This is a genomic window from Streptomyces sp. NBC_00572, assembly GCF_026341815.1.
Taxonomy (GTDB): domain Bacteria; phylum Actinomycetota; class Actinomycetes; order Streptomycetales; family Streptomycetaceae; genus Streptomyces.
Map to the genome: position 1 here is coordinate 6,317,887 of NZ_JAPENX010000001.1, position 114,402 is coordinate 6,432,288.

Sequence of the window (114,402 nt, forward strand, 5' to 3'; positions counted from 1 at the left end):
TCCGAGGGCCTCGCCACCGGAGGGGAGAAGGAGGGCAGGAGACGGCTCACCGCCTGGCTGACGCGGGGCGCGGACACGTACGAGGAAGGCCATGACGACCTCGCGGGCGACGCGACGTCCCGCCTCTCGCCGTACCTCCACTTCGGCGCCGTCTCGGCGGCCGAGGCGGTCCACCGGGCCCGGTCGCGCGGCGGGGCGGGCGCGGAGGCGTTCGTACGCCAGCTCTGCTGGCGAGACTTCCACCACCAGGTCCTCGCCGCGCGCCCCGACGCCGCCGCCGCCGACTACCGCCCCCGGCACGACCACTGGCGGCACGGGAAGCACGCGGACGCCGACCTCGCGGCGTGGCGGGACGGCCGCACCGGCTACCCCGTCGTCGACGCGGCGATGCGCCAGCTCGCCCACGAGGGCTGGATGCACAACCGCGGGCGGCTGCTCGCCGCCTCGTTCCTGACCAAGACCCTGTACATCGACTGGCGCGAGGGGGCGAGGCACTTCCTGGACCTGCTGATCGACGGCGATGTCGCCAACAACCAGCTCAACTGGCAGTGGATGGCCGGCACCGGCACCGACAGCCGCCCCAACCGGGTGCTCAACCCGGTGATCCAGGGCAGGCGGTACGACCCCGACGGCGCGTACGTGCGGCGTTGGGTGCCGGAACTCGCCGGGCTCCGAGGCCCCGCGGTCCACGAGCCGTGGAAGCTGCCCGGTCTCGAACGGGCCCGGTACGACTACCCCGACCCCGTGGTCGAACTCGCCGACGGCCTCGCCCGCTTCCGGCACGCCCGGGGACAGGACTAGGGGGTGTCTTGGGCCTGTTTGGCGGACCGCGCGACGGATCTCGGGAGCGCGCCGAACGGTGACCGCTCAGGGCCCTCCCGAAGGGGCGGCGGTCCCCTCGCCGTCCCGTGCCGCGGCGCAGAGACCGTGCAGGAGGGACAGGGCGTCCCGCAGACCGACGGGGCGCAGCATCCCCGGCCCGGGAGTCCGGCCCGCCCAGCCGGGACCCGCGAGGAGGACCGCCGTCCGCGTCCGGGCGCCTCTGACGCCCCAGGAGGCGTCGGCGACGTGGCGGGCCAGGGGGTGATGGGCCGTCGACCGTGCCTGGGCCCACAGCACGACAGCGGCGGGTCCGGTCCTCCGTACCGCCTGGTCGAGCGCCTCCGGCGGCACGGCCGCCCCGAACATCAGGGTGGGCACCCCGAGTTCGGCAAGCCCCGCGGCGAGTGCCTCCAGCGGGAGCGTGTGCTGCTCGTTGGGCACGCAGGCGAGCAGCACCGGGGGAGTGCCGGCCTCCGGGGGCCCGGTACGCCCCGCCGCGCCGACCCGGCGCAACGCCGTCGACACGTGCCAGGACAACAGGTGCTCCACCTCGACGTAGCGGTCCTCCGAGGTCTCCCACTTGCGGCCCACGGCATGCAGGGCCGGCGCCAGCACCTCCTCCCAGGCGGCGACCAGACCGTGCCGCGCGATCACGGACTCCAGCAGCTCGTCCATGGCCCCGGAGTCGAGCCGGACGGCCGCGCGGCCCAGGCCCCGCAGTTCTCGTCGTACGTCGCCCGGGGGCTGTCCACGGGCAGGCGGCGCCGTAGGTGCCTCCCGGGCGGGGAGCGCGGCCGGCGCGGCTCCGGACCGGGCGGTCCGGGCGGTCCGGGCCGCTCGGGCCGCCTCCGCCGGAGGGACTCCGGACGCCGTCAGACGGCACATCTCCTGAAGCACGGCGATGTCACCCGGAGTCCACCGTCGGTGCCGGCCGCTCTCGTGGGCGGCGGGGCCGATGCCGTAGCGCCGGTCCCATGAGCGCAGGGTCGTGGGCGCGACGCCCAGGCGCCGCGCGACCGCGCCGCTGGTGAGCCCCGGCGAGGGTTCGGTCATGAAGCCACGATACGACGCACGACCGATGCGAATGGTGCGGTTGCCGTGCCGGGACGGAGCCTTGGGATGCCCCGCTAGGGGGTGTCTTGCCGATCAGGCCGGGCTCGCGGCGGCTGGTGCCGCGCCTCGCCGCGTTGTCGTCGGTCGGCATGGCTCCGCCATGCCTCCCTCCTCCGCCTTGCGATGCGTCCCCTCGGCCCCTGCGGGCCTGGGGAGACCCCATGCACCAGCCGCCGCTCCCTGATCCGGCCTGATCGGCAAGACACCCCCTAGGGGACCCCCGCCCGCCGACCGGTCGCCGCCGGTCCCGGCCAGAGGAGCAGTCGTCGTCATGACCGCACCGAGTGTCGCCGCCCAGCCGTCGCTCCGCAGCGAGACGCGGTCCCTGTCCGACCGAGAGGTCGCCGACGGGTTCGTGCGCGGCGACGAGCGCTGTCTGGCCGTCGCCTACGCCCGGTGGCACGGCCTCGTGCACACCCTCGCCGCCCGCACCCTCGGCGACGCCCGGGAGGCCGAGGACGTCGGCCAGCAGGTCTTCCTCGCCGCCTGGCGGGGCCGGGCCGGCTATCGGCCGGAGCGCGGTCCGTTCCCCGGCTGGCTCGTCGGCATCACCCGGCGGAAGATCGCCGACGCCCTCGCGGCACGCACCCGCCGCCGTGACCTGGTGGTCGCGGCCGGGACACGGCTGCCTCCCGACGGCGTGTCCGCCCCGGATCACGACAGAGTCGTCGACCGGCTCGTGGTCACCGGCGAACTGGCGAAACTACCCGCCGCGCAACGCGAGGTACTCGCCATGGCCTTCTACGGGGACCTCACCCAGGTCCAGATCGCCGAGCGCACCGGAATGCCGCTCGGCACCGTGAAGAGCCACGCGCGGCGCGGCCTCGACCGGATGCGCCGTTCGCTGGGCGGGACGTCGGGTCCGTACGTCACGGACACCGCGGGCTGAGAAACGGTCCACTGCCCCGGCGGGCTGAAAAGCGTGCCCCTCGCGAGACGGCAACGACGCACGGGCGACGCACGCGACGTACAGTCGACGCACGCCCGGAGCGGCGGTCCGAGGACGGCACACCGGGACCCCACGACTGTCCACCTTCCAGGTGAATCGGCCCATCCGGAGCGCCGTCGATGCCGAATGAGGAGCATGACCCTCTCCGAGCCACCACCCGAGCCGACCCGCACGGACCGACTCCTGGCCGCCGTCGGCGGCCTGCTCGCCGCGTACGTCTCGCTGGCCGTCGCGGACGTCGCCGCCTTCTGGGTGCGGCCCGAAGCGAGCCCCGTGCCCGCCGTCGGCGGTGCCGTCGTCGACCGGACCCCGGCGGCCGTCAAGGAATGGGCGATCCGCGAGTTCGGCGAGAGCGACAAGGCCGTCCTCCAGCTCGGCATCCTGATCCTCCTCGGACTCCTCGCCGTAGGGATCGGGCTCCTCGCCCTGCGCCGCCGCCTGCTCGGCTCGGCGATGGTCGGTGCCTTCGGCGTCCTCGGGGCCCTGGCCGCCGTCACCCGCCCCGACTCGGACTCCGCCCTCGACGCCGTGCCCTCCCTGGTGGGGGCCGTCGTCGGCGCGCTCCTGCTCTACGGCCTGATCGGCCTCCTCTTCGCCCGGAGGAGCCGCGCCGGATCCGGGGGCGCCCGTGCCGACCGCCGGAGCTTCCTGGTCGTGGCCGCGTCCGCAGGCCTCGCCGCGACCGGCGCCGCCGCCGTCGCAAGGGCGATCGGCAGCCCCGTCGAGGAGAACGCCGCCGCTTCCCGCGCGGCCCTGCGGCTGCCCCGGCCCGCGTCCCCCGCCCCCGCCGTCCCCGCCGGAGCGCAGCTGCGCGTCCCCGGCATCAGTCCCTTCGTCACCCCCAACCGTGACTTCTACCGGGTCGACACGGCGCTCGTCGTGCCCCGGGTCGACGCCGACCGCTGGAGGCTGCGCGTCCACGGCAGCGGCGTACGCGAGGAACTCACCCTCACACTGCCGGAGCTCATGACCCGGCGGATCGTGGAGCGGGACATCACGCTCGCCTGCGTCTCCAACGAGGTCGGTGGCCCGTACGTCGGCAACGCCCGCTGGCTCGGCGTCTCGCTGGCCGACCTCCTCCGCGAGGCCGGCGTCCGCCCGCCCTCCGCAGGCGGCCCCGCCGACCAGCTGGTCGCCCGCTCCGTCGACGGCATGACCATCGGCACCCCCGTCGAGCAGGTCATGGACGGCCGTGACGCCCTCCTGGCCTTCGGCATGAACGGCGAACCCCTGCCCTTCACCCACGGCTTCCCCGTCCGCATGCTGGTCCCCGGCCTCTACGGATACGTCTCCGCCTGCAAGTGGATCGCGTCGATCGAGCTCACCACCTTCGCCGCCTACGACGCCTACTGGGTGCCGCGCGGCTGGGCCGCCCAGGCCCCCGTCAAGACCCAGTCCCGCATCGACACCCCCCGCTCCTTCGCCCGCCCCGCCGCCGGCACCGTGATGATCGCCGGGGTCGCCTGGGCGCAGCACCGGGGGATCCGCCGGGTCGAGGTACGGATCGACGACGGCCCCTGGCAGGAGGCACGCCTCGCCGCCGAGGACAGCAGCGACACCTGGCGCCAGTGGCTGTACCCCTGGGCGGCGCCCCCCGGCCGGCACACCCTCACCGTCCGCGCCACCGACGGCACCGGCGCCACCCAGCCCGAAGAGCGCACCGGCACGATGCCCGACGGGGCACAGGGCTGGCACTCGGTCGTCGTGACCGTCGAAGAGGGGTAGCCGTGGCGGGCGGGGTGCGGCATCGTGACGGGCGGGAAGGCGTCGCCGACTCGGTCCGCGGACCGTAACGAACCGGTGCCGCCCGCCCGTTCGTCGCTCTCATGAGGGAGACTGCTCCCGTGCGTGGACATCTGCCGGACGAGAACCCCGGTTTCGTGGGACGCCGCACGGAACTGGAGCGAATATCCGCCGCGTTGGCGGAGCACCGCCTCGTCACCGTGACCGGCGTCGGGGGCGTGGGAAAGACCCGGCTGGCGCTGCGCGCCGCGCACCGCGCCGCCGGCCTGTACCCCGACGGCGCCTGGTGGACCGACCTCACCCCGCTCGACGGCGACCGGCTCCTCGTCGCCCTCGTCGCCGACTCCGTCGACCTCGCCGACCACACCCCCGGCATGGTGACCACCGGGCTCTGCCGCCGGCTCGCCGACGACCGGCTGCTGCTCGTCCTCGACTCCTGCGAGCACCTCGCCGAACCCTGCGCCCGGCTCGTCACCGAACTCCTCGCCGCCGCCCCCGGACTCACCGTCCTCGCCACCAGCCGCCGGCCCCTCGGCGTCGAAGGGGAGCAGGTCGTGGCCCTCGACCCGCTGCCGCCCGCCGGAGGCGACGCCCTGGAGCTGCTCCGCCGGGCCGCCGGGGAGGAGTTCCCCGCCGCCGGTCCGGCCGGCGAGATCTGCGTACGCCTGGAGGGCATCCCGCTCGCCCTGGAACTGGCCGCCGCCCAGATCCGCCTCCAGGGCGCCGAAGCCGTCCGGGACCAGCTCGGCAGCCGCTTCGACGCCCCGCCCGCCGCCCGCTTCGACCTCCTCGCCCACACCGAACGGGTGTGGCCGAGCCGCCATCAGACCCTGCGCGCCGCCATCGGCTGGAGCCACGAGCTGAGCGCTCCGCTCGAACGCCTCCTCTGGGCCCGGCTCTCCGTCTTCCGCGGCCCCTTCGACCTCGCGTCGGCGACCGCCGTCTGCAGCGGCGGCCCGCTCGACCGGGCCACCCTCCCGGACGCCCTCGACGGGCTCGTCCGTGCCTCACTGGTCCGCCCGCCGGACGCGGGCGGCCGACTGCGGATGCTCGACACGATCCGCGCGTACGGGGCGATGTGGCTGGACCGCACCGGAGAGACCGCCACCGTCGCAGACCGGCACGCCGCCCACTTCCGGGGCCTGGCGCGCCGGGGCGAGACCGCATGGCACGGCAGCCGCCAACTGCGCTGGTACCGGAGCGTCGACGCCCACCACACCGACCTGCGCACCGCCCTCGACCGGCTGCTGCGGACCGACCCCGACGCAGCCCTCGACCTCGTCGGCTCCGTCGCCTTCGCCTGGTCCTGCAGGGGGCGCCTCCGCGAGGCCCGCGACGGCCTCGAACAGGCCCTGCTGCTGAGCGGCGCGCGCGGTCGCCCCAGGGCCCGCGCCCTGTGGGCGCTGGGCGTCACCCTCGTACTCCAGGGCGAGTTCGGCCCCGCGCAGGAGGTGAGCGAGCGCTGCGCCCGGGAGGCCAGGTACACCGAGTACACGGAGGACCCGTCCACGGGGTACGAGGAGAGCCACCGTCCGGCAGACGGCCGGGCACGGCCCCGGCCCGGCGACCTGACCCTCGACGCCGCCGCTCTTGCCGGGCTCCTCGCCCTGACCACCGGCCGGCCGATGGCCGCGTACGTCGTCGTGAGCCATGTACTCGACGCCGCCCGGGGCGGCCCCGCCGACTCCGCCGCCCAACTGCGCTGCCACCTCGTGCGGGTCTTCGCCCTCACGGGCCTCGGCCGGCTCGCCGAGGCCCGGGACCGGGCGACGGCCCTGCGCACCCTGTGCGAGGGGCTGGACGAGCACTGGACCCGGACGGCCCTGGAGTACCAGCTCGCCCTCACGGGTCTCCTGGAGGGTGACCCGGCGGCGGCCGCCGGGCACGCGCGCGCGATGCTCGAAGGCACCAGGGGACTCGGCGCGAGCCTCGGTGTCGCCCTCGGGCTCGACGTCCTCGCCACCGCTCTCGCCGCGGCCGGGGACGGCGAGCGCGCGGCCGACGTCTCGGGCACGGGGGAGGCGTTCTGGCGCTCCACGGGCCAGCCCCGGCGCGGTCTGCCGGGCCTGCGCGCCATGCACGAGAAGTACACGGACACCGTCCGCGCGACGATCGGCGAACCGGCCTACGAGGAGATCTTCGTACGCGCCCTCACCGGCCTCCCCCAGGACGGCCTCGACCGGGCACTGCGCGGTTCCCGGCACTCCTAGGTCGTGTCCGGAGAGTCCCGCCTGGCCCGCGGCGCCTGGCAACGACGTAGGGGTGTCTTGTCGATCAGGCCCGATCAGGGCTACCTGATCGGGCCTGATCGACAAGACACCCCTGGGCCCGGGCCGGCTTCGAAGCCTAGGCCTGGAGAATCCTGCGCTTCTGTTCCTCGAACTCACTGTCGGTGAGTACGCCCTGGTCCCTGAGCTCGCCGAGCTGCTTGAGCTGGTCGATCTTGCTCGTCATGTCGGAGCCCGCCGGAGGGGGCGCGGCCGCGGGCGGCGGTGGCGGAGCTGCGTATTCCTGTTCCTGCTGTGCCGCCCACCGCCCCTGCTGGCGGCGGCTCACCCGGTTCGACACGGCGGTTGCGGTTCCGGCGACGACGGCCGTACGCGCGACGCCGCGGAGGAGGCCTGGCATGGAGGTTCCCTTCTGTTCCTCGACTGACGTCGGCCGACGTCAGCGAGCGTCGTCCGTGATGTCGAGCGCGGCCATGACGGCGGGGACCGGGATCCGCCCGGAGGCGACCACCTGGGCACCGCCGCGGGACAGGGCCGCCGCGAAGGGCGCGGCCCAACGGTTCTCGTAGACCAGAATGCCGGCGGAACTGCCCGGCTGCAGGGCGGCTGCGGCCTCTTCGAGGTCGTCCTGACCGAGGAGTCCGGAGGAGGCGCCCTCGAAGACCGCCAGGTCGAGCTCGCCGTCGCCGGTGAGGTCGGCGATCTCCAGGCCGCTCACGGAGCCGTCCTCCTCCTTCCTGACGAAAGTCAGGTCGAGGATGCGAATGAGGCCACGGTCCACGAGATCGACCAGGAGGGGCAGGCCCTCGCCCGTCATTCGGTTGCCTGGGAACTCCACGATCAGATAGTCGATCGGTCCCAGCTCTTCGGCTTCGTCGTTCACGGCGCAACCCCTGGTGTCGTGGCTTTCAGTGGATCCATTGCATCACCGGGCCGGTTCCCGCGCATGTTGGTACGGCGCGGACCACCTCCGCGGCGAGGCGGGACCGCCTCGCCGCGGAGGTGCGCTGTCGGTGCCGTCCCCTACGCTCCCGGTTGGAGTATCCGGATCGCGCCCAGGGCAACTGCACCGTGCTCTCTCGCGACGGCGAGCCCGCTGGGATCGGCTCCTGGGGAGTGACCGCCGACCAGGGGGTGTCGTGTCGTTCACGATCACTCCTAGGCCCGGCCCGTGCCGAGGTGCCACGCCCCCGCCCGCGGCGCACCATGAGGGCATGGACGGATCCCTGAGTGGTCTGAGCGACATCAGCACACCAGGACGCGTGGCCGGCCCGGACGAGGGCGTCACCGCGCAGGAGCTGGCCCTTGCCGCCCGCAACCACGGACTGCCCCTGGAAGCCCTGCGGTACGACGTCACCCCGCCCGGACTCCACTACGTCCTCGTGCACTACGACATCCCCGACACCGCCGCCGACGGCTGGCGGCTCACCGTCGGAGGCCGGGTCCTCCGGAGCCTCGCCCTGGACCTGGACGCACTCCGCTCCCGGCCCTCCGTCACCCGCCGGGTGACCCTGGAGTGCGCGGGGAACGGGCGCGCCCGGCTGTCGCCCCGCCCCGTCAGCCAGCCCTGGCTGGTCGAGGCCGTCGGGACCGCCGACTGGACCGGCGTCCCCCTCGCGACACTGCTCGCGGAGGCGGGGATCGCTGAGGACGCCGTCGAGGCGGTCTTCACGGGCGCCGACCACGGTGTGGAGCGGGGCGTCGAGCAGGACTACCGGCGGAGCCTCCCGCTGACGACGGCCGCCGACCCGGCCCGGGACGTCCTCGTCGCGTACGCCATGAACGGGGCGCCCCTGCCCCCGCAGCACGGCAGCCCGCTCCGGCTCGTCGTCCCCGGCTGGTACGGCATGGCCCATGTGAAGTGGCTCCACGACATCACGCTCACCGACGCCCCGTACACCGGCTTCCAGCAGCACGTGGCCTATCGCCTGCGGCAGGGGCCCGAGGACCCGGGAGAGCCGGTCACCCTCATCGCGCCCCGGGCCCTGATGGCGCCGCCCGGGTTCCCCGACTTCATGTCCAGGACCCGGGTGGTCCGCCCGGGGCCCGTTCCGCTCGCCGGGCGCGCCTGGTCGGGCCACGGTCCGGTCACCCGCGTCGAGGTGAGCGAGGACGGCGGGGCGGCCTGGACCGAGGCCGAGGTCGTACGGGACCCGGCGCACCCCTGGGCCTGGTCCGCCTGGCGGACCACCTGGACGGCGACACCGGGCCTGCGCCATCTGACCGTGCGGGCCACCGACGCCGAGGGCAACGTCCAGCCGCTGGTCGAACCCTGGAACCGCGGCGGCTTCGCCAACAACCTCGTGCAGCGCGTCGAGGTTCTCTGCACCCCTGACGCGACCGCGGCCCGAGAGACGGCGTAGCCACCGCCGGGCCCGGCCCTGCGGGCAGACGGCGCTACTTTCCGGACACGACCCGGGCCGTGTCCGCCCGGCGGGCCGCGCCGACCAGGGCTGACCGACCCGTCACGTGAGGACGGCGGCCGGGCACACATGCGTCCGGCCACCGCCGCGCGGCCCCTTCCGGAGCCTGACCTGCCTTTTCGGGTACGGGGCAGGGCGACGGGCCCCGGCCCGGGTGCGTAAAGTCGACCCCCGTAGCCCCTGACCTGACGAGGAGACCTCCGTGACCGACCCGGCGTCCACCGCCCTCCAGCAGCAGATCGCCCGGGACCTCCAGGTGGCCGAGACCTTCGACCCGCGGGCCGAGATCGAGCGCCGCGTGGCCTTCCTCACCGAGCGGCTCACCTCCACCGGGCTCCGCTCCCTCGTCCTCGGCATCAGCGGCGGCGTCGACTCCACCACCGCCGGACGGCTCTGCCAGCTCGCCGTGGAGCGGGCCCGCGCCGCCGGCCACGAGGCCACCTTCTACGCGATGCGCCTGCCGTACGGCGTCCAGGCCGACGAGAAGGACGCGCAGACCGCCCTCGACTTCATCCGCGCCGACGAGGTCCTCACCGTGGACGTCAAGGCGGCCAGCGACGCGGCCCTCGACGCCGGTCTCGCCGGCGGCGTGACCTTCCGCGACGCACACCACCAGGACTTCGTGCAGGGCAACATCAAGGCCCGCCAGCGGATGATCGCCCAGTACACGGTCGCCGGGGCGAACGACGGACTCGTCGTCGGCACCGACCACGCCGCGGAGGCCGTCTCCGGCTTCTTCACCAAGTTCGGCGACGGCGCCGCCGACGTCGTCCCGCTCACCGGTCTGACCAAGCGGCGCGTCCGCGCCGTCGCGGCCGAGCTCGGCGCCCCGGCCGAGCTGGTGTGGAAGACCCCCACGGCCGACCTGGAGACCCTCGACCCGGGCAAGCCCGACGAGGACGCGCTCGGCGTCACCTACGACGACATCGACGACTTCCTGGAGGGGAAGCCGGTCGCCGAGGCCGCCTTCGCCACGATCGTGCGCCGCTACGAGCTCACCGAGCACAAGAGGCAGCTGCCGATCGCTCCCTGAGCCACCCGGCCGCACCCTGAGCGGCGGGCGGCGGACACCCGGCGGATCCTGGAGGGGGTGCCTCGCAACGAGCCCCCGGAAAGGAGCACGCCATGTTCGGCGAAACCTCGGCATTCAGCGGTTTCTCGGTCGACGACCTGGACGCCGCCCGGCGCTTCTACGGAGAGACCCTTGGCCTGAAGGTGGGCGAGGAGGGGCAGGGCGACATGCGGATGCTCTTCCTCACCCTGGGCGGCGGGGCGCGGGTCTTCGTCTACCCGAAGGACAATCACGCCCCGGCGACCTTCACGATCCTCAACTTCGAGGTCGACGACATCGACCGGGCCGTGGACGAGCTGACGGGGCGCGGAGTGACCCTGGAGCGGTACGACGGCTTCGAGGCCGACGCCAAGGGCATCGTGCGGGTCGAGGGCGGACCGGCCATCGCGTGGTTCACGGACCCGGCGGGCAACGTCCTGTCGGTCATCCAGGAGAACAGCTGACCGGTCCTCCGGGAGAACAGCTGACCGGTCCTCACGGAAGACCGCTGACCGCAATCGCCCGGACGTCGGCGTAGCTCACCGGCGCGGTCCCCGCCCCCGAACGGACCGGCCCGCGTGCGCGGCAGCCGCGTACCGCCTCGAATGGGAGGGTGATCGCGCCGCCCGACGACTGCCTCGCCCGCAACGAGTGGATCTGCGGCGCCTATGTCTCCACCCGGAGCGAGATCCTCACCGACGCCGTCGTCCAGCACCTCCAGCTGGCGGGCATCTCCGTTGCCCTCGCCCTGGTGCTCGCCCTGCCCCTCGCGGTCGCCGCCCGCCGCTGGCGCTGGGCGTCCGGGCCGATCCTGGGCGTCACCACGCTCCTGTACACGATTCCGGCGCTCGCGATGTTCTCGCTGCTCCTGCCCGTGTACGGACTCTCCGCCGCGCTGGTCGTGGCCGGCCTCGTCCTGTACTCGCTCACCCTCCTCGTCCGGAACACCCTCGCCGGGCTCCGCGCCGTCCCCGAGGAGACCCGCCAGGCCGCCCGCGGCCTCGGGTACGGCCCGGTCCGGCTCCTTGTCGCCGTCGAGCTGCCGCTCGCCGTGCCCGCCGCCATGGCGGGGCTGCGGATCGCCACCGTCTCCGCCGTCTCCCTGGTCACGATCGGCGCGATCGTCGGCCACGGCGGTCTCGGCAACCTCATCTACTCCGGGATGAACACCTACTTCAAGGCCCAGGTCCTCACCGCGTCGGTGCTGTGCGTCCTGATCGCGATCGCCGCCGACCTGCTCCTCCTCGGCACGCAACGCCTGCTCACGCCATGGACGCGCGGGCAGGCGGCATGACCGGCTCACGGGCCTGCGGGACCATCCCCTCGACCCGCGGGACGGCCGTATGACCACCCTCGCCGACGCCTGGTCCTGGCTCACCACCTCCGCGCACTGGTCCGGGGAGAACGGCATCTGGCACCGGCTCGCCGAGCACCTCTTCCTCACGGTCGTCAGCCTCGTCATCAGCTGTGCGATCGCCCTGCCGGTCGCCCTCGTCCTCGGGCACCTCGGCAAGGGCGGCGCGCTCGCCGTGAACCTCTCCAACGTCGGCCGGGCCGTCCCCACCTTCGCCGTCCTCGTCCTGCTCCTCCTCAGCCCGATCGGCTCGTACGGCGAGTGGCCGACGATCATCGCCCTCGTCCTGTTCGCCGTACCCCCGCTGCTGACCAACGCCTACGTGGGGATGCGGGGCGTCGACCCCGATGTCGTACGGGCCGCCCGGGGCATGGGCATGACCGGCGGCCAGACCCTCGCCCGGGTCGAACTGCCGCTCGCACTGCCGCTGATTCTCACCGGCGTACGGATCGCCGCCGTCCAGCTCGTCGCCACCGCGACCGTGGCCGCGCTCGCGGGTGGCGGCGGGCTCGGCCGGATCATCACGGCCGGGTTCAATCTCGCCTCCACCCCGCAGGTCGTCGCCGGAGCCTGTCTCGTCGCGGTGCTCGCGCTGCTCGTGGAGGGGGTCTTCGAGGCCGTCCAGCGCCTCGCCCCCGCAGGCGCACGGGGGAGCGGCGGGTGACCGGAGCGCCCCGACGGCCCGGAGCCGCCGCCCTCGGAGTCCTCCTGGCGGCCTGCGCCGCCCTCGGCGGCTGCTCCACGGGCCCGTCCCTTGAGGACCAGGGCGAGGTCACCGCCCCACCGGGGGACAGCCGCCGGCTCATCGTCGGCTCGGCCGGTTTCACCGAGAGCGACCTGCTGGCCCAGATGTACGCCCTGCTGCTGGAAGAGGCCGGGTACGGCACGAAGATCCTCTCCGTCACCAACCGTGAGCTGTACGAACCGGCTCTGGAACGTGGTCAGATCGACGTCGTACCGGAGTACGCGGCGACGTTCGCCGACTGGCTGAACGCCAAGGCCAACGGGGCCGACGCACCGACCGTCGGCTCGCCCGACCGGGGCGCCACCATGACCGCGCTCCGCGCGCTCGCCGCCCCGCGCGGGCTCAACGTCCTCGACGCGGGCCGCGCCGTCGACCAGAACGCCTTCGCGGTCACCGCCGCCTTCGCGGCCGAGCACCGTCTGAAGACCCTCAGCGACCTCGGTGCCACCGGCCTCCCCGTCCGGCTCGCCGCCGGTGACGAATGCGTCCGACGGCCGTACTGCGCCCCCGGTCTGAGGGAGGTCTACGGCATCGACGTGACCGCCGTCGACCCCAAGGGAGTCGGTACGACCCCGGCCAAGCAGGCCGTCCAGAACGGCGAGGACCAGCTGGTGCTGACCACGACCACCGATGCCACGCTCGACGAGTTCGGGCTCGTGCTCCTCGCCGACGACAGACGTCTGCAGAACGCCGACCACATCGTCCCCGTCGTCAACCGCGCCCGCGCCGGGAGCGAGGGTGTCGTCCGGGCGCTCTCCCGCCTCAACACGGTCCTGACCACGGCCGATCTGGCCCGGCTCAACGAGGAGGTGGACAGCTGGCGGCGCCTCCCGGAGGACGTGGCGCGGAACTATCTCGCGGGGAAGGGGCTCGTCCCGCGCTGAGGTCACGAGCCCCTGCAGGCAGGCTCCGCCGCCGGGCCCCGCTGTCAGCCCGCTGAACAGTGTCTCTTGTCATGACCCTTGCGAGCGGGTCCACGGCCCTGCTATTCATCCGTTAGGAAAGTTTCCTTCCAGTCCAGTTGTCCAACTGGGCAGTCCCCCCGACCTCGTTCGTCGTACCGTGGAGACCCCCATGACTTCGGCACGATCCGTACGACCCCGCATCAGAATCGCCCAGCGGCCCGGCCTCCGGCGCCTCGGCGTCGCCGGAACCGCCCTCGGCGCCCTCCTCCTCGGCCTCGCCACCGCCCCGCCCACCGCGACCGCCGCCCCCGTCACCCACGAGGCCGAGGCGGCCACCGTCTCCCAGGGTGCGGTCGAGTCCAACCACACCGGATTCACCGGCAACGGATTCGTCAACTACGACAACGCCACCGGCAGTTACGTCCAGTGGAACGTCAACGCCGCCCAAGCGGGCCCCGCGACCCTCACCCTGCGCTACGCCAACGGCACCACCACCAACCGCCCCATGGACATAGCCGTCAACGGCGCCGTCGCCGCCTCCGGCAAGTCCTTCGCCGGCACCGGCGCCTGGACCAGCTGGGCGACCACCACCGTCACCACCACCCTGAAGGCCGGCGCCAACACGATCCGCGCCACCGCCACCACCGCCAACGGCGGCCCCAACGTCGACCACCTCACCGTCGACAACGGCACCACCACGCCGCCCGCCGGCACCACCCCCGCCGCGATCAACGGCCAGCTGGAGGTCTGCGGCACCAAGCTCTGCAACCAGTACGACAAGCCGATCCAGCTCCGAGGCATGTCCAGCCACGGCACCCAGTGGTACAGCCAGTGCCTGACCGGCGGCTCGCTCGACGCCCTCGCCAAGGACTGGAACGCCGACGTCCTGCGCGTCTCCACCTACGTCCAGGAGGAGGGCTACGAGACCGACCCCCGCAAGTACACCGACCTCGCCCACTCCCTCATCGAGCAGGCCACCGCACGCGGGATGTACGTGATCGTCGACTGGCACATGCTCGACCCGGGCGACCCGCACTACAACCTGGCCCGCGCCAAGACCTTCTTCACCGAGATCGCCCAGCGCCACGGCTCCAAGACCAACCTGCTGTACGAGATCGCCAACGAGCCCAGCGGCGTCGCCTGGTCCCGCGTCAAGAGCTACGCCGAGCAGCTCATCCCGGTCATCCGCGCCAAGGACGCCGAGACCCCGATCCTCGTCGGCACGCGCGCCTGGTCCTCGTTCGGAGTCTCCGACGGCGCGAACGAGTCCGAGGTCGTGTCCAACCCGGTGAACGCCACCAACATCATGTACACCTTCCACTTCTACGCCTACTCGCACCGCGACGAGTACCTGAACACCCTGTCCCGCGCCGCCGACAAGCTGCCCGTCTTCGTCACCGAGTTCGGCACCCAGAACTACGCCGGCGAGGGCAGCAACGACTTCGCGATGTCGCAGCGCTTCCTCGACCTCATGGCCGCGAAGAAGATCAGCTGGGTCAACTGGAACTTCTCCGACGACGAGCGCAGCGGCGCCGTCTTCAAGACGGGCACCTGTGACGCCGGCGGACCGTGGGCCGGCACCGGCTCGCTGAAGCCCGCCGGAGTCTGGATCCGTGACCGCGTCAGGACGGCGGACGACTTCCCGACCTCCTGACCATCGCGGCCTGACACGTCCGGCCTCCCTGTCTCCGGTACGCCCCCGCCATGTGATCCACTGTCCTGGCGGGGGCGTACCGAACAGGAGCAGCGACAGCGTGACCACCTACCGGCAGCCGGGACTCGTCCTCACCGACCACCGCTTCCCCGTCCCCCTCGACCACTCCCGCCCCGACGGCGAGCGGATCGAGGTCTTCGGCCGTGAGGTCGTCGCGAGCGCCCACGCCGGAGCGGACCGGGAACGGCTCCCCTGGCTGGTCTACCTGGAGGGCGGACCCGGCTTCGGCGCCCGCCGCTTCATCGGCCCGCAGGCCTGGCTCGGCCGGGCCGTCAAGGAGTTCCGCGTCCTCCTCCTCGACCAGCGGGGCACCGGCCGCTCCACCCCCGCGAACCGCCAGACCCTGCCGCTCCGCGGCACCCCGGCCGAGCAGGCCGACTACCTCGCCCACTTCCGCGCCGACTCCATCGTCAAGGACTGCGAGACCATCCGCCGCAGGCTCACCGGCGGCGCCCCCTGGACCGTCCTCGGCCAGAGCTTCGGCGGCTTCTGCGCCACCCACTACCTCTCCACCGCCCCCGAGGGCCTGGAGCGGGTGCTGATCACCGGCGGCCTGCCCTCCCTGCACGCCACCGCCGACGAGGTCTACCGCGCCGCCTACCCCCGTATCCGGCGCAAGAACGAAGCCCACTTCGCCCGCTACCCGCAGGACGCCGAACGGGCCCGTGCCGTCGTCGCCCACCTCCTCGGCCACGAGGTCACCCTCCCCGGCGGCGGACACCTCACCCCCGAGGCCTTCCAGTCCCTCGGCATCCTCCTCGGCTCCGGCGACGGCACCCACCAGCTCCATCTGCTCCTGGAAGGCGCCTTCGTCCCCACCCCCGGCGGACCCGCCCTCTCCGACGCCTTCCTGGAACAGGTCCAGGCCCACCTCTCGTACGCCGGACACCCGCTGTACGCCGTGCTGCACGAGGCCATCTACGCCCAGGGGCAGGATCCCACCGACTGGGCGGCCGAGCGGGTGCGCGCCGAGTACCCCGAGTTCGACGCCCGTGCCGCGCTCGCCGAGGGCCGGCCGCTCCTCTTCACCGGCGAGACCGTCCACCCCTGGCACTTCACCGCCGACCCCGCCCTGCGCCCGCTCCGCGAGACCGCGGAACTGCTCGCCGCCCGCACCGACTGGGCCCCGCTCTACGACCCCGAGCGCCTCGCCGCCAACAAGGTCCCGGTCGCCGCCGCCGTCTACCACGACGACATGTACGTGGACACGTACCACTCCCTCGACACCGCGCGCACGATCCGCGGCCTGCGCACCTGGGTGACGGACGAGTTCGAGCACGACGGGGTACGAGCCGGGGGACCGCGCGTCCTGGACCGGCTGCTCGCGCTCGCCCGGGACGAGGTCTGATCGCATACGGCCGCGCGGCGGGCGGTGTGCAAAAGTCCAAGCGGTGAGCCGACATTGCTCATGGATTGCTCCGGGCGGTGCCGGTAGAACTCGGTCCGGGCCCCGCGGGGGGACCCTGCGAGGAGAGGACCCGGACATGAGCACCCACGTCAGTGCGGAGATCGCCGGCCAGCCCGACTGCTGGCGGCGCGCCGCGGAGATCGCCGACCGCGACGCCGGCCTGCTGCCGGCCCGTGGCGAGCGCGTGGCGGTGGTCGGCTGCGGCACCTCGTACTTCATCGCCCGCGCCTACGCGGCCCTGCGCGAGTCCCTCGGCGCGGGCGAGACCGACGCCTTCCCCGCCTCCGACTCCACACCGCTCGGCCGTGGTTACGACCGGATCGTGGCCCTCACCCGCTCCGGCACCACCACGGAGGTCGTGCACCTCCTCGGCGGAGCGGCGGGGCGCATCCCGACCCTCGTCCTCACCGGCGCACCCGACAGCCCCGCCGGGCAGCTCGCCGACCGCGTCGTCGACCTCTCCTTCGCCGACGAACGCTCCGTCGTCCAGACCCGGTTCGCGACCACGGCACTCCAACTCCTGCGCGCGGGGCTCGGGGTGGACCTCGGATCCGCGATCGCCGACGCCGAACTCGTCCTGTACGAGCGGCTGCCCGCCGCCTGGGAGCGGCGCGGCCAGTTCACCTTCCTCGGCACCGGCTGGACCGTCGGACTCGCCGACGACGCGGCCCTCAAACTGCGCGAGGTGGCCCGCGCCTGGACGGAGTCGTACGCGGCGATGGAGTACCGCCACGGCCCGATCAGCATCAGCGACCGGTCCAGCCTCGTCTGGTGCCTCGGCCCCGCCCCTTCGGGCCTCAAGGACGAAGTGGAGTCCACCGGCGCCCTGTTCGCCGCCGACGCGATCGACCCGGTCGCCGCGCTCGTCCGCGCCCAGCGGCTCGCGGTCGCCCTCGCCGTCCGGCGCGGCCTCAACCCGGACCGGCCCCGGAACGTCTCGCGTTCGGTGATCCTTTCCGGAGCGTTCCGCCCGACGGCCTCGGACGCGGCCCGTATCCTGCGCTCATGACCGGAACCGAAGTCACGGACCTCGCGGAGATGCCCGGCGACTGGCAGCGCGCCCTCGCCGTCGTCGCCCACCCCGACGACCTGGAGTACGGCTGCGCGGCGGCCGTCGCCGGCTGGACGGACGCCGGGAAGGAGGTGGTCTACGTCCTCGCCACCCGCGGTGAGGCCGGCATCGACACCCTCGCCCCGGACGTCTGCGGCCCGGTGCGCGAGCAGGAGCAGCGGGACAGTGCCGCCGTCGTCGGCGTGGACACCGTCGAGTTCCTCGACCACCGCGACGGCGTGATCGAGTACGGGATCGGGCTGCGCCGCGACATCGCGGCCGCGATCCGCCGACACCGCCCGGAGCTGGTCGTCACCCTCAACCACCGTGACACCTGGGGCGGGGGCCCCGGCGCCCCCTGGAACACGCCGGACCACCTGGCGGTCGGCCGCGCCACCCTGGACGCGGCGGCGGACGCCGGAAACCGCTGGATCTTCCCCGAACTCGCCGACCAGGGCCTGGAGCCCTGGAGCGGGGTGCGATGGGTGGCGGTCGCCGCCTCCAGCACCCCGACCCACGCGGTCGACGCGGGCCCGGGCCTGGACCGCGCGATGCGTTCGCTGCTCTGTCACCGCGCCTACATCGAGGCCCTGACGGACGAGGACCCGGAGCAGTACGTCCGCTCCTTCCTCACCGGGGCGACGAGCCACGCGTCGGCCCGCTTCGGCGACCGCCCGGCGGTGACCTTCGAACTCTTCGCGCGCTGACCTTCTTGCACCGCGCGGACTTCCCGCACGCTGAAGGAGCGCGGCCGGGGTGCGGTCGTCAGGGGCGACGGGTCAGCACGTGGGTGGTGCTGCCGTCCTCCTCGGTGAGGTCCCGGACGTGCTCGAAGCCGATCCTGCCGAGCAACTTCAGCGAAGCGACGTTGGGCTCGGCCACGGTGGCGTGCACCTCGGACAGCCCGAGCGTGCCGAAGCCATAGGCCACGAGGGCCTCGGCGACCTCCGTCCCGAGGCCCGAACCCCAGGCCGCCGGGGCGAGCGCGTAGACGATCTCGTGACCCCCGACGTCCTCGGTCGGCTTGATCTCGGCGTGCCCGACCAGCAGACCGTCCCTGCGAACGGCCCAGACGGCGAACAGCTCCCGGGCATAGACCTTCGTGAAGATCCGCCAGAACAACGCCCGGTCGTCCGCCTCGGCAACCGGCCCGTCCCCCATCCACGCCGACACCCGCGGATCCTGGAAGAGGGCGACGAAGTCCTCCTCGTCCGCGGGGACGTAGGGCTCCAGCAGAAGGCGCTCGGTGCGCAGCGTCGGAATCACGAACGGCGACGCTACGCACCGCCCGCCGCCCCGGCAATCGACTTTCACCGGCGGGACGGAGGGCTGTCCGGTCAGCCCATCGGGGCCGGCTTCAGGACTGCGAAGGTCGCGCCGAAGGGGTCGGTGAGCCAGGCGATGCGGCCGACGTCGGGGACGTCGGCGGCGGGCATCACGACCGTGCCGCCGTTGCCCTGGGTCGAGAGGGCGATCGCGTCGGCGTCCTCGACGTCGAAGTACGGGACCCAGCGCGCGGTTTCGCTGGTGTCCTGCAGTTCGGCCGCGCCGCCGAAGGAGGCGTCCTCCTGGTCGCCGTCGGCGGTGGAGATGACCCGGTACATCATCCCGGGGGCCTCCATCTCCGCCCACCGCCAGTCGAACAGGGTCCGGTAGAAGCCGAGTACGGTCTCCGGGTCGGCGACGTGCAGTTCCGCCCAGACGAGGGTGTTCGTCGACGAGGTCCGATCGAGGCCCTTGGTGGTGCCGGGCTGCCAGATGGCGAACTGGGCGCCGCCCGGGTCGGTGAGGGCGGCCATGCGGCCCGCCTCCATGACGTCGAAGGCCGGGGCGCGCACGGTGCCGCCCGCGGACTCGGCGGCCTTCTGGGTCGCGTCGGCGTCCGGGGTCTGGAAGTAGACGGTCCAGGCGCTGCTGGCGCCCTCCTCGGTGAGCGGCCCGAGCGCGGCGACCGTGCGGCCCTCCTGCTGGAAGAAGCCGTAGCCGCCGGCATCGGGACCCGCGGAGCGGAAATCCCAGCCGAGGACGGCGCCGTAGAAGGCGGCGGCCGCCTGCGTGTCGGGGCTGCCGAGATCGATCCAGCAGGGAGAGCCCTTGGTGAACTGCGTACCGAGCATGGGAGGTGTCCCGTCCTTCCGTGATCCGCGAGGGGTGTTCCGTTTCCGGTCACCATGACCGATCCTCGCCCCTCGGTCGGCGCGGCGCAGCCCCAGCCACCCGGGTTCATCCGACCGGCCGACCGGCCACCTTCTCCTCAAGGGCGCCGAAGACCAGCTCGCCGTTGAGCGCGGCACCCGCCCGGTATCCCCGGCTCACCGCGTTGACCACCTGTTCCTGCGGACCCGTCACGTTCCCGGCCGCCCACACGCCCGGCACGCTCGTCCGGCCCACCTCGTCGACGACCACGAACTCCCCGAACGGGGTCGCGCGCAGCTCCGCCCCGAGCTGCCGCAGCACCCCGTCCCGGGCCGCGAGGCGCGACGCCGCGGCGAAGACCACCGAGCGGTCCACGGTCCGGCCGTCGGCGAGCCGCACCCCGGTCAGCCGGTCGTCCTCCACCGCGAGGCCCACCACCTCACCCCGCTCGACACGGACTCCCGCCGCGTCGAGGAGGGCCGCCTCGTGCTCCGACGGCTCGGCGGAGGTGTGCAGGAACAAGGTCACGTCCTTCGACCAGTGCGCGACCATCAGTGCCTGGTGCGCGGGCATCGTCGGGTGCGCGATGACCCCGAAGGCCTCGTCGCGGACCTCCCAGCCGTGGCAGTACGGGCAGTGCAGCACGTCCCGCCCCCACCGCTCGGCGAGCCCGTCGATCAGGGGCAGCTCGTCGACGAGCCCGGTGGTGACGACGAGCCGCCGCGCGCCGACCGTGCCGCCGTCCGCCAGCGTCAGGACGAATCCGCCGTCCCCGTCCGGCGCCGCGCCCGTCACCTCACCGGCCCGCAGCTCGACCCCGTACCCGGCGATCTCGGCCCGCCCGGCGGCCAGGTAGTCGGCCGGGCTGATGCCGTCCCGGGACAGGACGCCCTGCATGTGCGCGGTGGGGGCGTTGCGCGGTGCGCCGGCGTCGACGACCAGGGTCCGGCGCCGCGACCGGCCCAGGATCAGGGCGGCGCTGAGCCCCGCCGCGCCCCCGCCGACCACCACTGCCTCGTACGTGTTCTCCAGGTGTGCGTTCATGCGGCGAGGGTCACCCGGATCGGGTGCGACCGGCAAGTGAAGTTGCTGTTTCTGCAACACTGGACCCATGACCGAAGACGATCGCATCGACGCCGTGCTGAACGAGGTGGGCCCCCGGCTCCGCCGGGTCCGCCGCGACCGCGGGGTGACCCTGGCCGAGCTCTCCGCCGACACCGGCATCTCCGTGAGCACCCTCTCCCGGCTGGAGTCCGGGCAGCGCAGGCCCAGCCTCGAACTGCTCCTGCCGCTCGCCCGCGCCCATCAGGTCGCGCTCGACGAGCTGGTCGGCGCCCCGGCGACGGGCGACCCCAGGATCCGGGCGAAGCCCATCGTCCGGCACGGCCGCACGATGTTCCCGCTGACCCGGCAGCCCGGCGGCCTCCAGGCCTACAAGGTCATCCAGGAGAAGCCGCAGGAGGAGGAGCCGGAGCCGCGCGTCCACGAGGGCTACGAGTGGTTGTACGTGCTCTCGGGCAAGCTCCGGCTGGTCCTCGGCGAGCACGATGTCGTCCTCGGTGCGGGAGAGGCGGCCGAGTTCGACACGCGCGTCCCGCACTGGTTCGGGCCGACGCCCGAAGGCCCGGTGGAGTTCCTGAGCCTGTACGGACCGCAGGGGGAGCGGATGCACGTCAGGGCCCGCCCGAAGAAGTCCGACTGAGTGGTTCCCCTCGCATCAAGCGACCGCTTAGTATGCGACCGACCGCTCGGTACGGAGGAGGCTTCCGGATGCAGGCATGGCGTGTGTACGAGAACGGGGAACCGCGCGCGGTGATGCGCCGCGAGGAGGTGGCACCGCCCACACCCGGCGACGGCCAGGTCCTCCTCAAGGTGCGCGCGGCCAACGTCAACTTCCCCGACGCGCTGCTCTGCCGCGGCCACTACCAGATCCGCCCCCCGCTGCCCTTCACCCCCGGCGTGGAGGTCTGCGCCGAGACCGAGGACGGCCGCAGGGTCATCACCACCGCCGCCCTTCCGCACGGCGGTTTCGCGGACCACGTCCTCGCCGACGCCGCCGGGCTGCTCCCGGCCCCCGAGTCGCTCGACGACGCCGAGGCCGCCGCGCTCCACATCGGCTACCAGACCGGCTGGTTCGGCCTGCACCGCCGTGCCGCCCTCCAGGAGGGCGAGACCCTCCTGGTCCACGCGGCCGCCGGCGGCGTCGGCAGCGCCGCCGTCCAGCTCGGCAAAGCGGCCGGCGCCACCGTCATCGGCGTCGTCGGCGGACCCGAGAAGGCCGCCGTCGCCCGCGCCCTCGGCTGCGACGTCGTGATCGACCGGCGCTCCGAGGACGTCGTCGCCGCCGTCAAGGCGGCGACCGGCGGCCGCGGCGCCGACGTCATCTACGACCCGGTGGGCGGCGACGCCTACCAGCAGTCCGCGAAGTGCGTCGCGTTCGAGGGACGGATCGTCGTCGTCGGCTTCGCGAGCGGCACCGTCCCGACGCCCGCCCTCAACCACGCCCTGGTGAAGAACTATTCGATCCTCGGCCTCCACTGGGGCCTGTACGCGGCGAAGGACCCGGCGTCCATCGGCCGCTGCCACGAGACCCTCACGGCCTACGCGGCCAAGGGCCTCATCAAGCCCCTCATCGGCGAACGCGTCCCCTTCGCGGGCGCGGCCGACGCCGTCCAGCGGGTCGCCGACGGCACCACCACCGGCCGCCTGGTCGTCCTCCCGGAAGGAGCCCACGCATGACCGACGCCGAGGAACTGCGCGTACTCACCCGGAAGCTGCTCGAAGAGCACCCGCCCGCCACCACCGACCGCACCGACTTCCTGCGCGCCCGCTTCGACGCCGGACTCGCCTGGGTGCACTACCCGGTCGGCCTCGGCGGACTCGACGCGCCCCGCGCGCTCCAGGCCGTCGTCGACGCCGAACTCGCCGCCGCGGGCGCCCCCGACAACGACCCGCGCAAGATCGGCATCGGCCTGGGCATGGCGGCCCCCACCGTCCTCGCCCACGGCACCGACGAGGTCAAGCGGCGCTTCCTCCGCCCGCTGTGGGTCGGCGAGGAGGTCTGGTGCCAGCTCTTCAGCGAGCCCGGGGCCGGATCCGACCTGGCCGCCCTCGCCACCCGGGCCGTCCGGGACGACGGGGGAGACTGGGTGGTGGACGGGCAGAAGGTATGGACCTCCAGCGCGCACACGGCCCGCTGGGCCATCCTCATCGCCCGCACCGACCCGGACGCGCCCAAGCACCGGGGCATCACCTACTTCGTCTGCGACATGACCGACCCCGGTGTGGAGGTCCGGCCGCTGCGCCAGATCACCGGCGAGGCCGAGTTCAACGAGGTCTTCCTCACCGGCGTCCGCATCCCCGACGCCCACCGCCTCGGAGAGGTCGGCGACGGCTGGCGGGTCGCCCAGACCACCCTCATGAACGAGCGCGTCTCCATCGGCGGAGCCCGTATCCCCCGCGAGGGCGGCATGATCGGGAAGGTCGCCACGACCTGGCGCGAGCGCCCCGAGCTGCGCACCCACGAGCTGCACCGGCGCCTCCTCGACCACTGGGTCGACGCCGAGGTCGCCAGGCTCGCCGGTGAACGGCTCCGTCAGCAGCTCGTCGCGGGCCGCCCCGGCCCCGAGGGCAGCGCCATGAAACTCGCCTTCGCCCGCCTCAATCAGGTCATCAGCGGCCTGGAGGTCGAACTCCTCGGCGACGAGGGCCTGTTGTACGGGGAATGGGAGATGCGCCGCCCCGAACTCGTCGACTTCACCGGCCGCGACGCCGGCTACCGCTATCTGCGGTCCAAGGGCAACTCGATCGAGGGCGGCACCAGCGAGGTGCTGCTCAACATCGTCGCCGAGCGGGTCCTGGGCCTGCCTCCGGAGCCCCGTAACGACAAGGACGTCGCCTGGAAGGACCTCGCCCGATGACGGAATCGTCAGAACTGACGGAACAGCCGCTCGACCTCCTCTACTCCGAGACCGAGGACGACCTGCGGGCCGCGGTCCGCGCCCTGCTCGCCGACCGGGCCGACCACCAGACCCTCCTCGGCCGGATCGAGACGGGCAGCCCGTACGTCCCCGGCCTGTGGAAGTCCCTCGCGGGCGACATCGGCGCCGCCGGACTCCTCGTCCCCGAGAAGCTCGGCGGCCAGGGCGCGAGCCACCGGGAGGCCGCCGTCGTCCTGGAGGAGCTGGGCCGCGCGGTGATCCCGCTGCCGTACCTCACGAGTGCGGTGGTGGCCACCGAGACCCTGCTGGCTCTGGCGGGGGAGGGCGAGGCGGCGGCGGGGCTGCTCGCCGAACTCGCGGGCGGCCGCACGGTCGCGGTCCTCGCCGTGCCGCTGTCGACCGCGCCCGGAGCGGAGTTCCCGCTCGCCGAATCGGTCGCCGGTGTCCCCGACGCCGCCGCGGCCGACGTGTTCCTCGTCCCCCGCGCCGACGGTCTGTACGCCGTACCCGCCAAGGAGGCGACCGTCGAGCCGCAGACCCCGCTCGACCTCACCCGCCCGCTCGCCCGGGTCACCACCGAGGGCGGGAGCGGCACTCGGCTCGCGGGCCCCGACGCGGCCCGTACGGCGGTCCGGCGCGGACTCCTCGCGGGGGCCGGACTCCTCGCCTCCGAGCAGCTCGGTCTCGCCGAGTGGTGCCTGGAGGAGACCGTCCGGTACACCCGCGAGCGCCATCAGTTCAACCGGCCGGTCGGCTCCTTCCAGGCTCTCAAGCACCGCATGGCCCAGCTCTGGCTGGACCTCGTCGGGGCCAGGGCGGCGGCCCGCGCCGCGGCCGACGCCCTCGCCACCGACAGTGCGGACGCCCCGCTGACCGTGGCCGTCGCGCAGGCGTACTGCTCCAAGGTCGCCGTCCGGGCCGCCGAGGAGTGCGTCCAGCTGCACGGCGGCATCGGGATGACCTGGGAGCACCCCGCGCACCTGGCGCTCAAGCGGGCCAAGTCCGACCAGATCGCCCTGGGTTCGGCGGGCCGGCACCAGGACGCGATCGCCGCCCTGGTCGGCCTGGAGCCTCCCGCGTAGTCGGCCCGGCGTCCCCTTGTAAGGGGCCCCTGTGCCCACACCCCTTTACATACTGTTTAATTGCGAGCTGTTCGCAATAACAGTTGATCTCCAAAAAGGGGTGTGGACACGATGACCGCCCGATTCCTCCGCGGCACGGCCGCCGCGACGCTCGCGGGGGCCCTGGCCCTCACCGCGGCGGCCTGCTCGAACCCCGGCTCCACGGCCGACGGCTCCGGCGGACCCAAGGATTCCGCGGTCGTCGGCATCGCCTACGAGCCCGAGACGCTCAGCCCCCTCCTCGGCTACGGCAAGGACGGCAACTCCAAGATCTTCGACGGGCTGCTCGCCTTCGACGCCGACATGAAGCTCAAGCCGGCGCTCGCCACCGCGCTGCCCCGCATCGGGGACGGCGGGCTCACCTACACGTACACCCTCCGCGACGGGGTCACCTTCAGCGACGGTGTCCCCTTCACGGCGAAGGACGTCGTCTTCACCTACCGGACGATCCTCGACCCGAAGACGAACAACGCCTCCCGCACCGAACTCGACGCCCTCAAGAGCGTCGAGGCGATCGGCGACGACACCGTCGTCTTCCGGCTGAAGTACCCCTACGCGCCCTTCGCCGAGCGCACCGTCCACGCCATCGCCCCCGAGCACGTCGCGGCGAAGCAGGACGTCAACACCGGCGCCTTCACCACCAAGCCGATCGGCACCGGGCCGTACGTCCTCACCGGCTGGTCCAAGGGCGAGAAGCTCACCTTCAAGGCCAACCCGGCCTACTGGAACGGCGCGCCCGCGGTGAAGAAGTTCACCATGGCGATCATCAAGGACGACGACGTCCGCGCCACCCGGCTCCGCGCCGGCGACCTCGACGGAGCCGTCCTGCCGCCGAACCTCGCCGCCGGATTCAAGGGCGACAAGGCGAAGAAGACCTGGACGGCGAAGACGTACGACTACCGCACGGTCACCCTCCCCACCCACAACCAGGTCGCCGGCGACACCGCCGTCCGCCGCGCCCTCGACCTCGGCGTCGACCGGCAGGCCATGGTCGACAAGATCCTCGAAGGGGCCGGAAAGCCCGCCTACGGGCCCGTCCCCACCGACAGCCCCTGGTTCGCCAAGGGCACGGAGCGCCGCCACGACCTCGCCGGCGCCCAGAAGATCCTCGACGAGGCGGGCTGGAAGCCCGGCCCCGACGGCATCCGCGTCAAGAACGGCGTCCGCGCCGCCTTCCCGCTCTGGTACCTCTCCGGCGACAAGCTCCGCCAGGACCACGCCCTCGCGTACGTCTCCGACGCCAAGAAGGCCGGCATCGACATCACCGCCCAGGCCGGCACGTGGGAGGTCATCGAGCCGCGGATGAAGACCGACGCCGTCCTCGCGGGCGGCGGCGCGCCCGGCGACCCCGACTTCGACCAGTACCTGCTCCTGAAGTCGGGCCTCGCAGGCGACGGCTTCAACAACATGGCCTGGTACGACAACAAGACCGTCGACCGCGCCCTGGACGACGGCCGCCGCACGAACGACCTGACCGAGCGCCGCGCCGCGTACGACACCGTCCAGCGTGAACTGGTGAAGAACCCCGGCTACACCTTCCTCACCCACATCGACCACCTCTACGTCGTCGACGACGCCTGGGACGGGCCGAGCACCCAGACCGAGCCGCACGACCACGGCCTCGCCTCCGGCCCCTGGTGGAACGTCGAGGCCTGGACGCCCAAGAAGGCCGGAGCGGCGAAGAAGTGAAGCGCCGCCTCCCCTGGGGGGCCATGGCGCGGATGACGGGACGGCGCGCCCTGGCCGCCGTCCCGGTCCTCCTCGCCGTCACCTTCGCGGTGTTCGCCGTCGCCGAAGCCTCCCCCTTCGACCCCGTCAAGGCCTACGCCGGCACCGCCGGACTCAGCGCCTCGCAGGAGAACCTCGACCAGCTCCGCGCCAACCTCGGCGTCGACCGGCCCCTCCTCACCCGCTGGTGGGAGTGGCTCACCTCCGCCCTCACCGGCGACCTCGGCGACTCCGCCGTCATGCGCCGGCCCGTCGCCGAGGTCATCGGCGAACGCCTCGGCTGGTCCGTCCTCCTCGCCGTCACCGCCTTCCTGATCGCGATCGCCCTCGGGACCCTCCTCGGCGTGCTCGCCGGGCGCCGCCGGGGCGGCCTGATCGACCGGGCCGTCAGCTCCGTCGCGTACACCCTGGAAGCCGCCCCCGCCTTCTGGCTCGGCCTCCTCGCCATCTGGTTCTTCGCCCTGAAGCTCGGCGCCCTGCCCGCCGGCGGACTCACCGACACCGCCAGCGACACCGTCACCGCCGACCAGGTCGCCCGCCACCTCGTGCTGCCCGCGCTCGTCCTCGGCGTCTCCCAGCTGCCCTGGTTCTTCCTGTACGTCCGCCAGGGCGTCGGCGACGCCCTCGACGAGGACCCCGTGCGCGGCGCCCGCGCCCGCGGCCTGCGCGAACGCACCGTCCTCACCGGCCACGCCCTCCGCTCCGGAATGCTGCCCATGCTCACCCTCATCGGCTCCCGCGTGCCCGAGCTGATCACCGGCGCCCTGCTCGTCGAGACCGTCTTCAGCTGGCCCGGCATCGCCGCCGCCACCGTCCAGGCCGCCACCTCCGTGGACTTCCCGCTGCTCGCCGCCCTGACGGTCCTCGCCACCGCCGCCGTCCTCCTCGGCAACCTGCTCTCCGACCTCCTCTACGGACTGGCCGACCCGAGGGTGGGCTTCGATGGCTGACCCGCGCACCCACCGCCTGCGGCTCTGGAGCTCCGCCCTCGTCGTCGGCGTCGCCCTCCTCGCCGTCCTCCTCGTGCCCCCGCTCGTCCAGCTCGACGAAGAGGCCGTCGACCTCTCCGCCAAGCTCCTCCCGCCGTCCTGGGACCACCCCTTCGGCACCGACGACCTCGGCCGCGACCTCCTCCTGCGGTGCGTCTACGGCCTGCGGATCTCGCTCCTCGTCGGACTCGTCGCCGCGCTCGTCGCCACCGTCGTCGGCACCGCGGTCGGAGCGGCCGCCGGAGCCCTCGGCGGCTGGGCCGACCGCACCCTCATGCGGCTCGTCGACGCCTTCTCCTCCGTACCGCACCTGCTGCTCGGCATCTTCGTCGTCGCCCTCTTCCGACCCGGTGTCTGGCCCGTGATCGCCTCCGTCGCCGTCACCCACTGGCTCTCCACCGCCCGCATCGTGCGCTCCGAAGTCCTCTCCCTGCGCACCCGGCCGTTCGTCGACGCCGCCGTCTCCGGCGGCGCCACCCGGTGGCGCGTCGCCGTCCGCCACCTGCTCCCCGCCGTGCTGCCGCAGGCGGGCCTGGCCGCCGTCCTGATGATCCCGCACGCCATGTGGCACGAGTCCGCGCTCTCCTTCCTCGGCCTCGGCCTACCCAGCCACCAGGCGAGCCTCGGCAACCTCGTGCAGAACGCGCGCTCCTCGCTCCTCGCCGGACACGGCTGGCCCACCCTCTTCCCCGGCCTCCTCCTCATCGTGCCGACCCTCGCCATCGCCGGCCTGGCCGGTGTCTGGCGCGACCGGCTCAACCCGCGCCGCCGATCGGAGCTCATGCTGTGACCGCCGAGAACGTGCTCCGCGCCCTTGAGGCCGTCTCCGCCGAGCGGGCCGACGACGCCGTCCTCAGCGTCCGCGGCCTCACCGTCCGCTTCCGGCTGCGCGGCGGGCGGACCGTCGCCGCCGTCAGCGACGCCGACTTCGACCTCGGCGCGGGGGAGTGCCTCGCCCTCGTCGGCGAGAGCGGCTGCGGCAAGTCCGTCCTCGCCTCCGCCCTCCTCGGTCTGCTCCCCGCCAACGCCGAGACCTCGGGTACGGCCCTGCTCGCCGGCCCCGACGGCGGGCAGGCGACCGACCTGCTCGCCGCCGACGAGAAGACCCTCGCCCGCTCCGTACGGGGCCGCCGCGTCGGCCTCGTCCCGCAGAGCCCCGCCGCCCACCTCACCCCCGTCCGCACCGTGCGGTCCCAGCTGGAGGAGACCGTCCGGGCGCTCACCGGAGCCGGCCGCCGCGCCCGCCGCAAGGCCGCCGAGGACGCCGCAGCGCGCGCCGCCTTCCCGGCCGGCCACCTCGACCGCTACCCGCACGAACTCTCGGGTGGACTCGCCCAGCGCGCCGCGACCGCCCTCGCCCTCATCGGCGACGCCCGCCTGCTGCTCGCCGACGAGCCGACCACCGGCCTCGACCGCGACCTCGTCGACCGCACCGCCGACGAACTGCGCCGCCACGCCGACGACGGCCGCGCCCTGCTCCTCATCACCCACGACCTGGCCGCCGCCGCACGCATCGCCGACCGCGTCGCCGTCATGTACGCGGGCCGCATCGTCGAAATCACCCCCGCCCAGCGCTTCTTCGGGCCCACGGGACCCCGCCACCCCTACGCCCGAGGTCTCCTGAACGCCCTGCCCGACCGGGCGTTCACCCCGATCCCCGGCATGCCGCCGGAACTCTCGGCCCTGCCGGAGGGCTGCGCCTTCGCCCCGCGCTGCCCCCGCGCCACCGAACTCTGCGCCGACCGCCCCGCGTTCACTGCCGGACTCGCCTGCCACCACCCGGAGCACCCCCGTGCTTGAACTCGACGCCGTCACCGCCGGATACGACCGCCGCAACCCCGTCTTCCGGGGCGCCTCGCTCACCGTCGCCCCCGGCGAGTCCGTCGGACTCCTCGGCCCCAGCGGCTGCGGCAAGTCCACCCTCGCCCGGGTCGCCGCCCTCCTCCACCGCCCCGACGCGGGCCGCCTCGTCCTCGACGGCACCGAGGTCCGGGCCTGGCGCCACCGCGCCCCGCGCGAACTCCGCACCGCCGTCGGCGTCGTGTTCCAGCAGCCGCGGATGGCCGCCGACCCCCGGCTCACCCTCGCCGACCTCCTCGTCGAACCCCTCCGCGCCACCGGCCGCCGCGCCGAGGCGCACGACCGCCTCGCCGAACTCGCCCCGGCCGTCGGCCTCACCCCCGACCTGCTCGGCCGCCGCCCGCACGAGGTCAGCGACGGTCAGCTCCAACGCGCCTGCCTGGGACGCGCCCTGGCCCTGCGCCCCCGCTGGCTGATCTGCGACGAGATGACCGCGATGCTCGACGCCTCCACCACGGCGGCCCTGGTCGCCGCCGTCGAGACCTACCGCGAGGAGACCGGCGCGGGCCTCCTCGCCGTGGGCCACGACCGCGTGCTGCTGCACCGCTGGTGCGACCGTACGGTGGAGTGGAAGGACTGCCTGCCCGCCGAGGAGCGCCCATGACCGCACCGTGGACCCGCGCCGCCGAGGACGACCCCCTCGACGGACTGCGCGCCGCGCTCACCGCCGCCGACTGCGGGTACGAGCCCCGGGGCGGTTACGAGGACCGCTGCTGGCTCCTCCACGCCATCCACGACGGTCCTGTACGGCTCCGCTGGGACGAGGTGCTGTCCCGGGAGGGCCGACGGCTCGCCGACTGGCCGGGCACCCTCTCGTACCTGGTGTTCGAAGGCGTGGCGGGGGCCGAGGAGCTCGAAGGGCCCGATCCGGCGGAGCTGGACCGGATGTCCCTGGCCCGGCTCGTGGAGCACCTGATCCGGCACAGCCCCAAGGGGCCGGACACCTCCTGCGGAGCCGCCCAGGCGCCCGTCGCCACGCTGCCCGGCGAACCGCTCGTCGCCCGGCGCGGCCGGCTCGGCGACGCGCTCGCCCACCACGACGCCATGCCCGACTTCCGCTTTCCCGCCACCTGGTGGGCCGCCGACGGCCGATGGCTCGTCCTCACCGACTGGGATCTCAGCGCGACCGAGATCTTCGGTGACGCCGCTCTGATCGCGGCACTGATCGCCGATCCGGAGCTCGACGCGGTCCGCCGACCGGGCATCGCCGAGGCCCTCGGGATCTGAAGCGACCGAATCTCACCCGTATGGCCGCCCCGCCATTCGCCCGGACGGACCGCGCATTCCGCCACACTGTCCGCCGAACGCCGCAATTCCGGTGCGGCGCAAGGAGGACGTGAGAGCGATGGCCGTTTCCATTTCTGTCGTGGTGCTGCTGCTGGTCCTGGCCGTGATCTTCCTGCGGAGCGGCGGGCTCAAGGTCACCCATGCCCTCGTCTGCGCCCTGCTCGGCTTCTTCCTCGCCGGCACGAGCATGGCACCCACCATCCACAACGGCGTCGCCGCGACCGCCAACGTGGTCTCCAGCCTCAGACCGTGAGCATGATCGTTACTGCGCTGTGAACTGCCCGTGAAACGAGGGGCGGTTCCATGTACATCTCATGCACTCGGGCCTAGCGTCGGCCGCCGGCGCGACTGACGCACGGACCCCGAGGAGCCGCCTTGACCACGCATCACCCGCCCCGAGGGCGAGGCCGCGCGCTCGCGCTCATCGCGCTCGCCGTCACCGTCCTGGTGGGCGCAGCCCCCGTCGCCCGGGCCGAGGAGATCCCCCTCGGCCTCGGTCACCGCCTCGTGGAGCACTACGAGGGCGCCCCCGCCACCGCACGGCCCGTGCCCGGCAAGGGCACCGCCCAGCACCCGTACCTCGCCCCCAACGGGCGCAGCGGTATGCACGCCGACGGTGCGGGCAGCGGCACCCACCCCTACCCCGGGCCGCTCGGTCGCGCGCCGCGCGTCGACAGCGAGAAGATCGCTCCCGTCGGCGGCGAGTGCGCCACCGTCACCTTCGACTCCGGCGGCCGGCTTGTCACCGTGTGCGGCACCTTCAACGGCTTCCTGCTGAAGCTGCTCGACCCGCGCACCCTGGACACCCTCGCCGAGTACAAGCTGCCGCAGCGGTCCTCCACCGTCGAGGCCATCACCCGCCTCGACTTCGAGAAGATCTTCAAGGACACCTCGGGCGGTGCCTACTTCTACCTCGACCATCAGGACCGGGTCGTCCTCGCCGACTCCCGGCAGCACATCCAGCGCATCGCGCACCGTCAGAAGGCCGACGGAGCCTGGGAGTTCGTCGTCGAGAACGACTGGGACCTCACCTCCCTCGTTCCCCACGACTGCGTCACCTGGACCAACCTCTTCCCCAGCGGCGTCTGCGATCCCGTCACCTCCGTCATGCCGGACTGGGACGGCCGCGTCTGGTGGGTCACCCGCCTCGGCCGCGTCGGCACCGTCGACCCCGCCACGGGCGCGCTGCGCGCGATCCGCCTCGAAGGGGAGGAGATCCAGAACTCCTTCTCCGTCGCGGAGGACGGCGTCTCCCTCGTCACCGACCACGCCCTGTACGGCTTCGAGGCTGACGCGGACGGCGTCCCGCGCGTGCGCTGGCGCGAGACGTACGACCGGGGGACCGGCACCAAGCCCGGTTCGGTGAACCAGGGTTCGGGCACCACCCCCGACCTGTTCGGCACCCGCGACGAGTACGTGGCCATCACCGACAACGCCGACGACCGCATGAACGTACTCGTCTACCGCCGGGGCGCCGACGTCCCCGCGTCCGAGCGCCTCGTCTGCAAGGTGCCGGTCTTCGGGGCGGGGGCGTCGACGACCGACAACTCCCTGATCAGCTGGGGCAACAGCCTCGTCGTCGAGAACAACTACGGCTACGAGAACCCGAGTACGCTCAGCCTCGGCCGGAGCGTGGTCGGCGGCGCCACCCGGATCGACGTCCGTGCCGACGGCAGCGGCTGCGACACCGTGTGGGAGAGCGACGTCCGTTCGCCCTCGACCGTCCCGAAGCTCTCCACCGCCAACGGGCTGCTCTACTTCTACGAGAAGCGCCCCAACGCCTGGGGCATCGACGCCTGGTACCTCACGGCCGTCGACTTCCGCACCGGCAAGCGGGCCTTCAGCCGCTTCACCGGCACCGGCCTCGCCTACGACAACAACTGGGCCCCGATCACCCTCGGCCCCGACGGCACCGCGTACGTCGGCGTCTTCAACGGCATCGTCGCCGTCCGCGACACCGCCTGACCCGCCCGGACACACGGAACCGCCCCGGGACACCCGTCCCGGGGCGGTCACCCGTACCACTCACTCCATCTCGGGCATCTCGCCGACGGTCGTCTTCAGGTCGATCACGGCGAAGGCGGCACCCTGCGGGTCCAGGATCGCCGCGAAGCGGCCGAACGGGCTGTCCATCGGCCCGAACACCTTCCGTCCGTTGAGGCGTTCGGCCGCCTCGACGGCCTTGTCGCAGTTGTCGACGGCGAAGTACAGCTGGATGTACGACGGGATCTCCGGCGGGAAGTCCTCCGCCGTCATCACCATCCGCCCGAGCACCGGCTGGGGACCACCGAGGTCGAAGACCCGGTAGTCCATGTGCTCGTCCTTCATCTTCTTCGAGCCGTAGCCGAAGACGTCGGTGAAGAACTTGTCCGCCTTCGCCGGCTCCCGGGTGAAGACCTCGGCCCAGGCGAACGAGCCGCTCTCGCCCTCCAGCTCGAAGCCCTCGTGCTGACCCGCCTGCCAGACGCCGAAGACGGCACCCGACGGTTCCTTCGCGATGCACATCGACCCGAAGTCGCCGACCTGCATCGGCTCCATGACGACGGTGCCGCCCGCGCTCCGGATCTTCTCCGCCGTGGCGGCGACGTCGGGCGAGGCGAAGTACAGACACCAGGCCGACTGCGGTTCGCCGTCCTGCCCCGGCATCGGTGGCACGACGGCCGCCACCGCCTTGCCGCCCTTGTACGCCTGCGTGTAGTTGCCGTATTCCGAGGAGGACTCGCCGAAGGTCCAGCCGAGCACGTCGCCGTAGAACGTCTTGGCGCCCTCGACGTCGGTGAACATCGCGTCGGTCCAGACCGGCGTGCCTTCAGGTCGTGCGGCCATGACGGTGACTCCCACTTCCGATTCGATGACGTGTTCCTGTGAGCCACGCTAGCCACGCTCGCCGTGGCCCGCTCGGTGACACGTCGTGACCGGTCGGGAATGCTGCGATCATCCGGTCATGGGGACACAGGGGGACAACGCGATGATCGAGGTACCCGCGGGGCGGGTCACGCTGTCGGACCGGCGCACCGAGCGCAGCTGGACGGTCGACGTCGGCCCGTACGTCCTGAGCGCCGTCCCGGTCACACAGGAGCTGTACGAGCGGGTCACGGGGGAGCGGCCGAGCACCGCACGGGGCGACCGGCTGCCCGTGGAAGGGGTGTCCTGGCAGGACGCGGTCCGCTTCTGCAACGCGCTCTCCGCCCGCGAGGGGCTGAGCCCGGCGTACCGCGTCGCGCAGGACGGGCCCGAGTGGGACAGGACCGCCGACGGGTACCGCCTGCCCACCGAGGCCGAATGGGAACACGCCTGCCGCGCCGGCACCACGGAGGCGCGCTACGGTCCGCTCGACGAGATCGCCTGGCATCGCGGCAACTCCGGCGAGCGCCTCCACGAGGCCGGCGGACGCCGCCCCAACGCCTGGGGCCTCCACGACATGCTGGGCAACGTCTGGGAGTGGTGCTGGGACATGTACGACGCGGAGGTCTACGGCAGCTACCGGGTGCTGCGCGGCGGCGGCTGGTTCGACGAGCACTGGAGCTGCCGCGCCTCGGTCCGCCGCCGCAGCCACCCCACCCTGCGCATCGACGACGTGGGCTTCCGCCTCGCCCGCACCCTCCCGGGCTGAGCGACCCGCAGGGTCAGCCCGACAGCCGACCCAGGGTGTAGCGGTGGAAGGGACCGTCGGGCAGGGGCAGCTCCGGCCGCCACATCCGCAGCACCTGGGCGGAGGGCAGGAACAGCGCCTCCGGCAGACGGTCGGTCTCCGTCCACTCCCAGCGCTCGATCTTGTCCGGCTCGGCCACGGCGGGCACGCCCCGGAAGCCCCGTACCGCCGTGGCGGCGGTCATCCGGGTCATCCGGGCGGAGGTGACCGAGTCCAGGATCAGCCCGATGACCTCCACGTCGGCGGCGTCCGCGACGAGCGTCGTCTCCTCGGCCAGCTCGCGGACCGCCGCTTCCTCCACGGACTCACCGGGCTCCACCTTCCCGCCGGGCAGCTCCCACACCCCGGAGCGATGCAGCCCGAGGAGCACCCGTCCGGCCTCGTCGGTCACCACGACCCCCGCGCCGAGAGAGGCCTGGGCGGGCGGCGGCTGGACATTGCGCTGGGCGGCGGCGGCCCCTTCGGCGGTGGTCATGACTCCCCTTCTACCAGCAGCCTTCCCCGCGCCACAAAGCCCCGCGTAACAAATGTCCATACCCCCTTGAATCGGGCCGGAAAAGGAGGAAACTCGTCTTTACACCGGACAACCGGAGAGAGCCGCACCCGCCGACGGAGACGTCCGAAGGCCCGCGTGACCCTTGCATCGGCTCTGGCCAGGCCCCCGGCGGGGCCGGTCGGGCACGGAGCCGTCGGCGACGGCCGACGACCGCGCGAACCGACCAGGACCGCCGGGGACTGTCATGCCCGGGGCCGGCTCGCACGCCCGGGTCTTCCGCCAGTCCCAGGTCTTCCGCCAGTCCCAGGTCTTCCGTCAGTCCCGGGTCTTCCGTCAGTCCCGGGATACAGGCGGAATCACGGCGACCGGGCAGTGCGCGTGGTGCAGCACCGCATGGGCGACCGAACCGATGAGCAGCGAGCCGAAGCGGTGCCGGTGGTGACGGCCCACGACCAGCAGACCGGCATCCCGCGAGCCCTCCACCAGCAGGCCCGCCGCGTCCGCGGGCACCACCGTCGGGACGAGCTCGACCCCCGGCCAGCGCGCGACGAACGGCCGCAGCCGTGCCTCCTGCTCCCGCTCCGCCTCCCGTACGAATTCCTCCGCGGTGTCCGCGAGAGGCATCGGCGGAGGGACTTGCAGCGCCGGGGCCGGGGCGACGACGAGGCTGGTCGGCTGGGGAGGCAGCCGGAACGCCGTCACGGCCTCCAGCGGCACGCCCCGGTGGTGCGCCGCCTCGAAGGCGAAGGTCACCACCTCGTCCGGCGTCTCCTCCGGGTGCAGGCCGAGCAGCACCCGGCCGGCCTCCGCCCCGCCCTCCAGGGCGGCCGCGCGCGCCTCGTGCGGGACGACGACGAGCGGACAGGGCGAGGTCGCGGCGAGTGTCCGGCTGGTCGAGCCGAGCAGCAGACTGGCGAAGCCGCCGTGCCCGCGGGAACCGGTCACCAGGAGCCGTGCGCCCCGGGCCGCCGCCGGCAGAGCGTCGGTCACCGATCCGTCGAGGGACTCGTACCGCGCGGGAATCCGGTGTCCGCGCTCCTCGACCACCGTCCGCACGGCCGTCACGACCGAGTCGGGAATCTCCGGCGACGGTCCCAGGGAGGCGATGCGGGCGGCGCCGAGCTGGAGGGCGTCGGAGCGTACGTGGGCCACGACCAGCGGCGCTCCCAGGCGCTCGGCGGCGCTCACGGCCCACTCCAGGGCCCGGAGACTGTGCTCGGACCCGTCCACGCCGACGACGACCGGCGGCTCGGACGCGGTGTTCGTGTCACTCATGAGGGAATGACTCCCGCGCCCGGGCGCGCGCCACACCGGTCAGGACCGGTCACGATCGGCCCGGTGGGCAAACGACACGGGAGGCGACAAAGGGGAGCGACACGGGAAGTGATCGGCACAGGATCGACGGCGAAACGACACCGGACCGGTCCGATGGCGAAACCATCAGGACCGGTCCGGCGGTGAAAGCGATCAGGCGCCCTGGTCGCGGCGCGCGGCACGCTCCGCGTCGCGCTCCTTGATGCGGACGGTCTCCTTGCGGACCTCCGCCTGCGTGGCGCGCTCCTTCTGCAGCCACTCCGGCAGCTCCTGCCGGAGCGCCTCGATCTGCTCCGTGGTGAGCGGGTCGGTGATGCCACCGCGCGCGAGACCGGCGATGGAGATCCCGAGCCGCTGCGCGACCACCGGGCGGGGGTGCGGACCGTTCTTCCGGAGCTCCTGGAGCCACTCGGGCGGGTTGGCCTGGAGTTCGTTCAGCTCGGTGCGCGAGACGACACCCTCCTGGAACTCTGCGGGGGTGGCCTCGAGGTACACACCCAGCTTCTTCGCCGCGGTGGCGGGCTTCATCGTCTGGGTGCTCTGGTGCGACGTCATGAGGTCAAGGGTATCGAGCGTGCGGGCGAGTTCCGACCACGGCAGCTACCGGTAACCTGGCGGGGTGACAGGCTCGGACGCTTCCCCCTCGCTCTCTTCCCCTCCGTTCCGGCTCGCGTACGTCCCCGGAGTGACGCCCTCGAAGTGGGTGCGGGTCTGGAACGAGCGCCTGCCCGACGTACCCCTGACGCTGCTCGCCTTGACGCCCGCCGAGGCCTTCGGTGCGCTCCGGGAGGGCGCGGCCGACGCCGGCCTGGTGCGGCTGCCCGTCGACAAGGACGACCTGAGCGCCATCCCGCTCTACACGGAGACGACCGTCGTCGTCATCCCCAAGGACCACCTGCTCGCGGCGGCCGAGGAGGTGTCGGCCGAGGACCTCGCCGAGGAACTCGTCCTGCACCCGCTCGACGACACCCTCGGCTGGGAGCGGCTGCCGGGCCGCGCGGCGAACGAGCGCCCCGAGACGACCGCCGACGCGATCGAGCTGGTCGCGGCGGGCGTCGGCGTGCTCGCGGTGCCCCAGTCCCTCGCCCGGCTGCACCACCGCAAGGACCTCACCTACCGGACGCTGACGGACGTCCCGCAGTCGCGGGTGGCCCTGTCGTGGCCGGCCGCCGACGAGGCCCCCGACCTGGTGGAGGAGTTCATCGGGATCGTGCGCGGCCGCACGGTGAACAGCACCCGGGGCCGCCGCGCCGAGGCCCAGAAGGGCCAGAAGCAGGCGAAGGACCAGAAGGGCGGCCAGAAGTCGGCGAAGCCGGGCAGGTCCGGGAAGCCGGGTGCCGGTTCGCGTACGACGGGCAAGCCCGCGGCCCGCAAGTCCGCCGGCGCCGGTGGCTCCGGCCGGGGTCGCACGGGCGGAAAGCCCCGCAAGAGGTCCTGAGCCGCCCGAGCGGTCGTGAGCCGTTCCCCGTCCGTACGGCGGACGCCGCTCCCTCGGGCGGACGGGCGCTCGGCATACTGACCCCTCCTGATCATCGAGATCACACAGGAGGAGCTTTGGCCGCCAGTTTCAGGACCGTCGTCGAGGTGGGAGCGGACCACCTCGCGCAGGCCCGGTCCATCGACCGGGTGTTCCAGGAGGCGATCGCCCCGGCGACCGTCAACTTCGACTTCGAGGCGATACGGGAGGCCGCCGCGGCCGTTCCGGACAGCACCGTGGTGAAGATGGTCCGGGGCTGGGGGCTCCAGGAGTACGCCCCCGTCCTGGTCATGGTCCTCTCCCTCAAGGAGGCCGTCCGGCAGGCGCTTCCGCCGGAGTGCGCGGAGGCAGGGTTCTGGGCCACCGTCGAGCGGGAGCTCGTCCGGGCCTTCACCGGTCTCGCCGCGCAGGAGGGGCAGCCCGGTCTCTCCTTCTACGAGGAGTCGGGGGAGCGGACCCGTTTCTACCGGGACCTGTTCTTCGCCCTCCAGGACGAGGAGACCGGGGAGCACATGTACGCCCTGGCCTTCTGCATCGACGTGACCGTCGAGCTGCCGAAGGCGGAGGCCGTCGCCCTGGAGCTGACGGACGTCGTGCCGTTCGCGGTGCGGCTCAACGCGATCGTGGTCCGCCAGGCCCTGGGCCTCGCGGCCTGACGTCCCACGTCGCCGTACACCGCCGGCCCGCCGTCCCGGGCCGGACCCCTGTCTCCCCGATTCCCTTCAGTCCTTCGTCCCCTTCGTCCCCTTCGGTCCTTCGGTCCTTCAGACTTTCAGGCGCCAGCGGCCGCCCCGCGCCGCGGCGACGAGCTCCGGCACCGTGGCGAGCTTGACCCGGGGACGCCCCGCGTCCTGCCCCCTGGCCCGCTCGGTCCGGTCGATGGCCGCGAGACCGCGCGCGTCGACGAGATGCCGACTGCGGCTCCGCGCCAGTCGGTGAAAGTCCTGCGCCGTGCCCGTCGGCGTCGGCAGCTCCCCGGCGACCGCGTCCGCGAGCAGCGTCCCGACCGTCTCCTCCGCACAGGCCCGGTTGACCCCGATGCCCCCGGACGGTCCGCGCTTGATCCAGCCGACGACGTAGCCCCCGGGCAGCCCGGCCACCCGCCCGGCCTCGTGCGGCACCGTGCCCGTCGCCTCGTCGAAGGGCAGACCCGGCAGCGGGACGCCCCGGTAGCCGATCGCCCGGACGAGGAGTCCCGCCTCGATCTCCGTACCGGACGGCGCTCCGGCCTCCGTCACCCTGACAGCGCGGACGGAGTCGGTGCCGACGGCCTCGACCGGGGCCGAGTGGAAACGCAGCACGATCCGGCGCCGGTCCGGTGCGGGAGCACGCGTCCAGTCCACCGCCTCCCGTGCCACGCCCCGGAGCAGCGCGGCCTTCTCCCCGTCCGCCGCCGCGTCCACGGCGGCGCCGGTGCGCGGGTCCCGGTCGTCGACGACCAGGTCGACGCCGGGCAGGTGCTTGAGGGCGAGGAGTTCGGATCTCGTGTACGCCGCGTCCTCGGGGCCCCGGCGGCCGAGCAGCACCACCTCGCGGACCCGGGTGTCGCGCAGGGCGGCGAGGGCGTGGTCGGCGATGTCTGTACCGGCGAGGGCGTCGGGGTCCGTGACGAGGACGCGGGCGACGTCGAGGGCGACGTTGCCGTTGCCCACCACGACGACCCGCTCGGCGGAGAGCGGGACGGCCTCCGCTCCGGTCTCGGGATGCGCGTTGTACCAGGAAACGACGGAGGTCGCCGAGACGCTGCCGGGCAACTCCTCGCCGGGGATGCCCAGTCGGCGGTCGGAGGGCGCGCCCACCGCGTAGACCACCGCGTCGTGGTGCGCGGCGAGCTCCTCGACGGTGACGTCCTTGCCGATCTCCACGCCCAGCCGCATCCGGACCCGGGGATGGGTGTGGAAGCGGGCGAAGGTGTCCCCGGCACCCTTGGTCGCGGGGTGGTCCGGTGCCACGCCGTACCGGAGGAGTCCACCGGCCACCGGCAGCCGGTCGACCAGGGTGACCTCGGCGTTGGTGTGCAGGAGCAGGTCCTCGGCGGCGTACATGCCGGCGGGTCCCGTGCCGACGACCGCGATCCGCAGCGGGGCGAAGTCGGCGGGCAGGGAGCGGCGGAACGAGGGCTCGCTCCAGCTGTGGAAGTTGGGCGAGGCGAGCGCCGGCGTGGGGGTGCGGTCCGCGTAGTACTCCGCGTTGATCGCCTCGTACTCCCGCAGTCGTCCGGTGAGCCGGTCCGCCGGGAAGATCGCGTCGACGGGGCAGGCGTCGGCGCAGGCGCCGCAGTCGATGCAGGCCTTGGGGTCGATGTACAGCATCTCCGTGGTGCCGAAGTCCGGCTCCTCGGGCGTCGGATGGATGCAGTTGACCGGGCAGACGGCGACGCAGGTGGCGTCGTTGCAGCAGGTCTGGGTGATCGCGTAGGTCATGTCGTCGGCTCTGCTCTGCTCGGCTCGGAGGGGTCAGACGAGGTGGGCGCGCTGGTAGAAGAAGAGCGCGGGCCGGGTCAGCATCCCGACGTCGGCCAGGAACTCCATCAGCCCGGAGCAACTGGCGCGCAGTTGCGCCTTGTAGTGCTCGTTGGCGGCCGCCTCGCGGCGGGCGCGCTCGGGGTCGAGTCCGGCCCGCACGTACACCTCCGGGTTCACCAGGCTGGTGATGATGTAGTACGCGGCGATGGCGACCACGAGGGCCTGGAAGTGACGGCGGGCCCTGCTCGCGCGTGCGAGGTTGCGGCGCGTCTCGTCCCGGGCGAACTTCATGTGCCGGGACTCCTCCACGACATGGATGTTGCTGATGGTGCGGACGAAGGGGACGACCCGCTCGTCGCGCATCCAGTCGCGCTGCATGACGTCGAGGACCTCCTCGGCGACGAGGATGCCGGCGTACGCGGCTTCGCCGAAGCCGACGGTCTTCATGAAGCGCCCGAGTTCCAGCACGGCCCGCTTGGGCCGGTACGCGGGGGCGCCGAGCTTCTGGGAGCCCCGGGCGAACATGATGGAGTGCCGGCATTCGTCGGCGATCTCGGTGAGGGCCCACTGGAACCGGGGGTCGGTGTGGTCCATGCGGTAGATGTCGCGGAGCACCATCTGCTGGAGGATCATCTCGAACCAGATGCCGGTGCTGGCCACCGAGGCGGTCTCCTGCCGGGTCAGCTCCTTGCGCTGCTCCTCGGTCATCTCGTTCCAGTACGGGGTGCCGTAGAGGGAGTTCCACTCGGGGCTCTGGCCGTGGAAGTCCTTGTCGAGGGGGGTGTCCCAGTCGACGTCGACGGCGGGGTCGTACGACAGCTTCGCCGCCGACCGGAGCAGCCGCTCGGCGACGTCCGACTCGGTGACGTCACGGTCCTCGTGGTCCGGGCGAACGGTGCTGCTTGCCATGGTGCGGCTCCTTGGATCGCGCGATCGGCGGCTCGGGCGCTTATTAGACATCACGTCTAGCAAGCTTGTTAGACGGAACGTATAGCAAGGGTCCGGGGCGGGCCTACCCCTCGGTACGGACTTTTTCCCGCGGGCACGCGAACGGGGCCGGAGCCCAGTCGGCTCCGGCCCCGTCACAGGGTCGCGTGAAGGCGTTGCCTCAGCGTCAGAAGGTCAGGTTCCAGGCGTCGATCTTGCCCGTGTCCTGGCTCGCGTTGTCGTTCACGCGGAGCTTCCAGACCCCGTTCGCGACCTCCGCCGAGGCGTTGACCGTGAACGTCTGGACGATGTTGTCCGTGCCGCTGCCGGTCCGGTTGTGGACCGTGTACACGGTGCCGTCCGGGGCCACCAGATCGACCTTCAGATCACCGATGTAGGTGTGCTTGACGTCCACGCCCACCTTGAGGGTGGCCGGGGCGTTGCCCGTCACGCCGCTGACCGTGATGGAGCTCTCCACGGTGGCGTTGTCGGTGATCGTGACGTCGGTGAGGTTCTCGAAGTACGCGCCGGGCGGCGGGGTGCTGCCGCCGACGGCCTTCAGGGCGTCGACCGCGCCCTCACCGAAGAAGCCGTTCTTGGTCGTGGTGCCCTTGCAACGGGTGTCCGAGGGGCAGGCCCTGTCCGTGGCCTGGACGCCCAGCTGGTCCCGGATCTGCGCCGGGGTGAACGTCGGGTTGGTGCTCGCGATCAGCGCGGCGACGCCGGTGACGTGCGGGGAGGCCATCGAGGTGCCGCTCATGTTGCCGTACTTGCCGCCCGGCAGCGTCGAGTACACCTGGGTGGAGCCGTCACCGCCCGGCGCGGCGATGTCGACGACGCCGTTGCCGAAGTTCGAGTACGAGGCCTTCGCGCCGCCGCTCGCCTGCGCGGCGACGGTCACGACGCCCGGCAGCTCGGTCGGGATGTCGATGCAGGCGTTGGTGATGGTGCGGGTGACCGGCGTCGAGTCGTTGGGGCTCTCGGAGTCGGTCGTCTTGTTCGCCAGGTCGTAGTTGGAGTTGCCGGCGGCGGCCACCTGGAGCGAACCCTTGCCCTCGGCGTACTCCTGCGCCCGGCGGACACCCTCGATGATGGCGGCCTGGTCCACGTTGTCCGGGCAGTTGAACTGCCACGGGTCGGTGTAGTAGCTGTTGTTGGTGACCTTGAAGCCGTGGTCACCGGCCCACATGAAGCCGCAGACGGTGTTCTCCGCGAAGAACAGGCTGCTGGTCGGCTCCGCGATGCGGACGGAGGAGATCTTCACGCCCGGCGCGACGCCGATGACGCCCTTGCCGTTCTTGGCGGCCGCGATCGTGCCCGCGACGTGCGTGCCGTGGGTGCCGACGTCACGCCAGGCACCCGCGCGGGTGTCCGCCTTGCCGTAGGCGCAGGAGGCCGAGTCGGCGGCGTTGAAGTTGGGCGCGATGTCCTGGTGCTGGTCGTCCACGCCGGTGTCGAGGACACCGACCTTCACCGTCGCCGAACCGGTGGTGACCGCCCAGGCCTGCTCGGCCTTGATCTGCGTCATGTCCCAGCGGTTCGACTCCGTCAGCGTGGTCGTCGACTGCGCGGGGTTCGCCGGGAGCGCCGGGTTGTAGGCGTCGGCGGGGACGTCGGACGTACGGGTCGCACCGACCTGCTGGACGCCGCCGACCGTGCGCATCGCCGAGGCGAACGACGAGGACGTCGAGTGCGCCACGATCACGCCGATCGCGTCATACGTCGCGAAGGCCGAACCGCCGTTGCTCGCGACCGCGCCGCTGACCGCGGAGGTGCCGCCAGGTGCCGTGATCACCAGGTACGCGCGGGTGCCCGCGGCCCATGCGGCCGGAGCCGCCGCCGGCGTCGTGATGCTCTGCGTCGCCCCCGCCGAACGGGCCGCGACGGGCGCCGTGTCGGTCGGTGCTGCCTGGGCGAATCCCGCGGGAGCGGCGAGCGCGACGGTCGTACCGAGCGCTGCGACGGCTATCGCCGACGATCTCAACCGGCTGGATATGAGGGAAAACAATGCGTCCTCCGATGACCCGGTGGCGCGGGTGGCGCCCGCCGGGCCGTGTGATGTGTGGGGTGGACGCAAGATCCCAGAGTCGCGAGTCGGAAGGAAGCATTCCGTACGAGAAGTCCGTTCGTGTTACGCACTGTTGACCGAGGGTGGCGATTTCCTGGACATCTGTCCATGTATAGTGGACATCTGTCCAGGAAATCCGGGGCAGGTGAAAGCGGAGGAGACGACGGTGGAGACGACAGCGAACGTGCTGGTGGGCCTGGTGGCGGCCCTGCACGCGTACATCCTGGTTCTGGAGATGTTCCTCTGGGAGAAGAAGCCGGGGCGCGGCCTCTCCGGCTTCGACGCCGACATGGCCCGCGCGACCGCGCCGCTCGCCGCGAACCAGGGCCTCTACAACGGCTTCCTGGCCGCCGGACTCGTCTGGGGCCTGATCGCCGACGACCCGACCGGCTTCCGGGTCCAGGTCTTCTTCCTCAGCTGTGTCGTCATCGCCGGTCTGTACGGCGGAGTCACCGCCAACCGCCGCATCCTGGTCGCCCAGGCGCTTCCCGGGGCGCTCGCCCTCGGCGCCGTATTGTGGAGCCGGTGAGGGAAGCGAAGAACGGGCCGAAGAACGGGCCGGTGAACGGGCCTGCGGCCGGGCCGGTGGCCGCGACGCAGGGCGACCCCCGCGCGGCCAGGACGCGCGGCAAACTGCGACAGGCACTGTTCGACGAGTGCGCCGAGCGCCCGCTGGCCGAGGTCACCATCGCCACGCTCGTACGCCGGGCCGGCGTCGGCCGCGCCACCTTCTACGTCCACTACAGCGACCTGGAGGCCCTCGCGGTCGACGCCTGCGCCGACGTGGTCCGGGACGCGGTGGACGCCCTGCACGCCTGGCGGGGCACTCCCGACCCTGCGTCCCCGCCGCCCGCACTGCTCGACTTCCTCGCCGAACTCGCCCCGCACGCGGGCCTCTACCGCGCCCTGCTGCGCCCGGGCGGCGGCGGACCGCTCGGTCTCGTGCTCCACGAGGACCTGCGGGCCCGCAGCTTCCACGAGCGCAGCCTGGCCGGGGCCCCCGAGCCGGAACTGATCGCCTCAGCGGTGGCCGCGACCTTCGCCGGAGTGCTCGCCGACTGGCTGCACGGCCTCGTGGAGGGCGACTCGGACCGGATCGCCCACCAGATCTGGCGCCTGCTCGTCACCCTGCACCGCACGCCGTCGGGGTAGTACGGGCCTGCCCGTACTACCCCGAGAGTCAGGCGTTCCGGCTACTTCAGGTACGGGCCCGCGGCGCCGATCCTGCCGGGGCCGTTCAGGACGTACACCCGAAGGTTGCCCTTGCCCGGCGCGCCGACCGTGAGCGTGCCGTTGGTGACGGTCTTCACGTCGCCGGTGACCGCGTCGGTGTACGTGCCGTTCGGGATGCCCGTGTACGTGGCACCGCCCGTGACCGTGACCAGGGCGAAGCTGTCCGTACTCCCGCTGGTGTAGCGGCGCTTGAACGCCATGCCGCCCGAGATGCCCTCCGTGGAGTACTGCCCCATCTGGAGCGCGGGGATGGCGCGGCGGATCTGGTTGAGCCGCTGCACGTGCTTCACCAGGGGCTGCTCCAGCGTGGTCGCGACCGCCCCGGAGGCCGAGGAGACCTGGGAGAAGTCGGAGGCCGTGACGGATCCGGCGACGTGGTCGCCGAAGTACGCGCGCCCGGTCGTGGCGAGCGGGCAGGACGGCCCGCAGTCGATCTTCTTCCCCTTCTGGAACTCGATCTCGGAGCCGTAGTACAGCGTCGGGATGCCGCGGAAGGTCCACATCAGGGACATGTTCTCCGCCCAGGCGTCGGTGCCGCCCGTGTACCGCTCGCTCGACTTGTTGGGGCCGTAGTCGTGGCTGTCGACGTAGACGACGTTGTACGTGGCGTCGTTGTAACTGTCGTCCGAGTCCTTGCCGTTGTAGAAGGCGTTCGACGCGTCACCGAAGTTCATGTGCATGCGCATGTCGATGACGTTCATGCCGGAGAAGCGGCTGTGGTCGGGGGAGTGGTAGTTGTTCCCGTTCAGGAAGGCGTTGGTGGAGGTGGGCTGGCTGCCGGTGCCCTGCTGCTGCTCGTAGTCGTACATCTCCAGTGCGGCCTTGGTGTCGTCGGCGTCGTACTCCTTGCGCTCCTTCCAGGTGTAGAACTGCGCCGAGTGGTTCACCGAGCCGCGGTTCCACTTGTCGTTCACGAAGGCCGCGACCTCGCCGAAGACGAAGAAGTTCTTCGCGGCCTCGACGCCGTGGCTCTGGGTGACCCGCTCCTGGATGGCGGGCAGGAAGCGGCGGTTCCAGGTGGTGCGCGGGATGTGCACGGCCGTGTCCACGCGGAAGCCGTCGACGCCCATGTCGATGTACTTGTTGTAGGCGCCGATCAGATAGTTCTGCACGGTCGGGTTCTCGGTGTTGAAGTCGGCGAGGTCCTCGTGCAGCCAGCACGAGCGGGAGTCCTCACCCTCCCAGTTGCCGATCCAGCACTGGTGGAAGAGTGCCTTCGGGAACATCCCGGACGTCGGGCTCGGCCACTGGCAGTTGTAGACGGTGTAGCCCTCGGCGCTCTTGCCGCCGGTGGGCTTTCCCCAGTTGAGGCAGGTGTTGCCGGCCGGCTCGGCCGTCGACCACAGGTCGCCGTTGTAGTAGGACTTCCCGGACTTGGCGTCGACCGTCAGGCCGTCGTACTCGAAACCGGGCTGCTTCTCGTCGTAGTACCAGCTCCACTGGCTGTCCCGGACGCCGTACACGGTGGGCGTGAACAGGCCCTTGGCGCCCCAGCGCGAGGAGTGGTTGTAGACGACGTCCTGGTAGATCTTCATGCCCTTGGCGTGGGCGGCGTCGATCAGGTCCTGGTAGGAGGCGCCGGCCGACTCCAGGCGCGGGTCGACCTTGTAGAAGTCGTAGCCGTGGTACCCGTGGTAGTCGTAGTCGGACCGGTTGAGGACCACCGGGGTCACCCATATCGCCGAGAAGCCGAGGCCCTTGACGTAGTCGAGCTTCTGGACGAGACCCTTGAAGTCGCCCCGGAACATGGGGTCGTCGTTGGCCGCGTTGCCCGACTTGGTGTGCTGGCTGCCGCCTCGGTTGTTCGACGCGTCGCCGTCGTAGAAGCGAGCGGTCAGGACGAAGTAGATCGGGTCCTTGCGCGGGTCGGTGCCGAGCGGCTTCCCGGTGCCGGGGTTCGCCGGCTTGTCCCCGGTGGTCGCGGTCGCGGGCGCCGAGGCGGCGGAGACGTTGCCCGCCGCGTCCACGGCCTTCACCGTGTAGGTGTACGCGGTCCGCTCGGCGAGGCCCGTGTCGGAGAACACGGTGGAGCCGACGTCCGTGACGACCGTCCCGCCGCTGCCACCGACCCGGGTGACCTGGTACTTCGTCACGCCCTTGTCGTCGGTGGCGGGGTCCCAGGTGAGCAGCACCGAGACGCCGTCCGCCGCGGCGGTGACCTTCGTGGGCGCGGTCGGGGCCTGGGTGTCGGGCACCTCGGCGGCGCACGGATCGGCCGCGTTCCCCGTCACCGCGTTGTTCCGTACGGTGCTGACGCCCGCGCCGATGGCGTAGTCGGCGCCCCCGTTGTTGTCCCAGGTGCCGTTGCCGTTGTTGAAGGCGGCCTTGAGCGAGGCGGCCGTCCCGAGGTCGACCTCCCGCTTCCACCAGCCGGTGCACGCGGCCTGCATGCCGACGCCGGGGACGGTGGTCCAGGCGCCGCCCGCGGGCTGGTAGTGGATGTTGACGGTCGACCAGCCGAGGGCCTCGGTGGAGTAGTAGACGGTGGCCTTGGCGCCCGCGGTGGGGGTGGGGGTCGGCGTGGGTTCGGTTCCGGCGCAGGGGTCCGAGTGGGCGATCACCCCGTCCTTGACGGTGATGGCGCCGGTGCCCAGGGCGTAGTTCTTGCCGCCGTTGTTGTCCCAGGTCCCGCTGCCGTTGTTGAAGGTGGCCTGGAGTCCGGTGGCCGTGCCGAGGGTGACGGTCTTCTTCACCCAGTCGGTACAGCCGGCCTCCATGGCCACGCCGGGGACCGTGGTCCAGGAACCGCCGTCGGGCGCCCAATGAAGGTTGTACTGCGCCCAGTTCTTCGTCTTCGTCCAGTAGAAGACGGTCGCGGTGTTCTCGGCGGTGGCCGCGACCGGGGCGGTGCGCGGGTCGCCGTCCAGAGAGGGTCCGCCGGACGGTGCGGTCACCAGACCGAGGATGCCGGCGGCGACCGCCAGGGCGGCCAACGGCCCAAGGGGGAGCCGTCTGTGAGGGGGTGTCAGTCCGCGGGTGCGTGTCATCCGAATCTCCAGGCAGGTCCGTGCGTCACCGGGCAGACCTCTGCCCCGGACGGGAATCGAAGCCCTTTGGAAACGCTGTCGGAAACTTGCAGAAACATCTTGCGTGGCCGGAACGTATCGCCGCGCGACTGCCGCGTAAAGAGGTTCGACAGAAGTGCGGACGTACGGAGGTGTGGAAAAGTGGGCGTCTCTGTTGATCGCGCCCCCGCCGAAGGAAGGCATCCGATGAAGCTCCCCACGCCCTTGTACGTGCTCAACGAAGGGCTGGCGTTCCTCCTGGAGTTGGCGGCGCTGGCCCTGCTCGCGTGGTGGGGCTGGGAGAGCGCGGAGGCCTGGGCCCCGCGCCTCCTGCTCGCCGTCGCCGCGCCCGTGGCGGCGGCCGTCCTGTGGGGGCTCTTCGCCGCCCCGAAGGCGCGGGTACGGCTACCGGTGGCGGGTGTTCTGGCCGTGAAGGCGCTGGTGTTCGGCGCCGCCGCGGCCGCGCTCTACGCGCTGGGGCGGCATGGCGGGGCGGTCGTCTTCGCCGTCGTGGCCGTGGTCAACACCGCCCTGGCGACGGTGGACCGCCGGGCTCGCGCGGCGGCCTGAAGTGGTCGGTGACGCTCCCTCAGGGGCGCGGCCAGGGCCGTCCCTCCAGGCGCTCGATGTCCCGATTGAAGCGTTCGAGGAAGGCCGCGAAGCGGGCCACGTCCTCGGGTGACCAGTGCTCCATGACCCGGTCGAGTCCCTCGATGTTCGAGGTCCGGTCCGCCTCCAGGCGTCGCTCGCCCTCCTCGGTGATGCGGAACTTGCGGGCGATCCCGCCCTGTGGGTCGGGGATGCGCTCCACGACCCCGGCGCGCAGCATCGCCGCGGTCTGCCGGTTGAGCGTGGAGGCGTCGAGCCCGAAGGCCTCGCTGAGCTGCCCGATGGACATCGGCCCGTGCATGCGGATGCGGCTCAGCAGGACGTATGCGCTGCGGTCCAGGTGGCCACCGGCGGCCCGGGAGCGGGGTGCGTACAGATGGGCGTGCCGACCGAGCAGCATCGTCTCGAACTCGACCAGGTGAAGGGGTTTGTCCACGGGCTTGTCCATGAGGACATTGTCCCTCGCGATGATCGTATGTGCATCATGCACGCCTTGTGTATGGGACCATCAATGTGCACTATGCATATTGACCCGTGGTGGACGACCGCCGTGGAAGATCGAGGGAGAACACGTGGACGGCTCCAAGCCCGACGCCCGACCCGGAGGCGTCGTCGGCGTCCTCGCGCTCGCGGGCATCGTGGCCGCACTCATGCAGACCCTGGTGGTGCCGCTCATCGGCGACCTCCCCAAGCTGCTCGACACCACCGCGTCCAACGCCTCCTGGGTGATCACCGCCACCCTGCTCGCGGGCGCCGTCGCCACCCCCGTGGCCGGCCGGCTCGGCGACACCCTCGGCAAGCGCCGGGTCCTGCTCGTCTCCGTGATCCCGCTCGTCGTCGGCTCGGTGGTCTGCGCGCTCGCCTCCTCCGTCGTCCCGATGATCGTCGGACGCGGTCTCCAGGGCCTCGGCATGGGCGTCGTACCGCTCGGCATCAGCCTGCTGCGCGACATCCTCCCGCCCGAGAAGCTCGGCGGCTCCATCGCCCTGATGAGCGCCTCCATGGGCGTCGGCGGCGCCCTGGGCCTGCCCTTCTCCGCCGCTGTCGCCGAGAACGCCAGCTGGCGCGTGCTCTTCTGGGTCGCCGCCGCGCTCAGCGTCGTGGTGGGCCTCCTGATCTGGCGCGTCGCCCCCGCGGGACGGCGCGCCGCCGCCCCCGGCCGCTTCGACGTGCCGGGAGCGCTGGGCCTCGGCGTCGGGCTCGTCGCCCTGCTGCTCGCCGTCTCCAAGGGCGCGACCTGGGGCTGGGGCAGCGGCACCACCCTCGGCCTCTTCGCCGTCGCGGTGGTCGTGCTGCTCGCCTGGGGCCGGTGGGAGCTGCGTACCCGCGACCCCCTCGTCGACCTGCGCCTCACCGCCCGCCCGGTCGTCCTGATGACCAACATGGCGTCGGTCCTCGTCGGATTCGCCATGTACGCGCAGTCCCTCGTCGTCCCGCAGCTCTTTCAGTTGCCCGAGGCGACCGGCTACGGACTCGGCCAGTCGATGATGGCCATGGGCCTCTGGATGGCCCCTGCGGGTCTGATGATGATGGTCCTGGCCCCGCTCGGCGCCAAGCTCTCGGCCGCCCGCGGTCCCAAGGTCACGCTCTCCGTCGGCGCCCTCGTGATCGCCGTCGGATACGGATCCTCCCTCGCCCTGATGGGCACCACCTGGGGCCTGCTCGTCGTGACCCTCATCTGCAACACGGGTGTGGGACTCGCCTACGGAGCCATGCCGGCCCTCATCATGGGCGCGGTCCCCCCGGAGGAGACCGCGTCGGCCAACAGCTTCAACACCCTGATGCGATCCATCGGCACCTCCGTCTCGGCCGCCGTGATCGGTGTCGTCCTCGCCCAGATGACCACCACCCTCGGCGGTCACGCACTGCCCTCCGAGGACGGCTTCCGCGTCGCCATGCTCATCGGCTGCGGCGTCGGACTCGCCGCTGCCGCCGTCGCGGCCCTGATCCCGGCCCGGCACTCGACGCCGACGGCCGACGCGTCCGGCGCCGGCACCGAGCCGGGGACCACCCCGCGCACCGCCTCGGAAGCCACCGCCTGAGCCCCGCGGCGCGTCGCCTCCGAGGCGACCACCGCGCGCGCGAGCCCGGCGCCACCAAGCCCGTCATCGGGCGGGGCGCCGGGCTCGCCCTCGACGGCGGTGCGGCGTCCGTCGCCGCCGGCCTCGCCATGGCGTGGGCCGCCGTCGGCCTGGCGACCGACCGGGGCCGGCGGGCCCGGCTCCTCGCCCGTCGTCAGTCCTTCCGTTCCTCCGCCGCCTCCAGGGTGAAGAGCGCCCCCTCCGGGTCCCGGACCACCACCGCCCGGCGCCCGTCGGCCGCTTCCGGGCCGCGTACCCCGCCCCAGTCCCCGCCGGGCACCACCGACCCGCCGTTGGCCACGACGGCCACCGCGGCGGCCTCGGGGTCCGGCACCCGGAAGCGCACCAGCCAGCGCGGGCGCAGTTGCGGCTGGGGCGAGGTGACCTCGACCGGCCCGCTGTTCAGCCGGGCGACCGCCTCGCCGCCACGCCGCAGCACCACCCTGTCCTGCTCGTACGACACCTCGAAGCTGCCGGGGCCGCCGTCCGCCCAGCGGAGCACCTCGCCGTAGAACACGGCCGCCTCGAAGGCGTCCCGCGTGTGCAGCTCCAGCCAGGCGGGCGCCGACTGCTCGCCGATGTGCCAGCGGGTCTCCGTCCGCCCCTCCCAGACGCCGAACGTCGCACCCTCCCGGTCGGTGGCGAGCGCCGCCCGACCGTGCGGCGGATAGGACACCGGACCCACCCCGACGGTGCCGCCGCGCTCCCGGATCCGCGCCACCGCCTCGTCGGCGTCGTCCACGGCGAAGAACGCCGTCCAGGCCACCCGCACGGACAGCTCGGCCGCCACCGCCGCGATCCCGGCCACGGGCACCTCACCCAGCTGCCCCACCGAGAACTCCCGCTCCCCGCCGCCGCGCCGGAACGTCCAGCCAAGGACTGCCCCGTAGAAGCGCTCCGCCGCGTCGAGATCGCGTGCGGCCAGACTCAGCCAGCACGGTTCTCCCACCGCCTCTCCGGTCGTCGGCCCCGACACCGGCACCACCTCCTCGTCGTCCTGCTCGCTGCGTGCGTCGTGCGCCCCTTCCCCGCTCCACGACCCGGCATGCGCGCACTCACCCGAGTGCCGCCGATCACCACCCGCCCGGGTGCGCCGCCCGCGGGGCGCGGGAGATAACGTCCGGTCATGAGCCGCCCGTACCCACAGCTCCGAGAGGCCTCCGACGCAGGTCCGGGCCCGTCCGCCGCGCCCCTGCTGCTGCGCCCCTGGGCGTACGAGGACGCCGAAGCGCTCGTGCGCCATCACCGGGACCCGCAACTGCGGGCATGGCTCGCCACCCATCTGGACACCGAACGGCAGGCACGCGCGTGGGTGGCTGCCCAGAGCGAGGGCCGGGCCGCCGGGACGAGGGTGGCGTTCGCCGTCGTCGAGGAGACGACGGCCGGGCTCACGGCGCCGCTCGGCCACATCGCCCTCACCGGTGAGGGCGACGCGGCCGCACGCATCGGCTACTGGACCGCGCCGGAGGCACGCGGGCGCGGGATCGCCTCCCGGGCGCTGAACCTCGTCGCCCGGTGGGCGGCGGACGGCGAGAGCCCCTTCGCGGGGCGCGCCCTGGAACTCGTGCACGCCGTCGGTAACGAGGGCTCGTGCCGGACCGCCCTGGCCTGCGGCTTTCCCCTCATCGAGACCCTGCCCGCCGCCCCGCCGGCCCGGCCGCGCGCCCAGCACCTCCACAGGGCGACCGACCCGCGATCCCCGCGGGCGGTTCAGCGCGCCGCGCGGGCCGCGTAGGCGCGCACGTCGGCATCGGGGTCGTCGCCGGCCCCCGCCAGTGCCGTACGGGCCGTGGGGTCGTCCCGGTGGACGAGGAGCGACAGGACGGCGGCCTTCCGGACGTCGGCGTTCGGGTCGGCGAGCGCTTTGGCGAGCGCGGGGACGGCAAGGTCGGCCGGGGTGCCCCGGAGCGCGGTCGCGGCGCCGGAGCGGACCTGCCACGCGGGATCGCCGAGGGCGGCTTCGGCCCTCACCGCGTAGGCGGGCGGGCACCCGGTGCCGGCCAGGGCGGCCAGGGCCGCCCCCCGGACGAGCGGGTCGGGATCGTCGAGCAGCGGGCCGAGCGGTCCCGGCGCCGGGTTCCGTACGGCCGCGAGACCCCGGGCCACCGCGACCCGCACCTCGCGGGCCGGGTCGTCGGCCGCCACCGCCAGCTCCGCGACCGCGTCCACGGAGACCAGGGCCCGGACGGCCTGGACGCGCACCTCCACGGTCGCGTCGGCGAGTGCTCCGGCGTACAGCGCGGCGTCCCCCAGCCGCAGGGCCCGCAGGACGTCGAGCGCGGCGGACCGCACGGCCGCGTCGGGTACGGCGAGGGCCGCCCGCAGACCGTCCCCGAGCTCCGGTACGGCGGGCAGCACCTCGACCAGCTCGCGCAGGGCCGCCGAGGCGGCGGCCCGGACCACGGGCGACGCGTCACGCAGCCGCGCGGCGAGCACCGGACCCGTACCGGCGGGCGCGGTCTCACCGAGGGCGGTGACGGCGGCAGCCCGTACGGCGGGATCGTCGTCGTCCAGATAGGGGCCGAGCGCGTCGAGATCGGGGGAGTCCTCGACGAGCGACAGGAGTCGGAGCAGTCGCGGGTGAGGGGAGGCGACCGCCGGGGCCTCGGCCGGGACCGGGCTGTGCGGATCCGTGTCGGTGAGCGGACGCGCCGCCGGGGCCGCGTCCCGGGGACCGGCCGTGGCGACCGGCACGAGCTCGACCTCGCCGAGGTGCCGCTCGGGACCACCCGGCGGCGCGAACTCCGGCACCGGCACCAGGTACGGCTCGACCGGCCGCGCCGTGAACTCCATCGCCCCGGAAGGGGACTTGCGCAGGTCCAGATGGTGCAGCCAGCCCGTGTCGTCCCGCTCCGGGTGATCGAGCCGCTCGTGGTAGAGACCCCAGCGCGACTCCGTCCGGGCGAGCGAGGCGCGTGCCGCCATCTCGGCGCAGTCCCGGATGAACGACACCTCCGCGCACCGCATCAACTCGTGCGCCGTACGCGCACCCATCCCGGCGATCTCTCCCGACATCCGGGTGAACGCCTCGACGGCCAGGGAGAGTTTCGCTCCCGTCTTCGGAGGAGCCACGTAGTCGTTGACGAACCGCCGCAGTTTGTACTCGACCTGGGGCTGCGGCGGCCCCTCCGGATGCCGCAGCGGCCGGTAGACGAGTTCGTGGGCCGCGGCGAGCTGCTCGGGGTCCAACTCCCCTTCGTACGCCGTGTACCGGGATGCGTCCTCGCCCGCCAGGTCACCGAAGACGAACGCGCCGATCATGTAGTTGTGCGGTACGGAAGCCAGGTCGCCGGCCGCGTAGAGCCGGGGCACGGTCGTCCGGGCGTGGGCGTCCACCCGTACGCCCGAGGCCGAATGACCGCCGCACAGTCCGATCTCCGAGATGTGCATCTCGATGTCATGGGTTCGGTAGTCGTGTCCCCGGTTCTCGTGGAAGGTGCCGCGCGTGGGCCGCTCCGTGGTGTGCAGGATCGACTCGACCGCGCCGATGGTCTCCTCGGGGAGATGGCTCAGTTTGAGGTACACCGGGGCCCGGTCCGAGGCGAGTTCGGCCGCGAACTCGGCCATCATCTGCCCCGACCAGTAGTCCGACTCCACGAACCGCTCGCCGTGCCGGTTCACCTGGTAGCCGCCGAAGGGGTTGGCGACATAGGCGCAGGCCGGGCCGTTGTAGTCCTTGATCAGGGGGTTGATCTGGAAGCACTCGATGCCGGTCAGCGCCGCGCCCGCGTGGTAGGCCATGGCGTAGCCGTCGCCCGCGTTCGTCGGGTTCTCGTACGTCCCGTACAGATAGCCGGAGGCGGGCAGGCCCAGGCGCCCGCAGGGGCCGGTGGCCAGGATCACGGCCCCTGCCCGGACGACGACGAACTCGCCTGTACGGGTGTTGAATCCGGCCGCCCCGATCGCCCGCCCGTCGTCCGGGTGGGTGAGGACACGGACCGGCATGACCCGGTTCTCGATGCGGATCCGCTCCCGCATCTCCCGCCGCCGCAGCTGCCGGTAGAGGACCTTCTTCACGTCCTTGCCCTCGGGCATGGGCAGCACGTACGAGCCGGACCGGTGCACCTGCCGGACCGCGTACTCCCCGTGCTCGTCCTTCTCGAACTTCACCCCGTACGACTCCAGCCGCTGCACCATGCCGAAGCCGCGGGTCGCCGTCTGCCGGACCGTCGACTGGTCCACCAGGCCGTCGTTGGCGCGGGTGATCTCGGCGACGTAGTCGTCCGGTTCGGCGCGGCCCGGCACGACCGCGTTGTTGACGCCGTCCATGCCCATCGCCAGGGCACCGGAGTGCCGGACGTGCGCCTTCTCCAGAAGTATGACGTTCGCCCCGCGCTCGGCGGCGGTCAGCGCGGCCATCGTGCCGGCGGTGCCGCCGCCGACGACGAGCACGTCGCAGGAGAGCTCGGTCGCGTCGGCGAGATCGGGCACGGTCAGGGGGGTGTCCACGGGGTGCCTTTCGAAGCTTGGGGGCGGGGTGTGTCGGCGGGCGCTCGGCCGGGCCCGCGGTCGGACTCGGGGGCGGGCGCTCTCGGCCGGACCCTCAGAGGGAGTCGAGGACGCGGCGGCGCAGCACGGCCGTGTCCGGCGCCTGCCGGGCCTCGCGCGAGCGCGGGTGCGGTACGTCCAGGACCTCGCCGGACGCGAACAGGGCGACCCGGTCGCCGAGATGGAGCGCCTCGTCGACGTCGTGCGTGACGAACACGACGGTCGCACCCGTGCCCCGAAGGATCTCCACCAGCAGGTCCTGCATCCCGGCGCGGGTGTGGGCGTCGAGCGCGCCGAAGGGCTCGTCCATCAGGACCGCGCGGGGCCGTCCGGCGAGGGCGCGGGCCAGCTGGACGCGCTGCCGCTGCCCGCCGGACAGCTGGTGCGGCAGCTTGGCGGCGTGCCCGCCGAGCCCGACCCGCTCCAGCCACTCCTCGGCCGCCCGGCGGCGCTCGGCCCGGGGGACCCGGCGGATGGCGAGCGGCAGTTCGACATTGGCACGGACCGTACGCCAGGGCAGCAGCGCGTCGTGCTGGAAGACCAGCGCCCGGTCGGCGCCGGGCCGGTGGATCGGCTCCCCGTCCTGGGTGACGCGCCCCTCCAACGGGGGCAGCAGCCCGGCGAGCGTACGGAGCAGGGTGGTCTTGCCGCAGCCGGAGGGACCGACCACGGCCAGCAGCTCGCCGGGCGCGATCCGCAGTTCCACCGGGCCGGGCACGGCGACCCCGTCGTGGTGGCCGAGCCGCACGCCGTGCAGGGCGAGTTCGGCGCCGGTGGGTGACGACACGGTCGTCGGCCGTGCGGACACGGCGGACGGGCTCACGGTGCTCATGGAACCGGCTCCTTCGCTGGCTGACGGACACGGGACGGGGCGGTCGCGGGGGTGCTCGCCGCACGGACGGGGCCGGCGGCCGGGATCCGGGCGGTCGGGCGCGGCAGCCAGGCCGTGACGCGGCGGCCGAGCGACTCGACCGCGGTGGACGTGAGCCAGCCCAGGGCGCCGATGGTGGCCATCCCGACGAAGACACCGGGGTAGTCGACGACCGTGTAGTCCTGCCAGGTGCGGTAGCCCACCCCGTACTCGCCGGAGATCATCTCCGCCGAGATCACGCAGATCCACGAGACGCCGATGCCCACCGACAGACCGCCGAAGATCCCTGGCAGGGCGCCCGGCAGGACCACCGAGAACAGCACCCGCGCCCTGCTCCCGCCGAGGGTGAGTACCGCTTCCTCCCAGACCGGGTTCAGGGCCCTTACGGCGTGCCGGGTCGACACGAGCACGGGGAAGAGGGCCGCGGCGCAGGTGATGAAGACGATGCCCTGCTCGTTGGTGGGCAGCAGCAGGATCGCGACCGGCACCAGGGCGATGGCGGGGATCGGCCGTACCACCTCGACCAGCGGGCCCAGGATGTCGGCGGCCCACCGTGACCGGGCGACGGCCGTCCCGGCCGCCACGCCGAGGACGGCGGCAAGGAGGAAGCCGACGGAGATCCGGCGCAGACTGTGGCCGAGATCCTGCCAGTACGCCTCGGTGCCGACCCGGTCGGCGAGGGCGGAGGCGACCTCGACGACCGTGGGGAACTGCTCGAACCGCAGCCACAGATTGACGTCGAGGGAGGTCAGCAACTGCCAGATCCCGAGGGCCGCGAGCGGGGAGGCGACCCGGACCAGACGGCTGACGGCGGTCCGGGTACGCGCCTCACGACGCCCGGCGTTCGCGGTGGCGGCCTCACTTCGACCGGCGTTCGCGGTGGCGGCCTCGCTTCGACCGGTGCTCGCCGTGCCGGTCTCACGGAGCCCGGCGGTCATGAGGCGAGCCGCACGGCGTCCGCGTACGGGACGATCCGGGAGCCGGCGTGCCCGGAGACGTACCGCTCGGCGCCGGACCGGGTCACGAAGGCCCGCCACTCGGCGCCGTCCGCGACCCACACCGCCCGGTCCGCGAACCACAACGTCCCCGTCACCGCGTCCGGCACGTAAGCGGCCCGCACGGAGGCCCCCTTGACGGCCTTCAGGAGCGCGGCGGGGCTGTCGAAGCTTCGGGTCGAGCTCTGACCCCTGAGCCACAGTTCGGCCTTCGGGGCGGTCGCCTTCGGGTACGCGAGGTCCGGCACCGCCCGGCCCAGCGGCGCGGTGTCGACGAAGGCGTCCACGTCGACGTCCGTCACGAGACCGGCCTCCTTCAGGACCGGCACGTCCTCCTTGAGCGCGGCGACCAGCTCCGGGCGGAGCGCCGGATCGAAGGTGGCGATGCCCTGGGCGCCGTTGTAGAGGTAGACCACCTCGGCCGGAAGCCCTGTCTCCTCGGCGACGGACTCGGCGGCGGCGACCGGGTGCTTCCGCAGATGATCCGTGGCGCGGTTCTGCGCGCGCAGGAACGCGTCGAGGACGGCGGGCCGTTGGCGGGCGAACTTCTCCCGGACGGTGACTCCGTGGAAGGTCGGCAGGTTCAGCTCGGCGCCGTCGTAGAGGGCCGTGGCCTTGCCCTGGAAGGCGAGCAGGCCGGGCCAGGCGACGAACTGGGACAGCGCGTCGACACTGCCCGCCGCCAGGGCCGAAGCCCCCACGCTCGGTTGCTGGTTGAGCTTGCTGACGTCCTTCGCCGGGTCGATTCCGGCCCGCCGCAGGGCCCGTACGAGAGTTCCGTCGGCGGCCGAACCGACACTGGTGGACACCTTGCGGCCCTTGAGGTCCGTGAGGGTCCGCAGCGGTGAACCGGGGTCGGTGACGACGGTGTTGAGACCGCCGCGCAGGTTGTAGCCGGTGACCGCGACGAGCCGCGTCGGCTCCTTGAGCTGCTTGCCGCGTGCCGCGTTGATCAGCAGCGGGAAGTCGCCCATCGAACCGATGTCGATCTTTCCCGCCGTCATCTGCGCGGTGATCGGCGCGCCGGTCGCGTAGTCCTGCCAGACCACCCGGTAGCTGACGCCGTCCTTCCGGCCCCCGGCCTTCAACTCCTCCTCGAAGTAACCGAGGGAACGCAGCAGGGTGCCGGCGGTGACGGTGTTGATGGTCTTGGACTGGTAGCCGACGGTGACCGTGACCGTCCTCCCGTCGGACGAGCTCCCGGCGTCGGTCCCGCAGGCGGTGGCGAGGGGCAGGACGAGAGCGAGGGGGAGGGCGAGGCGTCCGGCCCTCCGGTGGTGGAGCAGGGGAAGTCTTCCTCGGTACATGGGAGTTCGGCCTTTCACCGGAGCAGGTAGGGCATGTTGACGGTGACCGCGCCGGTGGGGCAGCGGGCGGCGCACGGGCCGCAGTACCAGCACTCGTCCACGTGCATGTACGCCTTGCCGTCCTCCTCGCGGATCGCGAGCGAGTCCAGCGGACACATGTCGACGCAGAGCGTGCATCCGTCGATGCACTTCGACTCGTCGATGGTCACGGGCACGTCGGCGCGCTGGGGGACCAGAGGCATGGCTGTCTCCAGGAAGGGGGTGGGCGGAGCGGGGAGGGGAGCAGTGGGGGGAGCGGGTCAGAGCGAGCGGCGCAGGACGCCGCCCATGGTGATGCGGTCGCCGCGGAACCGGATGAACTCCAGATCCACCGGCCGTCCGTCGGGCAGACAGGTCAGCCGTTCCAGCATCAGGACGGCGGCCCCGCGCGGGGCCTGGAGCACGGCGGCGGAGTGCGCGTCGGCGTTGACGGCCTCCAGGGTGATCTCGGCGTGGCCCAGCGGACCGCCGGTCAGCTGTTCCAGGAGCCGGAACACATCGGTGTTCTCCAGGTCGCAGCCGAGGAGTTCACCCCCGATGTCCATCGGGAGGTACGACAGGTCGAGGGAGAGCGGCAGCCCGTTGAGCCGACGCAGCCGCTCGATGCAGAGCACATCGGAGTGCTCCGGCAGCCCGAGCCGGTGGGCCACCGGCCCCGGAGCGGAGACCGGCCCGACGGTCCGGACCTCGTTGGTGACCCGCCCGTGCTCGCGCAGCGTCTCGGCGAGCCCCTGGAGCCGGTCGAGGCCGTGCGGATACTTCTCGCACACCACCACCGTGCCGACCCCCGGCTGCCGCTCGACGATCTGTTCGCCCCGCAGGAGGTCGAGGGCCTGCCGGACGGTGTTCCGGCTGGCCCGGTAGTCGGCCGCGATCACGTCCTCGAGAGGAAGGATCCCGCCGGGGAAGCCACCCGCCAGGATCTGGTGGCGCAGCAGGTCGGCGAGCTGCCGCGCCCGGTCCGCACGCAGCCGCCGACGGCGGGCGGCGGCGACGGGGCGGGCGGCGGAAGCGGCTTCGGGGGGCATGACAAGGAACGTAGCGGCGGGGCGGCCCGGGTGGTGTTGCGGCAGTATTGCGCCACCTGACACACCGTACGCACCGCTCTGACCAGCGGAGATGTCGAGTGGACGGCGAGATCCGCCACTTCGCCGCCCACGACGTGGACCAGCGGTTGCCCACCATGCGGGAAGCTCAGCCGGCCTGGGGCCCGACATCGAGGTGGAGGGCGACGGAGAGGCGATGGTGGAGGGCGCCGAGGACCGGCTCACCCGGGGTGAACAGCCCGGCGGCGAGCTTCCAGTAGCGGGTGATCACGGGCCCGTCGCTCCGGGCGAGCAACGGAAGGAGCCTCCGCCGGAAGTCCGGGGAATCCCCTTCCCCGCCCGCGTGGGCGTACGCGGCGACGAAGCAGTCCAGGGCGCCGCCGTCACGCAGGGACCGCCCGCCCCGCAGCTCCGCCGAGGCCAGTGTGTACGCCTCCGCGAGACCCTCGTACAGCACCGCCGGCCGGTACTCCCCGTCCGGCAGCGGCGGCGCCGGCCGCGACTCCGGCCGGTCGAGCAGCGGATCGGACACCAGCGCGTGCAACCGGGCGAAGTCGAGGACCTGCGCGGGACTCGGCTCCTCCGGGAGCGCCGGCACCACCGAGTCGAGCACCATCGACACCACCCGCCCCGGCAGCTGAACCGGCAGGATCCGACGCCAGAACCGGACCAGGCCCGCCGTGTCCGGCGGCACGGACACCGCACCGATCAGCCGCAGCCGCTCGGCCCGCTCCCCGGCCGGGCAGTCCTGGAGCAGCCGCAGCGACGCCTCGCGCCAGCGCAACGCGGCCAGTTGGGAACCCAGCTCCCGCAACCGCCCCGAGACGACCTCCTCCAGCGCCTCGTCACGCGCGAGGACCCGCTCGACCTCGGGAACGGGCAGATCCAGGGCACGCAGGGAGCGGATCAGGAGGAGCCGGTCGAGCGCGCCGGGCCCGTACCGCCGATGCCCGCCGGAGCTGCGCCCCGCCTCGGGCAACAGACCCCGGTCGGAGTAGTACCGCACCGTCTTCACCGTGACACCCGCCCGCTCGGCGAGCTCCCCGATGCTCCACAGCCCGTCGGACACCACGACGTGAGCCTCCCTCGGGGGCACTCGGCAGGAGCCCTTCCGTACCGTCGGTCTCAGTCTGGCGTACGGCCCTTCCCCCGTGCTCCTTGCATCTCCCCCAGGGGGAGTTCCTAGCGTGGCGGCGAGACATCCCCGAGGAGAGTCGCGAGGAGACGATCATGACCGCGTTCGTGCTGGTGTCGGGCCCCTTCACCGACGGGTGGGTATGGGAGGAGACCGCGTCCCGGCTCCGGGTGGCGGGCTCGGAGGCGTACCCCGTGACCCTCGCGGGGATGGGGAACCGGCAGGACGAGGCCGGGCCCGCGACCGATCTGGAGACGCACATCGAGGACCTGGTGCGGCTGATCGACGGCATCGGGGCGCCCCAGGTCGTACTCGTCGGACACGGTTACGGGCTCCACCCCGTCCTCGGCGCCGCCGACCGGCGCCCCGGACGCGTCGCCCGGATCGTCTCCCTGGACACGGGTCTGCCGGACAACGGCGAGGCCGCCGCGCGCTCCGTACCCGACCCCGAGGTGCGGGCACGGCTCGGCGACCGGGCCGAGGGCAGGATCGCGCCGCCGTTGCCGGGCACCTGGTCCCGCTGGGGCAGCACCGAAGGTGTCCCCGCCGAAGCACTCGAACGCCTTGAGCGCCTCGCCGCGCCCCAGCCGGCGGGCACGCTCACCCAGCCGCTCCGGCTGACCGGCGCGGCCGCCTCCCTGCCGACCACCGGCGTGCTGTGCACCGCCAACGGGTCCAGCATCGAGCTTGTCCGGATGCTGGTGGAATCCGGGCCGCCGCAGTTCCGGGCCCTCGCCGACGACCGGATGCGCTTCTTCGACCTCGACACCGGCCACTGGCCGATGCTCTCCGTTCCCGAGGAACTCGCCGAGGTGCTGCGCCGGGCGGCCGCCGGAGAGGGCCACCGGGTGACCGTGCCCGAGCAGGTGGACGAGCGGCCGACGCACCTGCTGCCCTTCCTCCTCGACGTACCCGAAGTGCCGTGTGAGCGGCGCGGAAGGGTCGACCTCCACCTCCCCGCCGGCCCTCCACCCGGGGACGCCGATCGGCCTCGACCGGCTGTCGTCTTCGTCCACGGCGGTCCGGTCGCCCCCGACCAGCGGCCCACCCCACGGGACACCCCGTTCCTCCTCGGGTACGGCCGCTACGCGGCGAGCCTCGGAGCGGTCGGCGTCACCCTCGACCACCGGCTGCACGGCATCGCCGACTTCGCCCTCGCGGCCGAGGATCTCGCCGAAGCCGTGGCCCTCGTGCGCGCCGACCCGCGGGTCGACGGAGAGCGGATCGCGCTCTGGTTCTTCTCCGCGGGCGGGCTCCTGGCGGCGGAATGGCTGGCCGCGCCCCCGCCGTGGCTGCGCTGTGTGGCGGCGAGCTACCCGGCCCTGGCCCCGCTGCCCGGCTGGGGTGCGGTGGAGCCCCGCTTCAGGCCCGTCGACGTCGTGGGTACGGCGGACGGGCCGCCGATCGTCCTGACCCGGGCCGGACGGGAGCACCCGACGTTCGCGGCGACGGTCGAGGAGTTCCTGACCGCCGCGGCGAAGAACGGGGCCGAGGTCGAGATCGTCGACGTCCCGGACGGCCACCACGGCTTCGAACTGGTCGACCCGACCGATGAGTCCCGCGCGCGCGTGGAGCGGGCGATGCGATCCGTGCTCGGGCATCTGCGGGACTGACCGGCGGTCGACCCGAGCACCACCCCGCTCAAGCCGCGTACACGAGACGGCCGCCCACGTACGTACGCTCCACCCGCGCGTCGGCGATCTCCTCCGGCGGCCCCGTGAGGATGTCGCGGTCCAGGACGACCAGATCGGCGAGGTTCCCGGGACGCAGGCTGCCCGCGTCGTCGTGGCCGTTCGCATGGGCGGAGCCGGCGGTGTACGCGGCGAGGGCCGTGGGCAGGTCGAGGCGCTGCTCCGGCAGGAAGACCCGGTCGTCGGTGGAGCCGGGATCCCGGCGGGTGACGGCGACCTGGATGCCCGCGAGCAGAAGCTTCCCGTTCAGGTCGACGACCTCGGTCCGGGGCCGATGGGGTCACGGACCTCGTGGTGGCCCACGGCCGCGATGCGGTCGCCGACGACCGCCAGGGACGTCGCCCGGCCGTTGGGGTCGCACGGACGAAAAGCGGTGGTCGTCCGACCGGCTGCCCTGACACGATCTCGGCATGACCACGTTGTTCCTGATGGTCGGCCTGCCTGGAGCCGGCAAGACCACGCGGGCCCGGCAGCTCGCCGCAGAGCACGGCGCGCTGCGCCTCACGCCCGACGACTGGATGATTCCGCTGTTCGGTGTGTCGGAGGCGGACGGGAAGCGCGACGTGTTGGAAGGGCGGATGCTCTGGCTCGCTCTGGAGGCATTGCGGCTCGGCACCGACGTCGTGGTGGACTTCGGCTGTTGGTCCCGTGACGAGCGGTCCGCGATCCGCCGGCTGGCGGAGGCGGAGGGCGCGTGCTTCCGCATGGTCTACCTGCCGGTGGACGACGAGACCCAGCGCGACCGGATCGCCCATCGCTGGGCAACCGCCCCGGAGGAGACGTTCCCGATCGCCGAGGCCGACCTCCGGCACGGGCGGGCGCACTTCGAGGAGCCCGACGCGGCGGAACTCGACGGGCACGCGATCGACGGCCCGCCTCCAGGGTCGTCGACCTGGCACCAGTGGGCCGCCGACCGGTGGCCGTCGTTCGCGTGACACCCACCTGACTGCTGCCCGATCGCGAACCCGTTCCGGACCGCGAGGAAATAGTAGCCATGTACATAGTATCCATGTACTGTATCCAGTGTGAGTTCAACAGCTGAGGGCGCCACCGCGGGATTCCTGGTCTGGCGCCTGTCGATGAAGTGGCGTGTGGCCGTCGATCGGGCGGTCGCACCGATGGGCCTGACCCACGCCCAGTACGTGGTGATGGCGTCGCTGTACGGCATGTCGCGCTCCGGGCTCCGGCCCAGCCAGCGGGCACTCGCCGACCGGACGGGGCTGGAGCCGCTGTACGTCTCCAAGCTCGCCCGTGCCCTGGAGGCCTCCGGCCTCGTCGCCCGCACCCGGGATCCGGACGACCCGCGCGCCATGCAGCTGTCGCTCACCGAGCAGGGACGCGACGTCACCCGTCGCGCGATCAAGGTGGTCCAGGGCCTCCTGGACCAGTTGCTCGAACCCCTCGGGGGCCAGAACAGCCCGCGTACACGGGAGTTCACCCGAGAGCTGGCGACCTTGCTCGACGCACCTCTTGATCCGCACACCGAGAACCACGAGGAGCAGTCATGACCACCGACACCACCACCGCACCCAGCGTCAACGGCCGAGTGCTGGCCCTGGCGCACCATGCCGCACGTGCCCTCCTGGAGGGTGTGCTGACCCGCCACGGCATCACGTTCCACCAGAGCGTGACGTTCCGGGCCGTCGTAGCCGCGGGCGAGTCCATCGGCCGCGACGAGCTCGTCGGCGACGTCACCGGCTCGCTGAAGACCGACGCGTCGGTCGTGACGGCGGTCATCGAGGAGCTGACCACCGCCAAGCTGCTCGAAGAGGTCCCGGCGGAGACGTCCCGGGTTCGACTCACCGACGCCGGGCGGGAGTTGTACGAGGTCACGTCCGCCGAGTCCGCCGGGATCACCGCCCGGCTGTACGGCGGCATCCCGGCCGAGGACCTCGCCGTCGTGGGCCGCGTGCTGACCCTGATCACGGACCGCGCGAACGCCGAGCTGGCCGGCGCCTGAGGTTTCGTACGGTCGCTTCCCGGGCCCGGCCTGGTTCGGAGGGAGACCGGTCTGATCAAATTCCCCCATGCGTCACGCCTGCCTCGCCCGTCATACCTTCCCCGCCGCCGTCGCCGGACTCCTTCTGGTCACCCTCACCGCCTGCGGGACCGAGCGGCAGGGGGCTGCCGCCGCCGGCAGCGCCTCACCGCCCGCGTGCGGGCCCGGGGCGAGTCCCGCCGAGAGCGCAGACGTACCGCAGGCCGACATACCGGGGGCGTCCGCCTCCCCGGCTCAGGACGGCGTCACGATCATCGGGACCGGCGGAGGCGCCTCCGCCGGTGCACCTTCCTGCGCCGTGTACTCCGTCACCAGCCGGGAGACCGAGCCCTTCACCTACGTCGTCACGGTCGGATTCGTCTCGGAATCCGGCCAGGCGCTCGTCAACGTCGACGACACCGTCCAGACCGTCGCCCCCGGCCGGACCGTCCGGCGCACGGTCACCGCCACCGGGCGGCTCTCCCCGGACGCGGTCGGCAAGGTGCAGGCCCGGATCGTGAAGGTGCGGAGCTTCCCGACCGCCGAGACGCCGAGCGTCGGCGGCACCTGTCCGCCCACGGGGGTGCGTGTGTACGCGGATGAGGGCGACGCGGCCATGGGGCTGCGCGTCGTCGGCCTCCACCTGGAGAACTGCGGCACCCGGTCGTACCGGCTCAACGGCTACCCCCGGGTCGAGATCCGCGACGAGGACCACGAGCGCGTCGACGGCGTGTCGATCGTCCAGGGCGGCGACGCCGTCGCCGGGGGCACCGGGGCCGACGGCCCGCCGCAGCAGCTGGTACTGGAGCCGGGCGAGCGCGCCCACGCCGGCCTCGTCTGGCGCAACACCGTCGAAGGGGGAGTCGGCGATCCCGTGAACGCCCCCTACGCGCGCGTGTGGGCGAAGCCGGGCGCCGCCCCGGTGACCGTGACCCCCGAGCTGGACCTCGGCACGACGGGGAAACTCGGCGTCGGGCCCTGGAAGAAGGACGGGGAACAGGCCGGGGGAGGCTGATCCGAGCCGTTCTTCTTCCGCTTGCTCCTCCCCGCGCCTCCCGCCCCCTCGCGTCACGGATGCGAGAACACGCCCACCATCCGAGTGTCCGGGTTGCTGCTCATGCCGACGATCGCGCCCCCGTCGGCGCGGTTGGCACGCGCGTGCGTGCCCGCGTACCCCTCGTCGGTGAGGAAGATGCCGAGCGCCGCGATCCAGTCGTCGACGGAACCGGTCTCCGGGTCGTACACCGGCTCGGGGCGCGGTACCACCCGCTCCTGCGCCACGTATCCGCCGCGCTCCACGGTGATCCGCAGCGCCTTGTCCCAGTCGGCGGCGGTGGACTCCCAGCCGACATAGGTGTCCAGACCGCCGTACCCGGCGCTCGGCTTGAGGATGAGCCGTTCCCTCCGCTCCCGGCAGAGGTCGACGAGTTCGGCGGGACCGGAGGCACGCAGCGTACGGCTCCACGGCAGGACCCGTTCGACCAGGGCCCGCTCGTCGGCGTCGAAGGAACCGCTCCAGCGGGGGTCGGTGAGCAGGGCGAGGGCGCTCTTGTTCGAGTAGAGGCCGCTTTCGAGTGAGGTGAAGAGCACGGTCCTGCCCGCCTCGTGAGCGCGGAAGAACGGCTCCGCCACGTCCGGGCCCTCCGGGTCTTCGAGCAGCTGACTCGCCGCGAAGTTCCGCAGGACCAGGTCGAGAGGGGTGCCGTCCAGCGTGAGCTTGCCGTCGGGCCCCGTGCGTACGTGGTCGATCTCGCCGGTCCGGACGTCGAGGCCCTGCTCGGCCATCGCCTCCACCGTGGCGCGCATCAGCCTTCCGTACGGGCCGATGCCCCCGCGGCCCTCGATCAGCCCGACCACGGGCTCCCGGTCACCGGACAGCGCCGGCCTGGCGCGGTCGCGCAGGACAGCGGCCGTCCGCGCGGCGATGTCCACATGACCGAGCCCGTGCACGCGCGCGAAGTCGGCGAATTCCGGGACCCGCAAAAGCCCTTGGTTGAACACGGCCATGTCGACTCCGCCGACCTCGCTGCCGAGGTTGAACTCCAGGAGCTTGAAGGAGGTGCCGTCGTGGTACGCGTCCGCGCGGCCGAACTTGGCGGGGACACCGGATCCTCCGCGCCGGAACAGTGCCGCGAGCGCGGGTTCGATCCCGACCTCCGCCGCGTACCGGTCGAGGTCGCCGTCGAAGAGCCGGAGCGGCAGCGACACGAGGAGGTCGAAGAGCCCCTCCAGGTCGCGGGCGAAGGCGGCCGTCTCGGCGGCCCGTACGAACCACGGCCGGGGCAGCAAGTGCGCGCGCCACGCCTCCTCGAAGGCCGGGGGCAGCTCGGCCCGCGCCACGGCCCCGGCGAGCCCGAGGTTCCCGCGCAGGCACTCGTCCACGTATGTCCGGCTCAGATCGGTCATCTGCGTCGCTCGCTTCCCTGAAGGAAAAGGAATCGGGTACGTGTTCGGAAAGGCGAGCAGCCTACCGCGCGGCCCGCCGGCGTGCCGGGAAACACGGAGAGGGAGCCGGAGCGCCGGTGGGGCGGGGAACACGAAGGGCCCGCACGCCGGTGGGGCGGAGCGACGGCGTCCGCGTTAGCGGAACGTGAGCCAGACGTGAGTGGCGGTTGGGAGAGTGGTGCCGGACCCGGGGCGGGCCGTGGGGGCCGGCCCCGGGTCCTTCCCGGGCCGACTCGGGGAGCAGCGGCCCGGCCGGGCCGGTGAGGACGCCGGGGCCCGTACGGCGTTCAGCTGGTGAACGTGGCCGCCGTGGCCGCCGTGGCAGCCGTGACCGCGAGCATCGCCGCCTGCATGTCCCGGATCGCCCGGCGTACGCCCTCCGCGGCCCACTGGCCGGCCGTGAGCTCGTCCAGGCGGGACGCGACCTCCTTGCGCGGCAGGTCGGGGAAAGCGAGGCGGTGGAGCTTGGCGCCGTGGATCAGGGCGAGGAGTCCCGTGGTGCGGGCCTGGTGGGTGGGGCCGGTGACGAGTACCGCGTGCAACCTGGCCCTCAGCTCGCGTTCGACGGAGCCGTCGGCCTCCGGATAGCGGGCGACGGGGAAGAGGCCCATCACCCTCTGCCGCTCCTCACGTATCAGGCCGCGCTCGCGGAGGCTCTCGACCGTGGCCTTCACGGCCTTGGAGTGGTCCTTCGTCAGCCACTCGGTGACCTTCGGGGCCTTGTCCTTCTTCGCGCACCAGGCGTCCACCCGCCGCAGTCGCTCGTCCAGCAGCGGCACCTCGGTGGGCGTCGCGTCCGTCACCCGCAGCCGCCCGTCGTCGACCGCCACGCGCCCCGCCAGCACGAGATCGAGCAGGATGCCGCCCGCGACGGCCCACGCGGCGGACTGCCGTTCCTTCGCCACCCCGGACACGTCGTCCAGGGACAGCAGCATGATCTCCTCCGCGAGCGTGACCGCCACCCGGTACCCCTTATCTTCCGCATGCGCGCATGCGTGCGTGTGCGGTGCCACCGGACGGTCGACCGCCCACCTGGCACCCTTCGCCCCTGAGGACGACCGGCGCACCTCGACGGTTCCCCGGAGCGGGCCGCCGCCCGGCGTGACCTGCGTCATTCCGTCCGGGCGGAGGTACTCCGGGGCGCTTTGGTCTGGACCGCAGCGGGCAGGGGCGTCAAGCTCTCGACATGGACTTGGAGTTACGGCACCTCAAGACGATCCGGGCCATCGCGGACGCCGGGAGCCTCACGCGTGCCGCGACCGCGCTCGGGCTCGCGCAGCCGGCGCTCAGTGCCCAGCTCAAGCGGATCGAACGGGCCCTGGGCGGAGCCCTGTTCGAGCGCGGACGGGAGGGCGTGCGGGCCACGGCGCTCGGCGATCTGGTGCTCGACCGGGCAAGGGTCGTACTGCCCGCGGTGTGCGAGCTGCAGGAGGAGGCGGTGCGGTTCGCGCGGGGCGGTACGGAGGGCTATCGGCTCGGCGGCACCCACGGCCCGCTGCTCGGCGGCCTCGTCGATCGCATCGCGCGACACGACCCCGGCGCCCCGGTGAGCACGTACACGTCGTGGTCGGAGCGTGAGGTCGCCGGTGCTGTCGCCGACGGCCGCCTCGACTTCGCCCTGGTCGGGGTCTGCGGGGAGAGCGGTCCGCCCGAGTCGGGACGGCTCGTGTGGACGGAGGTCGCCCGTGATCCGGTGTACGTGATGCTGGCCGCCGACCATCCGCTCGCGCCCCGCACCGAGATCGACCTGGCCGAGCTGGCGGCGGAGGCCTGGACCGACGTACCGGGCGACGGCTGTTTCGGCGACTGCTTCGCGGCCGCCTGCGTACGGGCGGGATTCACTCCGGCCTGTGTGTACGAGACGGACACCGCCTCCTGTGTACACCTGGTGCAGGTCGGCCGGGCCGTCGGGCTGTGCCGGGCCACCTTCCCCGTCACCCCGGGCCTCGTCACCCGCCCCCTCGCCGGTGCCCCGCTGATGTGGCGGCACCTGCTCGGCTGGCATCCCGAGGGGCGCGCGGCCTCCCGGGCCGCCGCCGTCCTCGGCCACACCCGGGCCGCCCACGCCGAGGCGCTCGCGACCAGCGCGGGACGGATGCCCGCGCCGGCGCCCCGGGCATAACGCGATGGCAGGGGCCAACTGGCAGCTGCCGTCTCCTCGTTCCGATTCCTACGGTTCCAGAAGATCCCCACCCGGGTCGGACCCCTACGCGGGTCGGATCCCCACCCGGGTCAGATCCCAGCCGGAACAGAGAACCCAGAACCGAGGAGACCCCCATGCTCCGACGACACGCCCGCGCGGCGTGTACCGCCCTCGTCGCCGCCGGAATGGCGCTGGCCGGGCTCCAGGCCGGTTCCGCCGCCGCGGCCCCCGACGCCCGGGGCCCGCACCGCGCCGCGGCCGTCAAGACCGCCGCCCGGACACTCGGCGCCGACTCCGCCCGGCCCGAGCTGCTCGACGCCATGCGACGCGACCTGGGACTCACCCGCTCCCAGGCCCTCACCCGTCTCGCCAACGAGGCGGAGGCCGGTGCCGCCGCCGCCCGGCTCCGCCAGGACCTGGGCGGTGCCTTCGCCGGTGCCTGGGTGGACGGCGCCGAGGCCGACACCCTGACCGTGGCCACCACCCGCGCCGCCGACACGGCCGCGATACGGGCCACGGGCGCGCGTGCCCGGCTCGTGACGCACGGTCTGACCGTTCTGGAGCGCGCCAAGGAGACCCTGGACCGGTCCGCGACCACGGAGGCGCCCGTCCGCTACGTCGACGTCCGCGCCAACGTCCTGGTCGTGGAGGAGACCAGGGCGGGTGCCGGGGCGCAACTCGTGCGGGCCACCGGCGTGCCGCGCGAGCTGGTCCGCGTCGTCCGCAGCGGTCAGGCACCCCGCCCGCTGTACGACATCCGGGGCGGCGACGCGTACTACATGGGTGGCGGCGGGCGCTGCTCGGTCGGCTTCCCGGTGACGCGGGGCACCACGCAGGGCTTCGCCACCGCCGGCCACTGCGGCCGCGCGGGCACGACCACCAGCGGGTTCAACCAGGTGGCTCAGGGCAGCTTCCAGGGCTCGGTCTTCCCCGGGAACGACATGGCCTGGGTCGCCGCCAACGCCAACTGGGCCTCGACCCCGTACGTCAAGGGCTCCGGCGGCGCGAACGTCCAGGTGACCGGCTCGGTCCTGCAGCCGGTCGGCTCCTCCGTGTGCCGCTCCGGCTCGACCACCGGCTGGCACTGCGGCACCGTGCAGCAGCACAACACGAGCGTCACCTACCCCGAGGGCACCATCTCCGGGGTGACCCGTACGACGGTCTGCGCCGAACCCGGCGACTCCGGAGGCTCGTACATCTCCGGCAATCAGGCCCAGGGCGTGACCTCCGGCGGTTCCGGCAACTGCTCCAGCGGCGGTACCACCTTCTTCCAGCCACTGAATCCGCTGCTCCAGACCTACGGCCTCACCCTGAAGACCACCGGCACCGACCCGGGTCCCGGCCCTGGCGAGCCGGAGCCGGGCGGCACCTGGGCGGCCGGGAAGGTCTACGTGGCCGGTGATGTCGTCACGTACGGCGGCGCGAGCTACCGCTGTCTCCAGGGACACCAGGCCCAGGCCGGCTGGCAGCCGCCGAACGTCCCGGCGCTCTGGCAGCGCCTGTGACCCTGGCCGAATAGTGACCGGGGGTGCCGCGTACCCGAGGGGGGTGTCGCGGCACCCCCTCCGACTGCCCGTATGATCGCCGCGATCTTGATGATCATCTGAGGGGCAGCGCTACTTCGCGGGGGAGTCGGCACATGAGAAGGATTCGGGCAGTCGTGGCCGTGGCGGCTCTGGCGTCGGCGGTCGTGGGATGCGGCGGTGCCGAGCCGTCGGACGCGAAGCCCTCGGACGTCAGGCCATCGGCCGGGAAGGCTTCGGCGGAACAACCCGCCGCCGGAGGAGAGGGCGAGACCACTCCGTCCCCCGAGCAGCTCGCCGCCGACCCCGGCACCCGCTACACCGCCATCGCCGTCCCGGCGCTGGAAGGCCTCGTGTGCGACGAGGGCGACGGCGGCTTCCACTACGGCAGCGACCTCGACATGAGCGTCACCGGCGACGACGACCTCAAGGAGATCGAGGGCGACAGCCAGGACGTCGCCGACGAGGTGTCCTGCTTCGGCAGCCCGCGCAACGTCCTCCGCAAGGGCACGATGTCCGCCTCGGCCCCCATGTTCACGGCCAGGACCAACCTGTACGAGCATGTGGCGGACCCCACCGCGGCGCTGAACAGGATCTTCGACGCGTCCGTGGAGCAGGCGACGGGCTACGGCCGCAACTTCACCGGCGAGGCCAAGACCGTCACGGACAGCTCCCTCGTCGTGAAGTGCCGGCAGAACGTCACCGACACCTTCCCCATGACCACCTGTTTCTGGGCCAATTACGGGGCGGCGGGCGTCGTCGACTTCTTCCCGGCGGACGACCAGTACGTCCCCATCGACTCGGCCGTCCCGTGGACCCGGTCCTTCGCCACCGGCGCGCTGCGGAGGTAGGCCCGGGGCCGGGGACTCCGACCCCGACCGCCACCGGAGTCACGGCCGGCATCGGATTCGGGAGCCGTACGGCTCCTCAGACCTTCTCTTCGAGGCCCCCTCGCGCGATGGCCTCCGCGTACCAGCGGGCGCTGTCCTTCAGCGTCCGGCGCTGCGTCGCGAAGTCCACGTGCACGATGCCGAACCGCTTGCTGTAGCCGTACGCCCACTCGAAGTTGTCCAGGAGCGACCACAGGAAGTACCCGCGAACGTCGGCCCCGTCCGCGAGGGCGCGGTGCACCGCCGCCAGATGGGCGTGGAGGTACGCCACGCGCTCCGGGTCCTTCACCTGGCCCGACGGGTCGGCGTAGTCGTCGTACGCCGCACCGTTCTCGGTGATCACCAGCGGTACGTTCGGCAGTTCGTCCCGCAGGCGGATCAGCAGCTCGTGGAGTCCGTCCGCGTCCACCGGCCAGTCCATCGCCGTACGCGGCCCGGGCGCCGGCTCGAACCGGACGTGCCGCTCCGCACCCGCCCAGGGCGAGGGCGACTCCGACGTGCCCGCCCCGACGACCGAGGGGGAGTAGTAGTTGATGCCGAGCGAGTCGATCGGCGCGGCCGCGGTCGCCAGATCGCCGTCCTGCACGAAGGACCAGTCCGTGACCGAGGCCGTGTCGCGGACCAGGTCCGCCGGGAGCCGTCCGTGGAAGACGGGGTCGAGGAAGATGCGGTTGCCGACCGCGTCGATACGACGAGCCGCGTCCAGGTCCTCGGGGGACTGCGAACTGGCCCGTACCGCATGGAGGTTGAGTGTCAGCGACACCTCCGCGGCGCCGGGCAGCGACCCGCGCAGGGTGCGCGCCGCGAGGCCGTGCGCGAGGTTGAGGTGGTGGGCGGCGCGCAGCGAGGCGAGGGCGCTGGTACGGCCCGGGGCGTGCACGCCGTTGCCGTAGCCGAGAAAGGCCGCGCACCAGGGCTCGTTGAGCGTGGTCCAGGTCGCCACCCGGTCGCCGAGCGCGTCCGCCATGATGCCCGCGTACTCGGCGAACCGGTACGAGGTCTCCCGATGCGGCCAACCGCCCGCGTCCTCCAACTCCTGGGGCAGGTCCCAGTGGTAGAGCGTCGCCACGGGGCGGATGCCGACGGCGAGGAGACGGTCGACGAGACGCCGGTAGAAGTCCAGGCCCTTGCGCACGGCGGGACCGCGCCCGGTGGGCTGCACCCGGGGCCAGGAGATCGAGAAGCGGTAGTCGGTGACGCCGAGCCGCCGCATCAACTCGACGTCCTCGTCGACCCGGTGGTAGTGGTCGGCGGCGATGTCGCCGGTGTCGCCGTTGCGCACCTTGCCGGGCGTACGGCTGAAGGTGTCCCAGATGGAGGGGGTACGGCCGTCCTCGGCCGCCGCCCCCTCGATCTGGTAGGCGGCCGTGGCGGTGCCCCAGCGGAAACCCTCGGGGAACCGGAGGACGTTCGTGGTGCCGGTACGGGCGTCGAGCGCGGTCATGGGGTGGGAACTCCCTGGAGTGAGTCGTCGTGTGTGTGGGGGAGGGGACGGGTCAGCCCTTGACCGCGCCCTGCATGATGCCGCCGACGATCTGCCGGCCGAGCAGACCGAAGACCAGCAGGACCGGGAGGGTGCCGAGCAGCGTGCCCGCCATGATCACGGACTGGTCGTGGACGTATCCGCCGCCGAGCTGGCGCAGGGCCACCTGGACGGTGGGCTCGGAGGAGGTGAGGGCTACGACCGGCCAGAAGAAGTCGTTCCACGCGGCCATGAAGGTCAGCAGGCCGAGGACGGCCATACCGGGCCGGGCGATCGGCACCACGATCGACCAGAAGATCCGGGCGGTGGAGGCACCGTCCACCCGGGCGGCTTCGATCAGCTCGTCCGGCAGGGTCTGCACCAGGTACTGGCGCATGAAGAACACCCCGAACGCGGACACCAGGCCCGGCAGGATCACGGCCTGGAGCTGGTTCACCCAGCCCAGCTCGGCGATCAGCATGAACAGCGGGATCACCCCCAGCTGCGGCGGGATCATCATCGTGCCCACGGTGATCGCCAGAAGAGCTCCCCGGCCCCGGAAGCGGAGCTTGGCGAAGGCGAAGCCGGCGAGCGTGCAGCACAGCACGGTGCCGAGGGTGATCGAGCCGGAGACGATGAGGGAGTTGAGCAGTGCCTTGCCGATGTCCGCCTCTTCGAGGACCGCCTCGAAGTTGCGGATCAGGTTCGGGCCGGGCACCAGCGTCGGCGAGACGTTCGCCAGGTCGGCGTTGGAGCGGCTCGCGGCGACGATCGTCCAGTAGAAGGGGAAGGCGGAGAAAAGGACGGCGACGATGAGGATGCCGTACGCGAGCGGACCCGCGTGCAGGGTGCGGCCCGCCCGGGAGGGGCCTCGCGTCGCGGCGGCGATGGGCGCGGTCATCGGCCGGCCTCCTTGCGGGAACGGCGGCGCGCGATCAGGGCGTTGACCCCGACGAGCACCACGATGAGCAGGAACATCACCCAGGCGATGGCGGCGGCCCGGCCCAGGTGGAAGAAGCCCCAGCCCTGCTCGTACATGTACAGGCCGAGCGTCTGGTACTGGTGCGAGATGCCGCCCGAGATGGAGCCTTCGAGCAGCAGCGGCTCGCCGAACAGCTGGGTGGCGCCGATCGTCGAGACGATGACGGTGAAGAGGATCGTGGGCCGCAGCCCCGGCAGCGTGACGTGGAAGAACTGCCGCCACCGCGAGGCCCCGTCCATCGCGGCGGCCTCGTACAACTCATGCGGGATCGACTGCATGCCGGCCAGGTAGATCAGCGCGTTGTATCCGGTCCAGCGCCAGATGACGACCGTCGACACGGCGATCTGCGAGGCGACCGTGCCGTTCTGCCAGTCGACGGGGTCGATCCCGACCAGGCTCAGCGCGTAGTTGATGAGGCCGAAGTCCCGCCCGAAGAGCTGCGCGAAGACGAGGGTGGCGGCGGCCACCGAGGTCGCGTACGGCAGGAGGACCGCGGTCCGCAGGAAGGTGCGGCCGCGCATCTTGTAGTTCAGGAGATGCGCGAGCCCGAGGGCCATGACGAGCTGGGGCACGGTGGAGAGCACACCGATGGTGAACGTGTTGCGCAGCGAGAGCCAGAAGTACTCGTCGCCGAGGAGCGCGGTGTAGTTGCCGAGGCCGCGCCACTCCATGTCGCCGGGCGTCTGGAGCTCCACCCGGTAGAGCGAGACGAAGGCCGTGTAGATCAGCGGGAAGAGACCGAAGGCGGCGAACAGGGTGAAGAACGGTGCGAGGTAGGCGTACGGCGAGAACGTCTGCCAGGCCCGCCGGGCGGACCCCCGCCGCGCGGGCGGCGGGACCGGCTTCGGCGGGGCCGGCGTCTCGGATGCGGTGAGGGTCACGGCGCGGCCCTTCGGAGGGGAACGGGTGGAGTCATGGAACGGGGAGGAATCGTGGAAAGGGGAGGAGTCGTGGAGGGCGGGGCAGGGGCGTGAGGAAGGACATGCAGACGGGCGTGAGGAGGGGACTCTCCTCGGCGAGGGTCAGCCGATGGTGTTCTCGACGCCCTTCTTGGCGTTCGACCAGGCCTTCTCCGGCGAGGTCCCCTTGCGCTCGACCTCGCTCAGCGCGTTCGTGATCTGCTGCGCGATGTTCTGGTCGTGTACACCGAGCACCTGCACCGGGGCCGCCTTCGCCGCGTCGCCGAAGATCTGCCCGATGGGAGCGTCGGAGAAGAACGGGTCCTTCGCACCGGCGACCTTCTCGATCGCGCCCGTGGCGGAGGGGAAGTTGCCCTGCTTCTCGAAGAGCCGGGTCTGCTGCTCGGGGGCGGTGAGCCACTTCACCAGCTCGTACGCCTCCTTCTTGTGCTTCGCCGCCTTCGGCACCGACAGGTAGGAGCCGCCCCAGTTACCGGCGCCGCCGGGGAGCGGGGCGACGTCCCACTTGCCCTTGCCGGCCTCGCCGGCCTGGCCCTTGATGTAGCCGAGCATCCAGGCGGGGCACGGGATGGTGGCGAAGGAACCGGCGGAGAAGGCCTGGTTCCACTGCGGGGACCACTGGTCGAGCTTGGCGCTCAGCCCGTCCTGGGCCGCCTGTACGGAGTGGTCCCAGGCGGTGCGGAGGGCGGGGTTGTCCTCCCAGATGAGCTTTCCGGAGGCGTCGTAGTACCGCTCCTTCTCCTGCCCGATGATGATGGAGTAGAGGCTGCCGGTGCTGTCGATCCAGGCATTCTTGCCGGGGGCCTTCGCCTTGTACTGCTTCCCCAGGGCCAGGTATCCGTCCCAGGTGGTCCACTTCTTGGCGAGCTCGGCGCGGTCGGTCGGCAGTCCGGCCTCCTTGAAGAGGTCCCTGCGGTAGCACATGGCCTCGGGGCCGACGTCCGTGCCGAGCCCGAGGACCTCGCCGCCCTTGCCGGTGGCGGCGGCCCACTTGGCCTGGGCGAACTGGTCCTTGAGGGTGTCCGCGCCGTACTTCCTCAGGTCCTCGAACCGGTCGGCCTGCTGCTGGGTGACGGAGGCGATGCGGCCCACCTCGATGCCCTGCACGTCGGCGAGGCCCGCGCCGCCGGCGAGCCGGGTCTGCAGGGACTTCCAGTAGTCGGCCTCGTCCTCGGTGTCGGTCTGCTTGATCGTGACGCCGGGGTGGAGCTTCTCGTACTCGGCGTACAGCCCGGCCTCCTTGTATCCGAAGGAGCCGAACAGGTCGACGGTGATCGTGACCTTCCCTCCCGCGGCGTCGGTGGACGTGTCGTCCGACGCACCCCCGCAGGCCGCGAGCAGGGCTCCGGTGAGCGCGACCGCCCCCAGACGGACGACGGCTCTCCTGGCGGTGGTCGTGGTGGCGGCTCGGGCGATGGGCATGGGAAGCCTCCCTTGGCTCCGGAACGAGCGAGAGCGACTGAGAGCGCTCTCAAGCGTGCGGTCGGAGCGTGCCCGTGAACGGGTCCATCCGTCAAGCCTCGAAGGCGTAACGGACGGGACGCGCTCTCAACTCCGCTCTGTGTTCAATCTCTTGACACACGTGTTTCGGCGGTTTTACGTTTCCGGCGTCTTGAGAGCGCTCTCTCGGCTCGTTCGGAGCTCTCTCGGGGTGTGCACTCATCACCCCCCATTCCCGCGCATCCGCTCCGTGCCCCCACTCGTCGCGACGACATGAGGTGCCGTACATGCCAGCCCCCCGCACAAGACCGGCCGCCGCGCTGGTTCTGGTCTCCGCGCTCGCAGCCCTGGGACTCGGCCCCGCCGCCGCCCCCGCGGCCGCGGCAACCGTCCCCACGGGCGCCGGAAGCTACTCCGACACTCGCCCTGCCGGTACCTCCGGCCCCACCACCAACACCGGCGCACCGGTCACCCCCAAGGTCACCCCCGCCGCCCAGGGCAAGCCGGTCCCCACCAACGACTGGTGGTCCTCCCTCGCCTTCCAGCGCTATGGGGACAACCCGTACTCCACCCCCATGTACGGCCACCCGCTCACCTACCAGGCCGTCGCCGGCGGCCTTGAGGTCGGCTACCCGACCAGCCCCGCCATCGTCGGCGACGGGCGCCAGTACGAGTTCGCCCACAAGCGCGACCTCACCCTCGGCCTCACCGGGCTGAACTCGCCCGACACCAGGGCCGACGCCTGGTCCGACTGGACCGTCACCCCCTACTGGTCCGACGGCGCGCGCACCCTGCGCACCACCATCGGCCACGGCATGCCCTTCGTGTACGCCAAGGGCACCGGCGGCGACGCGAGGATCACCACCGCCACCGCGCCCGCCGTCTTCGCCGACCAGGGCAACGTCCTCGGCATCACCGTCGACGGCCATCACTACGCGCTCTTCGCGCCCACCGGCACCGACTGGAACGTCTCCGGCTCCACCATCACCGCGGGGCTCGGCGGCAAGGACTACTTCTCCGTCGCCGTCCTGCCCTCCACCGACGCGCTCGCCACCTACCGGAAGTACGCCTACAGCTTCGTCACCGGATCCACCGTGAACTGGAGCTACGACGCGGGCGCCGTCCGCGCCACCTACGCCCTCACCACCGAGGCGAAGGAGGGCACCGAGCGCGGCACTCTCCAGGCGCTCTACCGCCACCAGTGGCTGAACACCACCGACCCGCTCACCCCGTACACCTACGTCTCGCCCCGCGGCACCATGAAGGTGCGGGAGTCGGCCTCCTTCACCACCAGCCAGAAGGCCGCCGCCACCCTGCCCGGACTGCCGGCCAACAGCGGCGTCGACACCGCCCGGCTGCGCGGCTACCTGAACGAGGTCGCGAACTCGGCGGACCCCTTCTCCGGAGCCGTCGACACCTACTGGACCGGCAAGGCGCTCGGCAAGCTCGCGCAGCTCGTGCCGCTCGCCGACCAGATCGGCGAGACCGCGCTCCGCGACAAGCTCCTCGGTCAGATCAAGGGCCGGCTCCAGGACTGGTTCACGGCCGGCGGCGCCAACGAGTTCTCGTACGACACGGCCTGGAAGACCCTCACCGGCTACCCGGCCTCCTACGGCAGCGACACCGAACTCAACGACCACCACTTCCACTACGGCTACTACGTGTACGCCGCCGCGATCGTCGCCCAGTACGACGCGGGCTGGGCCGCCGACTCCGCCTGGGGCGCGATGGTCAAGACCCTGGTCCGCGACACCGCCAACCCCAGCCGCACCGACACCGCCTTCCCCTTCCTCCGCGGCTTCGACGTCTACGCCGGACACAGCTGGGCCAGCGGACACCAGGGCTTCGCCGCCGGAAACAACCAGGAGTCCTCCTCCGAGTCGACCAACCTCAGCGCCGCCCTCGTCCTCTGGGGATCGGCCACCGGCAACACCCAACTCCGCGACCTCGGCACGTACCTGCTCACCACCGAGGGCGAGGCCATCGCCCAGTACTGGTTCGACGCCGACCAGCAGGTCTTCCCCGGCGCCTTCCAGCACGACACCGCCGGCATGGTGTGGGGCAGCGGCGCCGCCTACGCCACCTGGTGGACGGCCAACCCCGAGGAGATCCACGGCATCAACGTCCTCCCGGTGACCGGCGGTTCACTCCACCTCGGCGGTCACAAGGACGCCGTCCGGCGCAACATCGCCGAGATGGAACGCGAGAACCCCGGCCCCGCCGTCGAATGGCGCGACATCCTCTGGGAGTTCCAGTCGTTCGCCGACCCGGCCGCGGCCAAGGCCAAGTGGGACGCGGGCAACGCCGGTTACACCCCGGAGGCGGGCGAGTCCAAGGCCCACACCTACCACTGGCTCACCGCACTCGACACGTTCGGCGCGCCCGACGCGACGGTCACCGGATCCATCCCCACCTCCGCCGTCTTCACCAAGGGCACCACACGGACGTACGTCGCCCACAACCACGGCGCCACCGCCCGTACCGTCACCTTCTCCGACGGCAAGTCGCTCTCCGTGCCCGCACGTTCCACCGCCAGCGGCACGGGGACGGGCAGCACCGATCCCGACCCGGACCCGGAGCCGTCCACCGGCAACACCTTCCAGCTCCGCACGGGTGGCACGCTCACCACGGCCACCGGCGCCACGGCGGGCAGCGACACCGTCCTCTCGGCCCAGGGCGGCAACTACGACGGCACCCCCAACCGGCCGGTCGTCTACGAGGCCAGGGGAGTCAACGGCACCCTGAAGGCGGGCGGTTCCACCGCCTTCCGCCTCCAGCTCGACGCCGGCACGTCCGTCGGGCTGGGCCAGCAGGCCCGGATCAGCTACGACCTCACCGGTGACGGCACCTTCGAACGGACGGAGACGTACCACTACTTCGCCACCGACCCGGTGACCGGCTGGGAGGAGTACGCCCAGTCCCGCGGCCTCAAGTCCGCCACCGGAACGCTCGGAAACCTGACGGGCGGCACGGTCCGCCTGGAGGTCTGGAGCGCGATCGGCAACGGCGACTCGCGCGTCCAGACGGGCACGGACCGGTCGGTGGTGGTCATCCCCTACGACTGACGCATCCCCTGACGAACACCATGGTGGGCCCGGGTTCCTCCCCACCCGGGCCCACCGTGGCACGTACACCCGCCGTACCTCTTCCTCAGGCCGAGTCGCGGCGCACCAGCGACGTCGGCGTGATCACGGACGCCGGGACCTCCGGCCCGGTCCCGTCGAGCAGCCGCATGAGCAGCTTCACCATCAGCCGCCCCATGCCCTCGATGTCCTGGTGCACGGTGGTCAGGGACGGGGAGGTCCTGCGGACCACCGAGTCCATGTCGTCGAAACCGACGACCGCCACGTCCTCGGGGACGCGCACTCCGCGCTCCCGGAGGGTCAGCAACGCGCCGGACGCCATCAGGTCGTTGGCGACGAACACGCCGTCGACGTCCGGCCGCCGGTCGAGCAGTTCGGCCATGGCACGGGCACCGCTCTCCTCCGTGAAGTCGCCCCGGCACAACAGGGCGGGGTCGGCGTCGACGAGGACGTCGTGGTAACCGTGGATCCGGTCGAGCGCGGACGTCTGGTCGTCCGGACCGGAGATGTGGGCGATGGTCCCGCGCCCGAGGTCGACCAGGTGCCGTACCGCCTCCCGGGCACCACCGCGGTTGTCGCAGTCGACGTACGGCACGGTCGGACTCGTGCCGGGAGCGGGCCGCCCGCCGAAGACCACCGGGATGCGGGTCCGGTCGATCACGGCCGGCAAGGCGTCGTCGTTGTGCAGGGAGAAGGCCAGTGCGCCGTCGACGTGACCGCCCCCGAGATAGCGGGCGATCCGGTCGTGATCTCCCGGACCCTCCACCCACAGCAGCACCAGCTGGGTGTCGTGCGCGGTGAGCTCCCGGCTGATGCCCCGCACCTGCTGCTCGAAGAAGGGGTCGGAGAAGATCCGGAACTCCGGCTCCGCGATGATCACCGCCACGGCGCCGTTGCGCCGAGTGACCAGGGTGCGGGCCGCGTGGTTGGGTACGTAGCCCAGCTCGTCCACGGCTCTGCGCACCTTCTCGACCAGCGGAGGACGCACGCCCGCGCCCCCGTTGACGACCCGGGAGGCCGTGGCGCGGGACACGCCGGCGCGAGCGGCGACGGCTTCCAGCGTGGGGCGGGGCCCCGTGGTCTGCTCGGGCAAGGCGGGCGCTCCTCGACTGCGTGGGGTGGGCTGCGGTGTGCGGGCTGCGGTGTGCGTTCTTGTGCGGATCAGGATATCTGTAGCCCCCACGCTCTGAGAGCGCTCCCAGCCCGAAACGTCTCCGGAAAACCTCGTTGCCGTGTCCCGGTAGGGCTGACTACCGTCCGAGCCCTACGACGTGTAGCTCAGCAGCAGAGCACCGGGCTCGGGACCCGGAGGGCGCGGGGGCGGATCCCGCCACGTCGGCTTATGGACACTCACGCTGACAAGCAGCCACCGATCACGTCGGGCTCCTACGCCGAGGGGCAGCTGGCCCGAGCCTTCGTCACCGCGCTCACCCACGCCGACCGGGCCACGCGGGCGCGTGCCGAGGAACGGGCCGACGGCTGGCGCCGCGTACTCACCGGCATGGCCGCCGGCACGCTGCGGATCGGCTCGCGCACACCGGCGCAAGGTCTGCCCGCCTGGGTGACCCTGGAGGTGCTGCACGGGGGCTTCGCCACGGGCGCCGCCCGCGCCGGCGGCCCGCTGCTGCCGTACGAGGCCGAGGCGGCCAGGAAAGCCGGTGTACCCGAGGACAGGGAATCCCTCTTCGCCCACTGCGTCACCGAGGAGGGCCTCGCGGAGCTGTGGGACCTCCTCGACAGCACCTGCTACGAGGTGACCGTCCCCGAGGAGGCCGCGCTGCTCACCGTGGCCTGGCTCGTACGGGCCGGGGAATCCGAAGCGGCCCTCGAACTCGTCCGGGAGATAGGCCCGTTCGCGGCCACGCTGCGGTTCACCCCGCGCCCCACCGCGGCCTCGGCGCCCGACACCGAAGCCGTACACCGCCGTACGGTCGCGCAGGCCGCGGCCACGCTGGCCGCCCGCGGCCCGAACACCGCCGTCGAGACCCAGCGCGAGGCGCTGGCCGTCTGGCGGCCCTTCGAGGACGAACTGCTCACGCACTGGCTGGAGACGGCCGGCCCCGACCACCGGGTCCTCGACCGCGAACCCGGCAGCGGGTGGCACGAGCGCGGCGCCGCCCTCCTCGACCGCCACCGGGTCCTGGCCCGGGAGCACACCCTGTGCGGCAGCCACCGCGACCCCAAGGGCAACTCCGGGATCCTGCGCGGAGCCCTGGAGGAGACGGCGGCCGGGCGCGAGCTCGACGCGCGGCGGCTCGGGCTGCTGCGCCACGCCGTCGCCTCGATGGTCCGCAAGAGGGGCCTGCCCGGCTCGGAACGGCACACGGCGGTACGCGTCGCCCGGGCGGCCCACGCGGCGCTGCCCTCCCACCGGGACGTCGCCCACCTCGTCGCCCACCGGATGTCCGGCCTCCCGCAGGAGACCGGCGCGGCCGACGTGACCGCGCTCCTCGCCCCGGTGACCGACGCTGAGGAACGGCGGTCGGGCCTGCCCGCCGGGACGGCCCTGCCGCCCGCGATCCGCCGCGTGGTCGAGGCCGCGCGGAGCGCGCCGCTCCACACCCTGGTGGAGCTCGGCGTGGTGCCCTCCGCCGAGGTGATGGCCGAACTGGTTCCCCAGCTCGTCGCCGCCGAGACCGCCACGGCGTACCGGGACGCGCCGCTGCGCGCGCTGACGGCCGCCACCTACCGGGCGTTCCGCAACCGCCGCTCCCTCCTGATGCTCGATCTGGAGCGGCAGGTCAGGCCCGAGGAACTGCCCTGGGTCCGCGCGGTGTCGGCACAGCGGGCCTCGGACACGCGCGTACGTGCCTCCGCCCACACGACGCTGCGCCGCCTCGCCGAGGTCGCCGTGGACGGCTTCCCCGGCACGCTGCTGCCCAACCCGCTCGTCCGCGAACTCGCCGTGCTCGCCCGCCGGACCGATCTGGACGCCCCTCTGGTCGAGGAACTGGCCGCGGACATCTTCATGGGCACCTTCAGCCCGAAGTTCCAGGCCGCCGCGGTGGTGGCCGGGGAGCTCCTCGGCGGCGGATCGCTGTACGAGCGGTACTACGGCGTCGACTACGCCGCCGTCCTCGCCCTGGCCGACGGCGGGCCCGCGGTCGGGGAGCCCCGGCGGAGGACCGCGCGGGAAGCACGGGAGTTCGCCGTGCTGTGCCATGAGCGGGCCGGTGCGCGAGACCTCTACGGCGTCGCGGCGAACGGGACGGTGATCGAGCAGGCCCAGATCCTCACGACCCACAACCTCGCCACCCTCGTCCACCGCGTCGGCATCACGCCCGCGACCGGCTGGGCGGACCTGGCACGGCGTTGCTTCGTGACGGTGTGCCGTCTGACGGGGCGGGCCCACCACGAACAGCGCCCGCTCGGCACGGTCAAGGACGCGGCGTACGCCTGGCGGCAGATGCTGTTCCACCTGTCGCTGTGCGACGAGGGGGAGGCGGCCGGGGTACTGGCCTGGACGCGTGGGGAAGCGGCGGGTCACCCCGCGCACGTGGCCGCCCGGCTGGCACCGGCCCTTGCGGGTCTGCGGATGGTCGCCGACGGCGGGTCCTTCGCCGCCGACGGTACGGCCGACGACGGACGGGCCCGCAGGCTCACCGGCTGGACCGCCACGGGACGTCACTGGTTGTGTGCCGAGCCGGCGGGGCCGGGCCGACGGTGAGCCTTCTCCGGCGGGGGCGGCCCGCGACCCCCGCCGGCGCGGATCGGCGGTGAGCCCGCCCCGGCGGCGACCTCCGCGGCGGTGAACACCCGCCCCCTCGGGCGGTGTCAGTGGTGCGTGCGACGATCCAGGACATGATCGCCTCGCTTGATGCTCTGTTGCCCGCCACCGGCAGGACCCATGTCTCGACCACGTACGCCGACTGGGTCGACCTCCACGACCCCGATGCTTCCGTGGCCACACGTGAGCTGGTCGACGCCATGGGGGCCGAGCTCAGTCGGACCTGGACCAAGCCCGGTGCGTTCGTCGACTCCATGGCGTGGCGCGCGCGGCGGCTTCCGACGGCGCACCTGCCGTGGTTCTGGGACACCGTCGGGCACCGGCTGATCGGTTACGGGAGCCGGCCGGGAGGCCGCGCCTACGTGGCCGCGCGGGCCGCCGAGGCCGAGCACGGGCTGCCCGTGGATCCGGCCTACCGTCGGGCCAACGGGCTGCTGTTCGCCGCGGGCGGGGCCATGCCGGCCAAGGAGTTCGGTGCCCATCAGAAGTTCCTGACCGGGACACTGGAGCCCGTCGAGGCACACGCCGCGCTCGGAGCGTTCCTGACCGCCTGGGCCGGGTCGAAGGCCGATCTTCCGGCCGACCTCGTGCGCCGCGTCCGGGCCTCCGCCAAGGCGGCCGGGCACGGCGACGACGAGATCGCGCGCGTGGTGGCCGCCATCGTGTCGGTCGCCCGGAAGAAGTCGGTGCCGGACGCGCTCCTCATCGCCGCCGAGCCGGTTCTGACGGCTCATCCGCCGACGGAGGAGGTCGCCGCCGGATTCCTCGACGTCTTTCCCGAGGGGGTCACCGACGGCGGTGCCTGGTTGCGCGTGCTGATCGGCTGCGGCGCCACGGAGGCGATGGAGGCCGGACGGCTCGTACCGGAGGGTGGACTGCACCGCTGGGTCGGGCACTTCGTCCACATGTACCAGTACGCGCAGCAGTCCGGCGGCGGCGTCGGGCGCCAGCAGCTGCCGCCCGAGTTCCTCGACCTCGTCGGCAGGCTGGGGCCGCGCCTGCGGGCCACGGACGACGCCGTGACCGTCCACACCACCCGGCACCACTACCAGGGCTTCGACGCGGACGTCCTCGACGCCCTCTTGGCGGCCGGGGCCACGGTCGTCGACCCGGGACCGGAGACCCGGATGCGCTTCTGGGGCGAGAAGTCCCGGCGGGACCTCACCGCCCTCGCCGCCGACCCGGTGTTCGGCTCCCGTCTCGAAGGAACCGTGCACGCCGGCCTGAAGCCCAACTGGTACGGCGCGCCCGCCCGCAAGCCCGGTTCCGCCGTCACACTGCTCCCCGGCAACGAGGGCATCGCCCACGAGGTGGCCGCGCGGGTCGGCAAGCTCGTGGACATCGTCGGGGGCGGCGGAATGGCGGGAGCGGAGGAGTCCGTCACCGAGCTGGAGACCCTCCTCGACCGGCCGACGGTGACGGCGCTCGGCGGCATCGTCGACGCCCTCGCCGGCACGTCCGCCGGTGGCGCCCTGCGCCGCTCGCTCGCGGCCGGTCTGCCGGAGGAACTGGCCTGGCCCGCGCTGGAGGCCGTGTACGAGGAGTTCGCGGCCGACGCCATGGGCACGACCGGGGATCCGGCAGCGGACGGCGAGGCCGACGAGCTCGGTGCGGCCGGGCTTCCCGGAGTGGAGGGCGTGACGTCCACCTGGCCGGTGCTGACCGTCTTCGGGCGCGACCGCGCCGTCGCCGTCGACCCGGACGGGGTGCGCGGCTCCTGCCGGTTCACGGTGCCGGAGGACGCGACCATGTTCGCCGTCCACTACGTCGGCGGCACGTTCCTCGTCAGCTGGAGCGTCAAGCCGAGCCCGTACTACTGCGACACCGCCTTCTGGGTGGACCGGCCGGAGGAGCCGTTCACCCCGGAGGAGCTGGGCGGCCTCGTGCCCTTCGGCGGCAGCCTGGACGGGGCCTACGGCTTCCAGTTCGAGACCGCCGACGGGGGCGGGCGGCACGGCGGCTTCCGGGTGACGCGTCCGGGCGGCACGGAGGGCGTCGACCGGGACGAGCTGCAGCTGAGCGACGGCAGCCGGATCTGGACCAACGCCGTCTACGGACGGCAGCCCTGGGAGGTCGTCGACCCCGTCACCGGCGCGCGGCAGGGTGCCACGCCCCTGCCGGACTTCCCGGGCCGCCCCGCGAGCACCGATCCGGCCGTCGAGCCGTCCGAGGCGGACATGACCCTCGCCCGCGAGGCCCTGCAGATGGCTCCGCTCCCCGCCGGTCTGGCCGACTCCCCGCTGGGCAGCCGGGACGGGCTCGTCGGGACCCGCGTGCTCTTCCGCACCCGGCACCGCGACCACGCGCCCGACCACTACCTCCTGGAGAGCATCGACGGCCGCAAGGCCCGGTTCGACATCGACCGGCCGGGGCAGGAGCCCTGGGGACTCTGGGCGCCGCCGGAGGGCGCCGTGGAGGACGTGGTCCTCGCCGAGGCGGAGACCCGCACGGGCGTGCGCGCGTACACCGCCGACGGCGTCCTGCTGTGGGAGCTGGACGGCCACCACTCGCCCCGCCACCACCGGGGGAAGCCGAACCGTCGGGTCACCACGTCCCTCGGCGTGGCCCTGCCGCCCGCCTTCTGGTACCTGCTGAGGACCAGGGACGCGGCCGGGTCCAAGGCGCTGCGGACCGTGGAACAGCAGACGGCGGACACGCTCCTGACCGCCGCCCTCGACAGCGCGGAGGCGCTGCGCGCCGCCGTGGCACGGACGCTGCCGGACGTCACCGACCCGGTCCTGGTCGAAGCCGTCCTGGCGGTGGCCGGGCGGGCCGCCCGGGTGGAGGAGCGACGGCGCGCCCTGCACCGGCGCGTCACGCTGCTCGCCGAGACGCCGCCGGTCCTGCCGAGCCGCGCCGTCCCGGACACCGAGCTGATGCCCGCGCTGTTCGGTCTCGTCGTGGACGGGAAGAACGACATCTGGCGGCGCACCCCCGACGTCACCCAGCCCGCGACCCTGAGCGCGCTGGCCGCCGACGGCGCCTGCCTGGCCGGGACGATCGTCGAGGAGGTCCGGCGGCTCTCCCCGCCCGCCGCACCGCACGACTGGTCGCAGCTGCTCGGCACGATCGACGCCGTGGCCTGGCGGGCGGCCGTGGCACCGACGCCCGACACGGAGCGGGCCGCCCTGCGCGCGTTCCTGGAGACCTGGGCCGACCAGCCGTTCGCCCGCGCGGGCAGCCGGTGGTGGGTCGGCCGCGCCTCCGACGCCGAAGACCTGGACGCGCTGCGGGAGGGTGGTACGGCCGTCGCGTCCGCCGCGGTGTGGGACGGCGGGAAGGCCACCTGGTTCGTCGCTACCGCCGCCGAGGAGACGGCCGCCGACGGAACGCACGCCGACGGGACGGACGCCGGGGAGAGGGGCGGCGACCCCGTGCCCGTGGCGGCCGCCCAGGCGCGGCTCGTCCGGGTCGAGCGGGATGACGCGGCCCGCCTGCGGGCGCTGCTCGCGGCGATCGACGCGCACGGACCCCTCCCCGTGCCGGAGTCCGCGGCCGCGCGTTTCGCCGAACTGACCGGCGTACGCCGTCCCGTGGCCCGGCTCGTGATCGCCGGCCTGGTCGGCCGCCGGGACCGGGACGCGGACCGCTCCCTCGCCCGCAAGGCGCCGTACAAGGCGAGCCCGATGACCGCCGAGGCGTACGAGAAGCTGCGCGTGCGGCTCGGCGGAGCCGGGCGAAGGGCCGTCCTGGCCGCCGCACTGCCCGAGGACCCGGCCGAGCTGTGGCGGCCCGGTGGGGTCGAGGCGGCCGTGGAGCGGATGGCCGGCGTGTGGCGGGAGCTGGTCGGGACGCTGCCCGCCGTGCACGACGAGGCGGCCGACACCCTGGAGGCCGACCTCGGCCTCTCCGAGGTCTGGGCACGACGTCTCGCGGGCGGTTACGAGGCCGCCGAGGACGCGACCGTGCCCGCGGCCGACTGGGACCTCGCGGCGCCCCGGTTCGGCCGGGGGGTGGAAGTGAGGGCCCTGCCGCCGGCGGGACCCGAGCTGCCCTACGGCACCCCCGTCGGCCTCGCGATCGGGGAGATCGCCAGTGCGCTGGTCTGGGCGTGGACCGACCGTCCCGTCGGCGACCCGGCGTTGACCGGCGCGACGGCCCTGTACGAGCGCCTGCGGGCCGAACTGTCCCGTCCGGAACTGCTCGTCGAACTGTCCGGCGGACGCATTCAGGACACCACGGTGCCGATCGCCGAGCGGTTCGGGCCCGCGCAGCTGCCCGTGTCGCTGGACCGCCGGAAGGAGGAGAAGGAGATGCCTCCGCTGACCGCGTACGACTCCGGCCCGCTGATCGTGTGCGTCCCCGGCGGTGACGCCTTCCTGCGGCCCGCCGAGGTCGCCGACCCCGAGGCATGGCGTCGCGTCCGTGAGATCACCGACCTCGCCGAGGAGCTCGACCGGTTCGCGCCGCTGCTCGCCGGTGGCGGACTCGACCGGATGATGCGCCGGGCGGCATCGGGAGCCGTACCGGACGGCGCGTACGAGGCGGACCCCCGGCAGTCCTGTCCGGAGCTGGTCGCGCGCGTGGCGGAGGAGCTCGGAGCCGGGACGGACGCCGCCGCGCTGTACCTCCAGCTCGCGACGCTGGCCGCGCCCACCGACCGGAACGTGCGGAGGTGGAACGGCTGGACGACCAAGCGGCACACGGAGGTCCGGGCGGAACTCATCGCCACCGGCGCGGTCCTTGAGGCCAAGCGGGCGCGAGCGGGCCGGACCCTGTTCCTGTCCGGCGAGTGGACCGAGCTGAAGTCCCCGCACCTTCCCCTGGAGAAGGTGAAGCTGACGAGCCACCAGGTGCGCCCGATGTACGGCAACCAGATCCGGGCCCCGTTCGTACGGGTGCTGCCGACGGCTCCGCTGCACGAGATGTTCGCGGAGGCGTGGGAGCGCGAGCGGGGACAGGGCGTCTGACGCGGCCGGAGGACCCACCCGCGCCCGGGCGGGTCCTCCGGCTCAGTCGTCGTGGAGTCCCGCCACGAAGGCGTGGGCCAAGGTACGGGTATGGGTGAGGGTGATCAGCCAGGACCGTATCCCCGCCTCCTCGGCCAGGGCCGCGGCCCGGCCCGTCAACCGCAGGGACGGGCTCCCGGACGGGGCGCGCAGCACCTCGATCTCGGTGAGGACCGAACCGGTGATCCCCACGCCCAGCGTCTTGAGCACCGCCTCCTTGGCGGCGAAGCGCACGGCGTAGCGCTCGGCCGAGTCGGCGGGGATGTCGCAGTAGGCGCGCTCGCCGGTCGTGAACACCCGGGCGGCGAACCGTGGCTGGCGGGCGAGGACGGCCCGCATCTCGTCCACCTCCACCAGATCCGTACCCACGCCGAGGACCCTTCTGCCGACCAGCTCGCGCGCGGCGGCCGCAGCCGCCTCGCCGACGGCCCCGCCGGTCACCCCGGGTCCTTCGCCGACCCTCTCGACGCTCGCTCCGCCGTCCACCGAACCGATCATCATGCCAAGATCCAACTTTCTTGCTCCGTCTGGCGATCGGCCGATATGGTGCCGAGCCGTCACCCATGATGGAGTACGCGCGCGCCGTCACCGAGCGCCGACCGAGAGGGTCCCCGCGATGAGTCTGCGGTTCACGCTTCAGCCCAACCCCGCCCCCACGAGTCCCGAGCGGCGCGCCGAGATTCTCACCGACCCCAAGTTCGGCCAGTACTTCACCGATCACATGGCGCGCGCCGTGTGGACGGCGGGCGGCGGGTGGAGCGACGCCGCCGTGGTTCCGTTCGCCCCGATCCCCATGCACCCGGGCGCCGCGGTCCTGCACTACGCGCAGGAGATCTTCGAGGGCATGAAGGCGTACCGCCACGCCGACGGATCGGTCTGGACGTTCCGCCCGGAGGCCAACGGCGAGCGGTTCGCGCGCTCCGCCCGGCGCCTCGCCCTGCCCGAACTCCCGGTGCCCGCCTTCCTCGACTCGGTCACCGAACTCGTCCGCGCCGACCGGGCATGGGTGCCGACCGGCGACGAACAGAGCCTCTACCTGCGTCCGTTCATGTTCGCCTCGGAGGCCTTCCTCGGTGTACGGCCCGCCGCCGAGGTCACGTACATGGTCATCGCCTCGCCCGTCGGCCCGTACTTCTCCGGCGGCATCAAGCCGGTCTCGATCTGGCTGTCCTCGGACTACACCCGTGCCGGACGTGGCGGGACCGGGGCCGCCAAGTGCGGCGGCAACTACGCGGCGAGCCTCGCCCCGATGCTGGAGGCCGGCGAGCACGGCTGCGACCAGGTCTGTTTCCTCGACGCGGCCGAGGGCCGGTACGTCGAGGAACTCGGCGGCATGAACCTGTACTTCGTGACGGACGACGGCCGCCTCGTCACCCCGGAACTCGGCACCATCCTGGAGGGCGTCACGCGCGCGTCCATCCTCGCGCTCGCCAAGGAGATGGGGCTCGACGTGGAGGAACGGGCCGTCGAGATCACCGAATGGCAGGAGGGCGCGCGGAGCGGCGCGATCCGTGAGGTCTTCGCCTGCGGCACCGGCGCGGTGGTCACCCCCGTCGGGCGGCTCGTCTGGACCGACGGCGAGGTCGTCGCCCCGGACACGGGCGCCGAGGACTCGGTGACGATGCGACTGCGCCGCCGTCTGGTGGACATCCAGTTCGGCCGGGCGGACGACCCCCACGGGTGGATGCGGCGCCTCGTCTGACCGGACGGTGGAACGCCGGGGCCGTACGGCGACAGCCGTGCGGCCCCGGGCCGCGAGTCCGCCGGCGCCCGCACGGCCCCGCCGTCAGCCGCCGCGCTTCCCCACAGTCCGCGCCCGCGCCTCCCCGTTGTCAGCGCCCGTGCTTCCCCGCCGTCAGCAGACCGAGTCCGACCGCCTCGTTCGGGCACGCGCCCCCGCAGTCGTCCCCGGTGGAGGTGGCGCCCTCGGTGACCGGGAGACAGGCGTCCGCCAGGTCCTCGGCCCGCAGGGCGCGGCCCTTGCCCACCCCCTGCTGCACGGCGAGGGCCACCACTCCGGCCGCGTACGCCGTCGCACCCGACGTCCCGCTGGAGACCAGCCAGCCGTCGTCCGGGGCGGTCCCGTCGTAGGCGCTGTTCCGGCGGTCGAAGAGACAGCCGGGCTGGGTCGGGAAGACGATGTAGTCACCGTGCGGCATCGTCCCGCAGGGGCCGGAGAAGTCGGGGACGCTCCGGCCGGGGAAGACCGCCGAGCGGTAGCTCGACGCCAGGTCGGACGCGCGCCGCTCGCCGTCCGGACCGATGTGGACCCCGCCGACCGTCAGGGCGCCCGGGGTGGCCACCGACTGGAACATGGCGTTACGCCGATCGGTGGAACCGTTGCCCGCGGCGAACAGCACGGTGATGCCCCGCCGGATCGCGGCGGCGACCTCCAGGTGCAGATGCGGCTCCTCCCGCAGGGTGCCCCAGCTGCACGAGACGATGTCGGGTTCCAGACCCACCGCCCGTTGGAACGCGGCCAGCGGGAAGGAGAACGCCTCGCTCGCCATCTTGACCATGGTGAGTTCCGCCCGGGGCGCGACGGCGAGGAGCAGCGCCGACATGGCGGTGCCGTGCCCCCGCTCGTCGGCCGCGGGGTCGAGGCCGGTGAGCGCGGGCACCACGGACGTCGAGTAGCCGTGCGCGCGGTGGTGCGGATGGGCGTACAGCCCGGTGTCGACCATCACCACCCGCACCCCGTCGCCCCTGATACCGGCCACGTGCAGCGGCTCGGCGCCGGCCACGCGGACGGCGTCCTCGGGCAGCCGCAGATAGCGGTCGGTACGGGCCGGCGGCGGGGCGGCGCTCACCGTCAGCTCGAAGCCGGAGCGGGGGACCCCCACCTCGGCGATCAGCTCGGGGTGCAGCCGCGACCGGAGGGCTTGCGGGGCCTTGAGCTCGTAACGGACGGAGCCCCGGATGTACTTGTTGCGCACCGGGAGGACGGGGCCTCCGAAGACCTGCGTCAGCTGGGCGTTGTCTCCGGAGACGGTCAGGCCGACCTCCGTACGCGCCTCGACGGCGAGTCCCTCGCGGGTGAACGTCTCGGCGAGACGGTCGACCACCCCGGGGGCGGGAAGGAACTCCTCCACCGGGTGGCGCGACAGCAGGGCGGGATCGGCGCCCAGCCGGAGCCCGGAGGCCGAGCGGGGAACGACGGTGACCACCCCGCGCCGCTCGAAGCGGGCGAGCTCGTCCTCCACCATGCGGTGCCTTCCCTTCAGCTGTTCGCGAGTGCCCGCAGGCGGTGCCGGTCGAGCTTGCCGGACGGTGTCAGGTTCACGTCCTCGTCGGTGAGGAAGTCGATCCGGGCCGGCAACATGTAGCCGGGCAGCCGGAGGGCCAGTTCCCGGCGCAGCTCGGACTCGTCGGGACCGGCCCCGTCCCCCCGGCCCAGGACGAAGAGCGTGATCGCCTTCCCCGTCACGGGGTGTTCCGCCGGCACCGCGCAGCAGTCCGTCACCCCGGTCACGGCGAGCGTCGCCGCCTCCACCTCGGACAGGTGGACGAGATTGCCGTTGATCTTGAGTGCGTCGTCGCGGCGGCCCAGGAACACCAGCGCGCCGTCGTCCCGCCGGCGGACGTAGTCGCCGGAGCGGTAGAACCGGCCGCCGCCCGGGCCCGGCACTTCCACGATCGCCCGGGCCGTACGGTCGGGTTCGCCGCAGTAGCCCACCATCACCTGAGGTCCGCCGATGAGCAGCTCCCCGGTCTCGCCGTCCGGGACCGGCCGGAGCTCGTCGTCGACCACGAGCAGGTCGACGCCCGGCAGGGGGCCACCGATGGGCAGGAACTCCTCCTCGTACCCCGCGATGTCGTCGACGAGGAAGAGCGTCGCGCTGTGGGTGGTCTCGGTCGGCCCGTACCCGTGGACGTACGTGAGTCCCGGCGCCGTGGCGGCGAACGCGCGCAGCACCGGGACCGGGCAGGACTCGCCCCCGAACCAGAGCCGCCGCAGAGAGCCGAGATCACGGCGGCCGGCGTCGCTGAAGCGGCCCACCAGCATGCGGATCACCGAGGGCACGAGCAGCGTGTCGGTGATCCGCCACTCCTCGACGGCCCGGGTGATCTGCGTGGGCATGCGCAGCCGGGGCAGCAGGTGCACGCTGCCGCCGACCAGGAAGGTCGACCAGAGGTCGACGACCGAGGCGTCGAAGAACAGCGGCGCCACGTTGAGGAAACGCATGCCGTCCTCGAAGCCGACCACCTTCTGCACCCCTTCGAGGAGGGTGCACAGCGAGCGGTGGTTGATCACGACGCCCTTGGGGGAGCCGGTCGATCCCGAGGTGAAGACCACGTACGCGTGGTCCTCGGGGCTCCGGCCGGCCGGGGGCACCGGGCGCGCGTCGGTCTCGGCCGCCGGGTCCCACCCCGGGTCCCCGGAATCCGCCCCGACGGTCACCACGGTCCCCGCGGGCGCCCCGTCGAGCAGCCCCCGGTAGTCGGGGTGGACCAGGGTGACCGTCGGCCGGCACAGACCCAGCAGCAGGGAGACCCGGGCGGCGGGCAGCGACTCGTCCACCGGTACGTACCGGGCCCCGAGCCGCAGCGCCGCCCACATCGCCGTCACCGAGGCGACCGACTTGTCCATCACCAGGGCGACCGTGGAGCCCCGGCCCACGCCGAGCCCGGCCAGAAGGTCGGTCAGCGTCTGGGTCCGGCGGGCAAGGGTCCGGTACGAGACCACCTCGCCGGTGTCGAGCGCCACCACGGCCGTGTCGTCGCTCTCGCACCGGCGTTCCAGGACCTCGTCGGCGAGGAGCGGCACGCCGCCCCCGCCCGCGAACCCGTTCATCCGTCCTCCTGCCGGGTCGGAGAGGAGTGGAGCCGACGGCGGATCGCGTCGAGCAGCTCCGGGAACGTGTCCATCTTCTGGTCGTACGAGCCGAAGTGACCCATGCCGTCCAGCACCGTGAACTCACTGCCCGTCAGACCGTGCAGCTCCTCGGCGACCTCGAAGGGGACCCAGGGGTCGTCCTTCGAGTGGAACTGCGCGATGAAACGCTGATTGCCCCGGATGGCGTCCCAGTCCCACGGCCGGTCGAAGAACCCGCTGCGGCGCTCCAGTTCGAAACCGCAGTCGGTGTGGTGACCGGCCACGGCGAACGTACCGAGCAGCGGTGCCGTCTCGGCGTACCGGAACGCGGTGAGCGCGCCGGAGGAGTGCCCGACGATCACCGTGTTCTCGTCCGGCCGGATGACGTCTGTCAGGTACGGCAGCCAGTACCGCATCCGGCCCTTGATGGGGTCCGGAAAGGTCTCGGCCACGACCTGGTGGCCGAGGGCCTCCAGCTCCCTTTTCAAGTACGGGAACCAGATGCCCTCGACACTCGCCCCGGCGTTCCCGTGGATCAGTACGATCCGCACGTCAGACAGGGGACACCTCGTCGTCCAGGAGCTCTTCGAGCAGCTCGGACAGCGAACCCAGGGTCGCGAAGTTCTCGACCGTCAGCAGCTCCGGTTCGAGCTCGATGTCGTAGAACGTCTCGAAGGCCAGGGTCAGTTCGATCATCTGGGTCGAGTTCAACGAGAGCCCCCCGTTGAACAGCGGGGTCCCGGAGGTCAGTTCGACCCGTTGGTGCGGGAAGATCTCGGCGATGACCCCCCGGAGGTCGTCCTCGATGTCCGCCTGCGTCTTGCGGTCGCTCACCCTCGGTTCAGCTCCTCTCGGGCGCCGCGGCGGTGTCCTCGCCCTGCGTCGTCGCCGCAGTGCCCTCGTCCTGCGTCTTCGGGCGGGTCTGCAGGAAGAGCGGGGTCCGCGGGATGTTCTGCGCGTCCTGGTGGAACGGGTTGCGCTTGTTCTTCAGCGACAGGTACATGGTGCGGCGGGCGCGCGCCTTCTCCTCGTCGGAGTAGAAGAGGAAGGCGATGTTGCCCGCGTTCTCGCGGCCGACCTCCGTGAGGGTGACGTCCTCGTCGGTCTCCACGGCGTAGCCGCCCTCGACCAGCCAGTCGATCTCCCGGCGGTACTTCTCGAAGTTGGCGACGTCCGCCTTCCGCACCGTCCCGAAGACCGGGAAGAAGACCATGACCCGGTTCTCGACCTCGTCCTCGCTGCAGATGCGGCCCTGCTCGATCGGGATGATCCCGGCCTCGACCTCCCGCATCCACCGCTCGACGTCGGTGTGGTTCCGGTAGCTGCGCTCGCCCATGTAGTTCTCGGCGGCGGGGCCGATCCCGAGGGTGTAGCTGGCGCGGTAACCGTTGCCGCCGCAGGCGTGGTTGAGACCGATCTCGCCCGGGTCGTCGAGGTGGGTGAAGAAGTTGATCAGGAGCTGCTTGTCGTAGCCGTACCCCGCGAGGCCGTCCTTGATCTGCCGGTACTGCTCGCGCTCGATGGCGCCCGACGGCTTGACGTCGGCGACCTTGCCCGCCCGGATCTGCTGGTCGAGCCGGGTGCCCTCCCACTGGTTGAAGCGGTACGTCTGCACGAAGCTGGGGCGCAGCTCGGCGCAGATGCCCTGGAGGTCCTTGGCGAGGACCTCGTCGTCCTGCCCCGGCAGGTTGTACATGAGGTCGAGCGCGAAGGTCCGGATGCCGGCCTTGCGGATGTTCTCGGCGGTCTGGTGGACCTGCTCGACGGTGGCCTTGATGGTGAGCTTCTTGCGGATCTCCGGGTCGAGCGTCTGCACGCCGAAGGAGATGCGGGTGATGCCGAGCGACTTCAGCATCTCGATGTAGCCGTCCTTGGAGAGCCCGAGCGGGCTGCCCTCCAGGGAGATGCCGTCGGCCTCGCTGAGGTCGAACTCGCGGTGCACGGCCTCCAGGATGGTGGCCATGGAGTCCTGTTCGAGCGCGGAGGGCGTACCGCCGCCGAACTGGACGTACTTGATCTTCGTCCCCTGGAAGTACTTCGAGCGGGCGTTGCGCTCGATCTCCTTCACCATCGCCTGGACGAAGCGCTTCTGCCGCTCGCCCTGGTACTTCGCCGCGGACTCCTTGAAGCACGCGCAGAAGTTGCAGAACGCCTCGCAGAACGGGATGTGGAAGTAGAGCAGGATGTCGGTCTGCTCCGGGTGGGACTGGCGGTCCAGGAAGGAGAAGTACTCCGCCTTCTTCGACTCGTCGTCGAGGGCGTCCTGGAAGGCGCAGATCTTGGGGTAGAACCAGGTGACGTTGGTGCGCTTCTCGGGGCTCTCGAACTCGTCCTTCAGATAGAAGTTCGAGTCGAGCCCGAGCATGAAGGGGTTCTCGACGTGGGTCGTCATGGCCTCGGCTCCCGCTCTCTGATCAGGAAGGCTGGCTGGAGGGCTGTCCCTGGGGACCCCGGCTCTCGTGGAGAACCGGGTACTTGGCGCTCATCTCTCCGTTGATCTCGATCCACTGGAGCTTGTCCTCCGGCAGGTCGACGTCCGCCCAGATGGCCTCGGGCGGGCACTCGGCGACGCACGCGTTGCAGTCGATGCATTCCTCGGGGTTGATGTAGAGCATCTCGGGGCCCTCGTGAAAACAGCTCACGGGGCAGACGTCCACACAGTCCGTGTACTTGCAGCCGATGCACTCGTCGGTGACGACGTACGCCATCTTCTCGGTACCTCCGCGATCTGTGTTCCCGGCGGTCGTGACCTTCCCGCCGCGGTTCGTGTCACAGGGGGTGTGACGCCCTCAGGCGTGGACCGGCGCGATCTCGGTCAGCCGGCGCATCCAGCCGAAGCGGTCGACCGCCTCGCCCCGGTGGATGCCGTCGAGCAGCCCCCGGAACCGCGCGGTCACGGGACCGGCCTCCCCGTTGGCGAACCGGTACTCCTCGCCCTGGTGACCGAGCCCGGTCACCGGCGCCACGCCCACCTCGGTGCCGGTGGCGAAACATTCGGTGACGGTGCCGTCGGCGATGCCCTTGAGGACCTCCGCCAGCTCCACCGGCCGCTCGACGACCGGTGTCCCGGAGTCCCGCGCCAGCTTGACGACGGAGTCGCGGGTCACCCCGGGCAGGACGGAACGGTCGAGCGCCGGAGTGGTCAGCACCCCGTCGATCACGAAGAAGGCGTTCAGGTTCCCGATCTGCTGCACGAAGCGGCCCTGCGGCCCGTCGAGCCACAGCACCTGGTCGTAGCCGTAGTTGGCGGCGACCTCACCGGGCACCACGCCCGCCGCCAGGGACCCGGCGTCGTTGACGTCACCGGTGCCGCCGGGCCAGGCCCGTACGTAGCCGTCGAGCGTCATCGCCCGGACCGGCTTCCCGGCCGACCCGGTCGGGTCGGCGACCCAGGCGAGGACGTAGAAGAGGCAGTGGTCGGCGGGCGAGGGGGCGAGGCCCGTGCCGTCGGCGGCGAGTACGGCCCGCAGGTGCAGGGCCGCGCCGGGCGTCTCGGGGAGCCACCCCTGGTCCAGCTCCACCAGAGCGCGGACGGAGGTCCACACCCGGTCGAAGTCGACCTGCGGCAGCGCGAGCCGACGGGCTCCGTTGTTGAGCCGCTTGATGTGGCTGTCAGGGCGGAACACGGCGACCGTGCCGTCCGCAGTCCGGTACGCCGTGAACGTGTCGACGACCGTCTGGCCGGCGAGCACGGCGGCGGCGGTGGGCCGCAGCGCCGGGATCGCGTCCCGGTCGGCCACGGTCAGTCCCTGCCAGGTACGGCGCTTGCCGGTCCGCATGAAGAAGGCGTGATCGGTGAGGACCGGCGCGGTCGACCCGTCCGCCTCCGGCCGCGGGCGGGGGGTGGCGGTGGGTGTGACCACCAGTTCGTTGCTCATGCGCGGACACCTTCCTTGTCCTTGAGGACGACACCCTCGATGTCGACCTCGACGTCTCCGATGACCGAGGCGACAAGACGCTCGACCCGGTCGAGGGCTCCCTCGAAGTGGATACGGGCGACCCGGTTGCTGAAGATGTCGTCCGGGTCGAGCACCGTGCCCGGCTCCGCCTCCGCGACCAGGTCGCGGAACTCGGCGGCCCCGGTGAACGGCTCGACACCGGTCAGCGTCCCGGCGTACGGCCCCGGCCGTGAGGTGGTGACGAACGCCAGGCCCGCGCTCACCGGCGACAGCGGCCCCGGCTCGTGCCGCAGCCCCCGGGCGGCGTCCGCCGCCGCGGCGCACAGGTCCACCCCCGGCCCGGCGAGCACGAGTTCGGGGATGTTGTCACCGGCGAGCCGGGCACCGACCTCGATCAGCACCGGCCGCCCGTCACGGTCGATCCGGGTCTCGATGTGGAACGGCCCCACCGACAGCTCGAAGGCCTTCACGACCCGCCGGGCGAAGTCCTCCAGGAGCACGCCGTGCGGCGACTGCGCCGGGGCGGTGGCGATATGACCCATCTCGAAGAAGTCGGGCTCCGCCGAGAGGAACTTGGTGGTGACACTGGCCAGATGGGGCCCTCCGGCGTCCACCCAGCCGTCCAGGGAGAACTCCGGCCCCTCGACGTACTCCTCGACCAGGGCCGCCCGCCGCGGGTTCGGGTGGAACTTCACCTCGCCGGGGCCGTGGACGGTCGCGCAGGCCCGCGCGTACTCCTCCTCGCCACGGCAGAGGCTCACCATCAGACTCCCGCCGCAGTCGACGGGCTTCACCACGACCGGGAAGGGCAGCGGACAGGAGGCCGCGGACCCCGCCTCCACCAGCACCGAGCGCGGGAAGGCGACATCCCGCTCGGCGCACCACCGGCGCATCACGTCCTTCTGCCGCACCGCCTCGGCCGCTTCCGCGCCCAGCGCCGGAAGCCCGAGCGCCCTGGCCAGCTCGGCGCTCTCCGGCACCACGTACTCGAAGCCCGCGACGACCCCGGTGGGCCGCACCCCGGACTCCGCGACGATACGGAGCAGGTCGGGCACGCCCCGGTCGGGATGCCAGTCGACGACGGTCGCGGCCGCCGCGACCTCCGGCGGCAACAACTCGGGGAACTGGGTGGGGATCAGACAGGGGATCCCCGACGCCACCACCCGGGCGGCGAGCCGGACCCCCGCCGACAGGGGCTGGACGACGATCAGCACGGCAGGACCTCCGACGACGCTCCGGCGAGGAACCGCTCGTCGTCCCCGAGGAAACCCCAGTCGGGAGCGGGAACGGGCAGCCGCCGGTCAGAGCGGGACATGAACAGGGTGCGGCGCGCCCGGAGTTCGGCACCCCGCAGTGACTTCGCGCGGTACGAGGTGACCCCGAGGTGTACGGCGTCGAGCCCCCGCTCCAGGGCGAGCCGCAGCGGGCCGTACACCGTGGCCTCGAAGTACTCGCCGGAGGCGCCGTGCCCGGCGGCGTAGTCGCAGCCGAAGACCCGCATGTGCAGGGTGCGGCCGTGGACGATCCCGAGCGCGAACGCGGCCGGCCTGTCCTCGGCGTCGAGCACCTCGGTGATCACCACGTCCTCACTCGCGGCACCCTCGGCGCCACCGCCGATGCTCAGACAGCGGCGCAGATAGCGGATCGCGCCCTCCTCGCTCAGCTCCTCGCCGTGCCGGGCCTGCACCTGCACGACCAGCGGCGCGTACCGCTCCAGATCCGCCGGATCGGCCGCCACGCTCCGCGACCGATAGCCGGCGGCGGCCAGCCGCTTCAGGTCACGGCGCACCAGCGAACGCCGGGAACCGGGCAGCGCCGCCACGTGCTCGGCGAAGTCCGCACCGCGCAGCCGGACCACGGCCGTCGGCAGACAGGGCGTCGCGACGGTGGCGAAGCCGGGCAGCGCGGCGAGCGCGTGGGCCTCGTCCTCCGGCAGGTACCACCAGGAGACGTGTCCGGCGCCGCGCTCCTCGGCCCGATCGAGGAGGCGGTCGCAGAGGGCGGCGAGGAGCCTGCCGCGGTCCCCTTCGGACAGGCCGGGGCCGATCAGCAGCCGGTTGTCGTACCCGGTGCGCGATCCGGCGAGGACCTGTACGTCGGGGGTGTACCCGAGGAGCGTGGTCTCGTTGTACAGCGGGTTGCTGTCGCCGCCCGACGCCGTGTGGAAGGGCACGAGCCCACCGGTCCGGCCGCTCGCCCCGTCCTGGCCGACCAGATACGCCGTGTCGAAGCCGCGGTCGCCCTCCTGGGAGACCGTCCAGCGCCGGGACGAGTAGAAACCGCCCTCGTCCAGCCACGATTCGTCGGTCCCGGCAGGCCCGAGGTGGGAACGCTCTCCCACCACGAAGGGGGTCAGGGTGTCGTCCATGCCTCGTCCTGCCTCTCGGTCGTGTACGTCCCCCTGGCCAGCACCCAGGTGGCGACGACGCTCAGCACCGCGACCGCGGTGGCCGCCACCGGGGCCGTGGTGAAGAGGAGCAGAAGGGCGGCGGCGCCCGCGCCGATCGGGATGGTCCCGAAGGCGAACGTCCGGTACACGGCGTTCACCCGGCCCAGCATTCCCTCGGGCGAGACCAGTTGACGTCTCGTCAGGGAGTGCACGTTGTAGAACGCCATCGCCGCGCCGTACACGAGCATGCTCGCCAGGAAGGCCGCCGCCCCCCAGGCGCCGAAGCCCAGCGACCAGAGCGCCGCGAGCAGTGCGGCCTGGGAGACGAGCAGCGCCCACACCCAGGACCGGGCGCCGTCCCCGCCGCCGTACCGCGCGGTGGCCCTGGCGCCGATCACACTGCCGATGCCCGCCGCGCTGAAGCCGAAGCCGAGGAACGCGACCGAGTGGTCCGCCTCCTGCACGACGGCGATGAACAGCACGCTCAGGGCGACCTGTTCGGCCAGATTGAACAGAGAGCCCGCCGCAACGAGGCGCCGCAGCGGGTCGGACGCCGCGACAGCGGCGAACCCGGCGCGGATGGAGGCGTTCTCCCGGGTGGCCCGGTTCCGCGAGGGCTTCTGGCGGGCCCGCAGAGCCGCCCCGCCGAAGAGATAGGAGACGGCGTCCAGGGCGACGGCGAGACCCGGGCCGAGGCCCGAGACGACCAGACCGCCGATGGCCGGACCGGCGGTCTGCGAGACCGCGTTGACGGCCGCCAACTGCCCGTTGGCGCGTGTCAGGTCCTCGGTCTCGACCGTGTCGGGGACGTACGCGAGAAGGGACGTGTCGAACAGCGCGGTGAACGCGCCGAGCAGCACGGCCGCCGCGAACAGCGTCGCGTAGTTCAGCCACGCGGCCGCGGCCAGGGTCACGACCAGTCCCAGGACCACGGCCCGCGCGAAGTGGGACGCGTAGAGCAGCGGCGCCCGGTCCCGCAGATCCGCCAGCCTGCCCGCGAACGGGGTGACGAGGAGGACGGGAACGAACTGCGCTCCACTCAGCAGTGCGATCTGCGACGGGGACGCCTTCAGGTCGGCGGCGGCGAGCACGGGCAGCGCGACCAGGGTCAGTTGCGAACCGGCCGAGGACACCGCCTCGCTCACCATGAGCGCCTGGAAGGCGGCGGGGAGCCGGCCTCGCCGCACCGGCGAGGCCGTGGTCCGGGCTGTCTTGCGCATCACACCGTCCCGGTCGTCGAGCCGGTGGCGGCCTTGCCCACGTGCAGCGTGAACACCATCGGGACGGGCCCGAAGTTCTCCAGGACCCGCAGTCCTTCGGCCTGGGCCGCCCGGCCCGTGGTCACACAGGCGTCGTACTCACCGGCCGCGCAGAGGGCGGCGGCCCGGGAGTTGCTGCTCGCGAGGGACACGGTGCCCCGGTCGGCCACCAGACAGCTGGGAGCCGGGTGGGAGACGATCGTACGGACGTCGGTGTCGTCCGACCGGCCCGCGAGGACCATGTCGTGGGTGTCGAGGATGAAGCTGTCGACCATCTCCAGACGGTGGAGGTTACCGAACACGAGGTCGTGCAGCCGGGGGTAGACGGCGCAGGCGAGTATCGCCTCGCTCCCGTCGAAGCCCATGACGTCGAGCCCGTCCTCCACCTCGGAGTGGAGCAGCACCGTCCCGGCGACCCCGCGCTCGGCGAACCAGTGGTGCGCGGCCTTCTCCAGGTTGGTGCCGGAGGGGCCGAGGGTGTGGATTCTGGTGACTCCCGACAGCGTCCCGTCACGGTCGGCCTTCAGCGCCGTGCTGTCGCTCATGCGTGTCGTCCCTCGCCCTCGATCGTGGCCGCTCCGGCGTTCCCGGTGACCGGGAGCAGCCAGCCGTGCGTGTCAGGTGTACGTGCGTGCTGGACGTCCAGCAGAGCGGTGCGGAGCCGTTCGGTCACCGGGCCCTCCTTGCCGTCACCGACGATGAGGTCCTGGCCGCCGGTGCCGAGCCGGCCCACGGCGACGACGACGCCGGCCGTCCCGCTCGCGAACATCTCGGCGAGGCCGCCGGAGCGGATCCCGTCACGGACCGCGTCGATCGACGTCGGCTCCTCGGAGGCCGGCAGGCCGAGGTCGTCGGCCAGGGTGAGGAGCGAGTCACGGGTGATGCCCCTCACGATCGTCCCGTCGCACGGTGGTGTGGTCAGCCGGGGCCCGTCCTCGCCGCGCCAGACGAAGAAGACGTTCATGGTGCTGAGCTCCTCGACCCAGCGGCGTTCCAGACCGTCGAGCCACAGGGCCTCGTCGTACCCGGCGGCCTGGGCCTCGGTCCTGGTCAGCAGGCTCGCGGCGTAGTTGCCCGCGCACTTCGACTCGCCGGTCCCGCCCCGCACCGCGCGCACCGTCTCCGTCGCGGCGGTCACCGCGAGCGGACGGAAGTCGCTCCCGAAGCAGGGGTCGGCGGGGTAGGCCAGGAAGACGCACCGGTAGCTGCGCGAGGGCCGGAGCCCCATCTCGGCCTCCGTGGCAAGCAGCAGCGGCCGGAGGTACAGACTCTGCCCGTACCCGGCGGGCACCCACCGCTCGTCCGCGGCGACCAGCTCGGTACAGGCCCGGGTGAACAGCTCGACGGGCATCTCGGCCATCGCCAGCCGCGCGGCCGAGCGCCCGAGACGGCGCCCGTGGTCGGCCGCCCGGAACAGGGACACCGATCCGTCCGCGCCCCGGAAGGCCTTCATGCCCTCGAAGACGGCCTGCCCGTAGTGGAGCCCCAGGGTCGCGGGATCCATCTGCAGCTTGTCGTACGGCTCGATCCGCGGCTCCGACCAGCCGCTCCCGGACTCCCACTCCACGACGGAGACACGGCCGGTGGAGTGACGGCAGAAGCCGGGGTCCCGGAGGATCCGGTCGAGGCCGGGCGGAACCTGCGCGCCGGGCACGGCGGACGGGGGTGTCTCAGACATGGACCTCGGAACCCCACAGACCGATCGGTGCCAGCGGGCCGCCGTACCGGTCGGGCTTGCTCTCCGGGCGCCGCAGGAGCGTCCCGTAGAGGAAGTCCACGGCGCCCGTACGGTAGGCGTCGTCGTCCTCGGTCGTCTCGATCTCCTCGATCCGCCGCACGAGTTCGCGGACGCATTCCACGATCTCCGCCTTGGCCCCCAGGGCGCGCCGCCCCTGCCCGTCCTCCGTGAACAGCCCGTGCGCGGCCAGCCAGGTACCCAGCGCGAACCCCGTACCGGAGTCGAAGTTGCGCAGCGGCTCGGGCTGCGCCGGGTAGCGGAAGAGCCGCTCCAGAAGGACGTACTCGAAGACGACCGGACCGAACGGCACGTCCTCCTCGAAACAGGCGATCGCCGTCTTCATGTCGACCTTGAGCTCCTCCAGGAGCCCGGGCCGCCACTTCGTCTTGAGCGACAGGTGCTGGTCGAGCGGCCGGGGTCCGGTGTGGTGGAAGTAGTCGTGCAGGTAGCCCCAGACGCACCTGGCCTGGTACACGTCCTCGGGGTCGATCCCGGGGGAGACGAGCCCGGTGTCGCCGGCGAACGGAGACGGGCCGCACAGGCGCTCGGTGATCGCCAGGGTCTGGGCGTAGATGTCGACGTGCCGGTTGAAGAAGAACCAGGCGAAGTTCTGGTGTGTGCACCGTGTCGCCGCTGGGATGTTCTCGGGGAAGAACACCACGCAGTTGCCCTCGCGCAGTCCCCGCGAGGCGGAGAGCAGCCGGGTCGACTGGAAGACGGCCTTCGGGTGCGGATACACGTCCTGCAGGTACGGCGTGCAGTCGGGGTCCTGCCGGACCACCGAGAACGCCTCGATGTGGACCTCGTGACGGTCGCTGTTGGGGAGGATCACCGGCCCGATGTACGCGGCGGCCTCACCGTCCTGGGGAGCGGGCACCGCGTCCCGGGTGGCGTCGAAGTTCGGCACGCCCTCGCACCCGGTCTCCGCCCACACCGCCAAGTCGGCGAGTGTGGCCGATATCTGACGGTCCGACAGGAACCCCGAGAGCCCCTCGACGGCTGCACGCACCTCGTCGAGGGCCGCGATCGGATCCCCGTCCCTCTCGCCGCTCCGCACCTCGCGGAAACGGTCGACGGCGGGCACAACTCGACGTTCGAAATCCAGAAGCTCGGCAACGGTACGCGGACCCACTCCACCCCCCACAGCAATGGCCCCATACACGGAGCCGTGGGCCCCGTTCGTCACACCTACGTCGTCACACCTATGTCAAAGCACTGCCGGTCGCCTGGGACGCTAACACTCCAACTCGGCTTGAAACAATGGATGTTTGAAGATCGTGGCATCAACTCGTCGACCTGCGCAGATGCGCCGGGGCGCACCGGAGCGCGCCGGGGCCGCATCGTCGGCCGTGTCGTCATCTCCGCGACGGTGCGCGGAGCGCCGCACGAGCCGCTCCGTACGCCACGGCGGGGTCGGGGTGGGGCGTGGCGGCCGGCTGCCAGGTGCCGTAGCGCTCCACGTACGGGTGCCAGAGGCGGTCGGGGCCGTACCGCAGCTGGACCCGCGCGGGCGCGTCGGTGAGGTGGTTGTGGTGGCGCTCCACGGGTGAGGTGGGGGAGGGGCGGAGAGGCTGGACGGCATGCTCGGCGGCGGCGAGCAGGTCGGGATCGGCCGGCTGCGGCGCGAGGAAGGTGGCGACGCCGGGCCGCCCGCCAAACCGGTGGGCCGTGGCCAGAAGTCTCATCCGGCCGACAGGCAGGTCGAGTTGGGCGGCGGCGCGTTCCTGATGGGTGTCTCCGGTCCGGGCCACGAAGCGGGCGATGTCCGCGGTGACGTCGTCGACGCCGTCGGCTCGGTCGGTCCCGGTGTCTTCGGCACCGGCCCCACCGACGCCGGTGCCGACGCCGGTGCCCGTTTCGCCGTCGTCGAGGAGGGTGGCCGCGCGGAGCGCCGCGTCGGCGACGAGTGCGCGCAGCGCGTCGAGCCCGGGAAGCGGCGCCGGTGGCGGCTCGGTGTGGGTGTCCAGTACGGAGATGAGGTCGGGGGAGGTCACGACGAGCCTCCCAGGCCGACGAGATCCGCGAGTTCACGGTCGGAGAGCCGGGCGATTCCGGCGTCGCCCGTGCCCAGGACCGTTTCCTGCAAGGCCCTTTTGTGCGTGAGGAGTTGGTCGATCCGGTCCTCGATCGTGCCGCGGGTGACGAGTCGGTGGACGGTGACGGTGTGCCGTTGCCCGATCCGGTGCGCGCGGTCGGAGGCCTGGTCCTCGACGGCGGCGTTCCAACTGCGGTCGAAGTGCACGACGTGGCTGGCCCGGGTCAGGGTGAGACCGGTGCCGCCCGCTTTGACGGACAGCACGAACAACGGCGAGCGGCCCGCCTGGAACGCGTCGACCAGTTCCTGCCGCTGCCGGGTGTCCAGACCGCCGTGGAGGAACAGCGGGCGATGGCCGAGGTGTGTCAGGTGCTCGGTGAGCAGTCGGCCCATCGTCACGTAACTGGTGAAGACGAGCGCCGCCTCGCCGCGCGAGGTGATCGTCTCGGCGAGCTCGGCGAGCGCTTCCAGCTTGGCCGACCGCGCGGTGAACTCATCCACCCGGGCCGGGCCCGGGTGTTCCTCGCCCCAGTAGTGGGCGGGGTGGTTGGTGATCTGCTTCAGGGCGGTGATCAGCTTGAACACCAGGCCGGAGCGGGCGAGGGACGGGGAGTGGGCGAGCTGTTCCATCGTCTCGCGGACGACGGCCTCGTAGAGGGCGATCTGCTCGGCGGTGAGCTCGACGATCCGCCGGGACTCGACCTTCGCGGGCAGCTCGGGGGCGACATGGGGGTCGGTCTTCCGGCGGCGCAGGAGGAACGGCGCGATCAGCCGGGCGAGGGCGCGCGCGGCAGGACCGTCCGGGTCGCGCTCGGCGGCGGCCGCGTACCGCGAGCGGAAGGTCTTCAGCGGCCCGAAGAGTCCGGGATTGGCCCAGTCGAGCAGCGTCCACAGCTCGGAGAGGTTGTTCTCCACCGGGGTCCCGGTCAGGGCCAGGCGGTTGGCGGAGGTGAGTCCGTGCAGACGGCGGGTGGTGGAGGAGGCGTGGTTCTTGGCGTGCTGCGCCTCGTCCGCGATCACCAGGTCCCAGGCATGGGAGCCGAGTTCGTCGTCGCGTCGCAGCACGCCGTACGTGGTGAGGACGACGGTCCGCTCCCCGGCGAGCTCCAGGCTCCGCCGGGTGCCGTGGTAGACGGTGACATCGAGCTGCGGGGCGAACCGACGGAACTCCCGCTCCCAGTTGGTCACCAGCGACGAAGGGCACACCACGAGGACCGGGCCGCGCTGCCCGTTCTCGTACCGGTGCAGGGTGTACGAGATGGCGGTGAGGGTCTTGCCGAGCCCCATGTCGTCGGCGAGGACGGCGCCGAACCCGATCCCGCCGGTGTGCGCGAGCCAGGAGAGTGCCCGTGCCTGGTAGGCGCGGAGTGTGGCATCGAGCCCGGCGGGGGCCGGAACGGCGGCGGCGTGCTCGCCCCGGCGCAGGATGTCGACGATGACGGCGAGGTTCCCGCCGGCCCGGCACTGCACCGTCCGGCCGTCGACGTTCACGGTGCCGGTGAGGGCGGCGGTGAGGGCGTCGATCCCGGCGAGGGGGCCCAGCGCCCGACGGCGTACGCGCGCGACCGTGAGGGGATCGAGCAGCACCCACCGGCCCCGGACCCGGACGAGGGGGCGGGCGGCCTCCGCGAGGGCGTCCATCTCGGCCTCGCTCAGCACGTCGCCGCCGAGTGCGAGCTGCCAGCGGAAGTCGAGCAATGCCTGGAGGCTGAAGCGGGGTGCGCCGCCGGCGGTGCGGGTGCCGGGATCGCCGTCCGATCCGACGGCGTCCTCCGTCCCGACGACCGTATGGGCGGACAGCAGGTCGCGCAGACCGGACGGCCACCGCAGCACCACACCGTCGGTCGCCAAGTCGGCTTCGGCGGCAAGGAGTTGAGTGATCCCGGACGTGTCCGCCACCAGTCGTTCGGGCGAGGAGAGCAGTCCGTTCAGGACCGCGCAGCCACGGGCCGCACGCTCAAGGCGGCGCCGTACGCGCTCCCGCAGGTGGTACGGCTCGACGCCCGCCACCGGATCCCGCGCGATGCCGAGCAGGCCGGCGGCGATCTCGCCGTCCGGCTCGTCCCGGTCGACCACGACCAGCAGGCGGCCGGTGAGTCGCCCGGCGGTGGCTTCCTCCTCGGACGGTTCGGCGAACTCGACGACGAGGCCGGTCGGTGGTCCGGGGCTCAGCCGGTCCTCGACCGCGTCCAGCCAGGGCCGTACCCGCTCGGCCTCCGCTTCGGGGAGCGGACTGCCGGTCGGCGCGAGGAAGGGGCCGGTGCCGAAGAGGACCGCGGCCGGAGGGCGCAGCAGTGTGTCGGCCAGCGCGTCGAGGAACCACGCCACGGCGTCCACCGCGGCCGGATACCGGCCTCCGTCGGCCACGGCATGGGCGCGGGGCGACATACGGCGGGCGAGGTCCTCCGCGGCGCGTGCGGTGGCGTCCGGCAGCGGTCCCATGCGCCAGCGGTCCACCCCCTCCGGGGTGAGCGCCGGCTGGACGAGCCCCGCGGCGACGGTCCGGAGCCCGAGCCGGGCCGCGTGCTCCCACTCCGCCGCCGTCGGATGCCACCCGGCGGCCCGGTCCCGGCGCAGCAGTACGGGGACGGCCTGGGCCAGCGGAACCCGCCAGCCCACCACCGGTACGGGCCCGGGAGCCGGACGCACCAGCAGCGAGCGGCGCGCCGGTGACAGCGGGGCCGGAAGCTCGACGCCCGGCATGGGAGCCCCGTCGGCCCGGTGGAGCAGTAAGCCGGCCGGTTCGCTGTCGGCCGGGAGGAAGGAGACGGCGCACCCGGCCGCGAGCGCTTCCGCGATGACGTCGTTCATCCCGACCCGCGGCACCGGGCTCGGTACGGGCGGGCGGGCATCGGCGGCGCCCGCCGCCCGAGGCCGCGGGCTGGGCGCGGCGGGGGGCCGCGGCGGGGGCACGGCGGACGGTCGCGCCACCCGCGCCGGGGGAGTGGACTCGGCGTCGAGAGCGACCAGTTCCTCCATCAGCGCGGACGCGGCCGCGCGACGTGCGTCCGCCCGCACCTTCGCCCGGCGGGTGACGGACACCTCCGCGCCCGTACGGGCGAGCGTGCAGGTGTAGGTGCACGTGACGCTCTTCGGCGCGGTCGCGAACGTCGACTCCGGCTTGGAGATGACCTCCAACTGGGTGTACTTGTTCAGGTACTTCACCGGATCCTGGCCCGTCGGCACCGGCTGGATCCGTACCGACCGGGACGGGCCGCCGTCGCCCGCCGCCCGCTCCTCCGCCGGCTCCGGAAGCCCGGTGAGTTCCGCCAGGAGGGCGACCGCGCCGAGGTGCGCGGCCTGCCGCCGGTCGCGTGCCGTGCGCTCGGCGCCGTCGAGGGTACGGCCGTCGGCGCCGTCCCAGCTCCACCGGCAGGAGAATCCCCCGGCCGACGCGACCACCGTGTGCCGGGGCTCCGCGCCCCGTTCGTCCGCGTGCCAGCGCAGCAGTGTGGCCGCCGAGGACTGCATCCGCGCCGCGAGGCGGAGGGCGTGAACGCGCAGCTCCCGCCACGCCTGCCCCTGCGTGCCGAACAGCAGGAGATGGACGTCCCGATGCCGCAGCCGCGCCGATCCCGACCTGCGGACGACCTCCGCCGTCAGCTCCTCACCCGGTTCGCCGGCCGCCGACACCCGCGTGCGCAGCAGCGCCTCGAAGGCCTCCGTCCTCATGCCGGGCAACGTCAGCCGCCCGCCGGCGGTTTCCCCGGCCGGTCCCGCGACCCCGGCGAGCCGGTGGAGCATCGCATGGGCGGCGGACCTGCGGGCGAGCGACTGCGTCGGCGCGCTCCGGGCCGGGCCGGTCACCTGGGCGTCGCCGGGGCCGAGTCGTACCGCCGCCGTGTGCAGGACGTGCCCGTCCGGCAGGTGCTCGGCGGACTCGTCGTACGTCAGCGGGGGCCAGAACTCCAGCTGCGCGTGCGCCGTGAGGATCTGCTGGGGTACCTCCGGCGTGTCCGTGAGTCCCTCGACCGCGAGGCGGCGGGCGGTCAGCCAGGCCGGGTGGTCGTCGGTCACGAGGAGGAGCATCCGCAGGTCCCGTTGGGTGAGCCGTCCCGACCGTGCCAGGCTTTCCGCCTCGGACACGACGTCGGGATCGAACCGGCCCGCCACGACAGCCCTCTTGGCCCGCTCGTGCCACGCGGGCCGCACTGCGGTTCCCGCGGGAACGGACCGGCGGATGTCTTCGGCCGACTGAGAACGACCAGCCAAGAGGGGACCCTCCGTACACATAACGTGATGAGACGTGCGCGCTCAGTATACGGAGGTGAGGAGTTCGCGATCTTCCAACCGTCGGGGGACCGACCGCAGTTGCCCGGGAGCGCGGAACTGCCCCGCACGCCGGGGGCGTACGGGGCAGTCCGTGCGGAGTCGTCCTGTCGATCAGCCGGGGATCGGCGCTCCGACCGTGGCCTGGGCGTCGACGGCGGACGTCCGGCCGGCCAGGACCTTCTGGGCGAGGAAACCGAAGACCACGCCGAACACCGCCCACAGCACGGCCTGGACGGCGAGCGAGGCCACCCTGAACTCCCAGAGGAGAGCGGCGGGGAAGCCCGCCTTGACCGCGTCGTCGTTCGCCGGGAGCAGCGCGAAGGCGACGCCCGTCACGACGATGAACCCCGCCGCGGCGGCCAGGGTCGCGTTCCAGTTGCCCAGACGCGGTGCGAGTCGCCGTCCCGCGATCACCGCCGCGAGCCCGAGCAGCACGCTGAGCAGGATCATCAGGAAGAACAGCGTGGTGCGCTTCCCGATCGTGTCCGGGTTGCCGACGGCCGGCGGGGTCGCCGGATACTTCAGGAACGGCACCAGATAGACGGTGGTGAACGCCGCCGCCGCGGTCAGCGCCGCGGTCGCCCGGGGGCTGAACCGGCCGACACGGCCGAGCGCGAAGGAGAACGCGAGCGCGGCGATGCCGCCGAGCGCCACTCCGTAGACGAGAACACCCGTGGCCAGGCCGAAGGTCGACTGGACGGGGCGGCTGACCGCCTCCTCTTCCTCCGCGGCCTCGGCGGCGGCCGTGCCACCGTGACCGGCGTGCGCCGCCGGCGCGGCGTGCGCCTCCTGGGCGGCCTGGGCCTCCTCGACCGCGATGGCGCCGTTCACGGGCGGTTCACCCACCACGTAGGCGACGGCGAAGGCGAGGAGACCGGCGATCAGGCCCGCGAGCATGCCGCGGACCAGCAGGGATCTGACAGTTGAGGCGTGCATGTGCGGATCGCCTCTCAGTGGCAGGGGAAGCCGAGCAGGTGACGACCGTCGTGCACCCACTCGTGCACGTCGGAGCCCGCGATCAGGGAGGTGGCACCCTGCTCGGCGCCCACGAAGTACAGCGCGATGAGCGCGAGAAGGCCGACGAAGAACGCCCAGGGAAGGACGGCCCGCACGGGCAGCGGGGCCGGAACGGCCACGGAAGGGGCGGAAACGGCAGCGGAGACGACAGCCTCGGCCATGATGGAACCTCCTGCGGGAACTCGCGTCCCAGACGGTGGTGCAGGACGACGGTCCACGGGTCTGACTTGCCGCGACGACGCCCCCGTGAACGGAAGGGCGGCACCCGGCATACAGTGGCGCGACCGTGCCGGATTCTCACCGGACTTCCGTCTCGCCGTCGTCACGCTCTTCAAATGTCGCCCGACCGTACCGCGCACCGAGGGCGTCGCCAAGGGCGTGAGGCCTGAATCACCTTCGCACGCCCCCTCGGGGCGGGCCGTCGGCCCGGCGCTACCCTTGGCGCCGCCCCAGGCGCCGACCGAAAAGGAAGCCGATGACCGTCCGGCTGACGCTGATCTCCCCCGCGACCAGCGGAGCACTGCGAGACGTCGGGTTCGACGACGACAGTCCCCTCGACCCCGAGGGAATCGCCCGTGCGGAATCCCTGGCGTCCGCCGTCGGCCCGTCCTCGCGCGCCTACTCCTCGCCGTCCGCGCGCTGCCGACGCACGGCGGAGGCCCTCGGTCTCCCGGCGGAACCGGTGACCGAACTCGCCGGCTGCGCCATGGGACGGTGGAGGGGACAGACCCTCGCGGCCGTCGCCGCCGCCGAGGAAGCCGCGGTCGGCGCCTGGCTGTCCGACCCGACGGCGGCCCCGCACGGCGGTGAGTCCCTGCGCGCACTGCGGGTACGCGTCGGCGCCTGGCTCGACGGACTGCGGGCCGACTCGGGACGCGTCACGGTCGTCGCCGAACCGGACGTCATCCGCGCCGCGCTGGTCCACGCCCTCGGGGCGCCGGACGAGGCGGCCTGGCGGCTCGACGTACGCCCCCTGACCGCCGTCCACCTGAGCGGCCGCGCCGAGCGCTGGAACCTGCGCGTCGGCGACCCTCTCGTGCCCGCTCAGACCCCGACCGCCACGGGTCAGGCGGCCGGGCGCTTCCACTCGCGCAGCAGCAGATAGCCCAGGTACGCGCCGCCGACGGCCATCGTGTACAGGCCGACCGGCAGGTTGTCGAAGAGCGGCAACTGCTGTGCGGTGAGGTCGGCGAGCACCAGGAGCAGGGCCCCGAGCAGGGTGGACATCACCAGGTGCGGGCCGCCGCTGCGGGTGACGCGCTTGGCGATCTGCGGCGCCGTCAGGGAGACGAAGGCGATCGGCCCCGCCACACTGACGGCCCCCGCGGAGAGGACGATCGACAGCGCGACCGCCCAGGTGGCGGTCCGGCCGGGGCGGGCACCCAGACCGGTGGACAGGTCGTCGCCCATCTCGCCGATGCTCAGCGGCCGGGCGAGGAGCGCCGCGAGCGGCAGGGAGACGAGCAGCACCGTCCAGATCGTCGCGGCGTCCTCCCAGGAGCGGGCCGAGAGGCTGCCGTTGATGTAGGCGGTCAGCGCGCTGGCCTTGTCCCGCTCGACGGAGTACACCACGTACTGGGTCAGCGCCGTCGCCATCGCGGCCACGCCGATGCCGGCCACCACGAGCCGTCCCGGGCTGCGGAACCCGGTGCCCGTGGCGAGGAACACGACCACCATCGCGATGATCGCGCCGAGCAGGGCGCCGACGGCCACCGGCAGGACGTCGGGCAGGAACAGGGCGGCGGCCGCCGCTCCCGCGCCGGCGCCGGCGCCGAGCCCGATGACATCGGGACTGCCGAGCGGGTTGCGGGTGACGGACTGGAACAGGGCCCCGGACAGGCCGAAGGCCGCACCGGTGGCGATGGCCACGACGAGCCGGGGGCCGCGCAGCCGGTTCAGGACGAACGCGTTCTTGCCCGTGGCGTCGCCCGCGAGGGCCGACGGCAGATCGGGCAGGTCGATGCCGAGCCTGCCCATCGAAAGGGTGGCCACGGCCGCCGCGCAGAGCAGCAGCAGGGACACCACGGCGGCGATCACGGAGGAGCGGCGCACGGGTACGGCGACCCAGGGGCCGATCCGCAGCACACCACGGCCGGCGGGGCGCGCCGGGCGCGGCTTCGTCACCTCCGGGCTGTCCGGAGTGTCGGTCCGGTCGGCGGTCTTCATCCCGCTCCCCTCATACGGCGAACGGCGAACAGCAGGGCGGGCGCACCGACGAAGGCGGTGACGACCCCGACCATGAGTTCCTGCGGGCGCAGCAGGACCCGGCCGATGACATCGGCGAAGAGCAGCAGCGTGGGCCCCGCGAGGGAGGTGAAGAGGATCTGGGCCCTGAAGTCGGCGCCCACCAGCGCCCGGACGACGTGCGGCACGGCGAGGCCGACGAAGGCGATGGGGCCGACGGCCGCCGTCGCGGCGGCGGCGAGCAGCGTCGCGGCGAGCAGCCCCGCGCCCTTGACGCGGGCGGGACTGATGCCGAGGGAGGCGGCCTTGTCGTCGCCCATCGCCATGGCGTTGAGCCCCGGCGCGAGCAGCAGGGCGAGCACGAAGCCGACCGCGGCGAACGGCAGGACCGCCCAGAAGGCGTCGAAGCCGCGGCCGCCGAGCGCGCCCACCACCCAGTAGCGGTAGGTGTCGAAGACCTGTGGCTTGGACAGCGCGACGGCCTGGATGAAGGCGGCGAGGACGGCGGAGAGCACCGCGCCGGCGAGTACCAGGCGGACCGGTCCGCCACCACCGCCGGCGGTGCCGACGAGGTGGACGACGACACCGGTCGCGAGGGCGCCGACGAGGGCCCACCAGATGGTCTGCTGCTGCCCCGAGGCACCGAGGAACGCCGTGGCGGCGACGATGGCGGCGGACGCGCCCGCGTTGATGCCGAGAAGTCCCGGCTCGGCGAGCGGATTGCGCGTGATGCCCTGCATCAGGGTGCCGGCGACCGCGAGGCAGAGACCCGCGAGCACACCGAGGACGGTGCGCGGGTAGCGGCTCTCGACGACGGTACGGGTGTACTCGTCGCCGCCGCCGGTGACGACCCGCAGGACATCGCCGGCGGACGTGGGCTTGCTGCCGAACATGACGCTGGCGAGCAGCGCGAGGGCGAGCAGCGCGAGGGCGAGCAGCGCCAGACAGAGGACGGCGGCCATGACATGCCGGGCAAGGCCCCGCCGTACAACGGCGGGGCCCTGACCGATCCGGGAGAGTGTGGTCACGCTGGGACCGCTGTTACTTCCCGGCCTTGGCGACGGCCTTGTCGATCATCGGCAGGTAGCGCTCGATGCTGTACGGCACCGTCAGCGGGTTGATCATCGAGGAGGCGGTGACGAACGGCGTGTCGTGGCTGTAGACGAGCGCGCTCTTCTTCACGGCCGGGATGGCGCCGTACAGGGGCTGCGCCTCGATCTCCTTGCGGGACTTCTCGTCCATGTAGAAGGTGAACGCGATGTCGCTCTTCGAGAGCTTGTTGGCGTTCTCCAGGCCGATCAGGGCGGAGTCGGTGCCCTCGGTCTCCTTGAAGGTGTTCACGATCGGATCGACCTTGAGGCCCAGCTTGGAGACCATGGCCACGCGCTGCTCCTCGGGCTTGAAGACGCCGAGGGTGCCGGGGCCGGTGTTGTAGATGTACGAGAACGTGACGTTCTTGTAGTTGGGGCGGGAGGCGGCCGCGTCGGCGAGCTGCTTGTCGATCTTCGACTCCAGCTCCTTGGCCTTCTCCGGCTGACCGAGCGCCTTGGCGATGATCTCGATCTGCTGGTCCCAGTTCGTGCTCCACGCCTTCTCGGGGTAGGCGACGGTCGGCGCGATGTCCTTCAGGATGTCGTACTGCTTCTGCGTCAGGCCGGACCACGGGGCGAGGATGACATCGGGCTCGAGCTCGGTGATGGCCTCGATGTCGAGCTCCTCGCCGCCCTTGAACTGCTTGGGCAGCGTGGCGCCGGACTTCTTCACCGCGTCGTGGATCCAGGGGAGGTAGCCGGTCTTGTCGCTGCCCCAGGGGTACTCCTCGATGCCGACCGGGACGTTGCCGAGGGCGATGGCCGTCTCGGCGGAGCCCTGACCGAGTGTCACCACGCGCTTCGGCTTGTCCTTGATGACCGCGTCGCCGAGGGCGCTCTTGATGGTCACGGGGAAAGCGCCCGCCGAGGCCTTGCCCGCCGACCCTGCCGCGTCGTCTTTCTTGTCGTCCGAGCCGCACCCGGTCACCATCAGGCCGAGCGAGACCGCGGCGGCGCCCGCCACGAGAACGCGACGGCGAAGGGGGGTGAACACAGAAGGCATGGTGGATCCTTGTCTCCGGGCAGGGGGGATGTACGAGGCTCCGACTGACGGCCCCACAGACGGACGTCTCCGGGGCAGCGGCCAACTCGGTGCTTGTTAGGTGAGCCTAACCTATTCCTGACCGGGGTTGAGCGCCAGGGGTTCGATCTCGATGTGATCGACACGGCACCCGGCCGGAGTCCCTACGGCGCGACGGCCTTCCGGAGGGTCCGCAGGCACAGCGAGAGGGCCGTGTGCTTGGGGGTGCCCTGGTCGCGCGCCTGCATCCAGGCCGCGTAGAGCAGCGCCCACATGACGTCCTGGAGCCAGCCGGCGTCGACCTCGGGATCGAGCGTCCCGTCCTTCTGTCCGCGCCTGACGAGGGCCAGCAGGGCCAGGTCCGCCGCGGACTCCTCCTCGATGCCGGACCATGCCACGAACTGCGGTACGTCGTACAACAGCAGCAACCGGTCGCCGAGTTCGAAGTACTCCAGGCAGAGCCGCTCCATCGCCTCGGGCGCCGGCCCGTCGCCGAGCCGTGCCCGGTCGGCCGCCGCGTCGACCCGGTCCCGCACGTCCGTGCCGATCGCGGCTAGCAGGTCGGAGCGCTCGGGGAAGTAGCGGTGCACGGTGGTCCGCCCCACCCCGGCCGCCTCGGCGACATCGCCGAGCGAGGCGCTGTGGTCGGCGGTGAGCACGGAGACGGCGGCGTCGAGGATCGCGCGCCGGGTGCGGGCGCGGGTGGCGCTCTCGCGGGTGGCCGCGCCGTGCGCGGGAGTGTCGTCGGACCCCATGCGCACACGGTAACCCCTCATACCGTTTGGGAAACCTTTTGACCTTTCTGGAACAGGAATGTTCCATTGTGGGTATGTCCACCTCCCTCGCGCCCCGCCTGAGCATCCTGTGGTCCTTCGCCCGCCCGCACCGGCGCACCCTCGTCCAGGGCCTGGCCCTCGCCCTGGTCGCCTCCGCCCTGGGCCTCGCCACGCCCATGGTCACCAAGCACGTGCTCGACGCCCTGGGCAGCTCGTCCTCGCTCACGGGACCCGTGGCGGCGCTCCTCGTGCTGCTCGTGGTCGGCGGCGCCGTGTCCTACTGGCAGTGGACGCTGCTCGGGGCGCTGGGGGAGCGGGTGGTCCTCGACGCCCGCGAGTCGATGGTGCGGCGCTTCCTGCGCGCCACCGTGCCCGGCGTGACCCGGAGCCCGACCGGCGAGCTCGTCACCCGCGTCACCTCCGACACGGTGCTGCTCCGCGAGGCCGCCGCCTCCTCCTTCGTCGGCCTGATCAACGGGGCCGTCATGCTGGTGGGCAGCCTCGTCCTCATGGGCTTCCTCGACCCGGTGCTGCTCGCCACCACCGTCGCCGCCGTCGTCCTCGTCGGCGTGGTCTTCGCACTCCTCATGCCCGGCATCGCCCAGGCGCAGCAGCAGGCCCAGGACCACGTGGGGCGGCTCGGCGGTGTCCTCGAAGGCACCCTGCGGGCGATCCGTACCGTCAAGGTCAACCGCGCAGAGGAGCGCATGACCGAGCGGATCCTCACCGACGCGCGCGCGTCGGCCGAGCACGGGATCCGGGCCGTCCGCCGAGAGGCGCTGGCCTGGACGACCGCCTGGTCCGGCGTCAATCTGGCCATCATCGCGATCCTCGCCGTCGGCGCCTGGCGCGTCGGCGAGGGCCGGCTCGAAGTGTCCGGTCTGATCGCCTTCCTC

Annotated in this window: 100 protein-coding genes, 1 tRNA gene, 1 pseudogene and 1 riboswitch (2 of these 103 cut by a window edge); of the genes and pseudogenes, 49 read left to right on the plus strand and 53 right to left on the minus strand. The window is 72.6% G+C overall.

Annotation, left to right across the window (positions count from 1 at the left end):
• Positions 1-801, plus strand: the 3' portion of a protein-coding gene (locus OG514_RS28770; RefSeq protein ID WP_266899774.1) for a deoxyribodipyrimidine photo-lyase. Its footprint begins 573 nt before the window's first position; only the last 801 of its 1,374 coding nucleotides appear in the window; its start codon lies beyond the left edge, outside the window; it ends in the stop codon at positions 799-801.
• A 66-nt stretch (positions 802-867) separates the two neighbouring features.
• Here the strand turns inward: OG514_RS28770 and OG514_RS28775 are convergent, their stop codons facing one another.
• The gene (locus OG514_RS28775; protein ID WP_266899776.1) at positions 868-1,875 is read right to left on the minus strand and encodes a cobalamin B12-binding domain-containing protein; all 1,008 of its coding nucleotides are present in this window, start codon (positions 1,873-1,875) and stop codon (positions 868-870) included.
• A 331-nt stretch (positions 1,876-2,206) separates the two neighbouring features.
• Between OG514_RS28775 and OG514_RS28780 the strand changes: the two genes are divergently transcribed.
• The 3 genes from OG514_RS28780 to OG514_RS28790 all read left to right on the plus strand — a co-directional run bounded on the left by OG514_RS28780 (position 2,207) and on the right by OG514_RS28790 (position 6,837).
• Entirely contained in the window at positions 2,207-2,824 is a 618-nt protein-coding gene (locus OG514_RS28780) for a sigma-70 family RNA polymerase sigma factor (protein WP_266899778.1), read from the plus strand.
• A gap of 195 nt (positions 2,825-3,019) precedes the next feature.
• The gene (locus tag OG514_RS28785) at positions 3,020-4,609 is read left to right on the plus strand and encodes a molybdopterin-dependent oxidoreductase (RefSeq protein ID WP_266899780.1); all 1,590 of its coding nucleotides are present in this window, start codon (positions 3,020-3,022) and stop codon (positions 4,607-4,609) included.
• Between the two features lie 119 nt (positions 4,610-4,728).
• Entirely contained in the window at positions 4,729-6,837 is a 2,109-nt protein-coding gene (locus OG514_RS28790) for a regulator (protein ID WP_266899782.1), read from the plus strand.
• 136 nt (positions 6,838-6,973) lie between these two features.
• On the opposite strand, the gene OG514_RS28795 is transcribed toward OG514_RS28790, so the two are convergent.
• Both OG514_RS28795 and OG514_RS28800 read right to left on the minus strand, forming a co-directional pair.
• A complete protein-coding gene (locus tag OG514_RS28795) occupies positions 6,974-7,255 on the minus strand; it encodes an SHOCT domain-containing protein (protein ID WP_266899784.1) in 282 nt (93 codons plus the stop codon).
• A 39-nt stretch (positions 7,256-7,294) separates the two neighbouring features.
• A complete protein-coding gene (locus OG514_RS28800; protein WP_266899786.1) occupies positions 7,295-7,738 on the minus strand; it encodes a DUF6325 family protein in 444 nt (147 codons plus the stop codon).
• 331 nt (positions 7,739-8,069) lie between these two features.
• Here OG514_RS28800 and OG514_RS28805 point away from each other — a divergent pair, with 331 nt between their 5' ends.
• From OG514_RS28805 to OG514_RS28850, 10 genes are all read left to right on the plus strand, one after another.
• Positions 8,070-9,218, plus strand: a complete 1,149-nt coding sequence (locus OG514_RS28805) for a sulfite oxidase (protein ID WP_266899788.1) — start codon at positions 8,070-8,072, stop codon at positions 9,216-9,218.
• Between the two features lie 262 nt (positions 9,219-9,480).
• Positions 9,481-10,311 carry an ammonia-dependent NAD(+) synthetase gene (gene nadE / locus OG514_RS28810; protein WP_266899790.1) on the plus strand — a complete coding sequence of 277 codons (831 nt, stop codon included), beginning with the start codon at positions 9,481-9,483 and terminating at the stop codon, positions 10,309-10,311.
• Positions 10,312-10,403: 92 nt separating this feature from the next.
• On the plus strand, positions 10,404-10,793 hold the full coding sequence (locus OG514_RS28815) for a VOC family protein (RefSeq protein ID WP_266899792.1): 390 nt from the start codon (positions 10,404-10,406) through the stop codon (positions 10,791-10,793).
• 149 nt (positions 10,794-10,942) lie between these two features.
• Complete coding sequence (locus OG514_RS28820; RefSeq protein WP_266899794.1) at positions 10,943-11,623, plus strand: ABC transporter permease; 681 nt, start codon at positions 10,943-10,945, stop codon at positions 11,621-11,623.
• A 49-nt stretch (positions 11,624-11,672) separates the two neighbouring features.
• Entirely contained in the window at positions 11,673-12,347 is a 675-nt protein-coding gene (locus tag OG514_RS28825) for an ABC transporter permease (RefSeq protein ID WP_266899796.1), read from the plus strand.
• Positions 12,348-12,391: 44 nt separating this feature from the next.
• A complete protein-coding gene (locus tag OG514_RS28830; protein ID WP_266900997.1) occupies positions 12,392-13,312 on the plus strand; it encodes an ABC transporter substrate-binding protein in 921 nt (306 codons plus the stop codon).
• Between the two features lie 190 nt (positions 13,313-13,502).
• A complete protein-coding gene (locus OG514_RS28835; RefSeq protein ID WP_266899798.1) occupies positions 13,503-14,987 on the plus strand; it encodes a cellulase family glycosylhydrolase in 1,485 nt (494 codons plus the stop codon).
• Positions 14,988-15,087: 100 nt separating this feature from the next.
• Positions 15,088-16,395, plus strand: a complete 1,308-nt coding sequence (locus OG514_RS28840) for an alpha/beta fold hydrolase (RefSeq protein WP_266899800.1) — start codon at positions 15,088-15,090, stop codon at positions 16,393-16,395.
• 136 nt (positions 16,396-16,531) lie between these two features.
• Entirely contained in the window at positions 16,532-17,464 is a 933-nt protein-coding gene (locus OG514_RS28845; protein ID WP_266899801.1) for an SIS domain-containing protein, read from the plus strand.
• Entirely contained in the window at positions 17,461-18,213 is a 753-nt protein-coding gene (locus tag OG514_RS28850) for a PIG-L deacetylase family protein (RefSeq protein ID WP_266899803.1), read from the plus strand. Before OG514_RS28845 ends, OG514_RS28850 begins: the two co-directional genes overlap by 4 nt.
• Before the next feature lie 58 nt (positions 18,214-18,271).
• Here the strand turns inward: OG514_RS28850 and OG514_RS28855 are convergent, their stop codons facing one another.
• From OG514_RS28855 to OG514_RS28865, 3 genes are all read right to left on the minus strand, one after another.
• A complete protein-coding gene (locus OG514_RS28855; RefSeq protein WP_266899805.1) occupies positions 18,272-18,772 on the minus strand; it encodes a GNAT family N-acetyltransferase in 501 nt (166 codons plus the stop codon).
• Positions 18,773-18,843: 71 nt separating this feature from the next.
• Positions 18,844-19,623, minus strand: a complete 780-nt coding sequence (locus OG514_RS28860; RefSeq protein ID WP_266899807.1) for a VOC family protein — start codon at positions 19,621-19,623, stop codon at positions 18,844-18,846.
• Between the two features lie 106 nt (positions 19,624-19,729).
• Positions 19,730-20,686, minus strand: coding sequence for an NAD(P)/FAD-dependent oxidoreductase (locus OG514_RS28865; RefSeq protein WP_266899809.1), 957 nt, complete (start codon positions 20,684-20,686; stop codon positions 19,730-19,732).
• Positions 20,687-20,753: 67 nt separating this feature from the next.
• Between OG514_RS28865 and OG514_RS28870 the strand changes: the two genes are divergently transcribed.
• The 12 genes from OG514_RS28870 (at position 20,754) to OG514_RS28925 (ending at position 32,533) form a co-directional block, all read left to right on the plus strand.
• Positions 20,754-21,344, plus strand: a complete 591-nt coding sequence (locus OG514_RS28870; RefSeq protein ID WP_266899811.1) for a helix-turn-helix domain-containing protein — start codon at positions 20,754-20,756, stop codon at positions 21,342-21,344.
• Between the two features lie 68 nt (positions 21,345-21,412).
• Positions 21,413-22,381, plus strand: coding sequence for an NADPH:quinone oxidoreductase family protein (locus tag OG514_RS28875; RefSeq protein ID WP_266899813.1), 969 nt, complete (start codon positions 21,413-21,415; stop codon positions 22,379-22,381).
• Positions 22,378-23,562: an acyl-CoA dehydrogenase family protein gene (locus tag OG514_RS28880; protein ID WP_266899815.1), complete on the plus strand. Its 1,185-nt coding sequence runs from the start codon at positions 22,378-22,380 to the stop codon at positions 23,560-23,562. Before OG514_RS28875 ends, OG514_RS28880 begins: the two co-directional genes overlap by 4 nt.
• Positions 23,559-24,665 carry an acyl-CoA dehydrogenase family protein gene (locus OG514_RS28885; RefSeq protein WP_266899817.1) on the plus strand — a complete coding sequence of 369 codons (1,107 nt, stop codon included), beginning with the start codon at positions 23,559-23,561 and terminating at the stop codon, positions 24,663-24,665. The genes OG514_RS28880 and OG514_RS28885 overlap by 4 nt, the downstream gene beginning before the upstream one ends.
• Positions 24,666-24,776: 111 nt before the next feature.
• The gene (locus tag OG514_RS28890; protein ID WP_266899819.1) at positions 24,777-26,393 is read left to right on the plus strand and encodes an ABC transporter substrate-binding protein; all 1,617 of its coding nucleotides are present in this window, start codon (positions 24,777-24,779) and stop codon (positions 26,391-26,393) included.
• Positions 26,390-27,382 (plus strand): ABC transporter permease, encoded by a 993-nt coding sequence (locus tag OG514_RS28895; RefSeq protein WP_266899821.1) that lies wholly within the window; start codon positions 26,390-26,392, stop codon positions 27,380-27,382. Before OG514_RS28890 ends, OG514_RS28895 begins: the two co-directional genes overlap by 4 nt.
• The gene (locus OG514_RS28900) at positions 27,375-28,211 is read left to right on the plus strand and encodes an ABC transporter permease (RefSeq protein WP_266899823.1); all 837 of its coding nucleotides are present in this window, start codon (positions 27,375-27,377) and stop codon (positions 28,209-28,211) included. The genes OG514_RS28895 and OG514_RS28900 overlap by 8 nt, the downstream gene beginning before the upstream one ends.
• Before the next feature lie 11 nt (positions 28,212-28,222).
• On the plus strand, positions 28,223-29,221 hold the full coding sequence (locus OG514_RS28905) for an ABC transporter ATP-binding protein (protein ID WP_266900998.1): 999 nt from the start codon (positions 28,223-28,225) through the stop codon (positions 29,219-29,221).
• Positions 29,214-29,885: an ABC transporter ATP-binding protein gene (locus OG514_RS28910; protein WP_266899825.1), complete on the plus strand. Its 672-nt coding sequence runs from the start codon at positions 29,214-29,216 to the stop codon at positions 29,883-29,885. The genes OG514_RS28905 and OG514_RS28910 overlap by 8 nt, the downstream gene beginning before the upstream one ends.
• Positions 29,882-30,508, plus strand: a complete 627-nt coding sequence (locus OG514_RS28915; protein ID WP_266899827.1) for a hypothetical protein — start codon at positions 29,882-29,884, stop codon at positions 30,506-30,508. Before OG514_RS28910 ends, OG514_RS28915 begins: the two co-directional genes overlap by 4 nt.
• 118 nt (positions 30,509-30,626) lie before the next feature.
• Positions 30,627-30,821 (plus strand): hypothetical protein, encoded by a 195-nt coding sequence (locus OG514_RS28920; RefSeq protein WP_266899829.1) that lies wholly within the window; start codon positions 30,627-30,629, stop codon positions 30,819-30,821.
• A gap of 122 nt (positions 30,822-30,943) precedes the next feature.
• On the plus strand, positions 30,944-32,533 hold the full coding sequence (locus OG514_RS28925; protein WP_266899831.1) for a hypothetical protein: 1,590 nt from the start codon (positions 30,944-30,946) through the stop codon (positions 32,531-32,533).
• 60 nt (positions 32,534-32,593) lie between these two features.
• On the opposite strand, the gene OG514_RS28930 is transcribed toward OG514_RS28925, so the two are convergent.
• Complete coding sequence (locus OG514_RS28930; RefSeq protein WP_266899833.1) at positions 32,594-33,394, minus strand: VOC family protein; 801 nt, start codon at positions 33,392-33,394, stop codon at positions 32,594-32,596.
• Between the two features lie 118 nt (positions 33,395-33,512).
• On the opposite strand from OG514_RS28930, the gene OG514_RS28935 reads away from it, so the two are divergent.
• A complete protein-coding gene (locus OG514_RS28935) occupies positions 33,513-34,181 on the plus strand; it encodes an SUMF1/EgtB/PvdO family nonheme iron enzyme (RefSeq protein ID WP_266899835.1) in 669 nt (222 codons plus the stop codon).
• Between the two features lie 13 nt (positions 34,182-34,194).
• Here OG514_RS28935 and OG514_RS28940 read toward each other — a convergent pair whose 3' ends face one another.
• The 3 genes from OG514_RS28940 to OG514_RS28950 form a co-directional block, all read right to left on the minus strand.
• Positions 34,195-34,695, minus strand: a complete 501-nt coding sequence (locus OG514_RS28940; RefSeq protein WP_266899837.1) for an NUDIX hydrolase — start codon at positions 34,693-34,695, stop codon at positions 34,195-34,197.
• 354 nt (positions 34,696-35,049) lie between these two features.
• Positions 35,050-35,991 (minus strand): universal stress protein, encoded by a 942-nt coding sequence (locus OG514_RS28945; protein ID WP_266899839.1) that lies wholly within the window; start codon positions 35,989-35,991, stop codon positions 35,050-35,052.
• A 192-nt stretch (positions 35,992-36,183) separates the two neighbouring features.
• Positions 36,184-36,585 (minus strand): DUF5997 family protein, encoded by a 402-nt coding sequence (locus tag OG514_RS28950; protein ID WP_266899841.1) that lies wholly within the window; start codon positions 36,583-36,585, stop codon positions 36,184-36,186.
• Positions 36,586-36,649: 64 nt separating this feature from the next.
• On the opposite strand from OG514_RS28950, the gene OG514_RS28955 reads away from it, so the two are divergent.
• Both OG514_RS28955 and OG514_RS28960 read left to right on the plus strand, forming a co-directional pair.
• A complete protein-coding gene (locus OG514_RS28955) occupies positions 36,650-37,468 on the plus strand; it encodes a LysR family substrate-binding domain-containing protein (protein ID WP_266899843.1) in 819 nt (272 codons plus the stop codon).
• Positions 37,469-37,584: 116 nt separating this feature from the next.
• Positions 37,585-38,163 carry a Type-2Aa cytolytic delta-endotoxin gene (locus OG514_RS28960; RefSeq protein ID WP_266899845.1) on the plus strand — a complete coding sequence of 193 codons (579 nt, stop codon included), beginning with the start codon at positions 37,585-37,587 and terminating at the stop codon, positions 38,161-38,163.
• A 108-nt stretch (positions 38,164-38,271) separates the two neighbouring features.
• Here OG514_RS28960 and OG514_RS28965 read toward each other — a convergent pair whose 3' ends face one another.
• The 3 genes from OG514_RS28965 to OG514_RS28975 form a co-directional block, all read right to left on the minus strand.
• On the minus strand, positions 38,272-39,930 hold the full coding sequence (locus OG514_RS28965; RefSeq protein WP_266899847.1) for an FAD-dependent oxidoreductase: 1,659 nt from the start codon (positions 39,928-39,930) through the stop codon (positions 38,272-38,274).
• Positions 39,931-39,963: 33 nt separating this feature from the next.
• Complete coding sequence (locus tag OG514_RS28970) at positions 39,964-40,881, minus strand: diiron oxygenase (protein WP_266899849.1); 918 nt, start codon at positions 40,879-40,881, stop codon at positions 39,964-39,966.
• Positions 40,882-41,086: 205 nt separating this feature from the next.
• Positions 41,087-42,907, minus strand: coding sequence for a S8 family serine peptidase (locus OG514_RS28975; protein WP_266899851.1), 1,821 nt, complete (start codon positions 42,905-42,907; stop codon positions 41,087-41,089).
• Between the two features lie 226 nt (positions 42,908-43,133).
• Here OG514_RS28975 and OG514_RS28980 point away from each other — a divergent pair, with 226 nt between their 5' ends.
• Both OG514_RS28980 and OG514_RS28985 read left to right on the plus strand, forming a co-directional pair.
• Positions 43,134-43,496 carry a DUF1304 domain-containing protein gene (locus OG514_RS28980; RefSeq protein ID WP_266899853.1) on the plus strand — a complete coding sequence of 121 codons (363 nt, stop codon included), beginning with the start codon at positions 43,134-43,136 and terminating at the stop codon, positions 43,494-43,496.
• 56 nt (positions 43,497-43,552) lie between these two features.
• On the plus strand, positions 43,553-44,119 hold the full coding sequence (locus OG514_RS28985; RefSeq protein ID WP_266900999.1) for a TetR/AcrR family transcriptional regulator: 567 nt from the start codon (positions 43,553-43,555) through the stop codon (positions 44,117-44,119).
• A gap of 41 nt (positions 44,120-44,160) precedes the next feature.
• On the opposite strand, the gene OG514_RS28990 is transcribed toward OG514_RS28985, so the two are convergent.
• Entirely contained in the window at positions 44,161-47,187 is a 3,027-nt protein-coding gene (locus OG514_RS28990; protein ID WP_266899855.1) for a carbohydrate binding domain-containing protein, read from the minus strand.
• A gap of 225 nt (positions 47,188-47,412) precedes the next feature.
• Between OG514_RS28990 and OG514_RS28995 the strand changes: the two genes are divergently transcribed.
• Positions 47,413-47,775 carry a YrdB family protein gene (locus tag OG514_RS28995; protein WP_266899857.1) on the plus strand — a complete coding sequence of 121 codons (363 nt, stop codon included), beginning with the start codon at positions 47,413-47,415 and terminating at the stop codon, positions 47,773-47,775.
• 19 nt (positions 47,776-47,794) lie between these two features.
• Here OG514_RS28995 and OG514_RS29000 read toward each other — a convergent pair whose 3' ends face one another.
• Positions 47,795-48,262: a MarR family winged helix-turn-helix transcriptional regulator gene (locus OG514_RS29000; RefSeq protein ID WP_266899859.1), complete on the minus strand. Its 468-nt coding sequence runs from the start codon at positions 48,260-48,262 to the stop codon at positions 47,795-47,797.
• Positions 48,263-48,386: 124 nt separating this feature from the next.
• Between OG514_RS29000 and OG514_RS29005 the strand changes: the two genes are divergently transcribed.
• Positions 48,387-49,856, plus strand: coding sequence for an MFS transporter (locus OG514_RS29005; RefSeq protein ID WP_266899861.1), 1,470 nt, complete (start codon positions 48,387-48,389; stop codon positions 49,854-49,856).
• Between the two features lie 193 nt (positions 49,857-50,049).
• Here OG514_RS29005 and OG514_RS29010 read toward each other — a convergent pair whose 3' ends face one another.
• A complete protein-coding gene (locus OG514_RS29010; RefSeq protein WP_266899863.1) occupies positions 50,050-50,871 on the minus strand; it encodes a VOC family protein in 822 nt (273 codons plus the stop codon).
• A gap of 150 nt (positions 50,872-51,021) precedes the next feature.
• On the opposite strand from OG514_RS29010, the gene OG514_RS29015 reads away from it, so the two are divergent.
• Complete coding sequence (locus OG514_RS29015; RefSeq protein ID WP_266899865.1) at positions 51,022-51,630, plus strand: GNAT family N-acetyltransferase; 609 nt, start codon at positions 51,022-51,024, stop codon at positions 51,628-51,630.
• Here the strand turns inward: OG514_RS29015 and OG514_RS29020 are convergent.
• The 7 genes from OG514_RS29020 to OG514_RS29050 form a co-directional block, all read right to left on the minus strand.
• The gene (locus OG514_RS29020; protein ID WP_266899867.1) at positions 51,606-54,344 is read right to left on the minus strand and encodes a fumarate reductase/succinate dehydrogenase flavoprotein subunit; all 2,739 of its coding nucleotides are present in this window, start codon (positions 54,342-54,344) and stop codon (positions 51,606-51,608) included. The genes OG514_RS29015 and OG514_RS29020 overlap by 25 nt on opposite strands.
• Positions 54,345-54,438: 94 nt before the next feature.
• Positions 54,439-55,215, minus strand: coding sequence for an ABC transporter ATP-binding protein (locus tag OG514_RS29025; protein ID WP_266899869.1), 777 nt, complete (start codon positions 55,213-55,215; stop codon positions 54,439-54,441).
• Positions 55,212-56,054, minus strand: a complete 843-nt coding sequence (locus OG514_RS29030) for an ABC transporter permease (protein ID WP_266901000.1) — start codon at positions 56,052-56,054, stop codon at positions 55,212-55,214. Before OG514_RS29030 ends, OG514_RS29025 begins: the two co-directional genes overlap by 4 nt.
• A gap of 134 nt (positions 56,055-56,188) precedes the next feature.
• On the minus strand, positions 56,189-57,556 hold the full coding sequence (locus OG514_RS29035; protein WP_266899871.1) for an ABC transporter substrate-binding protein: 1,368 nt from the start codon (positions 57,554-57,556) through the stop codon (positions 56,189-56,191).
• 14 nt (positions 57,557-57,570) lie between these two features.
• Positions 57,571-57,798, minus strand: coding sequence for a ferredoxin family protein (locus OG514_RS29040; protein WP_030313017.1), 228 nt, complete (start codon positions 57,796-57,798; stop codon positions 57,571-57,573).
• A 57-nt stretch (positions 57,799-57,855) separates the two neighbouring features.
• A complete protein-coding gene (locus OG514_RS29045; RefSeq protein ID WP_266899877.1) occupies positions 57,856-58,623 on the minus strand; it encodes a GntR family transcriptional regulator in 768 nt (255 codons plus the stop codon).
• 166 nt (positions 58,624-58,789) lie between these two features.
• Entirely contained in the window at positions 58,790-59,713 is a 924-nt protein-coding gene (locus tag OG514_RS29050; protein ID WP_266899879.1) for a MerR family transcriptional regulator, read from the minus strand.
• Between the two features lie 158 nt (positions 59,714-59,871).
• Here OG514_RS29050 and OG514_RS29055 point away from each other — a divergent pair, with 158 nt between their 5' ends.
• Positions 59,872-61,389 (plus strand): alpha/beta hydrolase, encoded by a 1,518-nt coding sequence (locus tag OG514_RS29055; protein ID WP_266899881.1) that lies wholly within the window; start codon positions 59,872-59,874, stop codon positions 61,387-61,389.
• Between the two features lie 28 nt (positions 61,390-61,417).
• On the opposite strand, the pseudogene OG514_RS29060 reads toward OG514_RS29055, so the two are convergent.
• Positions 61,418-61,699, minus strand: a pseudogene (locus OG514_RS29060) (amidohydrolase family protein); the annotation flags it as partial.
• Between the two features lie 178 nt (positions 61,700-61,877).
• On the opposite strand from OG514_RS29060, the gene OG514_RS29065 reads away from it, so the two are divergent.
• The 4 genes from OG514_RS29065 (at position 61,878) to OG514_RS29080 (ending at position 64,460) form a co-directional block, all read left to right on the plus strand.
• Positions 61,878-62,402 carry an ATP-binding protein gene (locus OG514_RS29065; RefSeq protein ID WP_266899883.1) on the plus strand — a complete coding sequence of 175 codons (525 nt, stop codon included), beginning with the start codon at positions 61,878-61,880 and terminating at the stop codon, positions 62,400-62,402.
• A gap of 90 nt (positions 62,403-62,492) precedes the next feature.
• The gene (locus tag OG514_RS29070; protein ID WP_266899885.1) at positions 62,493-62,975 is read left to right on the plus strand and encodes a MarR family winged helix-turn-helix transcriptional regulator; all 483 of its coding nucleotides are present in this window, start codon (positions 62,493-62,495) and stop codon (positions 62,973-62,975) included.
• Positions 62,972-63,427 carry a MarR family winged helix-turn-helix transcriptional regulator gene (locus tag OG514_RS29075; protein WP_266899887.1) on the plus strand — a complete coding sequence of 152 codons (456 nt, stop codon included), beginning with the start codon at positions 62,972-62,974 and terminating at the stop codon, positions 63,425-63,427. The genes OG514_RS29070 and OG514_RS29075 overlap by 4 nt, the downstream gene beginning before the upstream one ends.
• Before the next feature lie 67 nt (positions 63,428-63,494).
• Complete coding sequence (locus OG514_RS29080) at positions 63,495-64,460, plus strand: DUF4232 domain-containing protein (protein WP_266899889.1); 966 nt, start codon at positions 63,495-63,497, stop codon at positions 64,458-64,460.
• Positions 64,461-64,513: 53 nt separating this feature from the next.
• Here OG514_RS29080 and OG514_RS29085 read toward each other — a convergent pair whose 3' ends face one another.
• Positions 64,514-65,851, minus strand: a complete 1,338-nt coding sequence (locus OG514_RS29085) for a hypothetical protein (protein ID WP_266899891.1) — start codon at positions 65,849-65,851, stop codon at positions 64,514-64,516.
• Positions 65,852-66,177: 326 nt separating this feature from the next.
• Positions 66,178-66,852: a GPP34 family phosphoprotein gene (locus tag OG514_RS29090; protein ID WP_266899893.1), complete on the minus strand. Its 675-nt coding sequence runs from the start codon at positions 66,850-66,852 to the stop codon at positions 66,178-66,180.
• 224 nt (positions 66,853-67,076) lie between these two features.
• Here OG514_RS29090 and OG514_RS29095 point away from each other — a divergent pair, with 224 nt between their 5' ends.
• The 3 genes from OG514_RS29095 to OG514_RS29105 all read left to right on the plus strand — a co-directional run bounded on the left by OG514_RS29095 (position 67,077) and on the right by OG514_RS29105 (position 70,407).
• On the plus strand, positions 67,077-68,012 hold the full coding sequence (locus OG514_RS29095) for a LysR family transcriptional regulator (RefSeq protein ID WP_266899895.1): 936 nt from the start codon (positions 67,077-67,079) through the stop codon (positions 68,010-68,012).
• A gap of 155 nt (positions 68,013-68,167) precedes the next feature.
• Complete coding sequence (locus OG514_RS29100; protein WP_266899897.1) at positions 68,168-69,538, plus strand: carbohydrate-binding protein; 1,371 nt, start codon at positions 68,168-68,170, stop codon at positions 69,536-69,538.
• Positions 69,539-69,693: 155 nt separating this feature from the next.
• The gene (locus OG514_RS29105; protein ID WP_266899899.1) at positions 69,694-70,407 is read left to right on the plus strand and encodes a hypothetical protein; all 714 of its coding nucleotides are present in this window, start codon (positions 69,694-69,696) and stop codon (positions 70,405-70,407) included.
• A gap of 76 nt (positions 70,408-70,483) precedes the next feature.
• Here the strand turns inward: OG514_RS29105 and OG514_RS29110 are convergent, their stop codons facing one another.
• The 4 genes from OG514_RS29110 to OG514_RS29125 form a co-directional block, all read right to left on the minus strand.
• The gene (locus OG514_RS29110; RefSeq protein WP_266899901.1) at positions 70,484-71,890 is read right to left on the minus strand and encodes a GH1 family beta-glucosidase; all 1,407 of its coding nucleotides are present in this window, start codon (positions 71,888-71,890) and stop codon (positions 70,484-70,486) included.
• A 52-nt stretch (positions 71,891-71,942) separates the two neighbouring features.
• Positions 71,943-72,809, minus strand: coding sequence for a carbohydrate ABC transporter permease (locus OG514_RS29115; protein WP_266899903.1), 867 nt, complete (start codon positions 72,807-72,809; stop codon positions 71,943-71,945).
• Positions 72,806-73,645, minus strand: coding sequence for a carbohydrate ABC transporter permease (locus tag OG514_RS29120; protein WP_266901001.1), 840 nt, complete (start codon positions 73,643-73,645; stop codon positions 72,806-72,808). Before OG514_RS29120 ends, OG514_RS29115 begins: the two co-directional genes overlap by 4 nt.
• A gap of 267 nt (positions 73,646-73,912) precedes the next feature.
• Positions 73,913-75,232 (minus strand): ABC transporter substrate-binding protein, encoded by a 1,320-nt coding sequence (locus tag OG514_RS29125; protein ID WP_266899905.1) that lies wholly within the window; start codon positions 75,230-75,232, stop codon positions 73,913-73,915.
• Positions 75,233-75,537: 305 nt separating this feature from the next.
• On the opposite strand from OG514_RS29125, the gene OG514_RS29130 reads away from it, so the two are divergent.
• Positions 75,538-78,315 carry a glycosyl hydrolase gene (locus OG514_RS29130; protein WP_266899907.1) on the plus strand — a complete coding sequence of 926 codons (2,778 nt, stop codon included), beginning with the start codon at positions 75,538-75,540 and terminating at the stop codon, positions 78,313-78,315.
• 85 nt (positions 78,316-78,400) lie between these two features.
• Here the strand turns inward: OG514_RS29130 and OG514_RS29135 are convergent, their stop codons facing one another.
• Positions 78,401-79,426: a LacI family DNA-binding transcriptional regulator gene (locus OG514_RS29135; RefSeq protein WP_266899909.1), complete on the minus strand. Its 1,026-nt coding sequence runs from the start codon at positions 79,424-79,426 to the stop codon at positions 78,401-78,403.
• Between the two features lie 174 nt (positions 79,427-79,600).
• Between OG514_RS29135 and OG514_RS29140 the strand changes: the two genes are divergently transcribed.
• The 3 genes from OG514_RS29140 to OG514_RS29150 all read left to right on the plus strand — a co-directional run bounded on the left by OG514_RS29140 (position 79,601) and on the right by OG514_RS29150 (position 86,970).
• A tRNA-Pro gene (locus tag OG514_RS29140) sits at positions 79,601-79,672 on the plus strand.
• Between the two features lie 3 nt (positions 79,673-79,675).
• Positions 79,676-82,000: a hypothetical protein gene (locus tag OG514_RS29145; protein WP_266899911.1), complete on the plus strand. Its 2,325-nt coding sequence runs from the start codon at positions 79,676-79,678 to the stop codon at positions 81,998-82,000.
• Between the two features lie 134 nt (positions 82,001-82,134).
• Positions 82,135-86,970, plus strand: a complete 4,836-nt coding sequence (locus tag OG514_RS29150) for a hypothetical protein (RefSeq protein ID WP_266899913.1) — start codon at positions 82,135-82,137, stop codon at positions 86,968-86,970.
• Between the two features lie 42 nt (positions 86,971-87,012).
• Here the strand turns inward: OG514_RS29150 and acpS are convergent, their stop codons facing one another.
• On the minus strand, positions 87,013-87,510 hold the full coding sequence (acpS, locus tag OG514_RS29155) for a holo-ACP synthase (RefSeq protein WP_266899915.1): 498 nt from the start codon (positions 87,508-87,510) through the stop codon (positions 87,013-87,015).
• A 115-nt stretch (positions 87,511-87,625) separates the two neighbouring features.
• On the opposite strand from acpS, the gene OG514_RS29160 reads away from it, so the two are divergent.
• Positions 87,626-88,711: a branched-chain amino acid aminotransferase gene (locus tag OG514_RS29160; RefSeq protein ID WP_266899917.1), complete on the plus strand. Its 1,086-nt coding sequence runs from the start codon at positions 87,626-87,628 to the stop codon at positions 88,709-88,711.
• 130 nt (positions 88,712-88,841) lie between these two features.
• On the opposite strand, the gene OG514_RS29165 is transcribed toward OG514_RS29160, so the two are convergent.
• The 17 genes from OG514_RS29165 to OG514_RS29245 form a co-directional block, all read right to left on the minus strand.
• Entirely contained in the window at positions 88,842-90,215 is a 1,374-nt protein-coding gene (locus OG514_RS29165) for a S8 family serine peptidase (protein WP_266899919.1), read from the minus strand.
• A 14-nt stretch (positions 90,216-90,229) separates the two neighbouring features.
• Positions 90,230-91,804 (minus strand): amino acid adenylation domain-containing protein, encoded by a 1,575-nt coding sequence (locus OG514_RS29170; RefSeq protein ID WP_266899921.1) that lies wholly within the window; start codon positions 91,802-91,804, stop codon positions 90,230-90,232.
• Positions 91,801-92,376, minus strand: coding sequence for an alpha/beta hydrolase (locus OG514_RS29175; protein WP_266899923.1), 576 nt, complete (start codon positions 92,374-92,376; stop codon positions 91,801-91,803). The genes OG514_RS29170 and OG514_RS29175 overlap by 4 nt, the downstream gene beginning before the upstream one ends.
• 1 nt (position 92,377) lies before the next feature.
• On the minus strand, positions 92,378-92,659 hold the full coding sequence (locus tag OG514_RS29180; protein ID WP_266899925.1) for an acyl carrier protein: 282 nt from the start codon (positions 92,657-92,659) through the stop codon (positions 92,378-92,380).
• A gap of 7 nt (positions 92,660-92,666) precedes the next feature.
• The gene (locus OG514_RS29185; RefSeq protein ID WP_266899927.1) at positions 92,667-94,217 is read right to left on the minus strand and encodes a coproporphyrinogen-III oxidase family protein; all 1,551 of its coding nucleotides are present in this window, start codon (positions 94,215-94,217) and stop codon (positions 92,667-92,669) included.
• Positions 94,218-94,239: 22 nt separating this feature from the next.
• Complete coding sequence (locus tag OG514_RS29190) at positions 94,240-94,533, minus strand: ferredoxin family protein (protein ID WP_266899929.1); 294 nt, start codon at positions 94,531-94,533, stop codon at positions 94,240-94,242.
• Positions 94,534-94,614: 81 nt separating this feature from the next.
• A complete protein-coding gene (locus tag OG514_RS29195) occupies positions 94,615-95,703 on the minus strand; it encodes an aminotransferase class IV (RefSeq protein WP_266899931.1) in 1,089 nt (362 codons plus the stop codon).
• Complete coding sequence (locus OG514_RS29200) at positions 95,700-96,938, minus strand: acetyl-CoA carboxylase biotin carboxylase subunit family protein (protein WP_266899933.1); 1,239 nt, start codon at positions 96,936-96,938, stop codon at positions 95,700-95,702. The genes OG514_RS29195 and OG514_RS29200 overlap by 4 nt, the downstream gene beginning before the upstream one ends.
• On the minus strand, positions 96,932-98,092 hold the full coding sequence (locus OG514_RS29205; protein ID WP_266899935.1) for a GNAT family N-acetyltransferase: 1,161 nt from the start codon (positions 98,090-98,092) through the stop codon (positions 96,932-96,934). Before OG514_RS29205 ends, OG514_RS29200 begins: the two co-directional genes overlap by 7 nt.
• Positions 98,077-99,333 (minus strand): MFS transporter, encoded by a 1,257-nt coding sequence (locus OG514_RS29210; RefSeq protein WP_266899937.1) that lies wholly within the window; start codon positions 99,331-99,333, stop codon positions 98,077-98,079. Before OG514_RS29210 ends, OG514_RS29205 begins: the two co-directional genes overlap by 16 nt.
• Positions 99,333-99,917, minus strand: coding sequence for a bacilysin biosynthesis protein BacA (locus tag OG514_RS29215; RefSeq protein ID WP_266899939.1), 585 nt, complete (start codon positions 99,915-99,917; stop codon positions 99,333-99,335). Before OG514_RS29215 ends, OG514_RS29210 begins: the two co-directional genes overlap by 1 nt.
• Positions 99,914-101,050, minus strand: coding sequence for a branched-chain amino acid aminotransferase (locus OG514_RS29220; protein ID WP_266899941.1), 1,137 nt, complete (start codon positions 101,048-101,050; stop codon positions 99,914-99,916). The genes OG514_RS29215 and OG514_RS29220 overlap by 4 nt, the downstream gene beginning before the upstream one ends.
• Positions 101,043-102,194: a DUF6421 family protein gene (locus OG514_RS29225; protein WP_266899943.1), complete on the minus strand. Its 1,152-nt coding sequence runs from the start codon at positions 102,192-102,194 to the stop codon at positions 101,043-101,045. Before OG514_RS29225 ends, OG514_RS29220 begins: the two co-directional genes overlap by 8 nt.
• A gap of 271 nt (positions 102,195-102,465) precedes the next feature.
• The gene (locus OG514_RS29230; RefSeq protein ID WP_266899945.1) at positions 102,466-103,104 is read right to left on the minus strand and encodes a hypothetical protein; all 639 of its coding nucleotides are present in this window, start codon (positions 103,102-103,104) and stop codon (positions 102,466-102,468) included.
• Complete coding sequence (locus tag OG514_RS29235) at positions 103,101-107,231, minus strand: DEAD/DEAH box helicase (RefSeq protein ID WP_266899947.1); 4,131 nt, start codon at positions 107,229-107,231, stop codon at positions 103,101-103,103. Before OG514_RS29235 ends, OG514_RS29230 begins: the two co-directional genes overlap by 4 nt.
• 297 nt (positions 107,232-107,528) lie before the next feature.
• Positions 107,529-108,353 carry a CbtA family protein gene (locus OG514_RS29240; RefSeq protein WP_266899949.1) on the minus strand — a complete coding sequence of 275 codons (825 nt, stop codon included), beginning with the start codon at positions 108,351-108,353 and terminating at the stop codon, positions 107,529-107,531.
• A 14-nt stretch (positions 108,354-108,367) separates the two neighbouring features.
• Entirely contained in the window at positions 108,368-108,595 is a 228-nt protein-coding gene (locus tag OG514_RS29245; protein WP_266899951.1) for a CbtB-domain containing protein, read from the minus strand.
• Positions 108,596-108,654: 59 nt separating this feature from the next.
• Positions 108,655-108,744, minus strand: a riboswitch (cobalamin riboswitch).
• A 165-nt stretch (positions 108,745-108,909) separates the two neighbouring features.
• Between OG514_RS29245 and OG514_RS29250 the strand changes: the two genes are divergently transcribed.
• Positions 108,910-109,539, plus strand: a complete 630-nt coding sequence (locus OG514_RS29250; RefSeq protein ID WP_266899953.1) for a histidine phosphatase family protein — start codon at positions 108,910-108,912, stop codon at positions 109,537-109,539.
• On the opposite strand, the gene OG514_RS29255 is transcribed toward OG514_RS29250, so the two are convergent.
• The 4 genes from OG514_RS29255 to OG514_RS29270 all read right to left on the minus strand — a co-directional run bounded on the left by OG514_RS29255 (position 109,500) and on the right by OG514_RS29270 (position 113,485).
• The gene (locus tag OG514_RS29255) at positions 109,500-110,600 is read right to left on the minus strand and encodes an iron chelate uptake ABC transporter family permease subunit (protein WP_266899955.1); all 1,101 of its coding nucleotides are present in this window, start codon (positions 110,598-110,600) and stop codon (positions 109,500-109,502) included. The genes OG514_RS29250 and OG514_RS29255 overlap by 40 nt on opposite strands.
• Positions 110,597-111,580, minus strand: coding sequence for an iron ABC transporter permease (locus tag OG514_RS29260; RefSeq protein ID WP_266901002.1), 984 nt, complete (start codon positions 111,578-111,580; stop codon positions 110,597-110,599). Before OG514_RS29260 ends, OG514_RS29255 begins: the two co-directional genes overlap by 4 nt.
• Positions 111,581-111,659: 79 nt before the next feature.
• Positions 111,660-112,712: an iron-siderophore ABC transporter substrate-binding protein gene (locus OG514_RS29265; protein WP_266899957.1), complete on the minus strand. Its 1,053-nt coding sequence runs from the start codon at positions 112,710-112,712 to the stop codon at positions 111,660-111,662.
• Between the two features lie 182 nt (positions 112,713-112,894).
• A complete protein-coding gene (locus tag OG514_RS29270) occupies positions 112,895-113,485 on the minus strand; it encodes a TetR/AcrR family transcriptional regulator (RefSeq protein WP_266899959.1) in 591 nt (196 codons plus the stop codon).
• Positions 113,486-113,559: 74 nt separating this feature from the next.
• Between OG514_RS29270 and OG514_RS29275 the strand changes: the two genes are divergently transcribed.
• Positions 113,560-114,402, plus strand: the start of a protein-coding gene (locus OG514_RS29275; protein WP_266899961.1) for an ABC transporter ATP-binding protein. It continues 966 nt past the right edge of the window; only the first 843 of its 1,809 coding nucleotides appear in the window; it begins with the start codon at positions 113,560-113,562; its stop codon lies off the right edge, out of view.

What these genes read in the sequence shown, in the direction of transcription:
- OG514_RS28775 (WP_266899776.1), bottom strand. Translation starts at nt 1,875, where the DNA reads ATGACCGAACCCTCGCCGGGGCTCACCAGCGGCGCGGTCGCGCGGCGC.
- OG514_RS28780 (WP_266899778.1), top strand. Translation starts at nt 2,207, where the DNA reads ATGACCGCACCGAGTGTCGCCGCCCAGCCGTCGCTCCGCAGCGAGACG.
- OG514_RS28785 (WP_266899780.1), top strand. Translation starts at nt 3,020, where the DNA reads ATGACCCTCTCCGAGCCACCACCCGAGCCGACCCGCACGGACCGACTC.
- OG514_RS28795 (WP_266899784.1), bottom strand. Translation starts at nt 7,255, where the DNA reads ATGCCAGGCCTCCTCCGCGGCGTCGCGCGTACGGCCGTCGTCGCCGGA.
- OG514_RS28805 (WP_266899788.1), top strand. Translation starts at nt 8,070, where the DNA reads ATGGACGGATCCCTGAGTGGTCTGAGCGACATCAGCACACCAGGACGC.
- OG514_RS28815 (WP_266899792.1), top strand. Translation starts at nt 10,404, where the DNA reads ATGTTCGGCGAAACCTCGGCATTCAGCGGTTTCTCGGTCGACGACCTG.
- OG514_RS28825 (WP_266899796.1), top strand. Translation starts at nt 11,673, where the DNA reads ATGACCACCCTCGCCGACGCCTGGTCCTGGCTCACCACCTCCGCGCAC.
- OG514_RS28835 (WP_266899798.1), top strand. Translation starts at nt 13,503, where the DNA reads ATGACTTCGGCACGATCCGTACGACCCCGCATCAGAATCGCCCAGCGG.
- OG514_RS28845 (WP_266899801.1), top strand. Translation starts at nt 16,532, where the DNA reads ATGAGCACCCACGTCAGTGCGGAGATCGCCGGCCAGCCCGACTGCTGG.
- OG514_RS28850 (WP_266899803.1), top strand. Translation starts at nt 17,461, where the DNA reads ATGACCGGAACCGAAGTCACGGACCTCGCGGAGATGCCCGGCGACTGG.
- OG514_RS28860 (WP_266899807.1), bottom strand. Translation starts at nt 19,623, where the DNA reads ATGCTCGGTACGCAGTTCACCAAGGGCTCTCCCTGCTGGATCGATCTC.
- OG514_RS28865 (WP_266899809.1), bottom strand. Translation starts at nt 20,686, where the DNA reads ATGAACGCACACCTGGAGAACACGTACGAGGCAGTGGTGGTCGGCGGG.
- OG514_RS28870 (WP_266899811.1), top strand. Translation starts at nt 20,754, where the DNA reads ATGACCGAAGACGATCGCATCGACGCCGTGCTGAACGAGGTGGGCCCC.
- OG514_RS28875 (WP_266899813.1), top strand. Translation starts at nt 21,413, where the DNA reads ATGCAGGCATGGCGTGTGTACGAGAACGGGGAACCGCGCGCGGTGATG.
- OG514_RS28880 (WP_266899815.1), top strand. Translation starts at nt 22,378, where the DNA reads ATGACCGACGCCGAGGAACTGCGCGTACTCACCCGGAAGCTGCTCGAA.
- OG514_RS28885 (WP_266899817.1), top strand. Translation starts at nt 23,559, where the DNA reads ATGACGGAATCGTCAGAACTGACGGAACAGCCGCTCGACCTCCTCTAC.
- OG514_RS28890 (WP_266899819.1), top strand. Translation starts at nt 24,777, where the DNA reads ATGACCGCCCGATTCCTCCGCGGCACGGCCGCCGCGACGCTCGCGGGG.
- OG514_RS28900 (WP_266899823.1), top strand. Translation starts at nt 27,375, where the DNA reads ATGGCTGACCCGCGCACCCACCGCCTGCGGCTCTGGAGCTCCGCCCTC.
- OG514_RS28915 (WP_266899827.1), top strand. Translation starts at nt 29,882, where the DNA reads ATGACCGCACCGTGGACCCGCGCCGCCGAGGACGACCCCCTCGACGGA.
- OG514_RS28920 (WP_266899829.1), top strand. Translation starts at nt 30,627, where the DNA reads ATGGCCGTTTCCATTTCTGTCGTGGTGCTGCTGCTGGTCCTGGCCGTG.
- OG514_RS28930 (WP_266899833.1), bottom strand. Translation starts at nt 33,394, where the DNA reads ATGGCCGCACGACCTGAAGGCACGCCGGTCTGGACCGACGCGATGTTC.
- OG514_RS28935 (WP_266899835.1), top strand. Translation starts at nt 33,513, where the DNA reads ATGGGGACACAGGGGGACAACGCGATGATCGAGGTACCCGCGGGGCGG.
- OG514_RS28940 (WP_266899837.1), bottom strand. Translation starts at nt 34,695, where the DNA reads ATGACCACCGCCGAAGGGGCCGCCGCCGCCCAGCGCAATGTCCAGCCG.
- OG514_RS28945 (WP_266899839.1), bottom strand. Translation starts at nt 35,991, where the DNA reads ATGAGTGACACGAACACCGCGTCCGAGCCGCCGGTCGTCGTCGGCGTG.
- OG514_RS28950 (WP_266899841.1), bottom strand. Translation starts at nt 36,585, where the DNA reads ATGACGTCGCACCAGAGCACCCAGACGATGAAGCCCGCCACCGCGGCG.
- OG514_RS28965 (WP_266899847.1), bottom strand. Translation starts at nt 39,930, where the DNA reads ATGACCTACGCGATCACCCAGACCTGCTGCAACGACGCCACCTGCGTC.
- OG514_RS28970 (WP_266899849.1), bottom strand. Translation starts at nt 40,881, where the DNA reads ATGGCAAGCAGCACCGTTCGCCCGGACCACGAGGACCGTGACGTCACC.
- OG514_RS28990 (WP_266899855.1), bottom strand. Translation starts at nt 47,187, where the DNA reads ATGACACGCACCCGCGGACTGACACCCCCTCACAGACGGCTCCCCCTT.
- OG514_RS28995 (WP_266899857.1), top strand. Translation starts at nt 47,413, where the DNA reads ATGAAGCTCCCCACGCCCTTGTACGTGCTCAACGAAGGGCTGGCGTTC.
- OG514_RS29000 (WP_266899859.1), bottom strand. Translation starts at nt 48,262, where the DNA reads ATGGACAAGCCCGTGGACAAACCCCTTCACCTGGTCGAGTTCGAGACG.
- OG514_RS29015 (WP_266899865.1), top strand. Translation starts at nt 51,022, where the DNA reads ATGAGCCGCCCGTACCCACAGCTCCGAGAGGCCTCCGACGCAGGTCCG.
- OG514_RS29025 (WP_266899869.1), bottom strand. Translation starts at nt 55,215, where the DNA reads ATGAGCACCGTGAGCCCGTCCGCCGTGTCCGCACGGCCGACGACCGTG.
- OG514_RS29035 (WP_266899871.1), bottom strand. Translation starts at nt 57,556, where the DNA reads ATGTACCGAGGAAGACTTCCCCTGCTCCACCACCGGAGGGCCGGACGC.
- OG514_RS29040 (WP_030313017.1), bottom strand. Translation starts at nt 57,798, where the DNA reads ATGCCTCTGGTCCCCCAGCGCGCCGACGTGCCCGTGACCATCGACGAG.
- OG514_RS29045 (WP_266899877.1), bottom strand. Translation starts at nt 58,623, where the DNA reads ATGCCCCCCGAAGCCGCTTCCGCCGCCCGCCCCGTCGCCGCCGCCCGC.
- OG514_RS29055 (WP_266899881.1), top strand. Translation starts at nt 59,872, where the DNA reads ATGACCGCGTTCGTGCTGGTGTCGGGCCCCTTCACCGACGGGTGGGTA.
- OG514_RS29065 (WP_266899883.1), top strand. Translation starts at nt 61,878, where the DNA reads ATGACCACGTTGTTCCTGATGGTCGGCCTGCCTGGAGCCGGCAAGACC.
- OG514_RS29075 (WP_266899887.1), top strand. Translation starts at nt 62,972, where the DNA reads ATGACCACCGACACCACCACCGCACCCAGCGTCAACGGCCGAGTGCTG.
- OG514_RS29080 (WP_266899889.1), top strand. Translation starts at nt 63,495, where the DNA reads ATGCGTCACGCCTGCCTCGCCCGTCATACCTTCCCCGCCGCCGTCGCC.
- OG514_RS29085 (WP_266899891.1), bottom strand. Translation starts at nt 65,851, where the DNA reads ATGACCGATCTGAGCCGGACATACGTGGACGAGTGCCTGCGCGGGAAC.
- OG514_RS29095 (WP_266899895.1), top strand. Translation starts at nt 67,077, where the DNA reads ATGGACTTGGAGTTACGGCACCTCAAGACGATCCGGGCCATCGCGGAC.
- OG514_RS29100 (WP_266899897.1), top strand. Translation starts at nt 68,168, where the DNA reads ATGCTCCGACGACACGCCCGCGCGGCGTGTACCGCCCTCGTCGCCGCC.
- OG514_RS29110 (WP_266899901.1), bottom strand. Translation starts at nt 71,890, where the DNA reads ATGACCGCGCTCGACGCCCGTACCGGCACCACGAACGTCCTCCGGTTC.
- OG514_RS29115 (WP_266899903.1), bottom strand. Translation starts at nt 72,809, where the DNA reads ATGACCGCGCCCATCGCCGCCGCGACGCGAGGCCCCTCCCGGGCGGGC.
- OG514_RS29125 (WP_266899905.1), bottom strand. Translation starts at nt 75,232, where the DNA reads ATGCCCATCGCCCGAGCCGCCACCACGACCACCGCCAGGAGAGCCGTC.
- OG514_RS29130 (WP_266899907.1), top strand. Translation starts at nt 75,538, where the DNA reads ATGCCAGCCCCCCGCACAAGACCGGCCGCCGCGCTGGTTCTGGTCTCC.
- OG514_RS29145 (WP_266899911.1), top strand. Translation starts at nt 79,676, where the DNA reads ATGGACACTCACGCTGACAAGCAGCCACCGATCACGTCGGGCTCCTAC.
- OG514_RS29150 (WP_266899913.1), top strand. Translation starts at nt 82,135, where the DNA reads ATGATCGCCTCGCTTGATGCTCTGTTGCCCGCCACCGGCAGGACCCAT.
- acpS (WP_266899915.1), bottom strand. Translation starts at nt 87,510, where the DNA reads ATGATGATCGGTTCGGTGGACGGCGGAGCGAGCGTCGAGAGGGTCGGC.
- OG514_RS29160 (WP_266899917.1), top strand. Translation starts at nt 87,626, where the DNA reads ATGAGTCTGCGGTTCACGCTTCAGCCCAACCCCGCCCCCACGAGTCCC.
- OG514_RS29165 (WP_266899919.1), bottom strand. Translation starts at nt 90,215, where the DNA reads ATGGTGGAGGACGAGCTCGCCCGCTTCGAGCGGCGCGGGGTGGTCACC.
- OG514_RS29170 (WP_266899921.1), bottom strand. Translation starts at nt 91,804, where the DNA reads ATGAACGGGTTCGCGGGCGGGGGCGGCGTGCCGCTCCTCGCCGACGAG.
- OG514_RS29185 (WP_266899927.1), bottom strand. Translation starts at nt 94,217, where the DNA reads ATGACGACCCACGTCGAGAACCCCTTCATGCTCGGGCTCGACTCGAAC.
- OG514_RS29190 (WP_266899929.1), bottom strand. Translation starts at nt 94,533, where the DNA reads ATGGCGTACGTCGTCACCGACGAGTGCATCGGCTGCAAGTACACGGAC.
- OG514_RS29195 (WP_266899931.1), bottom strand. Translation starts at nt 95,703, where the DNA reads ATGAGCAACGAACTGGTGGTCACACCCACCGCCACCCCCCGCCCGCGG.
- OG514_RS29205 (WP_266899935.1), bottom strand. Translation starts at nt 98,092, where the DNA reads ATGGACGACACCCTGACCCCCTTCGTGGTGGGAGAGCGTTCCCACCTC.
- OG514_RS29210 (WP_266899937.1), bottom strand. Translation starts at nt 99,333, where the DNA reads ATGCGCAAGACAGCCCGGACCACGGCCTCGCCGGTGCGGCGAGGCCGG.
- OG514_RS29215 (WP_266899939.1), bottom strand. Translation starts at nt 99,917, where the DNA reads ATGAGCGACAGCACGGCGCTGAAGGCCGACCGTGACGGGACGCTGTCG.
- OG514_RS29220 (WP_266899941.1), bottom strand. Translation starts at nt 101,050, where the DNA reads ATGTCTGAGACACCCCCGTCCGCCGTGCCCGGCGCGCAGGTTCCGCCC.
- OG514_RS29240 (WP_266899949.1), bottom strand. Translation starts at nt 108,353, where the DNA reads ATGCACGCCTCAACTGTCAGATCCCTGCTGGTCCGCGGCATGCTCGCG.
- OG514_RS29245 (WP_266899951.1), bottom strand. Translation starts at nt 108,595, where the DNA reads ATGGCCGAGGCTGTCGTCTCCGCTGCCGTTTCCGCCCCTTCCGTGGCC.
- OG514_RS29250 (WP_266899953.1), top strand. Translation starts at nt 108,910, where the DNA reads ATGACCGTCCGGCTGACGCTGATCTCCCCCGCGACCAGCGGAGCACTG.
- OG514_RS29255 (WP_266899955.1), bottom strand. Translation starts at nt 110,600, where the DNA reads ATGAAGACCGCCGACCGGACCGACACTCCGGACAGCCCGGAGGTGACG.
- OG514_RS29260 (WP_266901002.1), bottom strand. Translation starts at nt 111,580, where the DNA reads ATGGCCGCCGTCCTCTGTCTGGCGCTGCTCGCCCTCGCGCTGCTCGCC.
- OG514_RS29265 (WP_266899957.1), bottom strand. Translation starts at nt 112,712, where the DNA reads ATGCCTTCTGTGTTCACCCCCCTTCGCCGTCGCGTTCTCGTGGCGGGC.
- OG514_RS29270 (WP_266899959.1), bottom strand. Translation starts at nt 113,485, where the DNA reads ATGGGGTCCGACGACACTCCCGCGCACGGCGCGGCCACCCGCGAGAGC.